The sequence below is a fragment of the Spirillospora sp. NPDC048819 genome, from assembly GCF_040650055.1.
GTDB lineage: Bacteria > Actinomycetota > Actinomycetes > Streptosporangiales > Streptosporangiaceae > Spirillospora.
On the sequence record NZ_JBEZGN010000036.1, the window covers coordinates 1 to 111648 of the forward strand.

Annotated in this window: 116 protein-coding genes, 2 pseudogenes and 1 riboswitch; of the genes and pseudogenes, 48 read left to right on the plus strand and 70 right to left on the minus strand. The window is 71.7% G+C overall.

Going from position 1 to position 111648, the window contains the following annotated elements:
• From AB0C35_RS35320 to AB0C35_RS35345, 6 genes and pseudogenes are all read right to left on the minus strand, one after another.
• Positions 1-269 (minus strand): annotated as a pseudogene (locus AB0C35_RS35320) (excinuclease ABC subunit UvrA); the annotation flags it as partial.
• 63 nt (positions 270-332) lie between these two features.
• Positions 333-749, minus strand: a complete 417-nt coding sequence (locus AB0C35_RS35325; protein ID WP_358465901.1) for a VOC family protein — start codon at positions 747-749, stop codon at positions 333-335.
• Positions 750-754: 5 nt separating this feature from the next.
• Positions 755-1213: a helix-turn-helix transcriptional regulator gene (locus tag AB0C35_RS35330; protein ID WP_358465903.1), complete on the minus strand. Its 459-nt coding sequence runs from the start codon at positions 1211-1213 to the stop codon at positions 755-757.
• 141 nt (positions 1214-1354) lie between these two features.
• On the minus strand, positions 1355-2269 hold the full coding sequence (locus AB0C35_RS35335; protein ID WP_358465905.1) for a fumarylacetoacetate hydrolase family protein: 915 nt from the start codon (positions 2267-2269) through the stop codon (positions 1355-1357).
• Positions 2270-2457: 188 nt separating this feature from the next.
• Positions 2458-3900: a HAMP domain-containing sensor histidine kinase gene (locus AB0C35_RS35340; RefSeq protein ID WP_358465907.1), complete on the minus strand. Its 1443-nt coding sequence runs from the start codon at positions 3898-3900 to the stop codon at positions 2458-2460.
• Positions 3901-4602: a response regulator transcription factor gene (locus AB0C35_RS35345; RefSeq protein WP_358465909.1), complete on the minus strand. Its 702-nt coding sequence runs from the start codon at positions 4600-4602 to the stop codon at positions 3901-3903.
• 174 nt (positions 4603-4776) lie between these two features.
• On the opposite strand from AB0C35_RS35345, the gene AB0C35_RS35350 reads away from it, so the two are divergent.
• On the plus strand, positions 4777-5403 hold the full coding sequence (locus tag AB0C35_RS35350; RefSeq protein ID WP_358465911.1) for a DUF2613 family protein: 627 nt from the start codon (positions 4777-4779) through the stop codon (positions 5401-5403).
• Between the two features lie 768 nt (positions 5404-6171).
• On the opposite strand, the gene AB0C35_RS35355 is transcribed toward AB0C35_RS35350, so the two are convergent.
• On the minus strand, positions 6172-6615 hold the full coding sequence (locus AB0C35_RS35355; RefSeq protein ID WP_358465913.1) for a helix-turn-helix domain-containing protein: 444 nt from the start codon (positions 6613-6615) through the stop codon (positions 6172-6174).
• Positions 6616-6797: 182 nt separating this feature from the next.
• Between AB0C35_RS35355 and AB0C35_RS35360 the strand changes: the two genes are divergently transcribed.
• Both AB0C35_RS35360 and AB0C35_RS35365 read left to right on the plus strand, forming a co-directional pair.
• Positions 6798-8204: an MFS transporter gene (locus AB0C35_RS35360; RefSeq protein WP_358465915.1), complete on the plus strand. Its 1407-nt coding sequence runs from the start codon at positions 6798-6800 to the stop codon at positions 8202-8204.
• 7 nt (positions 8205-8211) lie between these two features.
• Positions 8212-8901: an SGNH/GDSL hydrolase family protein gene (locus tag AB0C35_RS35365; protein WP_358465917.1), complete on the plus strand. Its 690-nt coding sequence runs from the start codon at positions 8212-8214 to the stop codon at positions 8899-8901.
• Between the two features lie 11 nt (positions 8902-8912).
• Here AB0C35_RS35365 and AB0C35_RS35370 read toward each other — a convergent pair whose 3' ends face one another.
• Positions 8913-9794, minus strand: coding sequence for a hypothetical protein (locus AB0C35_RS35370; protein ID WP_358465919.1), 882 nt, complete (start codon positions 9792-9794; stop codon positions 8913-8915).
• 124 nt (positions 9795-9918) lie between these two features.
• Here AB0C35_RS35370 and AB0C35_RS35375 point away from each other — a divergent pair, with 124 nt between their 5' ends.
• Both AB0C35_RS35375 and AB0C35_RS35380 read left to right on the plus strand, forming a co-directional pair.
• Entirely contained in the window at positions 9919-10503 is a 585-nt protein-coding gene (locus AB0C35_RS35375) for a TetR/AcrR family transcriptional regulator (RefSeq protein ID WP_358465921.1), read from the plus strand.
• Between the two features lie 92 nt (positions 10504-10595).
• Entirely contained in the window at positions 10596-11378 is a 783-nt protein-coding gene (locus AB0C35_RS35380; protein ID WP_358465923.1) for a DUF899 domain-containing protein, read from the plus strand.
• A 229-nt stretch (positions 11379-11607) separates the two neighbouring features.
• On the opposite strand, the gene AB0C35_RS35385 is transcribed toward AB0C35_RS35380, so the two are convergent.
• Positions 11608-13125, minus strand: coding sequence for an MFS transporter (locus tag AB0C35_RS35385; protein WP_358465925.1), 1518 nt, complete (start codon positions 13123-13125; stop codon positions 11608-11610).
• A 199-nt stretch (positions 13126-13324) separates the two neighbouring features.
• On the opposite strand from AB0C35_RS35385, the gene AB0C35_RS35390 reads away from it, so the two are divergent.
• Together AB0C35_RS35390 and AB0C35_RS35395 are read left to right on the plus strand one after the other, a co-directional pair.
• Positions 13325-14263, plus strand: coding sequence for an RNA polymerase sigma-70 factor (locus AB0C35_RS35390; RefSeq protein WP_358465927.1), 939 nt, complete (start codon positions 13325-13327; stop codon positions 14261-14263).
• A 224-nt stretch (positions 14264-14487) separates the two neighbouring features.
• On the plus strand, positions 14488-14610 hold the full coding sequence (locus AB0C35_RS35395) for a hypothetical protein (protein WP_358465929.1): 123 nt from the start codon (positions 14488-14490) through the stop codon (positions 14608-14610).
• Between the two features lie 96 nt (positions 14611-14706).
• Here the strand turns inward: AB0C35_RS35395 and AB0C35_RS35400 are convergent, their stop codons facing one another.
• Complete coding sequence (locus AB0C35_RS35400; protein WP_358465931.1) at positions 14707-15204, minus strand: hypothetical protein; 498 nt, start codon at positions 15202-15204, stop codon at positions 14707-14709.
• Between the two features lie 951 nt (positions 15205-16155).
• Between AB0C35_RS35400 and AB0C35_RS35405 the strand changes: the two genes are divergently transcribed.
• Positions 16156-16731 carry a dihydrofolate reductase family protein gene (locus AB0C35_RS35405; protein ID WP_358465933.1) on the plus strand — a complete coding sequence of 192 codons (576 nt, stop codon included), beginning with the start codon at positions 16156-16158 and terminating at the stop codon, positions 16729-16731.
• A gap of 389 nt (positions 16732-17120) precedes the next feature.
• On the opposite strand, the gene AB0C35_RS35410 is transcribed toward AB0C35_RS35405, so the two are convergent.
• On the minus strand, positions 17121-17330 hold the full coding sequence (locus AB0C35_RS35410; protein WP_358465935.1) for a DUF397 domain-containing protein: 210 nt from the start codon (positions 17328-17330) through the stop codon (positions 17121-17123).
• Between the two features lie 10 nt (positions 17331-17340).
• Positions 17341-17493, minus strand: coding sequence for a DUF397 domain-containing protein (locus AB0C35_RS35415; protein ID WP_358465937.1), 153 nt, complete (start codon positions 17491-17493; stop codon positions 17341-17343).
• Positions 17494-18083: 590 nt separating this feature from the next.
• On the opposite strand from AB0C35_RS35415, the gene AB0C35_RS35420 reads away from it, so the two are divergent.
• A complete protein-coding gene (locus AB0C35_RS35420) occupies positions 18084-18662 on the plus strand; it encodes a hypothetical protein (protein ID WP_358465938.1) in 579 nt (192 codons plus the stop codon).
• A 90-nt stretch (positions 18663-18752) separates the two neighbouring features.
• Here AB0C35_RS35420 and AB0C35_RS35425 read toward each other — a convergent pair whose 3' ends face one another.
• Positions 18753-19274, minus strand: coding sequence for a transposase (locus AB0C35_RS35425; RefSeq protein ID WP_358466125.1), 522 nt, complete (start codon positions 19272-19274; stop codon positions 18753-18755).
• Positions 19275-19292: 18 nt separating this feature from the next.
• Positions 19293-19448: a transposase gene (locus tag AB0C35_RS35430; RefSeq protein ID WP_358465940.1), complete on the minus strand. Its 156-nt coding sequence runs from the start codon at positions 19446-19448 to the stop codon at positions 19293-19295.
• A 155-nt stretch (positions 19449-19603) separates the two neighbouring features.
• Here AB0C35_RS35430 and AB0C35_RS35435 point away from each other — a divergent pair, with 155 nt between their 5' ends.
• Entirely contained in the window at positions 19604-19774 is a 171-nt protein-coding gene (locus AB0C35_RS35435; protein ID WP_358465941.1) for a hypothetical protein, read from the plus strand.
• A gap of 127 nt (positions 19775-19901) precedes the next feature.
• On the opposite strand, the gene AB0C35_RS35440 is transcribed toward AB0C35_RS35435, so the two are convergent.
• Both AB0C35_RS35440 and AB0C35_RS35445 read right to left on the minus strand, forming a co-directional pair.
• Entirely contained in the window at positions 19902-20720 is an 819-nt protein-coding gene (locus tag AB0C35_RS35440; protein WP_358465942.1) for a DUF4241 domain-containing protein, read from the minus strand.
• Between the two features lie 68 nt (positions 20721-20788).
• Positions 20789-21178, minus strand: a complete 390-nt coding sequence (locus tag AB0C35_RS35445) for a tautomerase family protein (protein WP_358465944.1) — start codon at positions 21176-21178, stop codon at positions 20789-20791.
• Between the two features lie 26 nt (positions 21179-21204).
• Between AB0C35_RS35445 and AB0C35_RS35450 the strand changes: the two genes are divergently transcribed.
• On the plus strand, positions 21205-21651 hold the full coding sequence (locus AB0C35_RS35450; RefSeq protein WP_358465946.1) for a MarR family transcriptional regulator: 447 nt from the start codon (positions 21205-21207) through the stop codon (positions 21649-21651).
• A 55-nt stretch (positions 21652-21706) separates the two neighbouring features.
• On the opposite strand, the gene AB0C35_RS35455 is transcribed toward AB0C35_RS35450, so the two are convergent.
• The 3 genes from AB0C35_RS35455 to AB0C35_RS35465 all read right to left on the minus strand — a co-directional run bounded on the left by AB0C35_RS35455 (position 21707) and on the right by AB0C35_RS35465 (position 24762).
• Entirely contained in the window at positions 21707-22774 is a 1068-nt protein-coding gene (locus AB0C35_RS35455; RefSeq protein WP_358465948.1) for a tellurite resistance/C4-dicarboxylate transporter family protein, read from the minus strand.
• A gap of 46 nt (positions 22775-22820) precedes the next feature.
• Positions 22821-23813 carry a type I glyceraldehyde-3-phosphate dehydrogenase gene (gap, locus tag AB0C35_RS35460; protein ID WP_358465950.1) on the minus strand — a complete coding sequence of 331 codons (993 nt, stop codon included), beginning with the start codon at positions 23811-23813 and terminating at the stop codon, positions 22821-22823.
• 97 nt (positions 23814-23910) lie between these two features.
• A complete protein-coding gene (locus AB0C35_RS35465) occupies positions 23911-24762 on the minus strand; it encodes a universal stress protein (RefSeq protein WP_358465952.1) in 852 nt (283 codons plus the stop codon).
• Between the two features lie 164 nt (positions 24763-24926).
• Here AB0C35_RS35465 and AB0C35_RS35470 point away from each other — a divergent pair, with 164 nt between their 5' ends.
• A complete protein-coding gene (locus AB0C35_RS35470) occupies positions 24927-25496 on the plus strand; it encodes a hypothetical protein (RefSeq protein ID WP_358465954.1) in 570 nt (189 codons plus the stop codon).
• A 7-nt stretch (positions 25497-25503) separates the two neighbouring features.
• Here the strand turns inward: AB0C35_RS35470 and AB0C35_RS35475 are convergent, their stop codons facing one another.
• The 3 genes from AB0C35_RS35475 to AB0C35_RS35485 all read right to left on the minus strand — a co-directional run bounded on the left by AB0C35_RS35475 (position 25504) and on the right by AB0C35_RS35485 (position 27685).
• On the minus strand, positions 25504-26391 hold the full coding sequence (locus AB0C35_RS35475; protein ID WP_358465956.1) for a universal stress protein: 888 nt from the start codon (positions 26389-26391) through the stop codon (positions 25504-25506).
• A 290-nt stretch (positions 26392-26681) separates the two neighbouring features.
• On the minus strand, positions 26682-27038 hold the full coding sequence (fdxA, locus tag AB0C35_RS35480) for a ferredoxin (protein WP_358465958.1): 357 nt from the start codon (positions 27036-27038) through the stop codon (positions 26682-26684).
• A gap of 176 nt (positions 27039-27214) precedes the next feature.
• The gene (locus AB0C35_RS35485; protein WP_358465960.1) at positions 27215-27685 is read right to left on the minus strand and encodes a hypothetical protein; all 471 of its coding nucleotides are present in this window, start codon (positions 27683-27685) and stop codon (positions 27215-27217) included.
• A 200-nt stretch (positions 27686-27885) separates the two neighbouring features.
• Here AB0C35_RS35485 and AB0C35_RS35490 point away from each other — a divergent pair, with 200 nt between their 5' ends.
• Positions 27886-28590, plus strand: a complete 705-nt coding sequence (locus tag AB0C35_RS35490; RefSeq protein WP_358465962.1) for a helix-turn-helix domain-containing protein — start codon at positions 27886-27888, stop codon at positions 28588-28590.
• Between the two features lie 23 nt (positions 28591-28613).
• Here the strand turns inward: AB0C35_RS35490 and AB0C35_RS35495 are convergent, their stop codons facing one another.
• Positions 28614-29087: a hemerythrin domain-containing protein gene (locus tag AB0C35_RS35495; protein ID WP_358465964.1), complete on the minus strand. Its 474-nt coding sequence runs from the start codon at positions 29085-29087 to the stop codon at positions 28614-28616.
• 88 nt (positions 29088-29175) lie between these two features.
• Here AB0C35_RS35495 and AB0C35_RS35500 point away from each other — a divergent pair, with 88 nt between their 5' ends.
• Both AB0C35_RS35500 and mftR read left to right on the plus strand, forming a co-directional pair.
• The gene (locus AB0C35_RS35500) at positions 29176-29928 is read left to right on the plus strand and encodes a helix-turn-helix domain-containing protein (RefSeq protein WP_358465966.1); all 753 of its coding nucleotides are present in this window, start codon (positions 29176-29178) and stop codon (positions 29926-29928) included.
• Positions 29929-29955: 27 nt separating this feature from the next.
• The gene (gene mftR, locus AB0C35_RS35505) at positions 29956-30600 is read left to right on the plus strand and encodes a mycofactocin system transcriptional regulator (RefSeq protein ID WP_358465967.1); all 645 of its coding nucleotides are present in this window, start codon (positions 29956-29958) and stop codon (positions 30598-30600) included.
• Position 30601: 1 nt separating this feature from the next.
• Here the strand turns inward: mftR and mftG are convergent, their stop codons facing one another.
• Complete coding sequence (mftG, locus tag AB0C35_RS35510) at positions 30602-32143, minus strand: mycofactocin system GMC family oxidoreductase MftG (protein ID WP_358465968.1); 1542 nt, start codon at positions 32141-32143, stop codon at positions 30602-30604.
• Positions 32144-32209: 66 nt separating this feature from the next.
• Here mftG and mftA point away from each other — a divergent pair, with 66 nt between their 5' ends.
• From mftA to mftF, 6 genes and pseudogenes are all read left to right on the plus strand, one after another.
• Positions 32210-32332 (plus strand): mycofactocin precursor MftA, encoded by a 123-nt coding sequence (mftA, locus tag AB0C35_RS35515; protein WP_358465969.1) that lies wholly within the window; start codon positions 32210-32212, stop codon positions 32330-32332.
• A gap of 6 nt (positions 32333-32338) precedes the next feature.
• On the plus strand, positions 32339-32617 hold the full coding sequence (mftB, locus tag AB0C35_RS35520; protein WP_358465971.1) for a mycofactocin biosynthesis chaperone MftB: 279 nt from the start codon (positions 32339-32341) through the stop codon (positions 32615-32617).
• Positions 32614-33897 carry a mycofactocin radical SAM maturase gene (mftC, locus tag AB0C35_RS35525; RefSeq protein WP_358465973.1) on the plus strand — a complete coding sequence of 428 codons (1284 nt, stop codon included), beginning with the start codon at positions 32614-32616 and terminating at the stop codon, positions 33895-33897. Before mftB ends, mftC begins: the two co-directional genes overlap by 4 nt.
• Before the next feature lie 89 nt (positions 33898-33986).
• Positions 33987-35174: a pre-mycofactocin synthase MftD gene (gene mftD / locus AB0C35_RS35530; RefSeq protein ID WP_358465975.1), complete on the plus strand. Its 1188-nt coding sequence runs from the start codon at positions 33987-33989 to the stop codon at positions 35172-35174.
• A gap of 1 nt (position 35175) precedes the next feature.
• Positions 35176-35922: a mycofactocin biosynthesis peptidyl-dipeptidase MftE gene (gene mftE / locus AB0C35_RS35535; RefSeq protein WP_358465977.1), complete on the plus strand. Its 747-nt coding sequence runs from the start codon at positions 35176-35178 to the stop codon at positions 35920-35922.
• A pseudogene (mftF, locus tag AB0C35_RS35540) lies at positions 35919-37247 on the plus strand (mycofactocin biosynthesis glycosyltransferase MftF); the annotation flags it as partial. The gene mftE and the pseudogene mftF, both read left to right, overlap by 4 nt.
• A 4-nt stretch (positions 37248-37251) precedes the next feature.
• Here mftF and AB0C35_RS35545 read toward each other — a convergent pair.
• Complete coding sequence (locus tag AB0C35_RS35545) at positions 37252-38304, minus strand: enoyl-CoA hydratase/isomerase family protein (RefSeq protein WP_358465979.1); 1053 nt, start codon at positions 38302-38304, stop codon at positions 37252-37254.
• A 53-nt stretch (positions 38305-38357) separates the two neighbouring features.
• On the opposite strand from AB0C35_RS35545, the gene AB0C35_RS35550 reads away from it, so the two are divergent.
• Genes AB0C35_RS35550 through AB0C35_RS35560 form a run of 3 tightly spaced genes read left to right on the plus strand, consistent with a single transcriptional unit; the run spans position 38358 to position 41774 of the window.
• On the plus strand, positions 38358-39593 hold the full coding sequence (locus AB0C35_RS35550) for a CoA transferase (RefSeq protein WP_358465981.1): 1236 nt from the start codon (positions 38358-38360) through the stop codon (positions 39591-39593).
• The gene (locus AB0C35_RS35555; RefSeq protein ID WP_358465983.1) at positions 39590-40957 is read left to right on the plus strand and encodes an amidohydrolase family protein; all 1368 of its coding nucleotides are present in this window, start codon (positions 39590-39592) and stop codon (positions 40955-40957) included. The genes AB0C35_RS35550 and AB0C35_RS35555 overlap by 4 nt, the downstream gene beginning before the upstream one ends.
• 52 nt (positions 40958-41009) lie before the next feature.
• Positions 41010-41774, plus strand: coding sequence for a crotonase/enoyl-CoA hydratase family protein (locus AB0C35_RS35560; protein ID WP_358465985.1), 765 nt, complete (start codon positions 41010-41012; stop codon positions 41772-41774).
• A gap of 31 nt (positions 41775-41805) precedes the next feature.
• Here the strand turns inward: AB0C35_RS35560 and AB0C35_RS35565 are convergent, their stop codons facing one another.
• The 4 genes from AB0C35_RS35565 to AB0C35_RS35580 all read right to left on the minus strand — a co-directional run bounded on the left by AB0C35_RS35565 (position 41806) and on the right by AB0C35_RS35580 (position 45890).
• Complete coding sequence (locus AB0C35_RS35565; RefSeq protein ID WP_358465987.1) at positions 41806-42339, minus strand: DUF488 domain-containing protein; 534 nt, start codon at positions 42337-42339, stop codon at positions 41806-41808.
• Between the two features lie 57 nt (positions 42340-42396).
• On the minus strand, positions 42397-44043 hold the full coding sequence (locus AB0C35_RS35570) for an ABC transporter permease (protein ID WP_358465989.1): 1647 nt from the start codon (positions 44041-44043) through the stop codon (positions 42397-42399).
• Positions 44043-45008 (minus strand): ABC transporter ATP-binding protein, encoded by a 966-nt coding sequence (locus AB0C35_RS35575; RefSeq protein ID WP_358465991.1) that lies wholly within the window; start codon positions 45006-45008, stop codon positions 44043-44045. Before AB0C35_RS35575 ends, AB0C35_RS35570 begins: the two co-directional genes overlap by 1 nt.
• 156 nt (positions 45009-45164) lie before the next feature.
• Complete coding sequence (locus AB0C35_RS35580; RefSeq protein WP_358465993.1) at positions 45165-45890, minus strand: TetR family transcriptional regulator; 726 nt, start codon at positions 45888-45890, stop codon at positions 45165-45167.
• 213 nt (positions 45891-46103) lie between these two features.
• Here AB0C35_RS35580 and AB0C35_RS35585 point away from each other — a divergent pair, with 213 nt between their 5' ends.
• Genes AB0C35_RS35585 through AB0C35_RS35625 form a run of 9 tightly spaced genes read left to right on the plus strand, consistent with a single transcriptional unit; the run spans position 46104 to position 53543 of the window.
• Positions 46104-46622 (plus strand): Na+/H+ antiporter subunit E, encoded by a 519-nt coding sequence (locus AB0C35_RS35585; protein ID WP_358465995.1) that lies wholly within the window; start codon positions 46104-46106, stop codon positions 46620-46622.
• Positions 46622-46903, plus strand: a complete 282-nt coding sequence (locus AB0C35_RS35590; RefSeq protein WP_358465997.1) for a monovalent cation/H+ antiporter complex subunit F — start codon at positions 46622-46624, stop codon at positions 46901-46903. Before AB0C35_RS35585 ends, AB0C35_RS35590 begins: the two co-directional genes overlap by 1 nt.
• A complete protein-coding gene (gene mnhG / locus AB0C35_RS35595; RefSeq protein WP_358465999.1) occupies positions 46900-47223 on the plus strand; it encodes a monovalent cation/H(+) antiporter subunit G in 324 nt (107 codons plus the stop codon). The genes AB0C35_RS35590 and mnhG overlap by 4 nt, the downstream gene beginning before the upstream one ends.
• Entirely contained in the window at positions 47223-48215 is a 993-nt protein-coding gene (locus tag AB0C35_RS35600; RefSeq protein ID WP_358466001.1) for a DUF4040 domain-containing protein, read from the plus strand. Before mnhG ends, AB0C35_RS35600 begins: the two co-directional genes overlap by 1 nt.
• Positions 48212-48652 (plus strand): cation:proton antiporter subunit C, encoded by a 441-nt coding sequence (locus tag AB0C35_RS35605; RefSeq protein ID WP_358466003.1) that lies wholly within the window; start codon positions 48212-48214, stop codon positions 48650-48652. The genes AB0C35_RS35600 and AB0C35_RS35605 overlap by 4 nt, the downstream gene beginning before the upstream one ends.
• Positions 48649-50124, plus strand: coding sequence for a monovalent cation/H+ antiporter subunit D family protein (locus tag AB0C35_RS35610; RefSeq protein ID WP_358466005.1), 1476 nt, complete (start codon positions 48649-48651; stop codon positions 50122-50124). The genes AB0C35_RS35605 and AB0C35_RS35610 overlap by 4 nt, the downstream gene beginning before the upstream one ends.
• Positions 50121-51602: a proton-conducting transporter membrane subunit gene (locus AB0C35_RS35615; RefSeq protein WP_358466007.1), complete on the plus strand. Its 1482-nt coding sequence runs from the start codon at positions 50121-50123 to the stop codon at positions 51600-51602. The genes AB0C35_RS35610 and AB0C35_RS35615 overlap by 4 nt, the downstream gene beginning before the upstream one ends.
• Positions 51599-51868: a hypothetical protein gene (locus AB0C35_RS35620; protein ID WP_358466009.1), complete on the plus strand. Its 270-nt coding sequence runs from the start codon at positions 51599-51601 to the stop codon at positions 51866-51868. Before AB0C35_RS35615 ends, AB0C35_RS35620 begins: the two co-directional genes overlap by 4 nt.
• A complete protein-coding gene (locus AB0C35_RS35625) occupies positions 51858-53543 on the plus strand; it encodes a Na(+)/H(+) antiporter subunit D (protein WP_358466011.1) in 1686 nt (561 codons plus the stop codon). Before AB0C35_RS35620 ends, AB0C35_RS35625 begins: the two co-directional genes overlap by 11 nt.
• Before the next feature lie 16 nt (positions 53544-53559).
• On the opposite strand, the gene AB0C35_RS35630 is transcribed toward AB0C35_RS35625, so the two are convergent.
• The 4 genes from AB0C35_RS35630 to AB0C35_RS35645 all read right to left on the minus strand — a co-directional run bounded on the left by AB0C35_RS35630 (position 53560) and on the right by AB0C35_RS35645 (position 59377).
• Complete coding sequence (locus AB0C35_RS35630; RefSeq protein WP_358466013.1) at positions 53560-54429, minus strand: hypothetical protein; 870 nt, start codon at positions 54427-54429, stop codon at positions 53560-53562.
• Positions 54426-55673 (minus strand): AAA family ATPase, encoded by a 1248-nt coding sequence (locus tag AB0C35_RS35635; RefSeq protein ID WP_358466015.1) that lies wholly within the window; start codon positions 55671-55673, stop codon positions 54426-54428. The genes AB0C35_RS35630 and AB0C35_RS35635 overlap by 4 nt, the downstream gene beginning before the upstream one ends.
• A gap of 159 nt (positions 55674-55832) precedes the next feature.
• The gene (locus tag AB0C35_RS35640) at positions 55833-57236 is read right to left on the minus strand and encodes a serine/threonine-protein kinase (protein ID WP_358466017.1); all 1404 of its coding nucleotides are present in this window, start codon (positions 57234-57236) and stop codon (positions 55833-55835) included.
• Positions 57237-57250: 14 nt separating this feature from the next.
• A complete protein-coding gene (locus tag AB0C35_RS35645; protein ID WP_358466019.1) occupies positions 57251-59377 on the minus strand; it encodes a PQQ-binding-like beta-propeller repeat protein in 2127 nt (708 codons plus the stop codon).
• A gap of 395 nt (positions 59378-59772) precedes the next feature.
• Positions 59773-59956: riboswitch (cyclic di-AMP (ydaO/yuaA leader) on the plus strand.
• A gap of 5 nt (positions 59957-59961) precedes the next feature.
• Between AB0C35_RS35645 and AB0C35_RS35650 the strand changes: the two genes are divergently transcribed.
• A complete protein-coding gene (locus AB0C35_RS35650) occupies positions 59962-60615 on the plus strand; it encodes a M15 family metallopeptidase (RefSeq protein WP_358466021.1) in 654 nt (217 codons plus the stop codon).
• Here the strand turns inward: AB0C35_RS35650 and AB0C35_RS35655 are convergent.
• The 7 genes from AB0C35_RS35655 to AB0C35_RS35685 all read right to left on the minus strand — a co-directional run bounded on the left by AB0C35_RS35655 (position 60612) and on the right by AB0C35_RS35685 (position 66630).
• On the minus strand, positions 60612-61130 hold the full coding sequence (locus tag AB0C35_RS35655; protein WP_358466023.1) for a MerR family transcriptional regulator: 519 nt from the start codon (positions 61128-61130) through the stop codon (positions 60612-60614). The genes AB0C35_RS35650 and AB0C35_RS35655 overlap by 4 nt on opposite strands.
• Complete coding sequence (locus tag AB0C35_RS35660) at positions 61127-61498, minus strand: hypothetical protein (protein ID WP_358466025.1); 372 nt, start codon at positions 61496-61498, stop codon at positions 61127-61129. Before AB0C35_RS35660 ends, AB0C35_RS35655 begins: the two co-directional genes overlap by 4 nt.
• A gap of 46 nt (positions 61499-61544) precedes the next feature.
• Positions 61545-61961 carry a VOC family protein gene (locus AB0C35_RS35665; RefSeq protein ID WP_358466027.1) on the minus strand — a complete coding sequence of 139 codons (417 nt, stop codon included), beginning with the start codon at positions 61959-61961 and terminating at the stop codon, positions 61545-61547.
• A 158-nt stretch (positions 61962-62119) separates the two neighbouring features.
• On the minus strand, positions 62120-63373 hold the full coding sequence (locus AB0C35_RS35670) for a sulfotransferase (RefSeq protein WP_358466029.1): 1254 nt from the start codon (positions 63371-63373) through the stop codon (positions 62120-62122).
• Positions 63370-64461, minus strand: a complete 1092-nt coding sequence (locus AB0C35_RS35675) for a hypothetical protein (protein ID WP_358466031.1) — start codon at positions 64459-64461, stop codon at positions 63370-63372. Before AB0C35_RS35675 ends, AB0C35_RS35670 begins: the two co-directional genes overlap by 4 nt.
• Before the next feature lie 160 nt (positions 64462-64621).
• Entirely contained in the window at positions 64622-65821 is a 1200-nt protein-coding gene (locus AB0C35_RS35680) for a cytochrome P450 (protein WP_358466033.1), read from the minus strand.
• Entirely contained in the window at positions 65821-66630 is an 810-nt protein-coding gene (locus AB0C35_RS35685; RefSeq protein ID WP_358466035.1) for an SAM-dependent methyltransferase, read from the minus strand. The genes AB0C35_RS35680 and AB0C35_RS35685 overlap by 1 nt, the downstream gene beginning before the upstream one ends.
• Positions 66631-66775: 145 nt before the next feature.
• On the opposite strand from AB0C35_RS35685, the gene AB0C35_RS35690 reads away from it, so the two are divergent.
• Positions 66776-67216: an SRPBCC family protein gene (locus tag AB0C35_RS35690; protein ID WP_358466037.1), complete on the plus strand. Its 441-nt coding sequence runs from the start codon at positions 66776-66778 to the stop codon at positions 67214-67216.
• Positions 67217-67267: 51 nt separating this feature from the next.
• On the opposite strand, the gene AB0C35_RS35695 is transcribed toward AB0C35_RS35690, so the two are convergent.
• Positions 67268-67564 (minus strand): hypothetical protein, encoded by a 297-nt coding sequence (locus AB0C35_RS35695; protein WP_358466039.1) that lies wholly within the window; start codon positions 67562-67564, stop codon positions 67268-67270.
• A gap of 103 nt (positions 67565-67667) precedes the next feature.
• Positions 67668-68228, minus strand: a complete 561-nt coding sequence (locus AB0C35_RS35700) for a TetR/AcrR family transcriptional regulator (protein WP_358466041.1) — start codon at positions 68226-68228, stop codon at positions 67668-67670.
• A 109-nt stretch (positions 68229-68337) separates the two neighbouring features.
• Here AB0C35_RS35700 and AB0C35_RS35705 point away from each other — a divergent pair, with 109 nt between their 5' ends.
• A complete protein-coding gene (locus tag AB0C35_RS35705) occupies positions 68338-69402 on the plus strand; it encodes a DUF2867 domain-containing protein (RefSeq protein WP_358466043.1) in 1065 nt (354 codons plus the stop codon).
• A 59-nt stretch (positions 69403-69461) separates the two neighbouring features.
• Here AB0C35_RS35705 and AB0C35_RS35710 read toward each other — a convergent pair whose 3' ends face one another.
• From AB0C35_RS35710 to AB0C35_RS35725, 4 genes are all read right to left on the minus strand, one after another.
• Positions 69462-70043: a DUF389 domain-containing protein gene (locus tag AB0C35_RS35710; RefSeq protein WP_358466045.1), complete on the minus strand. Its 582-nt coding sequence runs from the start codon at positions 70041-70043 to the stop codon at positions 69462-69464.
• 127 nt (positions 70044-70170) lie between these two features.
• On the minus strand, positions 70171-71979 hold the full coding sequence (locus tag AB0C35_RS35715) for an alkyl sulfatase dimerization domain-containing protein (protein WP_358466047.1): 1809 nt from the start codon (positions 71977-71979) through the stop codon (positions 70171-70173).
• 100 nt (positions 71980-72079) lie between these two features.
• The gene (locus AB0C35_RS35720) at positions 72080-72862 is read right to left on the minus strand and encodes a methyltransferase domain-containing protein (RefSeq protein WP_358466049.1); all 783 of its coding nucleotides are present in this window, start codon (positions 72860-72862) and stop codon (positions 72080-72082) included.
• Entirely contained in the window at positions 72859-74391 is a 1533-nt protein-coding gene (locus AB0C35_RS35725) for a radical SAM protein (protein ID WP_358466051.1), read from the minus strand. The genes AB0C35_RS35720 and AB0C35_RS35725 overlap by 4 nt, the downstream gene beginning before the upstream one ends.
• 219 nt (positions 74392-74610) lie before the next feature.
• Here AB0C35_RS35725 and AB0C35_RS35730 point away from each other — a divergent pair, with 219 nt between their 5' ends.
• Positions 74611-75993 (plus strand): FAD-dependent oxidoreductase, encoded by a 1383-nt coding sequence (locus AB0C35_RS35730; protein WP_358466053.1) that lies wholly within the window; start codon positions 74611-74613, stop codon positions 75991-75993.
• 93 nt (positions 75994-76086) lie between these two features.
• On the plus strand, positions 76087-76836 hold the full coding sequence (locus AB0C35_RS35735) for a class I SAM-dependent methyltransferase (protein ID WP_358466055.1): 750 nt from the start codon (positions 76087-76089) through the stop codon (positions 76834-76836).
• Positions 76837-76938: 102 nt separating this feature from the next.
• Here AB0C35_RS35735 and AB0C35_RS35740 read toward each other — a convergent pair whose 3' ends face one another.
• The 3 genes from AB0C35_RS35740 to AB0C35_RS35750 all read right to left on the minus strand — a co-directional run bounded on the left by AB0C35_RS35740 (position 76939) and on the right by AB0C35_RS35750 (position 80318).
• The gene (locus AB0C35_RS35740) at positions 76939-77703 is read right to left on the minus strand and encodes a hypothetical protein (RefSeq protein ID WP_358466057.1); all 765 of its coding nucleotides are present in this window, start codon (positions 77701-77703) and stop codon (positions 76939-76941) included.
• A 1-nt stretch (position 77704) separates the two neighbouring features.
• Positions 77705-78667 carry an ABC transporter ATP-binding protein gene (locus tag AB0C35_RS35745; RefSeq protein ID WP_358466059.1) on the minus strand — a complete coding sequence of 321 codons (963 nt, stop codon included), beginning with the start codon at positions 78665-78667 and terminating at the stop codon, positions 77705-77707.
• Between the two features lie 190 nt (positions 78668-78857).
• Positions 78858-80318 carry a SulP family inorganic anion transporter gene (locus AB0C35_RS35750; protein WP_358466061.1) on the minus strand — a complete coding sequence of 487 codons (1461 nt, stop codon included), beginning with the start codon at positions 80316-80318 and terminating at the stop codon, positions 78858-78860.
• 531 nt (positions 80319-80849) lie between these two features.
• Between AB0C35_RS35750 and AB0C35_RS35755 the strand changes: the two genes are divergently transcribed.
• Positions 80850-81257 carry a MarR family transcriptional regulator gene (locus AB0C35_RS35755; RefSeq protein WP_358466063.1) on the plus strand — a complete coding sequence of 136 codons (408 nt, stop codon included), beginning with the start codon at positions 80850-80852 and terminating at the stop codon, positions 81255-81257.
• 121 nt (positions 81258-81378) lie between these two features.
• Here AB0C35_RS35755 and AB0C35_RS35760 read toward each other — a convergent pair whose 3' ends face one another.
• The 11 genes from AB0C35_RS35760 to AB0C35_RS35810 all read right to left on the minus strand — a co-directional run bounded on the left by AB0C35_RS35760 (position 81379) and on the right by AB0C35_RS35810 (position 90191).
• The gene (locus AB0C35_RS35760) at positions 81379-82107 is read right to left on the minus strand and encodes an FCD domain-containing protein (RefSeq protein ID WP_358466065.1); all 729 of its coding nucleotides are present in this window, start codon (positions 82105-82107) and stop codon (positions 81379-81381) included.
• Positions 82108-82216: 109 nt separating this feature from the next.
• Positions 82217-82594 (minus strand): nuclear transport factor 2 family protein, encoded by a 378-nt coding sequence (locus AB0C35_RS35765; RefSeq protein WP_358466067.1) that lies wholly within the window; start codon positions 82592-82594, stop codon positions 82217-82219.
• A complete protein-coding gene (locus AB0C35_RS35770; RefSeq protein ID WP_358466069.1) occupies positions 82591-83790 on the minus strand; it encodes a cytochrome P450 in 1200 nt (399 codons plus the stop codon). The genes AB0C35_RS35765 and AB0C35_RS35770 overlap by 4 nt, the downstream gene beginning before the upstream one ends.
• A gap of 16 nt (positions 83791-83806) precedes the next feature.
• Positions 83807-84235, minus strand: a complete 429-nt coding sequence (locus AB0C35_RS35775; protein ID WP_358466071.1) for a thioesterase family protein — start codon at positions 84233-84235, stop codon at positions 83807-83809.
• A 31-nt stretch (positions 84236-84266) separates the two neighbouring features.
• Entirely contained in the window at positions 84267-84719 is a 453-nt protein-coding gene (locus AB0C35_RS35780; RefSeq protein WP_358466073.1) for a MaoC family dehydratase, read from the minus strand.
• Positions 84719-85162: a hypothetical protein gene (locus tag AB0C35_RS35785; protein ID WP_358466075.1), complete on the minus strand. Its 444-nt coding sequence runs from the start codon at positions 85160-85162 to the stop codon at positions 84719-84721. The genes AB0C35_RS35780 and AB0C35_RS35785 overlap by 1 nt, the downstream gene beginning before the upstream one ends.
• Positions 85163-85167: 5 nt before the next feature.
• Positions 85168-86718 carry an AMP-binding protein gene (locus AB0C35_RS35790; protein WP_358466077.1) on the minus strand — a complete coding sequence of 517 codons (1551 nt, stop codon included), beginning with the start codon at positions 86716-86718 and terminating at the stop codon, positions 85168-85170.
• 16 nt (positions 86719-86734) lie between these two features.
• On the minus strand, positions 86735-87142 hold the full coding sequence (locus AB0C35_RS35795) for a nuclear transport factor 2 family protein (RefSeq protein WP_358466079.1): 408 nt from the start codon (positions 87140-87142) through the stop codon (positions 86735-86737).
• Between the two features lie 35 nt (positions 87143-87177).
• A complete protein-coding gene (locus tag AB0C35_RS35800; protein ID WP_358466081.1) occupies positions 87178-88017 on the minus strand; it encodes a mycofactocin-coupled SDR family oxidoreductase in 840 nt (279 codons plus the stop codon).
• Positions 88018-88251: 234 nt separating this feature from the next.
• Positions 88252-89040, minus strand: coding sequence for an amidohydrolase family protein (locus tag AB0C35_RS35805; RefSeq protein WP_358466083.1), 789 nt, complete (start codon positions 89038-89040; stop codon positions 88252-88254).
• Positions 89037-90191: an acyl-CoA dehydrogenase family protein gene (locus tag AB0C35_RS35810; protein ID WP_358466085.1), complete on the minus strand. Its 1155-nt coding sequence runs from the start codon at positions 90189-90191 to the stop codon at positions 89037-89039. The genes AB0C35_RS35805 and AB0C35_RS35810 overlap by 4 nt, the downstream gene beginning before the upstream one ends.
• Positions 90192-90288: 97 nt before the next feature.
• On the opposite strand from AB0C35_RS35810, the gene AB0C35_RS35815 reads away from it, so the two are divergent.
• Positions 90289-91053 (plus strand): glucose 1-dehydrogenase, encoded by a 765-nt coding sequence (locus AB0C35_RS35815; RefSeq protein ID WP_358466087.1) that lies wholly within the window; start codon positions 90289-90291, stop codon positions 91051-91053.
• A gap of 53 nt (positions 91054-91106) precedes the next feature.
• Here the strand turns inward: AB0C35_RS35815 and AB0C35_RS35820 are convergent, their stop codons facing one another.
• From AB0C35_RS35820 to AB0C35_RS35850, 7 genes are all read right to left on the minus strand, one after another.
• A complete protein-coding gene (locus AB0C35_RS35820; protein WP_358466089.1) occupies positions 91107-92282 on the minus strand; it encodes a CoA transferase in 1176 nt (391 codons plus the stop codon).
• Positions 92279-93760 (minus strand): aldehyde dehydrogenase family protein, encoded by a 1482-nt coding sequence (locus AB0C35_RS35825; RefSeq protein WP_358466091.1) that lies wholly within the window; start codon positions 93758-93760, stop codon positions 92279-92281. Before AB0C35_RS35825 ends, AB0C35_RS35820 begins: the two co-directional genes overlap by 4 nt.
• The gene (locus AB0C35_RS35830) at positions 93757-94743 is read right to left on the minus strand and encodes a CoA ester lyase (RefSeq protein WP_358466093.1); all 987 of its coding nucleotides are present in this window, start codon (positions 94741-94743) and stop codon (positions 93757-93759) included. Before AB0C35_RS35830 ends, AB0C35_RS35825 begins: the two co-directional genes overlap by 4 nt.
• A complete protein-coding gene (locus AB0C35_RS35835) occupies positions 94743-96380 on the minus strand; it encodes an ATP-dependent acyl-CoA ligase (RefSeq protein ID WP_358466095.1) in 1638 nt (545 codons plus the stop codon). The genes AB0C35_RS35830 and AB0C35_RS35835 overlap by 1 nt, the downstream gene beginning before the upstream one ends.
• A 77-nt stretch (positions 96381-96457) precedes the next feature.
• Positions 96458-97498, minus strand: a complete 1041-nt coding sequence (locus tag AB0C35_RS35840; protein WP_358466097.1) for an LLM class flavin-dependent oxidoreductase — start codon at positions 97496-97498, stop codon at positions 96458-96460.
• 77 nt (positions 97499-97575) lie between these two features.
• Positions 97576-98346: an SDR family oxidoreductase gene (locus AB0C35_RS35845; protein WP_358466099.1), complete on the minus strand. Its 771-nt coding sequence runs from the start codon at positions 98344-98346 to the stop codon at positions 97576-97578.
• A gap of 112 nt (positions 98347-98458) precedes the next feature.
• Positions 98459-99625, minus strand: a complete 1167-nt coding sequence (locus AB0C35_RS35850; RefSeq protein WP_358466101.1) for an acyl-CoA dehydrogenase family protein — start codon at positions 99623-99625, stop codon at positions 98459-98461.
• A 135-nt stretch (positions 99626-99760) separates the two neighbouring features.
• Between AB0C35_RS35850 and AB0C35_RS35855 the strand changes: the two genes are divergently transcribed.
• Positions 99761-100525: an SDR family NAD(P)-dependent oxidoreductase gene (locus AB0C35_RS35855; protein WP_358466103.1), complete on the plus strand. Its 765-nt coding sequence runs from the start codon at positions 99761-99763 to the stop codon at positions 100523-100525.
• A gap of 118 nt (positions 100526-100643) precedes the next feature.
• On the opposite strand, the gene AB0C35_RS35860 is transcribed toward AB0C35_RS35855, so the two are convergent.
• Positions 100644-101411, minus strand: a complete 768-nt coding sequence (locus tag AB0C35_RS35860) for an enoyl-CoA hydratase/isomerase family protein (RefSeq protein WP_358466105.1) — start codon at positions 101409-101411, stop codon at positions 100644-100646.
• 243 nt (positions 101412-101654) lie between these two features.
• Between AB0C35_RS35860 and AB0C35_RS35865 the strand changes: the two genes are divergently transcribed.
• Entirely contained in the window at positions 101655-102395 is a 741-nt protein-coding gene (locus AB0C35_RS35865; RefSeq protein ID WP_358466107.1) for an FCD domain-containing protein, read from the plus strand.
• 55 nt (positions 102396-102450) lie between these two features.
• Here the strand turns inward: AB0C35_RS35865 and AB0C35_RS35870 are convergent, their stop codons facing one another.
• Entirely contained in the window at positions 102451-102642 is a 192-nt protein-coding gene (locus AB0C35_RS35870) for a ferredoxin (protein ID WP_358466109.1), read from the minus strand.
• A 97-nt stretch (positions 102643-102739) separates the two neighbouring features.
• On the opposite strand from AB0C35_RS35870, the gene AB0C35_RS35875 reads away from it, so the two are divergent.
• The 6 genes from AB0C35_RS35875 to AB0C35_RS35900 all read left to right on the plus strand — a co-directional run bounded on the left by AB0C35_RS35875 (position 102740) and on the right by AB0C35_RS35900 (position 111254).
• Positions 102740-103978, plus strand: a complete 1239-nt coding sequence (locus AB0C35_RS35875; protein WP_358466111.1) for a cytochrome P450 — start codon at positions 102740-102742, stop codon at positions 103976-103978.
• Positions 103979-104311: 333 nt separating this feature from the next.
• Entirely contained in the window at positions 104312-105472 is a 1161-nt protein-coding gene (locus AB0C35_RS35880; RefSeq protein WP_358466113.1) for a sugar ABC transporter substrate-binding protein, read from the plus strand.
• 205 nt (positions 105473-105677) lie between these two features.
• Complete coding sequence (locus AB0C35_RS35885; protein WP_358466115.1) at positions 105678-106607, plus strand: ABC transporter permease; 930 nt, start codon at positions 105678-105680, stop codon at positions 106605-106607.
• Positions 106604-108127 carry a sugar ABC transporter ATP-binding protein gene (locus AB0C35_RS35890; RefSeq protein WP_358466117.1) on the plus strand — a complete coding sequence of 508 codons (1524 nt, stop codon included), beginning with the start codon at positions 106604-106606 and terminating at the stop codon, positions 108125-108127. Before AB0C35_RS35885 ends, AB0C35_RS35890 begins: the two co-directional genes overlap by 4 nt.
• A gap of 314 nt (positions 108128-108441) precedes the next feature.
• Positions 108442-110811 (plus strand): fibronectin type III domain-containing protein, encoded by a 2370-nt coding sequence (locus AB0C35_RS35895; protein WP_358466119.1) that lies wholly within the window; start codon positions 108442-108444, stop codon positions 110809-110811.
• 8 nt (positions 110812-110819) lie between these two features.
• Positions 110820-111254, plus strand: coding sequence for a hypothetical protein (locus tag AB0C35_RS35900; protein WP_358466121.1), 435 nt, complete (start codon positions 110820-110822; stop codon positions 111252-111254).
• 6 nt (positions 111255-111260) lie between these two features.
• Here the strand turns inward: AB0C35_RS35900 and AB0C35_RS35905 are convergent.
• Positions 111261-111648 (minus strand): integrase core domain-containing protein (locus AB0C35_RS35905; RefSeq protein WP_358466123.1); only part of this gene is annotated, 388 nt, incomplete at its 5' end.

Sequence of the window (111648 nt, forward strand, 5' to 3'; positions counted from 1 at the left end):
ACATCGACATCCGGCCGCGCCAGCGTCGGCATGAACCCCTGCACGAACGTGCTGTAAGTCTCATTGATCATCCGCTGCGACTCCGCGGCGATCGTACTGAACACCAGCGAACTCTTCCCCGAACCCGACACCCCCGTGAACACCGTCAGCCGACGCTTCGGAATCTCGATGCTGACGTCCTTGAGATTGTTCTCCCGCGCACCCTGCACGCGGATCAGGTCGTGGCTGTCGGCAGCGTGCAGCGCGGGCGGGTGCGTGTCCGTGCTCATTGTTCTCCATCGACTCTGGGCGGACGCGTGTGTGCGGGGTCATGGCAGCGAACCCCGGAAGGTTCAGTGCTGCTGCTCCTGGATACGGATCAGGTTGCCCGCGGGATCGCGGACGGCGCAGTCGCGAACACCGTACGGCTGATCGGTCGGCTCCTGGGCGATCTCGGCGCCGCCGGCCTGCAGCCGTTCGAAGGCGCCGTCGAGGTCGGCGGTGGCCAGGTTGATGCCGGCGTAGGTGCCCTTGGCCATCATCTCGGTGATGGTGCGGAGTTCGTCGTCGGTGATGCCGGCCCCTTCGACCGCCGGGGGCTCCAGGACGATGGACGTGCCGGGCTGGCCGGCGGGACCGACGGTGATCCAGCGCATTCCGCCGTATCCGACGTCGCCGCGGACTTCGAAGCCGAGGAGGTCGCGGTAGAAGGCCAGGGAGGCGTCCGGGTCGTTGTGCGGAAGGAAGCTCGAATGAATGGTGAATTCCATGGCGCTCACGCTAGGTGGGGCCCGCCGGCCGGCGCTTCTCGATTCCTGATCGGTCGGGTCACCTGTTTCGCGACGCACGGCGGCATCCCCGCCGTCGCGCGGGTCGCCTCGGCGCGGAAGACGCTCGGCGGCACGCCGACCAGCTCGGTGAAGCGCGTGCTGAAGGTGCCCAGCGACTGGCAGCCGACCTCGAAGCAGACGTCGGTGACGCTGAGGTCGCCGCGGCGCAGCAGCGCCATCGCGCGTTCGATGCGCCGCGTCATCAGGTAGGAGTACGGCGATTCGCCGTAGGCGAGGCGGAACTGGCGGCTGAGGTGCCCGGCCGACATGTTCACGCCGCGGGCGAGGGCCTCCACGTCCAGCGGCTGCGCGTAATCACGGTCGATCCGGTCGCGGACGCGGCGCAGCCGCGCGAGGTCGCTCAAGTGCGGCGCCGAGGCGGATCTGCTGGTCACATCCGACATCGTACGTCGCACCCGGCGCCGACCCTCGTGTTCAGAGCCGAGGGAAGTCCCAGTCCGCGCGCAATCGGGTGAGGGCGGTGCGGGCCCGAGGGGCATCCCTTCCGCATCGCCGAAGGGCGACGGGCGCCTGCCGGGCGGCGGTCAGTCGAGGGGGACGACCGGGGCGGGTGCGGTGATCTTCGCGTTCACCGCGCCGAGGCGCTCGATCTCGACGGTGACGGCGTCGCCCGGCTGTAGCCAGGGGTGTTTCTCCGCGCCGTGCAGGGAGGAGAGTTCCAGGAGGCAGCCGGTGCCGACGGTGCCGCTGCCGATGATGTCGCCGGGGCGCAGGCGGGTGCCGCGTGAGGCGTAGGCGAGCATCTGGCCGAACGACCAGTGGATGTCGGCCCAGGACCCGCCGCCCTGGCGGACACCGTTCACCGAGGCCGACATCGCCAGGTCGTAGCCCCGTCCCGACCGGCGGTCGCCGAGTTCGTCGGGTGTCACCAGGAAGGGGCCGAGGGAGGTCGCGCCGTCCTTGCCCTTGGCCGGGCCGAGGCCGACGCGGGATTCCACGCCCTGGACGTCGCGGGCGCTCCAGTCGACGAAGATCGTGTACCCGGCGATGCACGCCTCCGCCTCGGCCGGGGTGAGGTCCGCTCCCGGGCGGCCGACGATGGCGGCGACCTCGACCTCGTAGTCGAACTTCTGCGAGCCCGGGGAGACCGGGACGTCGTCGCGGGGTCCGCGCACGGCCGCCGGGTTGGTGAAGTAGAAGACCGGCTGGGAGTACCAGACGGGGTCGACGTCGCGGCCGAAGGCGGCGGAGGCGTTCTTGGCGTGTTCCTCGAACGACAGGAAGTCCCGCACCGAGGGTGGTTCCGGCACCGGGGCGCGGAGCCGGGCCTCGGCCAGGGGCAGCGTCTCGGCGGGTGCCGACCGGACGCGTTCGCCGGCCGCCGGGAGGTCGTCCAGCAGGTCCGGCAGTTCGGCGTCCAGGCCGTGGACGACGTCGTCCACGAGCAGCCCGGCCCGGTCGGTCCCGGCGGCCGGGGAGGTGTAGGTCAGCCAGCGCATCAGCGACTCCTTGGGCGAGGCAGCCGATAGGGCCGCCGTCGAAGGCGACCGTGTCGGGCCAGATTACGGTCAGGTCCAGCCGGGTTCCCTGCGGCCGCCCTTCCAGTTCGCTGTAGGCGCTGTGCAGGCCGCCGACCAGGGGCGCAACCCGCGTCTCATCGTCCGGCCACGACCGGGCTCCCAGGTGGTCAGCGTCCGTGGGCGGAGGGAAGCCGGACCTCGAACAGCGCGCCGCCCTCGGGCGCGTCACCGACGGTGATCTGCCCGCCGTGCGCCCGGACCACATCGTGGGTGATGGCCAGGCCGAGGCCGGCGCCGCCGTCGTCGCGGCTGCGGGACTCGTCCAGCCGGACGAACCGCTCGAAGATCCGCTCACGGTCGTCCGGCGGCACCCCGGCGCCGTCGTCGGCGACCCGCAGGACCGCCATGCCGTCCTGGGCGCCGAGGCGCACGCGAATCCCGGCGGCCGCGTGCCGTTCGGCGTTGTCGAGGAGGTTGGACAGGACGCGGGCCAGTCTCACGCGGCTGCCCGGGACACTGGGCGCTTCCGCGACGTCGGCCTCGATGGCGAGATCGCGCGCGCCCGCGGGACGGCGCCGCAGTTCGTCGCGCACCAGTTCGGCCATGTCCACCGGCTCCGGCGAGACGGGACGCTCTCCGGCGTCGAGGCGGGCGAGCAGCAGCAGGTCGGCGGCCAGGTGCTGGAGCCGGACGACGTCGTCGGTCAGTTCGGCCACGTCCAGCAGCCGGGGATGCGCCGCGGCCACCTCCAGCTGTGTGCGCAGCGAGGCGATGGGGGTGCGCAGCTCGTGCGCGGCGTCGGCGACGAACCCGCGCTGCCTCGTCACGGAGCGTTCCAGCGCGGCCAGGGTCTGATTCGTCGTGCCCGCCAGTTCGGCCACCTCGTCCCGCGATCTGGGCACCGGGACCCGGCGGGTCAGGTCGCCCGAGGACGTGATCTCCGCCAGCTCGCCGCGGATGGCCGCCACCGGGCGCAGCGCGCGCCGGGTGACCAGCCAGGTCACGCCGGCCACCACGCCCAGGAGGGCGGGCAGGCCGAGGAGCATCGCGCGGCCCACCGCGGCGACCGCGTCGCGCGAGGTGGCGAGGGTGGCGCCCGCGTGCACGGTGACGGTCTCGCCGGCGGGGGTGGTCGCCTCCACCGCCGCGAACCGGTAATCGGTGGTCCGGCCGTCCACGGTGGCGCGGCCCGTGGCATGCCAGGCCCCGTCGGAGACGCGGCCGGGGCGAGGATCCTCCTCGTCCAGGTCGTCGTCGTCCTCCCCGGACAGGACGCCGGCGGCCCTCGACCCGAGCGCCGTGGCGGGATCGCCCAAGCCGCTGACGGCCTGCAGGTCTTCGCTCACCGCCCTGACGCGGCCGGAGGAGTCCGCGATCTGGACCGGGCGCTCCTCGGCGTCGTCCAGGTCCAGCCGGTCGTAGGGGGTGCCGGCGGCGAGTTCGGCGGCGATCTCGCGGGCGGTCATCTCGGCTCGCAGATCGGCCTGTCCGGCGAGGTTCGCCCGCAGGAGGGACACCACGATCAGCCCCGCGGCGGCCAGCGCCGCGGCGACCACGGCGGTCGCGCCCACCGTGGTGCGGGCGCGCACCGAGCCGTACAGGCGCGGCATCTAGGCGCTCCCACCGGGTCGCACGGCTCCCCCGTTGGTGTCCAGCCGGTACCCGGCGCCGCGCACCGTGGTGATCGATCTGCAGCCGAAGGGGGCGTCCAGCTTGCGGCGCAGCGCGCTCACGTAGACCTCGACGATGTTGGGGTCGCCCTCGAAAGCGCCGTCCCAGACGTGCTGGAGGATCTGCGTCTTCGACACCACCAGGCCCGCGTTGGCCGCCAGGTGCTCCAGGACCGCGAACTCTTTGGCGGTGAGTCTCACCTGGACGCCGGCCCGCAGGACGCGCATGGCGGCGGGGTCGATGGTGAGGTCGCCGAGTTCGATGAGGGGTGCGGCGCCCCGGGTGCGGCGCCGCAGCAGGGCCCGGATGTGGGCGAGCAGCACCACGTAGGAGAACGGCTTGGTGAGGTAGTCGTCGGCGCCGGTGTCGAGCCCTTCGGCGTGATCGTATTCGCCGTCCTTGGCGGTGAGCATCAGGATCGGGGTGTCGTCGCCCGCGGCGCGCAGGGCCGAGCAGACCCGGTATCCGTTCATGCGGGGCAGCATGATGTCGAGCAGGATCAGGTCGTAGTCGTTCTCCAGCGCCCGGTCCAGGCCGGTGGCGCCGTCATGCACCGTGTCGACCGCGAAGCCCTCGGCGGCCAGCCCGTCCGCCAGCGACCTGGCGAGCCGTTTCTCGTCCTCGACGATCAGTAGGCGCATGTCCCCAGGCTGCCAGAGATTCTTGAAGGCGACTTCAATGTTCTGCCAGTTGCGGTCCAAATAGGCCGCCGGCGGGCATTCCCCGGAGGGTGCCCCTGCCGGGGGCTTATCATGCGCCACGGATATTCCTGCATCGCTCGCTTGCGAGTAATGCGGACAGATCGGGAGCAATTCATGAAATTTACCGCCAGAAATGCGTTGTCAAGGCAGTGGCTGCCGCTTGCGGCCGCGCTCGTGGCGGGCACGGTGATCGGAGCCGTGACCGCTGTCGCGGCCACCGACCGCGACGACGACGATCAGCGGTTCACCACGCGCATCACCGCCCGGCAGGCCGCCGATGCCGCACTGAAGGCGATCCCCGGCGGCCACATCGAGGGCCTGGAGGTCGACTACGACGGACGGAGTCTGCTCTGGGAGGCCGACGTGCTGGCCGTCGACGGCGCCTGGCGGGAGCTGCACCTCGACGCCGGCGACGGCCACGTGGTGGCCGACCAGATCGACCGGCCCGAGGTGGGCGAGGACGGCGACGACTGCGATGACGCCAAGCCCGGCGGCGGCGCCTCGGTCCTGGCGGCCCAGGCCGCGGCGCTGCGATCGGCGAAGATCACCGCGTCCCGGGCCGCGCAGATCGCGCTGAACGAAGTGTCCGGCATCATGACCTCGGCGGACTTCGAGCATCGCCGCACGGCGCACGTCTGGGAGGTCGACATCACCACCGACAGCGGAACGGAGCACAAGCTGAGGGTGGACGCCGCCTCGGGCAGGATCATCGCGAACATCCCCGGCGAGGGCGACGGCTGATCTATCCGGCACCGGCGCCTCGGCCTCGGCGGCCCGGCAACTCGACCACGCGCTGGGCCTGACCGTAGAGGGCCGACCAGGCGGGCCGTCCCTGCCATGCGGGGATAACCCGCACGCGTGTCACTTCACCCGCGCCGGGCTGAGCCACCACGCCGGCCGGTAGCACCTTCACCCGCAGGCTGCGGCACTCCGGGCAGATCGGATCGGCCCACGGGGGTTGAACGAGCACTCCGCTCGACCGCCAGGCGGTCGCGTCGCCGCAATACCGCGCCTCGTACAGGTCCTCCCACGAACGCGAGCAGTGCAGGCAGTGGAAGCGCCATTTCTCGGTGACGGTCTGAACATTGCGTCCGCGCCTTTCTGAACACTGCGCACGCATATGTGGGGCCACAGTGGACCACATGAGGAGATGACGGACTTCAGAACGCGGCAGGCCGGTCACTCCCTCCGCGACGGGACTTCTCATATGAGGGACGCCCAGGCGAAATTCCATCCGCTTCTCCCCGCTTTCGTGTGCGGCGTTCCTTCGACGGACCTCACGATGGCGGACGTCCCTGAGTCCAGGCTGAAGCTTGCTGAACTCTCCTTCAGAGCGACCCAATTAGGAACATTTCGACAAAAAGGCGGACGGTCGCCCCTGCATGCGGACCACCGCGTCGCGGACCGGGAACCGCTCTGGTCTTGCCGGCGATCGCGGAGCCACCCGCGTCGCCGGTCAGCGCGCTGAGCACCGTCCCCTGAACGGCGGGGGCCGCCGCTCCCGGCGCTCTATCCCTTGGGGTCCAGGGTCAGCTGTCCGGGTTCGAGCGCGTCTCCGCATGCCGTGCAGTGCACCTCGGCCATGAACTCATGCCCGCACGAGTGGTCGAACCGTACGGGGTCTTCGCCGTCTCTGACGTACTCGTGACCCCAGCGCTTGAGGGTGAGCAGCACCGGTGACAGCGCCCGTCCCGCTTCGGTGAGCCGGTACTCGTAGCGCTGCGGCCGCCGGCTGTACTGCTCGCGGGCGATCACGCCGTGCTCGACGAGTTTCCGCAGTCGTGTGGCGAGGATGTCGCGGGGAGCGCCGGTGTTGCGCGCGATCTCGGTGAACCGCCGCTGCGCGTAGAAGAGCTCGCGCACCACGAGCAGGCTCCACCGGTCGCCGACGACCTCCAGCGCGTCGGCGATCGTGCAGTCCCTGGGCGCCTTCTCCGCGGGTGCTGTCGGCATGCGCACATCATCTCCCAAGTGGGTTGTGTTTTCAAACCGACTACGCGAGCATACCCCTAGTTTGAAATTCCAACTCACTTCGGAGGAACCGTGTCCGCTGCCGTGATCGATGCCGTCACGCGGATCATGCGGGAGGCCGGCGGGCTCGCCGACGCCACCGTCATCGAGTCGCCGGACCGCGGATGAGCACCCGTGTGGCCGTCCCGAAGGCGGAGGTCCCGCACGAGGCCGCCACCAGGACCACGGCACTGCTGTGCGTGGCCGCGTTCATGACGATGCTGGACCTGTTCATCGTGAACGTGGCGTTCGAGTCGATCGGCGAGACCTACTCCGGAGCCTCCCTGGCCGGGCTGAGCTGGGTCCTCAACGCCTACATCGTCGTGTACGCCGCGTGCCTCATCCCGGCGGGGAGCCTGTCCGACAGGTACGGGCGCAAACAGGGATTCCTCTTCGGGCTGGGGTTGTTCACGATCGCCAGCCTCGGTTGTGCGGCGGCTCCCACGCTGGAGTTGCTGATCGCCTTCCGGGTCGCCCAGGCGGCCGGCGCGGCGGTGCTGACCCCGGCGAGTCTCGGGCTGATCCTCAGCGTGCTCCCCGAGGCGCGTCGTGCCGGCGCCGTGACGGTCTGGGCCACCAGTTCCTCGTTCGCAGGTGCGCTCGGGCCGGTCATCGGAGGTCTGCTCGCCGAGACCTCGTGGCGGTGGGCGTTCCTGCTCAACCTGCCCATCGGCGTGATCGCGCTCGTGGTGGCCGCACGCCTGCTGCCCAAAAGCGCGCCGTCCTCGCGCACGCGTGTTCCCGACCCGGTGGGCGCGGCCGCGATCGCGGTCGCGGTCGGCGCAATGTCGCTGGGCCTGGTGAGGGCCGACGACTGGGGATGGGGTTCGGCGCGGACGCTGCTGGCCGCCGCGATCACCGTGGTCGCCTTGGCGCTGCTGATCCACCGCGTCCGGAGGCACCCGGCGCCGGTGATGTCGCCGCGGCTGTTCCGCGTGCCCAGCTTCACCGTCGCCAACATCACGATCCTGATCTTCACCGCCGCCTTCAGCGCCGTCTTCCTGAGCGTGTCCCTGTGGCTGGCGACGGCGGCCGACTACGGTCCGCTACGGGCCGGGCTTGCCCTGACCCCCGGCCCGCTGGCCGTGCCGCTCTTCGCGGCCCTCACTCGGCGCTGGGCCGCGAGCGTGGCGCCCAGGTTCGTCGTGTCCGTCGGCCTCGCGATCTTCGGACTCGGCTCGATGTTCCTGGCGACCCAGGGCGGAGCGCATTACGCCACGGACGTCCTCCCCGGCTGGATCATCATCGGCGTGGGGATCGGGATCGCCATGCCGACGCTCATCGGCACCGCCACCGCCGACCTCGGCCCGGCGGACGCCACCACGGGCAGTGCGGTGGTCAACACCGCCCGCCAGGCGGGCTACGCCCTGGGAGTCGCCGGGCTCGTGGCGATTCTGGGAAGCCAGGCCACCCTGCGCACCGGTGACACCTACGAAAACGGCTGGATCTTCGTCACCGCACTGGTGCTCGTCAGCGCGGCGACCGCACTCCGGATCCGGCGCCACAAAGACCACCACGCGAAAGACAAGTGAGGAAACGATGACCACACGGCCACAGTTCATGACCGAAGCCACCGACCCCGACGTGCTCTCGCCGGAGGAGGGCGCGAGGATCCTCGCGGACGCCCCGTGGCGCCGGTTCGGCGTCTTCGGCGACAGCCTCTCGCTCGGCTTCGGGGACGCGACGCCGGGTTACGACGACCTGGGATGGCCGGCTCGGGTGCAGCGCGTGCTGCGGCGGGTCCATCCCGACCTCGCCTACATCAACACGGCGAGGGTCGGCGCGACCACCGCGCAGGCACTCCAGGAGCAGGCGGAGCGGATCGAGGAGTTCGGCCCGGATCTGCTGCACCTCAACAGCGGCGCGAACGACATCATGCGGCGCCGGCCCGACTGGGGCCGGATCGAGGACGACCTCCGCGCGATGTACGAATGGGCGGCCGGGACGGCCGCCCAGTTGAGCGTGTTCACGCTCGGCCGCGCCTTCGTGATCCCGGCCTTCCCCGACTTCGGCGACCGCGTCGCCCGCCTCAACGACATCACGCGCACGCTGGCCGCAGAGCACGACGCGGCCGTCGCCGACTGCTGGGATCACTCGCTGAACGACCGGCCGAACCTGCTCAGCGAGGACCGGATCCACTTCGCCACGACGGGACAGGCGGTCATCGCCAGCCTGGCGATAGAGGCCCTCGGAGCGCGCCCGCGCGAACTCGGACGCCAGGCCAGATGACCGGGCGGGGCCTATGTGTTCGAGCGGTTTCGGGGTGGCGCGCTCAGCGCGGTGAGAGTGGCCAGGAGCCCCAGCACCACCCACCCGGACGGTTGCAGGTCGTCCCCGGATACGAATGTCACCTCGACGAACCACGACACCATCAGGGCCGCCACCAGGACGGCGGCGTATCTGACGACGAAACGGCCGGCCGCCGCCGGTGCGCGCAGCGACCACACCACGGCCACCGGAACCGAGAGGAACACCACGCAGCTGAACAGCCACATCACGTACAGAGCCGGTTTCGCCGGTGAAGTGGTGTCGCTGGCCAGCACCTCGGCCGGCCAGCTCATGAAGGTGCCCTGGATCAGGTGGAATGCGGCCATGACCGCCGCGAGGACCGTGGTGCTCCACAGCAGCACCAGGCGACCCCGGCGACGGGCCGGTGGCGGCGTCTGCCGTTCCGGCCGGGATGGGCGGGCCAGCCAGGCCAGGACCGCAACCGGGGCGTGGAGCGCCCATGGCAGCAGCGACAGCGAGCCGAAGGAGCCGTCGGCCCAGAGAAGGACCAGCGCGGCCGCGGCGTAGAACACCGCCTGCGAGCCGTTCAGCACTGCGACGAAGCCCAGCACCGGCCTGGCCGCGGCCGCCGGCGCCTGCCGCAGGAGCAGCAGAACGACCGGACAGGTCCAGGCGATCGCCGACATGCCGTGCCACATCATCCGCAGTCCCTGCTGGGACTCGGCGGGGGTGTCGCCGGCCATCAGTGCGTCGATGGTCGGAGTCGCCTGAACGAAGGTGTGCAGCACTGCGAGGACCGCCGCCAGAGCCGCAGCGGCCCCCAGTGTCCACACCGGGGATGCGGGCGCCGTCGCGCTCCCGGGCGGCGTCACGGTTCTTGTCGAGGTGTTCATGCGTCCTCACCCTTCCGAGGCCCTTCGAGGGCAGTTACGGAACTATCGTTTCGGTACTCTTGTTCCGTATCATGAGGCCATGGCAGCGAGAAAGCAACCGGGTGGACGCCCCCGGGACAGTCGCGTGGATCACAAGATCCTGGAGACCACCCGCGAACTGATCGACGAGGTCGGCTACCCGGCCCTGACCGTCGACCAGGTCGCGGCCCGCGCCGGGGTGGGCAAGGCCGCGATCTACCGCCGCTACGCCTCCAAGGCCGAGATGGCCTTCGTCGCCGCCATGCACGGGCAACGGCCGCCTCCGCCCGCCGACACCGGCACGCTGCACGGAGACCTGCTGGCACTGGTCCGCGCGTTCCACGTCCGCATGGCCGCGCCGCTGGCCCGCCACCTGGCGCCGGCCCTGATGAGCGAGATGGCCGTCAACCCCGAACTGGACGCCCGCTTCCAGAACACCTTCCTGGCGGCCGAACAGGCCGAGTTCGCCGAGATCGTCCAGCGCGCCGCCGCCCGCGGCGAACTGGCCGGGCCGGTCGACCCCGCGATGGCCCACCTGCTGCTGCTCGGTTCCCTGGCGTCCGCCCTGTACATCCTGAACCTGCCCGTCGACGACGCGATGGTCACCGACCTAGCCACCGCCGCCACCGCCGGCATCACCGCCCTGGCCCACCAGCACAACGACCCCGACCAAACCGCCCAGCCGCACTGACCGCGCGATGAGTTCCGGCCGGGCCGCGGGTCTGTCCTGGTGTCGTAGGACGTCTACGACGCTGCCCGCCACGACTCACTACGGAGGACGCCATGGCGACCACTCCGGACGACCCGGCCACCGCGCCGGCCGGCCGCCCGCCCATCGTCGACCCCGCCACCTGGCAGGCCGCCCGGGACGAGCTCCTGGTCCGCGAGAAGGCCCACACCCGCGAGGGCGACGCCCTCGCCGCGGCCCGCCGCCGGCTGCCGATGGTGGAGTTCGACGGGACGGTCGAAGTCGTCGGACCCGACGGCCCGGTCCCGTTCCTGGACCTGTTCCAGGGCCGCGACGAACTCGTCGTCTACAAGCACATGTGGTACGACGGCGCGCCGCACCAGGGGCAGTGCGAGGGCTGCACCACCACGGCCTGGCACCTGCGGGACGCCGTCTACCTCAACACCCGCGGCGTCTCGTTCGCCATTGTGACCACGGGCCCGTGGGACGAGGTGGCCCCCTACGTCAAGTTCATGGGCTACACCCAGCCCTGGTATTCAGTACGCGACGTGGACGCGCCGGTCGGCGGAGAAATGGGGTACCTCACCTGCTTCCTGCGCGACGGCGACCGCGTGTTCCTCACCTACTCCACGACGGGCCGCGGCAACGAGCGGGTCAACGGGTCCATGGCCCTGCTCGACATGACGCCCTACGGCCGGGGCGAGGCATGGGAGGACACCCCCGAGGGCTGGCCCGAGGGGCGCGGCCCGAGCTGGTCGTGGCGCTTGGACGCCGACGGCAACCCCACCTGGGGCCCGACCGGCCGCCCTGTGCCGCAATGGACCCGCCCCGGCGCGACCCCCGTGGAGACGCTCGGCCGGCATACCCACCACCACTGACGCGCCGTCGTCGGCGGCGTCCGCCGAAGGTTCTGCGGCTCACCCCTCCCGTCGCGCGGAGACCGGTCATCACATCCAGCACCGGGTCGCGGATGTTCCGTCCGGGCACGCACATGGAGGCGGCGCGGCGGGAGACGGGGGCGCAGACGTCGGCGGCCCCGCCCTGGACGGGCACGTCCGCCGACGTCTCCGCGGCCGAGCGCTGCCGCAATGGACCTCCGCCAGGGGGTCAGGGGTGGGCGAGCGCCTGCTCGGCGTCCTTGGCGGGCCCCGTGCCTTCGGCGTCCTCGGTGACGGCCTGGTCTTCGGGACGCGGGGTGTTCATCAGAACGGCGACGATCAGCGCACCGGCCAGGAGGATCCCCGCGGCCCAGGTGCCGGCCGTCACGAAACCTTCCAGCATCGCCTGCTTGGCCAGGGCCGGGCTTCCGCCCTGCGCGGCGTGCGAGGCCAGGTACCCCGCGGTCGCGCTGGTGGCGATGGTGTTGAGCAGCGCCGTGCCGATCGAGCTGCTGATCTGCTGCGCGGTGTTGACGGTGGCGGAGGCCACGCCGGCGTCGCGCTGGTCGACGCCGTGGGTGGCGTAGTTGAAGGCCACCGGCATGATCATGCCCGCTCCCACGCCGAGCAGGAGTCCCGAGACGAGCACGCCCTCGACGTAGCCGGTGCCGGTCTCCATGGTGCGCAGCCACAGCATGCCGGAGGCGATGAGCAGCATGCCCGGCACGATCAGCATCCGCGGCGGAAGCTTGGGCAGCAGCCGGGCGGCGAGCCCGCCGGCCGACATCAGGACCGCCACGGTCATCGGGAGGAAGGCCACGCCCGTCCTGATCGGCGAGTATCCCTTCACGACCTGCAAGTAGTAGGTCAGGAACAGGAACGCCCCGAACATTCCGACCATGGCCAGTCCCACGCTCAGATAGGCGCCGCCGCGGGTGCGGTCGGCGATCAGGCGCGGCGGCAGCATTGGCTGCGGCACCCGGCTCTCCACGAGGGCGAACGCGGCGAGCAGCACCGCGCCGCTGGCCAGCAGGCCGACGACCTGCGCCGAACCCCAGCCGTCGGACTCCGCCCTGCCCGTGCCGTACACGACCGCGACCAGCCCGCCGGTCACCAGCAGCACGCCGGGAATGTCGAACCGGGCCCGGCCCGCGTGCCGCGACTCGGTCAGCACCGCGTACCCGCCGATCGCCGCGATCAGGGCGATGGGGATGTTGATGTACAGGCACCAGCGCCAGTCCAGGTAGTCGGTCAGCGCCCCGCCGGCCAGCAGCCCGATCGCGCCGCCCACGGCGGTGACGGCGCCCCAGATCCCGAACGCCTTGGCGCGCTCCTTGGGCTGGGTGAACGTCACCGTCAGCAGCGACAGCGCCGACGGCCCGAGCAGCGCGGCGAACCCGCCCTGCAGGGCACGGGCGATGAGCAGCATCTCGAAGTCGGCAGCCGCGCCGCCGAGCGCCGATGCGCCCGCGAAGCCGAGCAGTCCGATCAGGAAGGTCCGCTTGCGGCCGGTGTAGTCGGCGATCCGGCCGCCGAGCAGCAGCAGGCTGCCGAACGCCAGCGTGTACCCCGTGATGATCCATTGCCGGTCGCCGTCGGAGATCCCCAGGTCCCGCTGGAGCGACGGCAGCGCGATGTTCACGACCGTCCCGTCTAGAACGATCATGAGCTGGGCCAGACCTATAAAGAACAGCGCGGCCCAGCGGCGCGAGGTGGGCCTCTGAGCCTGCGCCTTCGTGGTTGCCATGACTTCGTCCTCACTCGTGGAGTCGCGTGCCGCGCGGATCGTTCGCGCGGCCCTGACGAACACGAGATGCCGACGGCCCGCTCCCTGTAACAGCGCCGGTCGTGTGACGTGGGTCATTGCGCGTGGGGTGTTACAAAGCGGTGGGGAGCGGCGTCTAGTGCGTGTGGCGGAACCGAGGTCGAACAGGCGGGAGCCAGGCATGACCCAGCGCAGCGAACGGACTACGGACCCAGCCGGGCCGCTCGATCACGCCGACCGCGTGGATTCGGCCACCGAGGTGTTCGTCGCCCACCGCAACCTGCTGTTCACCGTCGCCTACGAAATGCTCGGTTCAGCCGCCGACGCCGAAGACGTCCTGCAGGAGACCTGGCTGCGATGGGCCGACGTCGACCTGGCCACCGTGCGGGAACAGCGCGCCTACCTGGTGCGGATCGTCACCCGGCAGGCCCTCACCCGGCTCCGCGCGCTCGGCCGCCGCAAGGAGTCCTACGTCGGGACCTGGCTGCCCGAGCCACTGCTGACCGCACCCGACGTGGCCGAGGACGTCGAACTGGCCGACAGCGTCTCAATGGCGATGCTGCTGGTGATGGAGACGCTTCAGCCCACCGAGCGGGCCGTCTTCGTGCTCCGCGAAGTGTTCGATCTGCCCTATGACGAGATCGCCGAGGCCGTCGGCAAGAACCCCGCGGCGGTCCGCCAGATCGCCCACCGGGCGCGAGCACACGTCGCCGCGCGGCGGCCGCGCGGCGTCACCTCCCCGGCCGAGGCCCGCGCCGCGCTCGCGGCGTTCCAGCGCGCGGTCGAAACCGGTGACCTGCAGCGCTTCCTCGACATCCTGGCGCCGGACGTCGTCGCCCTGAGCGACGGCGGCGGAATCAGGCATGCCCTGCTCCGGCCCATCGTGGGGGCCGACAAGGTGGCACGCCTCCTCGCCGCAGGCTGGTGGAGGCGCGACGCCGAAAGGTCGGTCGAGCCGGTACAGATCAACGGCGGCCCGGGGCTGCTCGTCCGCGTCAATGGGGAGATCGACGGCGTGGTGGCGGTGCGGATCGAGAACGGCTACATCACCGGCGCCTACCACGTGCGCAATCCCGAGAAGCTGTCGCGTGTAGAGCACGAGACCACCGTGAGCCGCTGACACCGCAACGAGCCTCGCCCTCGCCCTGGCCCTCGCCCTCGCCCTGGCCCTCGCCCTGGCCCTCGCCCTGATCCTCGCCCCGGCCCTGGCCAACCAACGGAGCGCATCATCCGCGACCACCCCGTCGCTCACCGCCGGTCACTTGCAGGTCCTCCTCCGGGCGCCGACCAGCCGCTGCCCGCGTCCGCCACGAACGCACCGACCCCGCAGACACCCGTGCCCCGGTGATGGTGAAAGCCGCGTTCGCCTACCTCCTCGCCGCACAGGCCACCTGCCCCAGCACCGACGGCGCCCGCTCCTTCGGAGCTCTACTCGACGACGCCTCGGGTGCTGTCACCCCGGCCTGAAACCGGCATGACAGCCACTCCCTCGGGCACCGGGCCGCCGGCTTCGTCCGGGTCCGGGTCGTCCAAGGCCGTTCTTGAGCAGCTCGGCGCAAATGGTCACCGCCGACGGCCTTCGCGCTCTCGGGCCGTCGCCCCCAAAATCTCCTGGCGCCGTGCCGTCTGTGCGCTCAGCCAGTCCCGCCACGACGGCTCGGGGCGGCGGCTCAGCACCGCGAGTTGGTTGGGCGCCATGTCGTTGACGTCCTTCCGGACGTCGTAGCCCGCGATCGTGAGGATCTCGGCGATCGCGTCCTGCATCGCGCGCGACGCTCCGCCGGAAAGCCTGATGGACGGGTCGTCCGGCCCACGGCCTTCGCTCAGGGCGTCCATGGCGGCCGCTCTCATTACGTAGCGGACCTCCCAGTGGACCAAGACGCCGCCACCCTCGTCGTTGAGCGGGTCGACCGTCACCCGGGCGCCCGCGCTGACCGACGCGTCGGCGTCCTCCGGGACGACGGGGAGGCCCGCGGCGCTCAGCTCGTCCCGGACCGCAGTGGCGAGTTCAGCGCGCCGGGCCAGGGTGTCGGCGTCGGCGCGCTGCGGCTCCCAGGTCACGCCGACCGGCGCCGAGAGGGACGGACGCGCACGGCAGGGCCCGCAAGGCCGGCAGTGCCGCCGCGGTTGCGATCGAGCAGGGGCATCGCCAGATCGTAGCCGTAGCCGGTTGAACCAGCGTGGAAGTGGGCTGAATGCGCTAGTCCTCGATGGGATCGATCTGGGACGTGCCGCGCGGGACGGTCTTCTGGCTGCCCGGGCCGAACGGAGCCGAGAAGACCAGGGCCGTGCGTATCCGACCCCGCTGATCCCCGCGGACGGCTGTGAGGAGCGGATCGCGGGACGCGATCTGGCGAAAGTCCCGACGGGGTCCGCGGGGTGACCGGGCAGCACTCCGCGGTGGACGGGCCGCGTTGGTTGAGCAGAAGCCGGTCTCAGCCAGAACTACGCGGTGGCGCAGCGGGCGACGAACCACAGGGCCCTGACGCGGAGTGGGCTCGGGGACGGTATGCCCGGACGAGTGGGGCGGGCCTGGTGTACTCGCCGGAGGGGCGGACGTACGAGTGTCGCGCGCCCGCAGAGTGGAACGGTCGGATCGGTGCGGGCCGCCGCCGGGCCCGGGGCTTGGGTGCGGCGTGGGATGGAAGTCCTCGGCGTCCGCTCGGTGGGGCCCTTGGTAGGGGGTTTTGGAGGCGGGCCTGTCGGGCTCGCCGCTTGTCAGGTCGCAGGACGCCCATTCGCCTCGGGGGTCACCGGCCTCGAACAGCAGCGGCGTGGGCCGGTCGGCAAATTCAGCGGCGATAGAACGTCTTGGTGGGGCGATCCGCAGCGCATCGCCCCAGGCCGGGCCCGCCGCGGCGCCGTTTACGGCGTCCTGCCCGGGAGACGTAAGAAAACGGAAATCGCCTGCCGCCATAGTGATCCCAACGCAGGCCACCAGGGCAGACAGGTCGACAGAAGCCGGTCCTGTTCGCCTGGGGCAACGGATAGATCAACGCGGGAGGAAGAACGATGACACGAGAGCTGGTCTACACCGGATTCATGTCGCTCGACGGTGTGGTGGACTCGCCGGGAGGGGAGAGCGAGGGCCACCGCAGCGGCGGTTGGGTGATGCGGACCGAGTTCGTGCCGGAGGCGTACTCGCTCAAGGCGGAGGAGCTGGCCGATACCACCGCCCTGATGTTCGGACGTCGCAGCTACGAGGTCTTCGCGCCGATCTGGCCCGGATCCGAAGACCACGCGGCCTACAAGAATCTTCCCAAGTACGTCGTGTCCACCACGCTCAAGGACGATGATCTGATCGACGACTGGGGTCCGATCACGATCCTGCGCTCGGTCGAGGACGTCGCGGCGCTCAAGCGAGAAGAGGGCGGGTCGATCTTCATCCACGGCAGCGCGGAACTGGCCCGGCGCCTGGCCGAAGCGGACCTGATCGACCGGTACAACCTGCTGGTGTTCCCCGTGCTGCTGGGAGCCGGGAAGAGCATCTTCAGCCGCGAGGATCGGGACGAGCTGAATCTGAAGCTCCGGGATTCCGCCACCTACTCCAACGGTGTCGCAAAGCTCGTCTACGACGTGATGCGGTAAGCGTCCTGTCTCAGGAGAGTTGACGCACCCGGCAGCCACTGACCCGGGTGCGCCAACTCGACTGAGACGGCCACGTGCAAGGAGTCCGTCGTAGCCCCTGACGAGTCAGAGCACTGAGTTCAGCGTGTCAGGACGTGTCGGAGGGCGGGCTTGCCGCTTGACAGACGGGGACGTCGGCACCTGGAGGGAGGGGGCGGAGCACGGTGGGCAACTTGAAGGGGCTCAGGCAGTGCGAGCCCTTCTGGGCGGTGCGGCCCTTGCTAGGCGGTGCGGGCGGATGTGGAGGCGTCCTTGCTGGGGGCGCGCGGGAGGAGCCAAGGCGGGTGAGGGTGGGACGCGAAAGCCCCCGGGCCGTGTGGGGTCACGGTTCGGGGGCTCTGCTCGTGATCTCAGGCCAGGTCGAGCGTCCCGCCCTTCACGCGACCCGCGAACGCCTGCCACGCGTCGGCCCCGAACACCAACTTCGGCCCATCCGGGTCCTTCGAGTCCAGCACCGCCACCGAGGCCGCCGCCCTCAAGTCCGCCACCTCGACGCACTGCCCCCCGGTGTTGTCACTACGAGTGCTCTCACGCCACGCCATATCCGGCTTCGGGATCATGGATGCCACCTCACCGCAGGGGCCCCCTCAAGAGTCGCTCCGAGGGCTTTCCTGCCACTCCACAGCCCGCAATGGGGGCCAGTGAGCAAACTTCCACGCATGATCCCCCGGAAGAGTCACTGTGACTGCTCTTGCGCCAGCGGACGACGTTAGCGGCCCACATATTCACAACTCCTCCATCACACCAAGGAGTGGTGGGCGCTCATCCCCGGCGGGACGCAGCGGAAGATCGTCAACGCGCCCGACCCCGACGACCTCATCCAGGCCGTCGTCACTGGAAGAGCGGGAGCCGCGCGGCGGGGAGCTGAGGGGCGCCTCCCGGCCGCGCTGCATCTTGTGGGTTACCCGTTGGGGCGGGTTTTGAGAGCGGCCACTTCGAACCGCGCAGCCTCGTGGCCGGTCTCCGCCTGACGGTCCGGCAGTACTCACCGCGGACGAAGAGGCGTTCGGCTTTCGCAAGATTGCGGCAGTGTGCTCAACTCCGTCCTTTATGCAGGCAAGTGTCATCGAGAAGGACCCGTTTATGGTGCATATTGTGCCGTAGAACCACTCCATCCGGAGGGCACGTGGCCATAGGACGGGGCCCGGATCCCCTGACGGGTGCCCGGACAATCATCTGGTACGCCAACCTTGGGAGGTTGCGGAAGTAGGAGTAGTGTGGGCACGATCCTTCCGACTCCGAATAGAACTTCCGATGCGTCTGCCGCGGCAAGGTGTTGCTGCGGCAGACGCATCGGACAGACACTTAACGCAATGCAGGTAAGCATGGTGATGGTCAAACAGAATGGGTACGCACTCACTTTCGTCGAGTATCACCAGTTTTTGTTGCAAGCGCACTTGGACCCTCCACAGTCCTGGGATGTGACCAACGCGTTGGTCACACCTTGCCCGAGAGCTGGCGCCACCGTGCACACCGGCATCGCCGGCGGCTACGTCGCCGTAGCTACCGAAGCACACGACCAGGCGCCTCCGGTGCAGGCAGATGTCTGGGAAGAAGTCGCCGAAGTCACTGTTCAGGTACCCGAGAGTGACCTGGTGGTGGCCACGCTGGACGGCGATGGACCGGACCTGCCCCCACTCAACACCGCCGGGCCCGGGCCTTGCAGAGTCCGGGTGCACGCACGCGGCCGGGATACCGCCATCGATGCGGTCATGACCGAACCCGTCGAGCACTACCTACTGCAGTGCTGGCCTGCCCCAGCTGCACCTGAGGCCATTCACAAACAGACCGATAATTACGGCGCAGAGCTACGCGAGGCAGCAGAAGAGACGGGCCAGCGAGCCTCAAGCAGAAAGCCTGATCATGGATCGGGCAGTGGGACAGATCCTTAGTGCGTGTTTGAGAAGGATCTTGTTATTGGTATTCGAGGGGGCGCGGGCCTTGCCGGACGGCGGGCTGTCCGCCCCGTGCCAGGCGACGGGTCATAAGGCCAATGGCGTCCACCGGATCATGGCTTCGCTGGTGACGGGCTCACGTTCATAGTGGCGGGCCAGCCGCGGTGTGCGGTCAGCTATGCCAGCGACCGCCCGGCGGCGCGGAAGCACGGTGGCCCCTTCTGGTCTGCTGGGGTTGCGGACGATGCTCAGGGTGGTGCGCAAGGTTCCGCAGGCCCAGCCGACCAGGCATCCGGCAAATCCGGCGTCAGCGAACACAAACCGGCAGCGCGGCAAGGTGAGATACATGCCCAGCAGCGTGCCTTTGGTGCCGTCCCGGTCCTGCACGCTCGCCGCGCACCCCGTCACCGTGATGAGCAGGCCGGGAGTATCGGTGACAATGAAGCGCTTGCGTCCGGCCACCATCTTGCCCGCGTCGTACCCGCGCGTTTCACGGCCTACGGCGTCGGCCGCCTTCACGCTCTGGGCGGCGATGATGCCCGCGCTGGGATCGGCGTCGCGGCCTTCGCCCTGGCAGACCTGCCACCGCAGCGCGTCCAGCGTCCACAGCGTGACCGGCTGCTCCTCTCACCGCACGAAGTACCAGTAGACGGGCTGCCGGGGCGGGAAGTCCGCCGGCAGTTGCCGCCACGAGCACCCGGTGTCCACCACGTACAACACCGCGTCCACCAGGTCACGGCGCGGACGCTTCTCCGGGCGGCCAACGCTGCCGGCCGATGGCATTCAGGACTTGAGGACCGGTGCAATCCGCAACCGCGCGGCGTCGATGGCCGCTGGGCGCCAGCGCAACAGCCGCGCTCGCCGCGCGGACACACCAGGAGACCGCGATCGACGCAACGTGCCCCGACATCCCCTCCATGCCAAACCCGGCTCACGCAGTGACCATCGCCGAACTGCAGGAGCGGTTCAACGGCGTCGTCTGCTGGTGGGGCATCTCCACCAAGGAGTGGTGGGCGCTCATCCCCGGCGGGACGCAGTGGAAGATCGTCAACGCGCCCGACCCCGACGACCTCATCCAGGCCGTCCTCAAAGCCCGTCCCAACGGGTAACCCACAAGACGCAGCGCGGGCGGGCGCCCCTAGCCAACCAGGTTGAGCCCGTAGTGCCCGATTGCCTAGCAGGGCTCGGTGGTCGGGCCGGTCTTGGCGAGGCAACCGTCGATCAGATGGGGCCGGTTCAACTTGGTTGGGCACGGTAGTCGATCACGTGCAGGTCGGTGACGAAAGCGGTCGGGGCGCCGTCCGCCGCGCGCCCGATCCACGTCGGGTATGCGCCGTCGCCCCAGCCCGAGTAGTACGCGACGATGTTCATTCGCGTCGCCGGGTCGCGTATGTCGGTGATGTAGGCGCCGTCGAGACGCTCGACCAGAAGACCGTCGGACGTGGCGAGGTTGCTCAGCGCTCGCCCGGCGGACGCGTCGAGGAACGCTCCCGTGCCGGTGTCCACGCCGAAGCCGTAGAAGTGGTCCGGCTCGAGCTCGCCGGGGTCCTGGCCGGGCTGGAGGGCCAGTTCCCACCGGACCGCCGGAGCCGTGCGGATGGCGACCTTGACGGCCGCGACCATGGAGTAGGTCTGCTCTGAGTCGCCTTGGTACCGGACCAGCGAGACCCACACCGGATAACGCCCCGGCGCCACGGTGACGGTGAAGGGTTTCTCGTAGCCGGGGTCACCCCCTTGAACGAACGGGTCGCAGGCGATGAGCTTCCCGCTCGGCACGTCGAGCCTGCCGGCTTGACGGGTCTCGATGGTGCCCGGCCTACCCGCCGAGGTGACGGCTCTGCCGGGCTCGAAGAGGTCGTCGAAGCCCGCCGTCCGGAGCGGAGGCACCTCGCGGGCGCTTCCCTCGTCCTGGGCCGGCGTCCGGTCCAGCGCGGCGAACGGGGTGAGGGCGGCCACCGCCAGCGCGAGCACGGCAACGAAGACCGCAAGTTCCCTACGGCGTTCGGGACGGAACACAATGCCGATCCATCGTCCGGCGTGGGACGCCCACTTCATCTGTGCTCCTGCGGGTTTGTGGCCGGAAGCCTAACAACAGCGTCATCGTGGCTCGACCTGGGTATCGGCTATTCGGAGAGCGTGCCTCCGAGGCCGGTGCGACCCGCGGGAGTGGCGACGAGTTCGACGCTGGTACCGCCGCGCGTCTGCTCGCCCAGCACATTGGCGACCGCGTCGGTCACCCCGGCGACGAGCCGTGCCGCGATCTCTTTGCCGTCGGGGCGTGTCAGGGCGGCCTCGCGGATGCCGAAGGTGATCGCGGGTGCGGCATCGTCGACGGCCCTTCCTCCAATGGCCCAGCGTCCCTGCGGTACGCCGTCCAGATGGATGACCACGAGGTCGCGGGCCCACTCGCCGTACACCTGGACGACGGCATCGGTCAGGGCGTCGATCAGGGCCGGCTCGTTGCCGGCGAGTTCGGCCTCCGGTACGCGTGCGGTGAGATGTGGCGTAGTCATCCCTTCTCTAGGACGCCAGCGACGAGATGACGACGGCCCAGGCCGTACGGGCGATGCTGCTCCTGATGCCGCGGCTGGTCGGACGGGCGAAGCGAATGCCGATCCCGGCCGCCCTGCGCGGACTGGACCTCGCTCCCCGGCACCTCGCCCTGCTGGCCTACCTGCAGTACGAGGGGCCACTGACGGTGAGCCAGCTGGCCGACCGGCTGGAAGTAGCGCCAACCACCATCAGCCTCATGGTCGGCGACCTGTCCCGTCACGGCGTCCTGACGCGGGAGGAGGACGACGCCGACCGGCGACGCAGAATCGTTGCGATCGCACCGGACTTCGCGGCCGCGATCGCAGAATGGCTTTCCGGCAACGCCAGCGCTTGGACCGAGGTGCTGGCCGCGCTCACGCCCGCCGAACGAGCCACGATCGTCGCCACGATGCGCGCCTACGAAGCCGTCCTGGAGAAGCACGCGGGCACCTGATCCGCCTTCTGGGCTCGACCGCGGCAACCTCGCCGCCACCGCCGGCCCGGCGCGGTCACTCGGAGGCGGGGCGTGGGCGTGCCAGGGTGGTCGCGAGGTGGACGAGCATGGCGGCGAACGTCAGCGTCCAGGCGGTGAGCGCCACCCAGATCTCCGTCTCGCCGATGACGCGGACGATGGGCAGCTCGTCGGCGGTGCCGAGGTAGTGGCCTGCGAGTCCGTACATGCCGAGGGGGAAAACCACGCTCCACAGCGTCGCGTCGTAGCGCAGCGGGACCCGGTGGGTGATGTGGCGCCACCAGCCGGCGGCGACCAGCGGCGGGATCAGCCAGGTGCCGAACGCCCACACCACGACGGACGTGCCGGCGATCAGGCCGCGGGTGGCGGTGACCATCGGGGTGTCGGCCATCTGCACGATCCGGGCCCCCGCGAGGACGGTGATCGCGGTGGCGCCCATCGCCACCCAGTACGGCGGGGTGAGGTCGACCGGGCGCAGCGGGTAGAGGAGCATGCGGGCGGCGACGAACACGCCGGCTCCCGCGTAGAGGAACATGCCGACCGACCAGGAACCCACCGCGAGCACGGCCAGCTCGTGGCGGCCGAACCCGACGACCGGTTCGAGGACGGCGGCGAGCACCGCGACGGACTGGCTGGCCACCACCCAGATGAACCAGGTGCCGTTCGCCCCTGCCACGACCGGGCGTTCCGCGCGTCCGAGGACCGCCGTCCACGGGACCACGTAGCCGAGGACGATCCAGGCCAGGCAGCCGACGACGAGCAGAGCGAACGCGGTCGTCTTGTGGTCGGCGGCGACCAGGCGGGTGCCGAGGACGTTCGTGGCGGCGACGAAGGTGAAGAACCCGAAACCGCGCCTCGGGTCGGTGAACTCCGTCTTCAGTTCGGTGCGGAAGGCGATGACCCGCCAGGCGGTCAGGACGACCAGGACGGCGTACCCCGCTGCGGCCAGCCACAGCAGCACCGTGGAGAGAGTGGTCAGTCCGTGGGTGGTGACCCCGATCGACAGGATCCCGGTGCCCATGACGAATGCGAAGTAGCCCGGGTTGAGGGTGGCTACCGCCTGTTCCACCGCGGCGAGATGGGCACCGGCGCGGCTGCGAATCACGGCAGTACCGTACTCCGATCTTCCGCGACGGCGGAGGACGGGGCGGTCACGCGAGGATGCCGCGGGCCTCGCGGACCATCTGGTGCGTGAACCCCCACTCGTTGTCGTACCAGGCCATCACCTTGACCAGCGTGCCGTCCACGACCTGCGTCATGTCGAGATCCACGATGGCGGCGCGCGGGTCGCCGACGATGTCGGCCGACACCAGCGGGTCCGCCGAGACGCCGAGGATGCCCCGGTACTTGTCGCTCTCGGACTCCTCCCGGAACGCGCCGTTGATCTCCTCGGCCGTCGTGTCCCGGGCCGCGACGAACACGACGTCGGCGATCGACCCCACCGGGACGGGGGCGCGCACGGCGACGCCGTCGAACCGTCCGGCCAGCTCCGGCACGGCCTGGGTGGTGGCCTGGGCGGCGCCCGTCGACGTCGGCACCAGGTTGGCGGCGCCCGCCCGTCCGCGCCGGTACCGTTTGCTCGGGCCGTCCACCAGATGCTGGCCGCCGGTGTAGGCGTGGATGGTGGTCATGACCGCGCGCTCCACCCCGACCCGCCGGTGCGCGACCTCGACGATCGGCGTGATGCAGTTCGTCGTGCAGCTCGCGCACGAGACGATCCGCGGCTCACCGCCCGGCCGGTTCACGCCGTGCACCACCGTCGGCACCGTCTCCGTCTTCGACGGCGCGGACAGGATCACGAAGGACGCGCCGGCCTCGATGTGCTTCTTCAGATCCTCCTCGCGGGTGAAGACGCCGGTGCACTCCAGCACCAGATCGACGCCGAGGTCGCCCCAGGGCAGCCTGGCCGGGTCGCGTTCGGTGAACGCCGGGATCCGGTGGCCGTCCACGAGCAGCGTCCCGTCCTCCGCGGTGACCTCCCGGCCGTACCGCCCGTACACGGTGTCGTACTTGAGCAGATAGGCCAGATTGTCGGCGTCGGCGATGTCGTTCACCGCGGCCACGTCGAGCCCCTCGGTGTCCAGCAGGATCTTCAGCGCCGCACGGCCGATCCTGCCCAGCCCGTTGATCGCCACGGTCGCCATCTCACGCCCTCCCCGAAATCGCCGTCCTGCGAGATAGGTCGCCTACCCCGCGAGCCCCGCGCGAACCACGGCGCACTTGCGGAACGGGTGGCGTGCGTCAGCGGGGAGGGACGACGGCGACCGGGCACTGCGCGTGGTGAATGACACCGTGGTTGGTGGACCCGAGCCGCGGCGCGTTCCAGCGGCGCTCGTGGGCGCCCGCCACGAGCAGGCGGGCATCGCGCGAGGGACCGGTCAGCGCGGTCACCGGATGCTTCAGGACGACTTCGTCGACCACCTCCACCCGCGGGTGGCCGCGCCGGTGCGGCTCGTAGGCCGCGAGCATCCGGTCCCGCAGCTCCCGGCCGGTCGCCTGCTCGTCCTCGGCCGTGTAACCGGCGTCGATGAGCGTCGTGGGCATCTGCCACGCGTGGACGATCCGCAGCCGCGCGCCCCGGAGCGCCGCGGCGGTGAAGGCGTAGTCGAGGACCGCGTCCGTGCCCTGCCGCAGGTCGATGCCCGCGACGACATCGCCGCCGCCGGTGACGTCCCCGCGCACGATCACCACCGGGACGGTGGAGCGCGACGCCACCCGCAGGCTCGTCGACCCCAGCAGCAGGCTGGTGAACCCGCCCCGGCCACGGCTGCCCAGGACCAGTTCGAACGCGTCCTCCGACTGCTCGCGCAGGGCGTCCTGCGTATCCTCGGCGACCACCGCGGTCGCCGTCTCAAGGTCCGGCCACCGCTCGCGGACGCGCGCCTCGGCCGCCTCCACGAGCGCGTTCCCCACTCGCGACAGACGTTCGGCCTTCTCGGGCGGTGCGAACAGCGGCGCCTTGAACGGCCAGCTCTCCACGGCGTGCACGATGCGCAGGGGACGCCGGTACAGGACGGCCTCGGCCGCGGCCCACTCCACGGCACGGTCCGACTCAACTGACCCGTCGGTACCGACGACGATCGGCTCGGACATCGCGCCCTCCTCTCGTAGACCCTCAAAGCGAAAGTCCCCACCCGGACGGCTCTAATCCCACACCCCGGCGCACGAGAGGCCGTCCGGGTCGGCAGCAAGGGACAAAGGTCCCTAATGGGACGTCCGCACATCGCCCACGCTGGATGGTGGCGAGAGGAGCAGTCATGAGGATGCCGGCGCGCGCGGACCGCTGGCGCCGCACCTTCGGCTTCGACGCCAACGACCTGCGCCGTGACGTGGACCGGGCCCAATGGAGGATCGGCCTCTTCCTGCTCGCGCTCTTCCTCATCGTCGCCCCGCCCCTCAGCGTCCACACCGCGCAGGCGGTCCACGACTCCGGCACGAGGAGCGAACGGCAGAAGGCGGCCGCCTCGCATCGGGTGAACGCCACCGTCGTGCAGGCCGAGCAGCTGCGCGGCGGCTACCGCGTCACCGTGGCCTGGAGCGATCCGGACGGCACGCGCCGCACCGGCGACTTCACCACCTGGAGCCGCGTCCGCGCCGGAGATCGGATCTGGGCGTGGGCGAGCCCCGGCGGCGTCTCGTTGACGCCGCCCAATCGGCACGCGCAGACGGTCGTCAACACCGTGGCGGCGGGGACGGGCGTCGTCCTCGCCGTGGGTCTTCCGCTGTTCGGCCTGTACGGGCTCGTGCGGCTCGGGTGCGACCGGCGACGCGACCGGCTGTGGGACGCCGCGTGGGCCCGCCTCGACAACCACAGCATCGGCCCCTGAACGCGGGTCAGGGCTGCGGGACGATCGCGACCGTGCAGGGGGCGTGGTGCAGCATCGTCGAGCTCGTCGCGCCCAGCAGCAGCGGATCCACGCCGCCGGTGCCCCGGTCCCCCACGACGAGCAGGTCGGCGTCCGCGGCGGCCTTCAGCAGGGCCTCCCGGGGACGCTCCAGCAGCGCCGAGATCCGCACCGGCACCTTCGGGTAGCGCTCCCGCCAGGGCTGGACGGCCTCCTCCAGCATGACGGCGCGCACCCGGAACAGCTTCTCCTTGTCGGTGAACAAGGACAGTTCGGAATCGGGCACCGCGCCCGGCTCCCAGGCCCCGTAGACGACGTGAAGGTCGCAGTCGCGGAGGACGGCCTCCTCCATCGCGAAGCCGAGGGCCGCGCCGGACCCCGGCGACCCGTCCACCCCGGCCACGACCGGGCCGCGCTTCGCGCCGGCGCCGCGCACCGCGACCACCGGGCGGTGCGACCGCGCGGGAAGCTGCATCGCCGTCGACCCGTCGGACAGCTGATCCCGCTCATGCGACCCGATCACGATCAGCTCCGCGTCGCCGGACTCGCGCTCCAGCGCCTCGGGGACCGGCCCGCGCCGCAGCACCGTCTGCACCTCCCCCGGCGCGCCCAGGTCGCGTGCCCGCCCGGCGCCCTGCTCCAGGAGGTTCTCCCCCGCCCGCTGGATGATCGCCTGAACGTCCCGGTCGACATGGCTCGGCGGATACGGCCAGTGCCAGCAATGGCAGATCACGAGATCCAGCCCGCGCAGCCGGGCCTCCTCGGTCGCCCAGCGCAGCGCCGGGTCGTTCTCCTCTGTCCCGTCATAGCCGAACAGGACGTTCGGCCGCTGGGCCCTGGCCAGCGCGACCATCGGCCGCTCCCTTCCCCGGCTCATCCGCCGGTCGGCACGAGGACCACCGGGCGGCGGGAATCCGTCGCGCGGTCGCTTTCAGCGTCGATTCCCAGAGACGGCCGAGGTAGTGCCCGCCGCAGCGAAAAGGTGAAGGAAGTCCTGCGTCGCTTAGGCGACGTCACAAGATGCACGGTGCGTGGTCTCCCACTTCTCCGTGGTCTCCCACTTCTCCGAGCCGTTTCGACGGGCTTCCTCCACCCACCAACAGTGAACCCCGAAAATTCCGGCCGCCCTAGGGACGAAGGTCCCTTTTCCCGAAGATTTACCCTGGCTCACTGCCGGGTCGCCTCTTCGGGCTTCGGGTGGGCGGCGACCAGCTCCGTGTCGACCCCGAGGTGGCCGAGCTTGGACGCGCCGCCCGGGGTGCCGAGCGGCGCGTCGCGGCCGGGCAGCGCGTCGGTGAAGAACCGGGCGTTGTCGTCCCGGTACGGCTCCAGGGCCGCCGGCAGGTCGTCCTCGTAGTAGATCGCCTCCACCGGGCAGACCGGCTCGCACGCACCGCAGTCGACGCACTCGTCGGGGTGGATGTACAGCGCGCGCTCCCCCTCGTAGATGCAGTCGACCGGGCACTCGTCCACACAGGCGCGGTCCATCACGTCGATGCACGGTTCACCGATCACGTACGTCACGGCAGTCTCCTCGGTCGGCCCGTTGTCTCGGCTCCTATTTTGCACTACTCTTCTTGTATAAACAATCTAGGGTCGTGCAATTAGCACGCCTCACTGCCCGGCCCGCCTGCCCGACGCCCCCGCGGGGCAGGCGGGCCGCCCCCTTCGGAGGAGATCACCTTCACTGCCCCGGGCGATCAGGTCGCCAGGACGACGCCGAGGGCGAGGAGCGCGAGGGTCAGGGCGCCGAGGAACGCGCGCAGCACGCCGGCGCCGCGGGCTCCCCGGCGCACGCGGGCGGCCTTCTGCGCGTCGCCCGGGTCGTCCAGTGCGCCACGGCGCAGGCGGGTCATCCGCCGCGCCTGGACGACGCCGGCCAGCAGGGTGATCACGAGGGCGGCGGCCACAGCGGCGGCGGCGATGAGCACGCCGTCCCATGACCGGCCGGAGACCAGGGCCGCGCCGCTGGCGAGGGCCAGCGCCAGCGCGGCGACGCCCACCACCGCGTAGGCGCGGCCGAGGGCGCGAAAGAACGCGACCCGCTCGGCGGGGCCGAGCGTACGGGCGGCGACGCGCGCCACGACGGCGATCGCGACGAACCCGCCGGTCCACACGGACGTGGCGAGGATGAGGACGCCTGCGAGCACGGCCTCGACCTGATCGGACATTCCTGCCTCCGCATCGTTGTTCGGATCGGCGCGCCGCCCGGTGCGCACACCGGTCGCGGTCGTCCCGACCTCACTCCCTGTTTTTTACAAGAGAGATTGTGAAAAAACAAGTGAGTGTTGGCGGAACACCGGTCGTTTCGGCGCGTGACCTGGCGCGGAGCGCGTTGTTTCTACCATCGTCCTGTGGAAATATGACCGGCATGGATGCGCGTGCGCGGACCCGGACCGATCCCGGCGCGGCGGCGCCTGAGCTGGGAGAGAGCCGCTCCCAGGTGCTCGCGGCGCTGACGGACGCCGGCGCGTCACTGACCGTCGGGGACGTGGCCGAGCGGGTGCGCCTGCACCGCAACACGGCCCGGTTCCACCTCGACGCCCTGGTCGAAGCCGGCCTGGCCGAGCGGAGCACCGAGGAGCGCGACCAGCCCGGCAGGCCCCGCATCCTCTACACCGCCCGCCCGGAAGCGGCCCACACCGGGCGGCGCAGTTACCGGCTCCTCGCGGAGATCCTCACCAGCTTCATGGCCGCCGAGATCCCCCAGCCCGGTCAGGCCGCCCTGCGCATCGGGCGGGCCTGGGGACGCTATCTCGCCGAGCGGCCGCCGCCGTTCCGCCGCCTCGACGCGGCCGCCGCCACCGGACAGCTGGTACGCGCACTCGATGACATCGGCTTCGCCCCCGAGGCCGTCACGGCCGGGGACGAGCGCCAGGTCCTGCTGCACCACTGCCCGTTCCGCGAGGCCGCCGAGGAACACCGCGAAGTCGTGTGCTCGATCCACCTGGGGCTCATGCAGGGCCTGCTCGAAGAACTGGACGCGCCGGTCGCGGCCGAACGTCTCGACCCGTTCGTCGAGCCCAGTCTGTGCGTCACCCACCTCGCCGCCGCCAACGGCGCGACGTCCGCCTGACACCGGCCGGCGGGCCGCACGGGTCAGGCCTGCACCTGGCGGCACACCCAGCCGGCGGGAAGCCGGCCGGCCGCGAGGAACTCCCGGAGATGGCCGGTCGCCTCGGGGGTCAGCACCGCGTCGGCCTGCGGGTAGAGGATCGGCTCCTCCTTGGAGTTGTGCCGGTCCAGTTGTTCCAGGAGTTCGGCGCTCAGCTCCCGCACCTGGCGGTCCGCGAGGCCGCGGGCGACCGCGGCGTCCAGGCGGTCCATCGTCCGCCAGATTTCGCCGTGCTCGCGCAGCATGACGAAGACCGGCGCCATCAGGCCCGCCGCCCGCAGCGGCGGGAACAGGAACTCCTCTTCGAGGTAGATGTGGCGGCGCAGGCCCTCCATCGCGCGCTTCAGCGGAGTGGTGTCCTCCCTGCCCTCCGCCAGAGCTACGGTGAAGGACTCGATTCCCTCGTCGATCTCGCGGTGCTCACGCTCCAGCGCCGACGACAGCGGCTCGTTCTCCATGCTCACTCCTCCTGCTCGCGCCACCAGGGTAGGGCTTTTAACCAGCGCTGTCTTGTTTTTATAGCCAGTTTCGGTAAAAATGTACCGTGTGCGGAACAACCAGGCAGCGGGACGGGCGACCGGCGCCGCCCCGGACGGCCGCCGCCGCGCGGTGCTGTCCGGGGTGAGCCGCGGCGCGGTGCTGGACGTCCTGCGGTCCGCACGGTCCCCGCTCCCCGTGGCCGACGTGGCCGCCCGGGTCGGGCTGCACCGCAACACCGTCCGATGGCATCTCGACCAGCTGGCCGAGGCGGGCCAGGTCACGCGCACCACCGAGACCCGACGCCGCCCCGGCCGGCCCCGGCTGCTCTACGCGGCGCGGGCCGGCGACCCCGGCCGCCCGTCCGGCGGCGACGACCCCGGGGGCGGGTACCGGCTCCTCGCCGACATCCTCGCCGGCCACCTCGCCGGCGTCGGCCCGGACCCCGCGGCCGCCGCCGGGCGGGCCGGCCGCGCCTGGGGCGGCTACCTGATCGGCAAACCGGCGCCCTTCACCCGGCTCAGCCCGGAGCAGGCCGCCGGACGGGTCACGGCGCTGCTCGCCGACCTCGGCTTCGCGCCCGAGCCGGACCCCGCCGGCAGCGGGATCACGCTGCACGCCTGCCCGTTCCGCGAGGTCGCCGAGCACCACCCGGACGTGACCTGCGCGGTCCACCTCGGGCTCATGCAGGGCGCCCTCGCCGAACTGGGCGCGCCCGAGTCCGCGGCGCGGCTGGAGCCCTTCGTCACCCCCCGCACGTGCCGGGCCCACATAGAACCCGGTCCCGCGGGACCGGAGACCTCGCGGGGTTCGGCGACCTGAGCGAGCGGGGCGTGGGAACCTGTACCCGTGACCTCGAAGGCCGGGACGACCGCAAGCCGGCGGGCGATGGGCAGGCCGCGCGCGACCTCGCCGGCCGCCCTGGAACGTCTGGCCTTCGAACTGTTCGCCCGGCAGGGGTTCGACAAGACGACCGTGGACGACATCGCGGCGGCGGCGGGAATCGCGCGGCGGACGTTCTTCCGCTACTTCTCGTCCAAGAACGACCTGGTGTGGGGTGACTTCGAGGGTCAGCTGCGCCGGCTGCGCGGGCTGCTCGACGACGCCGATCCGCACGCGCCGATGATGGACGCGGTGCGCCGGGCCGTCGTCGAGTTCAACCGGTTCGACCCGCAGGAGGTGCCCTGGCACCGGCAGCGCATGGAACTGATCCTGCGGGTGCCGACCCTCCAGGCGGACGCCACCCTGCGCTACGCCTCCTGGCGGGCGGTCGTCACCGAGTTCGTGGCGGGGCGCACCGGCGTCCCGCCGTCGGCGCCGGTCCCCCGGCTCGCCGGCCACCTGGTCCTCGCCGCCTCGGTCTCCGCCTATGAGCACTGGCTGGCGTGCGAGGGGCGAACGGCCCTGTCCGGCCTGCTGGACGAGGCCATCCGCCACCTGGGCACCGGCCTGTCTGCGGTGCTGGACGACGCCGGGGCCATGCCCTCGTCCTGACTCAGGACGGCTCGCGCCGGACGGCGTGGGCGATCAGCTCGCCGATGAGGACGGCCGTGGCGGCCGGGCCGCGCAGCGGGGCCGCCGGGAGGATCGAGGTGTCGGCGACGCGGAGGCCGTCGAGCCCGTGGACCCGGCCGCGGCCGTCGACGGCGGCGGCCGGCCCCATGGGGACCGTGCCGCAGGTGTGCTGGGACGTGCCGAGCCGGACGCGTATCCACCGGTTGAGTTCGCGGTCGTCGTGCAGGATCGCGGCGGCGGGCCCGGCCAGGTCCCGGGAGATTTCGCCGAAGGAGGCGGTGGCCACCACGTCCGCCGCCGCCCGCACCGCCTCGCGCATCCGGCGGCGGTCGGCATCGGTCTCCAGGTATCCGTACTCGATGTGCGGCGGGACGCCGTGGTCGGCCGACACCGTGCGCAGCGCGCCGGCCGTGCGCGGAGTCAGCACCGACACGAGGAACGGCAGGGGCGCGCCGGGGACCGTGGTCGTCCCGGTGACCAGGCCCGCGATGGGCACAAGGGACTGGAGGATCTCCAGGTCGCCCGCCTCGGCGCCGCCGGAGGAGGCCAGGTGCAGGACGCCGCCTAGCCACGAGCCGGACGGCTCGGGCATCGGCCGCCGCGGGACCCACTCCACGGCGACCTGCGGGTGGTCGCTGAGCGCGGCGCCCACGGCGGGAAGGTCGTGGACGACCGGGATGCCGGCGTGCGCGAGGTCGCCGGCGGGGCCGACGCCCGACAGGTGCAGCAGGTGCGGTGAGGCGAGGGCGCCCGCGCACAGCACGACCTCGTCCGCCTCCAGGACCGTCCGGCGGCCGGCGCGCTCGGCCACGACGCCGGTCGCCCGGCCCCGGCCGATGACCACCGACAGCACGGTGCAGCCGCCGAGCACGGTGAGGTTGGGGCGATGTGCCGCCGCGCCGAGGAGGTAGGCGATCCCGGTGTTCACGCGCCGGCCGTCCACCGTGTTCGACGGGACGGCGCCGAAGCCGGGCGCGCCTTGGGCGTTCTTGTCGGGCTCAGCGGGATGCCCGAGTTCGCGGGCGGCGGCCTGGAACGCCGCGGCGGCGGGATGCCGCAGGCCGGTCCGGCGGACGGGGACGGGGCCGCGGTCGCCGTGCAGCGCGGTGGCCCCGTGGTCGAGGTCGCTCTCCAGTGCGCGCAGGAAGGGCAGTACCCGGTCATAGGACCAGAGGTCGTCGGCCGCCGCGGCGGACCAGCGGTCGAAGTCGGCGCGCCGTGCCCGGATGAAGTAGCCGCCGTTCACGGTGGTCGACCCGCCGAGGAAGCGTCCCCGCGCCGCCATGTAGGGCATGCCGGACGTGAGCCGGGCCGCGAACGTCCGGACGGCGGGGTTCCCCGGCCGGGCGCCCGGGACGAGGCGGGCGTCCAGCAGGTCCGCCGGGAACTCCGGCAGGGCGCGCGGCACCGGCCCGGCCTCCGCGACCACGACCTCGCGGGCCGGGTCCTCGCTGAGCCTGGCCGCCAGGGCGGCGCCGCTGCCGCCCGCCCCGACGACGAGCACGTCGGCACGCCGGATCATGATCGGACCCTATCTTTTTGGCACTCGATGCATTTAGTATCCGACCAAGCCGGCAAAGGAGGACCCATGGACACCACAGCCCCGGAGAACCAGGTCGCGGACCAGGCCGACGACGCGGCCGAGGAGTTCGACGTCGCCGAGTCCCTCATCGAGGAGGTCTCGATCGACGGCATGTGCGGCGTGTACTAGACCGCCATGCCAGGCATCGACCTCGACCGCGCCTGGGACCTGCACCCGCAGGTCTCGGTGCGGCCCGAGCCCTTCGGCGCGCTCCTCTACCACTTCGGCACCCGCAAGCTGTCGTTCCTCAAGGACCGCCGCCTGCTGGACGTCGTGCGGTCCCTCAAGGACGCGCCCACGGCACGGGACGCCTGCACTGCGGCCGGCGTCCCGGACTCCGACCTGGCCCGGTACCGCGCGGCCCTCGGCGCGCTCGTCCGGTCCTCGATGCTCGTCGAAAGGACCTCCTCGTGACCGCCACCACAGGGCCCGCCCGCACGGCACCCGCCACCACCGGGCCCGCCAAGGGGCCCGCCACCGCGGAGCCGGGGACGCGGCTGGTCGACCTGTTCGAGTACGGGCTCGACTCGCCGATCTGCCTGACCTGGGAACTCACCTACGCCTGCAACCTGTCCTGCGCGCACTGCCTGTCCAGTTCGGGGCGCCGCGACCCGCGCGAGCTGAGCACCGCCGAGGCCAAGGCCGTCATCGACGAGCTGGAGGCCATGCAGGTCTTCTACGTCAACATCGGCGGCGGCGAGCCGACCGTCCGGCCCGACTTCTGGGAGCTGCTCGACTACGCCACCGAGCACCACGTCGGCGTGAAGTTCTCCACCAACGGCGTCCGGATCACCCCCGAGGTCGCGCGGCGGCTCGCGGCCAACGACTACGTCGACGTCCAGATCTCGCTCGACGGCGCGACCGCCGACGTCAACGACGCGCTGCGCGGCCCCGGCTCCTACGACACCGCCCTGCGCGCGATGCGCAACCTCGCCGACGCGGGCATGAAGAACTTCAAGCTCTCCGTCGTGTGCACCCGGCACAACATCCCGCAGATGGACGCGTTCAAGGCGATCGCCGACGAGCACGGCGCCCAGCTCCGCCTGACCCGGCTGCGCCCGTCCGGCCGCGGCGCCGACGTGTGGGACGAGCTGCACCCCACGAGCGGGCAGCAGCGCGAGTTGTACGACTGGCTGGTCGCGCACGGCGACAGCGTCCTGACCGGCGACTCCTTCTTCCACCTGTCCGCCTACGGGCAGGCGCTCCCGGGGCTCAACCTGTGCGGCGCCGGGCGGGTGGTGTGCCTCATCGACCCGGTCGGCGACGTGTACGCGTGCCCCTTCGCGATCCACGAGGAGTTCCTCGCGGGCAACATCCGGCGGCCGGGCGGCTTCACCCGCGTCTGGCGCGAGTCCGAGCTGTTCCGCGGCCTGCGCGAGCCGCAGAACGGCGGGGCGTGCACCTCCTGCGCCTTCTACGACACGTGCAAGGGCGGGTGCATGGCCGCCAAGTTCTTCACCGGCCTCCCGCTGGACGGCCCCGACCCCGAATGCGTCCAGGGGCACGGGGAGAAGCTGCTGGCCGGGCGTCCCGAGGACCGGTCGGGCATCCCCAAGCCGTCCGCCGACCACTCGCACCGCACCGCCCCGGCCCGGCGGAGGCCGGTCCCGGTGACGCTGTCACGCCGTCCCCCGGACCGCCCGCCGGTGAGCGCCTGCGAGGAGAACCCCCTCGCCGGGCTGCGCATCACCTGATCCACCCCACGTTCACTTGCGGCGTGTCGTGTGGTTCCGAGGCCGCCCATGACGACAACACGCCGCAACTCAACGAATCCAGGAGCACGATGTTCAGGAACCCGTGGTTCGAGACCGTGGCCGAGGCGCAGCGCCGGGCCAAGCGCCGGCTGCCGTACATGGTCTACGGAGCGCTGGTCGCCGGGTCCGAGCGCGGCCGGACGGTCGGCGACAACACCCGCGCCTTCGGCGAGCTCGGCTTCGCGCCGCGCGTCGTCGGGCACAAGGCCGAGCGCGACCTGTCCACCACCGTGATGGGGGTGGAGTCGTCGTTCCCCGTGCTCATCTCCCCCACCGGCGTCCAGGCCGTCCACCCCGACGGTGAGGTCGCCGTGGCGCGGGCGGCCGCCAACCGGGGCGTCATCATGGGCCTCAGCTCGTTCGCGAGCAAACCCGTGGAAGAGGTCGCGGAGGCCAACCCCAGCGTCTTCTTCCAGATGTACTGGAGCGGCGACCGCGACGCGATGCTGCAGCGCATGGAACGCGCGAAGAACGCCGGGGCCAAGGCGCTGATCGCCACGCTCGACTGGTCGTTCTCCCACGGCCGGGACTGGGGCAGCCCCATGATCCCGGAGAAGATCGACCTCAAGACCATGGCGAAGCTGGCGCCGGGCGTCCTGCCCCACCCCGGCTGGCTGTGGAAGTTCGCCAGGACGGGCCGCCTGCCCGACCTCACGACGCCGAACCTCAAGCCGCCGCAGGGACCGGCCCCCACGTTCTTCGGCGCCTACGGCGAGTGGATGCAGACTCCGCCTCCCACGTGGGAGGACGTGGCGTGGATGCGCAAGGAGTGGGGCGGCCCGTTCATGCTCAAGGGCGTCACGCGCGTGGACGACGCCAAGAAGGCGGTCGACGCCGGCGTCACCGCCCTGTCGGTGTCCAACCACGGCGGCAACAACCTGGACACCACGCCCGCCACGATCCGCGTCCTGCCGTCCATCGCGGACGCGGTCGGCGACCAGATCGAGGTGCTGCTGGACGGCGGCGTGCGGCGCGGCGGGGACGTCGCCAAGGCGCTCGCCCTCGGCGCGCGGGCCGTGCTCGTCGGCCGCGCGTACCTGTGGGGCCTGGCCGCCAACGGGCAGGCCGGGGTGGAGAACGTCCTGGACATCCTGCGCGGCGGCCTCGACTCGGCCGTCCTCGGCCTGGGCCACTCCAGCGTCCACGAGCTGTCCCCCGACGACCTCGTCGTCCCGCCGGGCTTCCGCCTGACGCTGGGCGGCGACACGGCGGGCTGACATGACCGGAACCGGGGACGGCGATCTGGCGGGGGCGGCCTGGCCGGATGTCGGCGCGGCGCCCCTGGTCCTGGTGCCGCTCGGGTCGACCGAGCAGCACGGGCCGCATCTGCCGCTGTCCACCGACACGGTGATCGCGCAGGCCGTCGCCGAGCGGGCGGCCGATGCGCTCCGGGCGAAGACGGACGGGCAGGTGTTCGTCGCGCCGGCGATCGCCTACGGCGCCAGCGGTGAGCACGCCGGGTTCCCCGGCACCATCTCGATCGGGCACGAGGCGCTGCACGCCGTGATCGTGGAGACCGTGCGCTCGCTCGCGGCGTGGGCGGGGCGCGTCGTCCTCGTCAACGGGCACGGCGGCAACGTCGCCACGCTCGACGCCGCCGTGGCCCGGCTGCGCCGCGAAGGGCACGACGCCGCCTGGGTGGGCTGCGGCGTTCCCGGCGGCGACGCGCACGCCGGGGTCACCGAGACGTCCGTGATGCTGCACCTCGCCCCCGGCCTGGTGCGGCCCTTCGGCGGGGTCGCCGGCGACACCCGCCCGATCACCGAGATCATGCCCGAGCTGGTCGCCCGGGGAGTGCGGGCCGTGTCGCCGTCCGGTGTGCTCGGCGACCCGGCCGGGGCCTCCGGAGAGCTGGGCCGCGAGATCGTGGACGCCATGGCGGCGGCCGTCGTGCGCCGGATGGGCGGCGGGCGGGTGGACGGCCGCGGCCGTCTTCTCGACCCCGGACCGAAGGCGCGGGCATGAGGCTCCCGGCCGGATTCGCCGTCGCGCTGGACCGGGAGACGTCCTTCTGGTCAAGCGGTCGGGTCGCCACCGGCGGGTCGCCCTGGAAGGTCGTGCGCCTCGCCGACGCCGCCCGCCCGCACCTGGCGGCGCTGCGCCGGGCCGGGACGCGGGGCCTGGCCGACGCCTCCCCCACCGGGCGCGCGGTGGCCCGCCGCCTCCTCGACCTCGGCATGGCCCACCCCGTCCCGGCGCCGCGTCCCGGCCCGCACGGCGTGACGGTCGTCGTCCCCGCGTACGGGCGCGCCGCCGAGCTGGAGCGGTGCCTGGCTGCCGTCGCGGACGTGCCGGTGATCGTCGTCGACGACGGGTCACCGGACCCCGGGCCGCTGCGGCGGGCGGCCGCCGCGCACGGCGCGCGCCTCGTCCGGCACCCCCGCAACCGTGGCCCCGCCGCCGCGCGCAACACCGGCCTGCGGCTCGTCGAGACACCGCTCGTCGCGTTCGTCGACTCCGACTGCCGCCCCGGCGCCGGCTGGCTGGACGTCCTCGTCCCGCACTTCGACGACCCCCGTGTCGCCGCCGTCGCCCCGCGGGTGCTGCCCGGCGGCGGCCACGGCTCCCCGCTGCTGGCCCGCTACGAGGCCGCCCGGTCCTCCCTGGACATGGGGACGCGGCCCGCGCTCGTCCGGCCGGGGGGCAGGCTCGGCTTCGTGCCCACCGCGACGCTGCTGGTGCGCGCGGCGGCGGTCGAGGGCGACGCCTTCGACGAGGAGCTGCGGCTGGGCGAGGACGTCGACTTCGTCTGGCGGCTGTCCGACCTCGGATGGAACGTCCGCTACGAGCCCGCCGCCCACGTCACCCACACGGGGCGGCTGCGCCCGGCGGACTGGGCGCGGCGGCGCCACGAGTACGGCACGTCCGCCGCCGACCTGGCCCGGCGGCACCCCGGCAGGCTCGCCCCCGCCCGCCCGTCGATGTGGAACCTCGCCGTCCTCGGGCTGCTCGCACGGGGACGCCCCGGCGCGGCCGCCGCGTGCGCGGGCGTCTCGGCGGCGCTGCTGGCCAGGCGCCTTGCGCCGCTGCCCGCGGACTGGAGCCTCGCCGTCTCGCTCGTCGGCCAGGGCGTCGTCGCCGACGCCGTCGGTCTCGGGCACGCGCTGCGCCGGGAATGGTGGCCCGCCGGGCTGCTCGCGCTGGCCGCGTGCCCGCGCAGCCGCCTCGCCCGCACCGCCGCCGCGGCCATGCTCGCACCCATCGCGCTGGAGTGGCTGCAGCAGCGGCCCTCGGTCGACCCCGCCCGCTACACCGTCCTGCGGCTCACCGAGGACGTCGCCTACGGAACCGGTGTCACGGCCGCGGCAGCCCGCGCCCGTTCGGCCGCTCCGCTGCGTCCGGAAGTCCGTCTCCCGTCGGCACTTCGTCGACGAGACCCCAGGCCAGTGCGGTCCCGGCATCGACGGGGACGCCGGTGAGCGCCATGTAGAGGGTGCGCCAGCGGCCGATGCGGCGCGGGATGCCCACCGTCCCGCCCGCCCCGGGGATCAGGCCCATGGACACCTCGGGGAGCCGGAACGTCGCGTCCGGACGTGCCGCGACCCGCCCCGCGAACGCGGGAAGCTCGATGCCCGCGCCGACGCACGGGCCGTGGACGCGGACCTCGATCCGGCCGGAGAGGCGGTCGATCAGCCGTCCCGCGCCGCCCCTGGTCCGGACGAGGTGGGCGGTCGCCAGGTCGGGGGCGGTGCCGAACTCGTCCAGGTCGCCGCCGGAGCAGAACGCCGGGCCCGCACCCCGCAGGACGACCGTGACCTCCTCGTCGGCGGCGGCGACCGTCAGCGCGTCCACGAGGGCGTCGCGGAGCTCCCTTCCGAAGGCGTTGCGCCGCTCCGGCCGGTTCAGCGTGACCGACAGGCGGTCGCCGTCGCGCGCCACGAGCACGGGTTCGCCGGACTCGGGCGGCAGCGGCCGAGGGCCGCGCGCCGACAGCCATCGCACGAACTCCGCACCGCCGAGCAGGGTGGAATAGGCGTAGGACTCCACGTCCAGCGCCGCGTCGACGGGCAGGCCCTCGGTCGCCCGTAGCACGTCGCGCAGCATCAGGGACGCCTGCGGATTGCGCGCGGCGGCCTCGCGCAGCCCGCCCAGGTCGGCGGCGGCGACGGTCTCGCATCCACCCGGCCCGACCGTGAGATCCAGCGACCGGGTGAGCTCCGGGTCGCCCTGCCCCACGCCGACGAGGATCCGATCGCACTTCCGGGCCCGCCGCGCGGCGCGTTCGACGACCTCGGGGGCGGCGGGCGCCAGGTCGACGACCACGAGCGGATCGCGGACGGCGCCGTCCGCGCCGAGCAGCGGCGGGTCCGCCGCGCCGCCCGCGAGGTCGGCGATGGAGATGTGCACGGACGGTCCCTCTCGCCGGGGTCGCTACCGGGACCGGAGTGTATCGTCGGCCCATGCCGCCGGGCGAGGAGCAGTCATCGCAGGTGAGCGGGCCGGAGCCGGTCGCGGCATGGGCGGCGTCCGGTGTGCCGCTCCTCTGCGGGCGCGCCGGCGGGCCGCCTCTCGTCCCGCCCGGCGACGCCGCCGCCGCGGCCGCGCGGCTGGGCGAACCGTTCGGGGTGGACGGCGGGCGCCTGCTGTCCGAGCGCGCCGCCTTCACCGGGCATCGCCGCCGGGGCCGGACGTCGGCCGGGGGCGCCTGCCGCCTGCTGCCGACCGCCGACGGGTGGGCGGCGGTCTCCTGCGCCCGTCCCGACGACCCCGCTCTCCTCGGCGCTCTCGCGGGCGCGGAGGTGGACGACGATCCGTGGCCGGTCATCGTCCCGTGGCTGCGCGACCACACCGGCGCCGAACTGGCCGAACGCGCAGAGCTTCTAGGGGTCGCCGCAGGGCCGGTCGAGGTGCGTTCCGCGCCGCCGCGCGTCCCTCGCCCGCTGTCGCCTCGTCCACTCGACGGCGCGCTGGTGGTCGACTTCAGCGCGCTGTGGGCGGGGCCATTGTGCGCCCACCTGCTCGGGCTGGCCGGGGCGCGCGTCGTCAAGGTCGAGGTCCCGGCGCGTCCCGACGGCGCCCGGCACGGCGACGCCGGCTTCTACCGCCTGCTCCACGCCGGCCACCGCTCGGTCGTCCTCGACCCGGCCGATCCTGCCGGCCGCCGCGCGATGGCGGCCCTGGTGGACGCCGCCGACATCGTCATCGAGGCGTCCCGGCCGCGCGCCCTCGCCCGCTTCGGCCTGGACGCCGAGGCCGCCGTCGCCGCCAGCACCACCTGGGTCTCCATCACCGCCCACGGCCGCGCCTCCGGCCGCGTCGGCTTCGGCGACGACGTCGCCGCCGCGAGCGGCCTGGTCTGCCGGGACGCCGACCGGACACCGCTGTTCTGCGGCGACGCCATCGCCGACCCCCTCACCGGCCTGACCGCCGCGTCCCTGGCCGCGACCGCCCCGGCCGGTGGCGGCGGCGTCCTCTGGGACATCGCCATGTCCGACGTGGTCGCGGCGACGCTTCCCCCGGGCGGCCCGGTCCCCAGCGCGGAGGCCGTCCGGCACGGTGACGCCTGGGTCATCGAGACCGACGTGGGCGCCTTCCCGGTCGCGGCGCCCGCGCGGCGTGAGACGTCCGGCACGGCCCCCGCGATGGGCCACGACACCGCCGAGGTCCTGACCGCGCTCGGCATCCCCGTCCCGTGAGCGGGCTGCTGCTGCGGGACGCCGGGTTCGGCGGTCGGAAGCGCGTCGACGTCCGGGTGGCCGGCGGAGCGATCGCCGAGGTCGGGGACGGGCTGGCGCGCCGGCCCGGCGAGCGCGTCCTGGAGTGCGGCGGGGGCGCGCTGATCCCCGGGCTGCGCGACGACCACCTGCATCTGCACGCGCTGGCGGCGTGGAGTCGCTCGGTCCCGTGCGGGCCGCCTTCCGTGACCGGACGGGACGGGCTCGCCACGGCGTTGCGGGGAGCCGCGCCGGACGAGCACGGGTGGGTGCGCGGGGTCGGATACGCCGAGAGCGTCGCCGGAGACCTGGACGCCGCCGCCCTCGACGCGCTGCGGGCGGACCGGCCCGTCCGGGTGCAGCACCGCAGCGGCGCCCTGTGGGTCCTCAACTCGGCGGCCGTGCGGGAGAGCGGCCTCGACCCGGGTGACCACCCCGGGATCGAGCGGGACGCCGCCGGGGCGCCGACCGGGCGGCTGTGGCGGGCCGACGACTTGCTCCGCACGCGCCTCCCGCCGCCGCCTCCCCTGGACCTCGGCCCGATCGGACGGGAGCTGGCGCGGCTCGGCGTCACCTCCGTCACCGACGCGACGCCCGACCTGACGGCCGCGGCGATCGGCTCGATCGAGGACGCCGTCCGGGACGGGTCGCTCCCCCAGCACGTGCGCCTCCTCGGCGTGCCGCTGGACGGCCGGACCTCCTGCCCGCGCGTCACCGCCGGGCCGTACAAGATCGTCCTGGCCGACTCGGGGCTGCCGTCCCTCGACGACCTGACCCGGCGCATCGGGCTCGCCCACGGGCACGGGCGGCCCGTCGCGGTGCACTGCGTCACCCGCGAGGCGCTCCTGCTGCTCCTCGCGGCCTTCGAGACCACCGGGGTCCGGGACGGCGACCGCGTCGAGCACGCGGCGCTCGTCCCGGACGAGAGCATCCCGGAACTCGCGCGGCGCGGCCTGCGGGTCGTCACCCAGCCGGGCTTCCTCGCCGACCGCGGGGACGACTACCTGCGCGACGTCCCGGCCGCGGACCTCCCCGACCTCTACCGGTGCCGGAGCCTGATCGAGGCCGGTGTGCCGGTCGCGCTGTCCAGCGACGCGCCGTACGGCCCGCTCGACCCCTGGGCCGTGATGGACGCGGCCGTGCGCCGCACCGCCCGGTCCGGCGCGGTCGTCGGCCGGGGCGAGGCCGTCACGGCGGGGGCCGCGCTCCGCTCCTACCTCACGCCGCCCGGCGAGGCGGCCGACCTCGTGCTGCTGCACGTCCCGCTCGACGAGGCGCTCGGGCGGCTCTCCGCCGGCGACGTCCGGGCGACCATCGCGGGCGGCCGCCTCGTCCACGGCCGCTAAAAGCCGGACCGCGCCCGCCGGCCGGGAACGGGCGATCGTTAGCATGGGCGGCATGTCAGACGAGGTGCTGGTCGAGCACGCGGACGGGTTCACCGTCATCACCATCAACCGGCCCGAGGCCCGCAACGCCGTCAACCGCGCGGTCAGCGACGGCGTGGCCGCCGCGCTGGACGAGTTCGAGTCGCGCAAGGACCTCACCGTCGCCGTCATCACCGGCGCCGGCGGGACGTTCTGCTCCGGCATGGACCTCAAGGCGTTCGTCGCCGGCGAGAACGTCAGCATCCCCGGCCGCGGCCTCGCCGGGCTCACGCAGCGTCCCCCGCGCAAGCCGGTGATCGCGGCGGTCGAGGGCTACGCGCTGGCCGGCGGCTGCGAGGTCGCCCTCGCCTGCGACCTGATCGTCGCCGCCGAGGACGCCAAGTTCGGCATCCCCGAGGTCAAGCGCGGCCTCGTCGCCGGGGCCGGCGGGCTCCTCCGGCTGCCCCAGCGCGTCCCCTACGCCGTCGCGATGAAGCTGGCCCTCACCGGCGAGTTCATGACGGCCGCCGACGCCGAGAAGCACGGCCTGGTCGTCGAGGTCACCCCGTCCGGCAAGGCGCTGGAGGCCGCGCGCGACCTGGCAGGGCGCATCGCCGCCAACGCCCCGCTCGCCGTCGCCACGACCAAGGAGATCATCGTCGCGTCCGCCGACTGGTCCGCCGACGAGGCGTTCGACCGGCAGGCGGAGCTGATCCGGCCGATCTTCACCTCCCGCGACGCCCGCGAAGGCGCCACCGCCTTCGCCGAGAAGCGCCCGCCCGTCTGGCGCGGCGAATAGGCACGGCGGCGGGGGGCGGCGGGCGGGCCCGTCACTCCCCGTCGTAGACGAGCAGCCCGTCGTCGCGGAGCCGTGCCCCTGACGTGGGCGGATGCTCGGTGAGGCGGCCGTCGTGGGCCAGGTGCAGGACGGGCCTGCCGCGCGCCAGCACCGCGAAGTCGGCGATGAGCCTGCGGTGGCAGCGCCACCACACCGACTCGCTGCACATGACGGCCGTGCGGGCCCGGCCGGCCTCGTCAAGCAACTCGTCCATGGCGGCCACGAAGCCGGGGGTGCGGGTGTGCCCCGCATAGCCGCGGAAGGAATCGTTGCGCCAGAACGTGTCGGGCGAGTCCGGCTCGACCCGGCGGAAGCCGCCGAGCCGCTTCTCCCACCGGTACCCGATCCCCTCGGCGGGCAGCCACTCCTCCATGGCGGTGCGCTGCACGTCCGGGTTGCGGCGGCTGCCGGGCGCGGTGCGCACGTCCACCACGGCCGACACCCCGGCCTCACGCAGCAGGCGGGCCAGCTCCTCCCGCCCGGCGGTGCCGTGACCGAACGTCACCAGCGCTTCCACCCAGTCCACACTTCCCTGGATCCACGGACCCTCCCCTGATGGTGGGGAGGGTCACAGTGGACGCCCTCAGTGCAGGGTCAGGTCGCGGCGGCGGAACGCGGCCAGGCCCACCGCGGTGAGGGCGGCGGCGATCGCCGTCAGGATCAGCAGCGGCGGCCAGCTCATCCCGGCGCCGGGAAGCTGCGGCACGTGCCCGAACGGGGACAGGTCGTTCATCCAGCCGGGGAACTGCAGCAGACCGCCGAACATCGTGACGACGACGGCGTACACCACCACCGCCCACGCCAGCCCGATCGCCCGGGGCGCCAGCCCGAACAGCGCCACGGCCGCGCCCGCGGTGACCCACACGGCCGGCACGTACGCCAGGGCGGCCCCCGGCATCGCGTACAGCAGCCCGGCGTCGCCGGCCGAGAACGCGGCGGTGACGCCCACGCCCAGCCCGCTGAGCAGCAGGACGACGACGCTGCCGGCCAGGGCGACGACCAGGTGGCCGGTGAGCCAGCGCGTCCGGGACACCGCGGCGGCCAGAACCGGCTCGGCCCGGCCCGCGGTCTCCTCGCCGCGCGGCTTCTGGAGCGCCAGAACCGCGTAGATGCCGCAGACGGTCGCCAGCATGGCCATGATCACGCCGAGGAACCGCTCGGTCAGGTCGGAGCCGGGGACGGTCTGCACCCATTCCTGGATGGTCTCGTTGCCGCCGACCGCGTCCTGCACGTCGCCGGCGAACGCGCCGTACACCGCGCCGAGCGCGGCCATCGACACGCTCCACCACAGCAGCCCGGCGCGCTGCAGCCGCAGCGCGGACCCGAGCGGGGTGCTCAGGAACGGTGAAGCGGTGCGCGGGCCGGGCCTCGGCGGCATCAGGCCGGCGCCCACGTCGCGCCGCGTGGTCACCGCGAACGCGATGGCCAGCAGGGCGGCAGCCCCCACCACGGCCAGGGCCAGCGGCCACCACCGGTCGTCGACATAGACCTTGGTGGCCTGCGCCCACCCGATCGGCGACAGCCACGACAGCGCGCCGTCGCCGATGTCGCCGACGGCCCGCAGCGCGTACGCGACACCGATCGCCGCGCCCGCCATGCCCGCGGCGCCGCGGCCGTACTCGGTCACCTGCGCGGTGAACGCCGCGACGGCGGTGAAGAACAGGCCCACGGCGGTCAGCGACGCGCCGAACAGCAGCGAACCCGGCCACGTCACCGTCTCGATGCCGCTGCCGCCCAGGGCGAGCGTCATGAGCGCGCCCAGGCCGACGTTGGCGCCGCCCACCACGATCAGCGCGGCCGTGATGGGCGCGTGCCGTCCGAGGACGCTGGCGCGGATCAGCTCGGCGCGGCCCGCCTCCTCCTCGGTCCTGGTGTGGCGGGTGAACAGCAGCACGCTCATCAGCGCCACGAAGATCGCGACGAAGCCGAGGACCTCGTTGGCGAGCATCGCGCCGTAGGTGTAGTCGTCCAGGCCGTATCCGGGGCCGCTGAAGGCGATGCCCGCCGGGCTGTCCACCAGCGCGGCGCGGGACTGGCGGCCCTCCGCCGTGGCGTAGGTCGTCCGCAGGTTCGACGCCGTCATCAGCGTGCTCAGGGTCAGGGCAAGGATCCACACCGGGATGCGGATCCTGTCGCGGCGCAGCATGAAACGGACCAGCGTCCCCGTGCCGGTCAGCGTGCTGTCGCCGCGGAGGGCCGCCGCGGCGGGAGCCTCGGTGGCGGCGGCCATCACTTCTCGCCCCCGTCCCGCGCGGCGTCGCCGTCCGCGGCCTGCTCGACGGGCACGCCGTTCTCGGCCAGTTCCTCGCCGTAGTGCCGCAGGAACAGCTGCTCCAGCGTGGGCGGCTGGCTGACCAGGCCGCGGATGTCGAACTCCGCCAGCCGGTGGACGGCCGCGCCCAGGTGCTCGCCGTCGACGTCGAACCGCACCCGCCCGTCCTCGCTCCGGACGTTGTGCACCCCGGGCAGCCCGTCCAGCCCGGCAGGCGGCCGCGCGGTCTCCGCCTCGATCGTCGTGCGGGTGAGGTGCCGCATCCGATCGAGCGCCCCGCTCTCGACGATCCTGCCGAGGCGGATGATGCTCACCCGGTCGCACAGCTTCTCGACCTGGGCGAGGATGTGGCTGGACAGCAGCACCGTGCGCCCGGCCGCCTTCGCCTCGAAGATGCACTCCTGGAAGACCGCCTCCATCAGCGGGTCCAGGCCCGCGGTGGGCTCGTCCAGGATCAGCAGTTCGGCGTCGGAGGCCAGCGCGGACACCAGCGCGACCTTCTGCCGGTTGCCCTTGGAGTAGGTCCGGCCCTTCTTGGAGGTGTCCAGGTCGAACCTGTCGCACAGGTCGTCCCGGCGCGCCCGGTCGAGCCCGCCGCGCAGCCGGGCCAGCAGGTCGATGGCCTGCCCGCCGGTGAGGTTGGGCCACAGGTCGACGTCGCCGGGCACGTAGGCGATGCGGCGGTGCAGCCGCACCGCGTCCCTCCAGGGGTCGCCGCCCAGCAGCCGGGCCGAGCCCGCGTCGGCGCGCAGCAGGCCCAGGAGGATCCGGATGGTGGTGGACTTGCCCGCGCCGTTCGGGCCGAGGAACCCGTGCACCTCGCCGGTGCGGACGCTCAGGTCGAGGCCGTCCAGCGCGCGGGTCCGGCCGAACGTCTTGACGAGGCCGGACACTTCGATGGGATTCGTGGTCTGTTCGGACATGGATACGCCTTGTGAGGGTGTGGGGGTATGGGAGCGGCCGTCCCGGCCGTGGCGGCATGGGGACGTTCGGAGGTGGCGGGGGTGGCGGTGGTGGCCGGATGGGCCACCGCGGATCGCACCGGCCTGGATCAGGACGGCCGGATCACGGCGTGGAGATCAGGCCGGCGGGTCGGAGTCGGTCTTGCGCGCGGCGGCCTTCGAGGTCGGGATGCGCTGGTCCCGGTCGGTCGCGGCGCCCGGCGCGAACGAGCGCAGCTGCTCGACCGCCGCGCGGGTCTGCGCCAGCAGTTCCGGGCTCATCAGGTCGTCGGTCAGGATGTCGAGCATCGCCAGCGTCATGCGGGGATAGCCGGCAGGGGTGAGCGGGTCGGCGCCCAGGGTCCGCGTCAGGTGCTCGTGCAGGACGGACACGCCGAAGGCCATCGCCGCAAGGACGGCCGCGTACGCGTGCGGGTCGGACGTCTTCGCCGGGGACATGCCCGGCGCGCCCTCCACGAGCATGTCCTCGGTGAACTCCACGACGTCGTCGAACAAGGCCGCCGCCGCCGATGATCCGTCCACCAGGGCGCGGGCCAGGTAGCGCTGGACCGGCAGGCTCACGGTCAGCGCCATGGGCAGGAACCCGGGGGTGGACACGCCGCCGTCAAGGGCGTCCTGCTTGGTGCGCGTCATGACGTCGATGGCGTACTCGTCGCACGCGCGGCGCAGCGCCTCCTTCGACCGGAAGTAGTGCTGCACCAGCCCGGCCGACACCCCGGCGGCCTCGGCGATCCCGCGGATCGTCGCGCCGCTCACACCGCGTTCGGCGAACACTCGCAGTGCCGCCTCGCGGATCCGCGCGCGGGCGGTCAGGTCCTCGTCCGCCCGTGACCGGTCTGTCACACCTCCAGCGTGCAATACAAACGTTCAATGCGCAATATGTTTGTATGGCCAATCGGATCTGCCGGCCCGGATCGGGGGCGCGTGACGTGAACCCGGGGCGCCGAACCCTTGGGGCCCCTGTGGTCATCCGGCCCGAATCCCGTTAGTGTCGTCACCTGGTGTGCCGGGAAGTCTGGTCGGCGAGTCCTGCCCGAACTCTCTCGGAGTGCGCCGATGACCCGCTTGCCCGCCGCTCTCACGGCCGATCGAAACGGGCGTCGCGCCACGGCGCTCAAGCTGCTGCCCCTGCTCGCGGCCTTCTGGCTGGTGATATCCGGGCACTACACGCCGCTGCTGCTGACGCTCGGGGCATCGTCCGTGGTCCTGGTGGTCTGGGTGATATGGCGGATGCAGATCGTGGATGACGAGAGCCTTCCGCTGCGGCTGGTGCCGCGCCTGCCGCGCTACCTGCTGTGGCTGGGCGGGCAGGTCGCGCTGTCGGCGCTGACGGTGCTGCGGCTGGTGTGGTCGCCGCGGAGCGGGATCCGTCCCGCCGTCGGCACGGTGGCGGCCGCCGACCTGCCGGACCTGTCGAAGGTCGTCTACGCGAACTCGATCACCCTGACGCCGGGGACGCTCTCGGTCTCCTTCCGCGACGACGACATCGAGGTGCACGCCATCCAGCGGGAGGGCATCGCCGACCTGCGGGACGGGGCGATGCGGGCCCGGGTCGAGGGCCTGGGGACGGACTGATGCTCATCGCGGCCGTCGTCGCCCTCCTCGTCGCCATGGCGCTGGCACTCGTCCGGGCGTTCCTGGGACCCCGGCTCTACAACCGGATCCTGGCGATCAACGTGTTCGGGACGAAGACCGTCCTGTTCATCGCGGTCGTCGGCGCCATGTCCGGGCGGCCGTACATCTTCGAGATCGCGCTGCTCTACGCGCTGGTCAACTTCGTCACCACCATCGCCGTGCTGCGGCTGACCCACATCGGCGAACTGCTGCCCGAAACGGACGAGGGGAACGCGCGGTGAGCGTCTCCCTGCTCCTCGACGTCGTGAGCGGCGCACTGGTGCTGGCCGGCTGCGTGTTCGTGGTCTCCGGCGGCGTCGGCCTGCTGCGCTTCCCGGACTTCTACACCCGCACGCACGCCGGCAGCCTCACCGACACCGCCGGCGCGGCCCTGCTGATCTCCGGGCTGCTCGTGCAGGCGGAGAGCTGGCAGAGCGCGGTCCGGCTGGTGCTGATCATGCTGTTCCTGATGCTGACGGGCCCGACCGCCGCGCACGCGCTCGCCCAGGCGGCGCGGCGGGACGGCGAGCGGCTCCCGGCCGAAGGCGAGGACCGCCGCTAATGGACCTGCTGGTGCTGATGAACGTCTCGCTGTTCGCCCTGCTGCTGGCGACGGCGCTGGCGGTCACCCGGCTGCGGGCGCTCTACGAGGCGACCATGCTGACCGCGCTGGCGGGCCTGCTGTCGGCGAGCCTCTTCGTGTCCCTGGACGCGCTGGACGTGGCCATCACCGAGGCGGCCGTCGGGACCGGCATCACCACGGTGCTGTTCCTCGGCGCGCTGGCGCTGACCCGTTCGCGGGAGACGGTCACCCCCCGCCGCAAGCTCTGGTCGGGCGGCGCGGTGGCCGTGCTGCTGGGCGCCACGCTGCTGTACGCGGCCCAGGACCTGCCCACGTTCGCCGATCCGGACACGCCCGTCCAGACCCATCCCGTCGGCCACACCTATCTCCACGGATCACAGGAGGACATCGGCATCCCGAACACGGTCGCGGCCGTGCTGGCGTCCTATCGCGGCTACGACACGCTGGGCGAGCTCGTCGTGATCTTCACGGCGGGCATCACCGTCCCGCTGCTGCTGATGCGGACGCGGCGGCGCGGGGAGCACGACGAGGCACGCGCGGTCGTGATGAGCGAGTACCGCGTCCTCCGGGTGGCCAGCAAGATATTGATGCCCTTCATCTTCATCTTCGCCTGCTATGTCCTGTTTCACGGGGATTATGGGCCGGGCGGAGGGTTCCAGGGCGGGGTGATCTTCGCGTCGGGCTTCGTGCTCTACGGGCTGGTGTTCGGCATCAGGAACGTCGAACGCGTCCTGCCATGGCCGGTGATGCTGGGCCTGGTGCCGGTCGGCGTCCTGCTGTACGCCGGCCTGGGAATCGCGAACATCCTGCTGGGCGGGTCGTTCCTCGACTACGGCACGCTGACACCCGATCACCCGGCGGAAGGCCAGCACCTCGGCATCCTGATCATCGAGACCGGGGTGGGGATCACGGTGGCGGCCGTGCTGATCGCGGTGTTCTACAGCTTCACCGCCCGCGGGGCGCGCCGATGACCGGCGGCCACTACATCTACTGGTTCGTGTTCATCCTGATGGTCATCGGGCTGTACACGGTGATCAGCCACGGCAACCTGGTGAAGAAGCTGATCGGCCTCAACCTCTTCCAGATCGGCGTGTTCATGTTCTACATCGCCCTCGGCAAGGTCGAGGGCGGACACGCGCCGATCATCGAGGAGGGCGTCGACACCTACTCCCACCCGCTGCCGCACGTGCTGATCCTCACCGCGATCGTCGTCGGCGTCGCCACCACGTCCCTGGGGCTCGCGCTCGCGATACGGATCTACGAGGCCTACGGCACGATCGAGGAGGACGAGGTCATCGAGCGGGACAGCGCCGAACCGGACGGCATCGCCGCGGACGGCATCGCTCCAGACGGCGGCGCACCGGGCGGCGCCGCACCGGGCAGCGCCGACGACGGGCCGGCTTCGTGACGGCCCATCTGCCTGCGCTGCAGGTCGTGATCCCGCTGCTGTGCGCCCCGCTGTGCGTGCTGCTGCGCTCCCGGACGGCCGCCTGGCTGCTGTTCCTGACCGCCGCGGCGGCGTCCCTGGCCTGCGCGTCCGTGATGGCCTGGCATGTCGCCAGGGGCGAGGTGCTCCGCTACGCCATGGGCGGATGGCGGCCGCCGGCGGGCATCGAGTACGTCATCGACAAGGCCAACGTCCCGGTGCTGATCCTGGTGGCGGCCATCGGCCTCGCCGCCGCCGTCTACGGCCGGCGGAGCATCGCGGCGGAGATCGAGGACGCGAGGGCCCCGCTGTTCTACGCCTGCCTCTGCCTGAACCTCACCGGCCTGCTCGGCATCACCGCCACCGGCGACGCCTTCAACGCCTTCGTCTTCCTGGAGATCACCTCGCTGTCGTCGTACGCGCTGGTCGCCATGGGACGGCGCAAACGCGCCCTTCTGGCAGCGCTCCAGTACCTGATCGTGGGGACGATCGGCGCCACGTTCGTGCTGATCGGCATCGGGCTCGCCTACGCCGTGACCGGCACGCTCAACATGGCCGACCTGGCGCAGCGGCTGCCGGAGCTCTACGGCAACCGCGCCCTGGCCGCCGCCGTCATCTTCGTGTTCGTGGGGCTGGCCATCAAGATGGCCCTCTTCCCGCTGCACGCCTGGCTGCCGGACGCCTACGCCGAATCCCCGTCGGTGGTCGCCGCGTTCCTGTCGGCGACCAACACCAAGGTCGCGATCTACCTGCTGCTGCGCCTCGCGTTCGGCGTCTTCGGGGCGGCGCTGGTCTTCGAGCGGATGCCGGTCACCGAGATCGGGCTGCTGCTGGCATGCCTGGCGATGCTGGTCGCGTCCGCCGTCGCGTGCTTCCAGTCGGACTTCAAGTACCTGCTGGCCTGGTCGAGCATCGCCCAGGTCGGATACATCGCCGCCGGATTCAGCCTCGCGACCGCCGACGGCGTGACCGCCGCGTACCTGCACATCATCAACCACGCGTTGATCAAGGGCGCGCTGTTCGCCGCGGCGGGCATCGTGGTGCTGCGGCTCGGCTCGGCGCGGCTGCAGGCGATGGCGGGGCTCGGCCGGGCCATGCCGTGGACGTTCGCCGCGATCGTGGTGGCCGGGCTCGGGCTGATCGGGCTGCCGCCGACGGCCGGATTCGTCAGCAAATGGGTGCTGGCCGAAGCGCTCATCGAGGACGGGCGCTGGGCGGTGCTCGCGGTGGTGCTCGTCAGCTCCCTGCTGTCGGTGGTCTACGTCGGGCGGGTCATCGAGGTCGGCTGGTTCCGCCGGCCGGCCGAGCCCGTGACGGTCGCGAAGCCGCCGCTGTCCATGGCCGTCGCGACCTGGTCCCTCGTCCTGCTGTCCCTGGTGTTCGGGTTCGCGCCCGGCTGGCCGATCGACCTGGCGGAAGGCGCCGCGGCCGTCCTGGTGGGGGGCGTGGAATGACCGTCGAGTCAGCGGGCTGGGCGTCCCCCGACGCCGCGCTCGCCCTGCCGGCCGCAGTGGCGGTGCCACTGCTGGGCGGTCTCGCGGTGGTGGCCCTGCGGCGCCGGGCGAACCTGCGCGAGGCGGCCTCGCTGGTCGCCGCCGTCGCGACGGCGGCGATCGTCCTGTCGCTGTGGCCGGCGGTGGAGGACGGGCTGCGCCTGCGCATGTGGGACTGGCTGCCGGGCATCTCGCTGGTGTTCACGCTGGAACCGCTCGGTCTGCTGTTCGCGTCCGTCGCCGGGGTGCTGTGGCCGGTGACGACCCTGTACGCGATCGGGTACATGCGCGGCAACCTCCAGCGCAACCAGACCCGCTTCTACTTCTTCTTCGCCCTGTCCATCGCGGCGACCTTGTGGATCGCGTTCTCCGGCAACCTGGCGACGCTGTTCATCGGGTACGAGGTCCTGACGCTGTCGACCTGGCCGCTGGTCATCCACGCGGGCAACGAGCAGGCTAAACGCGCCGGACGCGTCTACCTGGGGCTGCTGCTGACCACGTCGATCGGCCTGCTGCTCCCGGCCATCGTCTGGACGGCCGTCCTCGCCGGGACCACGGACTTCGTGCCCGGCGGGATCCTGGAGGGCAAGGCGGGAACGGCCGCCCTGACCGTCCTGTTCGCGCTCTACCTGTTCGGTATCGGGAAGGCCGCGCTCTTCCCCTTCCACCGCTGGCTCCCCGGGGCCATGGTGGCGCCGACGCCCGTGTCGGCGCTGCTGCACGCGGTCGCGGTGGTCAAGGCGGGCGTGTTCACGGTCCTCAAGGTGTCGGTCTACGTCTTCGGCGTCGACACGCTCGACGTCACCGGCGCCGCGGAGCCGATGATGTGGGTCGCGGCGGTCACGCTGCTGGGCGCGGGCCTCATCGCGGTCACGCGCGACGACCTCAAGGAGCGGCTGGCGTATTCGACGGTGAGCCAGCTCGCCTACATCGTCCTCGCCGCCGCGCTCGCCAACGACATCGCCGCCGCGGGCGGCGCGCTGCACATCGCCAACCACGCCGCCGCCAAGATCACGCTGTTCTTCTGCGCGGGCGCGATCTACACCGCGACGAACCGGACCCGGGTCAGCGAACTCGACGGGCTCGGCCGCACCATGCCCTGGACGTTCGGCGCCTTCCTGGTCGCCGCGGTCTCCGTCGTCGGGCTGCCGCCGCTGGGCGGCGTGTGGAGCAAATGGCTGCTGCTGGCGGGGGCGGCCGACGCCGGGCAGACCGTGATGTTCGGGGTCTTGCTGGCGGGGTCGCTGCTGTCGCTGGCGTACCTGGTGCCGATCCCGGCGCGGGCGTTCTTCCGCCCGCCCACCGGCCGGCCGGGCGACGGGGAGGCGCCGTGGACGGTCGTGCTGCCCCTCGTCCTCACCGCCATGGCCTGCGCGGCCCTGTTCATCGGAGCCGATGCGGTCATCGCCCCCCTCAACGAGGTCCTGGAGTCACCGTGAAAGACGATCATCGTTGGCTGGACGAGCCCCGCAACGTGGACCGCGTCGTCCGCGGCCTCTACATCCTGTGCGCCCTGATGTTCCTCGCCGATCTCCTGTACGCCAAGCACCCGTTCTTCGACTTCGAGAACCTCTTCGGCTTCTACGCACTCTTCGGGTTCATCGGCAGCGTCACGCTGGTGCTGGCCGCCAAGCAACTGCGCCGGGTGCTGATGCGCCGCGAGGACTACTACGAGGAGCCGGAGCGGACCGACGATGACGGTTAACCCGGCGCTGCTGCTCATCGCCGGCGCGCTGCCCATCCCGCTGCTGACCGGCCGGGCCCGCGCGGCATGGATGATGCTGCTCCCGGTCGCCGCGATGGCCGCGCTGTGGACCCTGCCCGAGGGCGTGCACGGCGGCTTCGGGATGCTCGGCCTCCGGCTGGAGCCGCTGCGGGTGGACGCGCTGGCGCGGATCTTCGCGACGGCCTTCCTCGTCGCCGCGTTCATCTCGATGATCTACGCCCTGCACCTGCGGGACCGGATGCAGCAGGCCGTGATCCCCGTGTACGCCTCGTCCGCGGTCGGCGGGGCGCTCGCCGGCGACCTGATCACGATGTTCGTCTTCTGGGAACTGGCCGGACTGTCGTCGGTGTTCCTGATCTGGGCGCGGCGCACCGAGCGCTCCTACCGGGCCGGGATGCGCTACCTCGCCGCGCAGGTCGTCTCGGGCCTGCTGATGCTGGGCGGAATCGTCCTGCACGTGCAGTCGGGGGCCGGTCTGGAGTTCGGCTTCATCGGCGCGAACGAGCCGGGCGGCCTGCTGATCCTGCTCGCCGCCGGGATCAAGTGCGCCTTCCCCGTCCTGCACGCCTGGCTGAAGGACACCTACCCGGAGGCCACCGCCGTCGGCACCGTGGCGCTGTCGGCGTTCACCACCAAGTTCGCCGTGTACGTCCTGGCGCGCGGCTTCCCCGGCACCGGGGCGCTGGTGTGGGTCGGCGTCGTGATGGCGTGCTTCCCGATCTTCTACGCCGTGATCGAGAACGATCTGCGCCGGGTGCTGGCGTACAGCATGATCAACCAGCTCGGTTTCATGGTCGCCGCGATCGGGGTCGGCGGCACGCTCGGCGTCAACGGCGCCGCCGCGCACGCGTTCGCCGACATCCTGTTCAAGGGCCTGCTGTTCATGAGCATGGGCGCGGTCCTCCTGCGCACCGGGACGACCAAGGGCTCGGAACTCGGCGGGCTCTACAAGTCCATGCCGCAGACCATGGTGCTGTGCGTCATCGGAGCCGCGTCCATCTCCGCGTTCCCGCTGTTCTCCGGTTTCGCCACCAAGTCGATCATCATGGAGGCCGTCGCGGAGGAGCACCGCACGGCCGTCTGGCTCCTGCTGCTGTTCGCCTCCGCCGGCGTCTTCCACCATGCCGGCATCAAGATCCCGTTCTTCGCCTTCTTCGCCCACGACCAGGGCCACCGGGTCGCCGAGGCACCGCTGAACATGCGTCTCGCCATGGGCCTGGCCGCGGCCGGCTCCATCGCCATCGGGGTGGCGCCGAACCTGCTGTACGGCCTGCTCCCGTACGAGATGGACTACTCCGCCTACACCACACCGCATGTCGTCAACCAGGTGCAGCTGCTGCTGCTCGCCTCGATGGCCTTCACGGTCCTGATGCGGACCGGCCTCTACCCGGCCGAGATACCGTCGGTGAACCTGGACGCCGACGTGATCTACCGCCGCCTGCTGCCGCGCGCCTGGCGCACCGGACTGCACGGCGTGACGCTCATGCGGGACGAGGTCGCCAAGCCCCTCCAGCGGCGGGCGGGCCGCGTCTCCACCGCCGCCTCCCGGCCCTTCCGGGCGCGGGGGTGGCTGGGAGTGCCGTGGTCGACCGACCTCATGGTCCTGTGGGTGGCCCTCGTCCTGGGCCTCATCCTCCTGATCTCCCTGCTCTGACCCGGCAGGCCCGTCCTCACGGGGACCGCAGCAGGCCCAGGCTGGTGAACGTCTCCCGGCACCACCCCAGGGCGGCGTCCGCGGTCGCCCATTGCGGGTCCGCCGGCGACAGATACGGCAGGACGTACGGATCCTCGACCGCTTCTGGAAGGTCCTCCGGAAGGCAGTCGAACGGCGCGGACCCATAGTGCTCATCGCACATGCGGCGGGCCGCCCGCCGCGGGCCGCCGTCCCAGACCGCGAACCAGAGGCGGCGCAGCATCGCCGGATGCGCCATCACGAACATCAGCCGGCCCATGTCCAGCGGCTCCGCCGGCGACACCACCCGCGCCACCGACGCGAACCGTTCCGTCCCGCTCACGTAGGAACAGAAGCCCGACCAGATCTCGACACTGTGCCCCGCAGTGATGATGGACGAGCACAACGCGGCCAACGCGACTCCGCGGTGACGCACGGTCGAGTGCGGGGTGGTGTTGACGTACCCGGCCGGAACCAGGAACGTCACCACCCGGCCCCGGGACGAGATCCGCTGCGGCACCGCGTCCACCATGCATTCCGGCTCGCCGCTCAGGTAGGCGCCGATGTCCACCTCGCTGCCGGTCACGTCATGTGCGGGCACAAGGGCCGTCGTCAGCACATCGGCCCCGGCCCGTTCACGCAGCTCGGCGACCTCCGCGTCCACGTCGGGCAGCACGGTCGTCCACCCGTCCTCGGCCAGCCGCAGCGCCTCCTCCCATGACGCGCCCGCCCACGCGCCCATGCCGTGGCGGCCGCTCCCGTCGGGGATGCTGTCCGGCGCGCGGGCCCGGTCCACGAACTCCTGCCAGGACCACATGGGGCTCAGCGCGTGGGCGGTGTCCGCGGGAGCCGGCCTTCTCCCGCTCACGCCCCGCCCCCGGCAAGGCCCAGGGCCGAACGGTGGGCCGCCGACATGCCCCGCACCACCCGCCACCGGACGGCCTGCTCCACGCTCGCGCCCGCCTGCAGCAGCTTGGCCGCGTCGATGCTGGCCCGGGGCGAGAACATCACCGGCAGCCGCTTCTCGGCCGCCGTGGCGCGCAGCCGCCGCACCTCCTCGATCACCCGCAGGGCGTCCTCCGCGCGTGCGGGCGCGTGCGCGAGCGCGATGCGCTCCTCCAGCTCCTCGTCGACCGGCACGTCGATGACGATGAAGCGGTCGAGCGTCGCCGCGTCCAGGGCCTGCCGGCCCACATAGCGCCGGTCGCCGCCGGTGCCGTAGGTGTTCGCGGTGGCGATCAGGTGGAAGTCCCGGTGCGCGGCCACCATGCCGTCGGCGAACGCGCAGGACCCGATGGACAGGGCCTGGTTCAGCTCCGCCAGCAGCCCGGGATGGCCGCTGTCCAGTTCGTCGAGGAGCATCAGCCCGCCGTGCTCGAAGGCGCGGCGGAAGGGCGTCGCATGGTAGCGGCCATGCGCGTCGTAATAGCCGAAGATCTTGCTCATCGGTGTCGTCGGCCCGAGGGACAGGGCGTGGAACTCCTGCCCGAACGCCTCCGCCGCCTGCCGCGCCATCATCGACTTCCCCGTACCGGCCGGGCCGACGAGCAGCACCTGGCAGCCGGCGCCGAGCGCGAGCAGCACGTCCGGGAACACCGTGTGGGTGTGTCCGCCGACGCGGACCGGGCCGGGGGCGCCCGCCACCCTGACCTCCACGATGGGCGGCACCGTCTCGGCGACGGTCTCGGCGACCGCCCGGACGGCCTCGTCGCGGGCGAAGCGCACGGCGGACCGCGTCACCTCCTCCCGCGCCTCCTCCAGCGCCTCCCAGGCGTCCTTCAGCTCCTCCTCCACCGCCTCGTGCGCCTTCTTCAGCGTCGTGGCCTCCGCCTCCGCGGCGAGCGTCGCAGCCGTCTTCCCGGCGACCTTCCGTGCGGCGCGGATCGCGGTGTCCCCGGCCGCCGACGCGGCGGCCCGGACGATCTCATCGGCCTGCACGACGCGCTCATCGGCGATCGTGCCGGCGACCTCGGCCGCCACGCGCCGCGCAGTCGTCTCCATGGTGCGCTCGGCGTGCGGCGACCGGGCGAGGGCGTCGCCGTAGCGCATCACGGTCTCGAACGCCATGGCACCCGCAATCTGGCGGACTTCCGTCCTGAGTCTCTCGCGCATGGCGGCAATCATGGGGCCGGCCGCGCGGGACCCCTCCCGGACGCGCCAGAGCCCGCCCGCGTCAGCCGTCGAGGAGGGCCAGGTCGGAGGTGCGGAGCCGGGTGCCGACCAGTAGGCCCACCGGCGGGAGGGGTCCCGGCGGCGATGTGGCGGTGCGCGTCAGTACAGGCCCTCGGCGGCCATGTCGCTGCCCTCGCTGCCGCGCCCGGCGATGATCACGTTCCCGTCCACGGCGACCGTGTGGGAGGCTCCGCCCGCCGGGGCGCGGTACGTCAGCTTCCACGAGATCCGCGGGGGCCATTCGGGCATCGCGACCGTCTTCCGCCACGGCAGCCGCACCTTCTTCAGCGTCGTGGACTTCCCGTTCACCATGTAGGTCAGCGAGCTGATCCTGCCGCCGCCCTCGATAGAGAAGGTGATCTCGGCCCGGGTCGCCGTGGACGTGGGCGAAGGCGACGGGGTGGCGGGCGCGGCCGACGCGGTGGAGGCCGTGGACGCGGGGCCGCCCGACGCGCCGGCGTCCTTCCCGAACGCGTACCAGCCGGCCACCGGAACCGCGACGGCGGCGAGGAGGACGGCCGCGCCGGCGGCGACGAGCACCGGGCCCCGGCGGCGCCCGGCCGGCCGGGAGGGCGGGGGCGGGACGAACCGCGGCGGCGGTGGCGGGGCGACCGGCGGGTTCTCCGCCTCCGCCCGCCGCCTGCCGATCTCGGCCACGACCGGGGCCGGCAGCGGGACACCGCCGTCCCCGCGGCCCGACAGCAGCTCCACCAGCCGGGCGGCGGTCGGACGGCGCTCCGGGTCGAGCTCCATGCACGACTCGATCAGCGAGCGGAGGCCGGCGTCGGCGATCCCGTCCAGCCGCGGCGGCTCCGACTGGACGCGGAGCATCTTCACATGCCACGGGCCCTCACCGAACGGTTCCCGGCCCGTGCAGGCGAACGCCAGCGTCGACCCGAACGAGAAGACGTCGCCGGACGGGCCGGCCGTCACCCCGGCCACCTGCTCCGGAGACATGAACCCCGGGGACCCGGCCTGTTCGCCCGGCCGCGAGATGGACGAGGCGTCCACCGCGCGGGCGATGCCGAAGTCGATCACGCGGGGGCCGTCCGCGGTGAGCAGGACGTTCGCGGGTTTCAGGTCGCGGTGCACGACGCCCGCGCCGTGGATCGACACGAGCGCCTCCGCGACGCCGGCCGCCAGCGCCCACACCGCGTCCGCCGCGAGCGGGCCGGACGCGTGGACGGCGTCGCGCAGCGACACCGACGGCAGGAACTCGGTCACCAGCCACGGGATCTCCGCGGCCGGATCGGCGTCGATCACCGCGGCGGTGAAGCCGCCGCCGACCGACCGCGCGACCTTGGCCTCGCGTTCGAACCGGGCCCGGAAGTCGTCGTCGGCGGCGAACTCGGGATGCACCATCTTGATCGCCACGGTCCGCCCGGCGGCGGAGCGGCCGAGGTACACCACGCCCATCCCGCCCGACCCGATGCGCGCCAGGACGCGGTACCGCCGTCCCAGGGTCTCGACCGAGCGTGGGTCGTCCGGCTCCAGGGGTCGCACGTGGTCCCTTCCTTTCAGCTGGGTGCGGCGACGGCCCGGACGCTGCCGTCCCCGGCGCCGATGAAGACCAGCCCGTCGACGCTCACGGGCTGGACGCGGATGGATTTCTCGGTTCCGAAGGTCCACCGGACGCGGCCGCCGGCCGTGTCCAGCGCGTAGAGACTGCCGTCGGCGCAGATGGCGTACAGGGTGGTGCCGGACAGGCAGTAGGCCGTCGCCTGAGCGCGGGGATCGTCCTTGCGGTGCGTCAGGCTGCGCGACCAGATCTGCCGCCCGGTGGCGCCCTCCAGGGCGAGGACGACGCCGTCGCGTCCCTCGACGTAGAAGCGCCCGCCGCCGACCTGGCTGCCCCAGCCGCCGACGTTCCGCCGCCGCCAGGCGAGCGCGCCGTCGCCGGCGCGTAGCGCGTGCAGCGTCCCGAACCGGTCGCAGGCGAAGGCCATGCCGTCGCCGGTGATCTGGTAGTCGCCGTAGTCCAGGGGATACGTCCAGCGGGTCTTCCCCGTCCGGGCGTCCAGGCCGACCAGGGCCTCGGGCGACAGGGCGAGGACGAGGCCGTCCGCCGCGGAGAGCCCGGACCGGCCCGCCGCCCCTGACGTCCAGCGCCGCCCGCCGCCGGCCGCGTTGAGCGCGGTGATCTCCTCGCGGCCGAAGACGACCACCGGGCCGGTGGCCGCCAGTTCCCCGCTCGGGAGCCTGTCGAAGTCGATCTGATGCGTCCACAGGGCCTCGCCCGTCCTGGAGCGGACCGCGCTGATCTGCCTGCCTTCGTTCAGGGTCAGGTACGTCACGTCGCCGCCGGGCACGGCGGAGGAGCCGCCGTCGCGTTTCCACAGCACCTTGCCGGTGCGCGCATCCAGTGCGTGGACGATCCCGGTGCTGTCGTCCCCGTCCCTCTCGATGCCGTTGGTCAGCACCACCCCACCGGCCGCGGCGAGGGTCAGGGAGTCCTCGCTCACGCGGCGCGTCCACAGCGAGCGTCCCTCGGGTGGCGGCCCCTCCGGCGCGCCGGTGCGCCGGGCCCCGGGCTGCCGCGATCCGCCGCTCCGGTCCCGGGTCCGCCGCCACACGAACGTCCCGAGGCCGCCCGCCGTCATGACGCCCGCGCCCACCCCGGCCAGGATCGTCCGGCGGGTGAGGCCCTCCGCCGGGGGCGCCGTGCCCTGGACCGCTTCGTCCGGGTCGTCGGTCGGCATCTGCCCGACCGCGGAGTCCCGGTCCGCCGGATCGTCCGCCGGGGCCCGCGTCAGCGTCTCGGCCTCGGCGGTCCGGCGGCCGATCTCCGCCGCGACCGCCGGCGGCAGCCACCGGGCGCCCAGCAGCGACGGCTCGTCCGCACCCGGCGCCTCCAGCCGTTCCAGCACGCCGGCGGCGGACGGACGCCGCCCGGGGTCGACGTGCAGGCACGCTGCGATCAGGCCGTGCAGCCACGGTTCGCCGATCGCGTCCAGATCCGCCCGCGTCGTCATCGCCCGCAGGTCGCGCGACCGCGCCGGCCCGGACCCGAACGGCTCCGCCCCGGTCGCCGCGTACGCCAGCGTCGCGCCCAGCGAGAACACGTCGGCCGCCGGCCCGACCCTCTCCCCGCGGATCTGCTCGGGAGCCATGAACCCGGGCGTGCCGATGGGCGCGCCCACCCGCGTGATGGCCGTCGCGTCCTCCGGGCGGGCGATCCCGAAGTCGATCACCCGTGGACCGCCGGCGGTCAGCATCACGTTGCCCGGCTTCAGGTCGCGGTGCACCACGCCCGCGCGGTGGATGTCCGCGAGGGCCTCGGCCAGCCCGGCCGCCAGCGGGCGGACGGCGTCCGGCGGCAGCGGGCCGAAGCCGCCGACGGCCTCGCGCAGCGACAGCCCCGGCAGGTAGGCGGTGGCCAGCCACGGCGACGCCGCGTCCGGGTCGGCGTCCAGCACCGGCGCGGTGAACGCCCCCGACACCCGCCGGGCGGCCTCCACCTCGCGGCGGAACCGGGCCGCGTACCGGGGCTCGCCCGCCAGCGACCGCCGGACGACCTTGACCGCGACCGGCCGGCCGGCCCTCGACCGCCCCAGGTAGACGACCCCCATCCCGCCCGCGCCGAGCCTGCCGAGCAGCCGGTAGGGACCCACCCGGTGCGGATCGCCACGCCGAAGCGGCTCCACCCCCCGTCCCCCTCCCGCCGCCGGACTCCCGCGGACCATCGTCCGGGATCATCCACCGGGACCGGTCCCGGCGTGACGGAAGTGTAATCACGGCGTGAGATCCGGTGATCACGGTCGGCCAGACGGGGACGCGGCGGGCGGCGGCCGCGCCGCCCTCCGGCTGCTGGCCCGCGTCCGGTACTCGCCGGCCGACCTCGGCGTCGTTTAGCCGCCGCCGCACACGGCTCGCGGTCGGCGACGTGTCCTTCACCGGGCTTGACCTGGGATGCCGTCGGTTTGTGGCGTGTTTGCATTCTCTTGAGCCTTTGGTACGTTCTGTCCGAATTCGGCGCCCGCCATGCGCCGTGGCCATCGACCAGTCAGTCCGCCTCATCCTCAGCCCACGGCTCAGGGTGAGGGCGGCGACGCCGAGTCCGCGTTCTGCGGAGCCGGGGAACCAGCGCGAGACGTCCGGGCGACCTGCCCGTGCCGTCTCGCAGGGGTGAATCGACGCCTTCCCGTCATGTCCGAGAAGGGTCGTAGGGCGACTTCCACGTCCGAATCCGTCAGCTAACCCGGTAGGCGGTATGGAAGGAGCAACTGCAGTGCTAAGTCGGCACTTCAAGAAGAACGGGTACCACGCGCCGCTGATGGGCGCCGTCCTCGCCGGTTCCCTGGCCGGCACCCTCGCCCTGATGCCGCTGGACGGAGGTTCGGGCGGTTCCGGCGTACCCGCCTCCGCGAAGGTCTCGGCGGACCCCGACGAACGAACGGGCTCCTCCAGGCAGGCGGAGGAAGCGCCGAGCGAACCGCCCGCCGAACCGCCGGCGGACTGCGACCCTTCGGACACCGACCACGGCTACCCCAACGGCCGCGTCCCGGTCGATGAACTCTGCCCTCTGCCCCAGCGGGACGAGTTCCTGCGGGCCGACGCCGCGGTGGCGTTCTACAAGCTCAACGCGGCCTACCAGAAGCACTTCGGTGACGAGATGTGCGTGCGGAGCTCCTACCGCAGCTACGAGAAGCAGGAGCAGCTGTACCGGACCATGCCTTCGGGCATGGCCGCGCGCCCGGGCAACAGCAAGCACGGGATCGGCATCGCCGTCGACCTGTGCGACGGCGTCCAGGACGCCGATTCACCCCAGTTCGAGTGGTTGGAGGACAACTCCGAGAAGTACGGCTGGATCCACCCGGCCTGGGCCTACAGCAACCCGTACGAACCCTGGCACTGGGAGTTCGACGTCGGCCAGGACGACTAAGCGTGCTGCCCTGAGAGGGGCGTGCCCATGGCGCCGGGGCCGGCGGCCAGGTCGGCGAACGGCAGCGGGCAGCCCCGCTCCCCCGCGCAGGTGACGAGGTCGTCGCACCCGGCGTCCAGGGCTCGGCGCAGCGTGTCCGCGATGGTCCGCAGGTCGGCGATCTTGGCCTCGACCTCGGCGAGCTTGGCGCCCGCCCGCGCCTGCAGCCCGGCGTCGGCGCGGCGGTGCCGGTGCGTCCCGGCGTCCAGCAGCTCGGCGACCTCCTCCAGGGTGAACCCGAGCCGCTGCGCGGTCTTGATCACCCGCAGCAGGGTCACCGCCTCCGCCGGATACAACCGGTGCCCGCCCGGCATCCGCCCGGGGTCGGCGAGCAGGCCCCGGCGCTCGTAGTACCGCAGCGTCTGCAGGTTCACGCCGGCCGCCTCGGCGACCTGCCCGCTGCGCAACCCGCCGGACGCGCCGGGCCCGCCCGTGACGGCGGGCCCCGTGACGGCGGGGCGGGCGGGCCCGGTCATCGCCGGCTCCCCGGGCCCGCCAGCCCGGCCGCCCGGGCGGTCAGGGCGTCCAGCACCTCGACGTGCCGGTCCGCGACGCTCACGTCCAGCGTCAGCGCGCCGCCGTCCGCGGTCAGGGTGAAGGTGAAGAACGAGCAGCAGCCGGTCTCACGCATCGCCAGCTCGGCCGCCCGGCCCGCCACGTCCGGCTCGGACCGCAGCACCAGCCGGACGCGTCCCGGCCCCGCGGGCCGCACCTCGGTCACCGCCTCGCCGAACAGCGCGTCGAACTCGGCCTCCCGCAACGGCCGCTCGGCCGTCGGCAGGGTGCACGCCTGCGGCGCCCACCCGGCATCGCCCGGCCCGGGCCGTACCTGTTCCAGTTCCATGCCTCGACGATAAGCCTGTACCCCGGTACCGGATGCAACCCCTCGATCAGCCCGCGGACGTCTGCTCGGCGGGCAGGGGCGAGTACAGGTCGATGCCGTTGCCATCGGGGTCGAGCACGGTGGCGTACCGCATGCCCCAGAAGGCGTCCCACGGCTCCTGGACGGCCGTGTACCCGGCGTCGGCGAGTTCGGCGTACTTGGCGTCGACGTCGGCCGGGGCGCCGAACTCGAAGGCCAGGAAGTTGCGCGGGTCGCCGGAGGGGCGGCTCCATCCGGAGGCCTGGGCGGAGGCGCGGAACTTCTCGGTGTCCAGCATCAGGTGAAGTCCGCCCGGCAGGTCGCAGGCGGCGTGGTCGGGGTAGGCCTCGTCGATGGTGAACGTCAGGCCCAGCCGGGCGTAGAAGGCGATCGTGGCCTGGATGTCGGACACCACGATGTCGATGGTGTTGAGGGTCGGGTTCATGGCCCGCTCCTTACGATCGTGGACGGGTACTGCTCTTCCACCTCCAAGACGAACGGGAGAGGGCCCGATCGGACACCGGCGGCCACCGATTTCCGACGATCGCCAGAGGCGGTGATCCCCCACCACCCCGGGAGGCCCCGCATGAGCGGGGCGGCCGTTCACTGATCCGTGACGAAGGGCTCGTAGAACTCGAACCGGGAGCGCAGGTCGTCCTCGTCCAGGCCGAAATCCGCGGCGCTGTAGCGGTGGACGCCCTTGGCGTGGCGGGGGCGGTCGGCGTGGTAGCGCTCGATCATCCCGCCGACGTCGGCGGGGGCGTCGATCTCGGCGGCGGCGTAGATCCGCCGCAGGGCCGCCGCCGTCGCGGAGACGAGGTCGCGGTAGCGCACGTCGAGGACGGTGACGCGGGACGCGGCGGGCGACTCCCGGAACGCGGCGGCGCGGCGCAGCCACCGTTCGGTCTGGCCGGCCTGGAACCGGCCGACGTCGCGGGCGTCCACCTCGTCGCTGTAGGTGGAGCGGAAGACGGCGAACAGGCTGGCGCCGGAGGCGACGGTCTCGACGACGTCGCGGTGCAGGTGCACGATGCAGGCGCCCGGGAAGGCCGCGGCGAGGCGGGAGAGTTCGGGCGTGTGGGCGGGCGCCTTGAGCACCCAGCGCCGCCCGTCGCCCGCGTCGAGGGTCTGCAGGATCTCGCGGTAGCGCGCGTACGAGCCGGCGAGGTTCTGCTCGGCGAGCCAGCGGGTGTAGCCGTCGAGCCTCATGGTGGAACTGAAACCCCAGTTGCGGAAGTCGGTGCCCATGGCCAGCACGCATTCCTCGGGCAGGCGGGCGCCGGAGTCGTGCACGGAGGCCAGCGCGGGGTTGAGGTGATGCAGGACGTCGTGGGCCCCGGAGGCGGCGTCGAGCAGGTTCTCGCGTTCTGGTCCCGTCACTCCGGCGAAGCGCCACGGCGACCCCAGTTCGGCGGGCAGCGGCGCGCGGAGGCGCGGATCGGTGGCCAGCAGCCGGAACAGGAACGTCGTCCCCGTCCGCCAGCCGCCCACGATGACGATGGGCGGGAGGATCGGGCGCCCGGTGGTCTCCGGGTGCCGCGCGAGGTGGCGGCCCATCGAGATCCGTGCCCGCAGCCTGGCCACCGCCGTGCCGCGCGCCGTCCTGGCGCCGACCGCGTTCAGCCCGCCGTCCTCGGCGGCCGACCCGAGGAACCGTTCGAGCCCGTCCCGCCACTGCGACGTATCTCCGAGGAGGTCGCGGCCATCGTCCATGCCACGGATCGCGCGGGCGACGACCGCGTCGGCTTCGGCCGCTCCGAGGCGGTATCGCTCGGGCCGTGCGGTGCGGTCCTGTTCGGCGGCGGCGTACAGGGCGGCGGCCTCGGCGGTCCGCGGCGGCGGCGTCCAGAGGGTCACGTCCGGCTCCGCAGGTCCGCGACACGGCACAGCCGGGTCGATGGCGGATCGGGGGTCCGCTCCGGGTGGAGCCAGCGCAGGACGACAATGCCGAACGGCCGGCCTTCGGTGTCCAGCCAGTCACCGGCCGCCGGGCCGGGGTCCTCGGCGGCGAGGACGAACCGGTAGCGCCCGCCGCTGAGCGTCGCCGTGGCCCCGGTGCGGGACACGGGACGGTGCCGGTGGTCGAGCGAGTTCAGGAAACGGCTGTAGAGCAGGACGTTCCAGTAGCGGCAGGGAACCGCGTCCCCTTCGAGGACGAGCGCCTCCCCCGGCCCGAGCTCCCACCCGCCCCGCAGGTAGTGGATGCCGGGCTCGGTGAAGGCCGCGCCGCCGGTCATCTCCGCCCAGTGGCGGATCTCGTTGGGCCGTGCCCGGTCGTCGGCCGCGGCGGCGGCGAAGGCGTCCGGGACGAAGGACACCGTGCGGGCCAGCCCGTGCAGGTGATGCTGGAACCGGCCGGGGTCGATGGGCGGGGGCACGGGTCCGGCGGAACCGGCCCGTTCGATGGCGCACCGGCTCTCGCCGCCGGCGGCCGCGTCCTCGTGGAAGAAGCGCACCCAAACGGCGGTCGTCTTTTCGGGAAGCGGCAGCCAGTCGCCGCGATCAGGCCGGTCGCCGCCAACGGCCACGGTGAAGTCCCCCGACTCGCCGAACTCCATCCGGTCGCCGTCGAGGCGGGCGACGGCCTCGGCGCCGGCGGTTCCCGATCCGGCGTAGGCCGTGATCGAGACGTACACCGCCGACCCCCGGTTGCCGGTGATCCGGTAACGCCGGTCGGGACGGACATCGGCCACCCAGTAGCGGAAGTCGGGATTGTCCATGAAGAACTTCTGCCGCCACCCGTTGAACGGCAGCAGTTCGGGCAGCTCCCGGTCGACCTCGAAGCGGGCGAACCGGTTGTGCAGCGCCCGGACCAGCGCCCGGAACCCGTCGGCGCGTTCGGCCTCGTCCAGCCCCTCGGTGTCCGCCGCCAGCCGCCGCCCGGCCGCGCCGAGGGCGTCGACGAACGCGTCCCATGCCCGCACCTCGGGCCGATCGGTGTCCATGTGCCCCCACCCGGGAAGATCTGGTCACAACCGTCCCCAGATCTTAGGGGGAACCGATTCCACCGACTGCGGCGGCGTCGGCATCACCACCGCGTCTCTCGGCCGATCGCGGCCGGACCGGCCGGGGACCCGGCTGCCAGCTCGGCCGTCGACGGCCCATTCACGGCCGGGAAGCCGACACCCGTACGGGAAGGGAGACCAGTCCGCGGACGATCGAACCGGCGCGGTGATGGCGCAGCTCGGTGGCCGGCACGGCGAGGGCCAGGTCCGGAAAGCGGTCCAGCAGGCCGCCGATGGCGATCTGGCCTTCCAGCCGGGCCAGCGGGGCGCCGAGGCAGAAGTGCAGGCCGTGACCGAAGGCGACGTGCCGTTTGGGGGCGCGGGTCACGTCCAGCCGGTCGGGGGCGTCGAACGCCGCGGGATCACGGTCCGCGGCGCCCAACGAGACGTGCACCCAGGCGCCCTTGGGGATCGGCGTCCCGGCGATCTCCATGTCCTCGACGGCGATGCGCTGACTCGCCCGTTCCAGCGGGCCGTCGTACCGCAGCAGCTCCTCGATCGCGGACGGCAGCAGCTCCGGCCGCGACCGGAGCAGTTCGAGCTGGCCGGGCGCCTGGAGCAGGGCGAAAACCCCGTTGCCGATGAGGTTGACGGTGGTCTCGTGCCCGGCGATGAGCAGCAGCACGATGCCGTTGAGCAGCTCGGCCCCGGTGAGGGCGGCGTCCCCGTCGCGGGCGGTGATCAGGCCGCTGATCAGGTCGTCCCCAGGGGCGGCCCGACGTTCCGCGATGACCTCGGTCAGATAGCCGTTGAACGCCCGCGCGACCTCGCGGCGCCGTTCGCGCGCCTCGGCGGTCAGCGCCGGCACCGTCAGCACCGCCGTCCACTCCCGGAACCGGGCCCGGTCGGACGCCGGGACGCCGAGCAGCTCGCAGATCACCTGGATCGGCAGCGGGACGGCGAACTCCTCGATCAGGTCGGCCTCGCCCCGGGCCGCGATGCCGTCCAGCAGCCCGTCGGCGATCTCCTGGACCCGGGGGCGCAGCTTCTCGACCCGCCGGCCGGTGAACGCCTTGGCCATCAGCGCCCGCATCCGGGTGTGGTCGGGCGGGTCCATGGAGAGCATCGTCCCGCCGAAGAACTGTTCGCCGTTCACGGGCAGGGAGCTGTGCGCGGTGTCCTTGGACAGGCGCGGGTCGTTCAGGGCCGCGCGGCCGTGCTCGTGGTCGACCACCAGGAACGCGGTGGCTCCGCGGGGGAAGTCGATCGGGTGGACCGGCCCCGAGGCCCGCAGCTCGGCGTAGGCGGTGTAGGGGTCTTCGCTGAACGTCCGGCTGAACAGGAACTCCAGCGGCAGCATCAGACGACTCTCCCCACGCCGGCGAGGAAGCCGGGCCGGGACATGTCGGACTCGAACGGCTCGGCGTCGGCCCGCCAGTCGGCCACCTGGACGAGGCCGGGCCCGACCAGCTCGGTGCCCTCGAAGTACGTCATCACCTCGTCGACGCCGCGCGGGATGAGGTCCCCGGCGCCCGTCCTGCCGTACGCGGACCGCACCTGATCCTCGATTTCCCGGGTGATCTCGCCCCGGTGGCCGTGCGAGATGACCAGGTAGCTGCCCGGGACGAGCGGTGCCCGCAGCTTCGCCACGATCTCGGCCGGACGCTCCTCGTCCGGCACGAAATGCAGGATGGCCAGCATCAGCAGCGCGACCGGCCGGCTGAAGTCGATCCGGGCCTTGACCTCGGGATGGTCCAGGACGCTCCCCGGCTCGCGCAGGTCGGCCTGCACGACGGTGGTCTGCGGGTTGTCGGCCAGCAGCGCCCGCGCGTGCACGAGCACGATCGGGTCGTTGTCCACGTAGATGACGCGGGAGTCGGGGGCGGCACGCAGCGCCACCTCGTGGACGTTCTCCTGCGTCGGCAGCCCGGATCCGATGTCGAGGAACTGCCGCACACCGCGTCCGGCCATCATGGTCACGGCCCGCGACACCAGCCTGCGGTTGGCGCGGGTGAACTCCAGCACGTTCGGCATCGCCGCCACCACCTGGTCGGCGGCCTCCCGGTCCGCGGCGAAATTGTCCTTGCCGCCGAGGTAGTAGTCGTACATCCGGGCCACGCTGGGGGTCTCCGGATCGATCACCCACTCTGGATGATGCTCACCACTCACGGACGGACCTCCTGCCTGGGTACCCGATCGCACGATTGTAGAGGGGCGAACCGGGATGATCTTCGATTATCGGCAACTCCCGGGGACGGCTTCAGACAGGTGCCTTGTGGGCGACGCGTCCCGGTGGGATGGAAAGATGAGCGGCATGGGAAAAGTCGTGGTCACCGCAGAAAGCACGCTGAACGCGAGCCCGGAAAGGGTGCTCGCAGCACTCGGCGACTACACGGGCGCGCGATCCCGCATGCTGACCGAGCACTTCAGCGAATACGAAGTGCGAGAAGGCGGCCAGGGCGACGGCACGGTGGTGCACTGGAAACTCGCCGCCACCAGCAAGCGCGTCCGTGACTGCCTCCTCACCGTGAGCGCCCCCGGCAAGGACGTGCTGGTGGAGCAGGACGCCAACTCCTCCATGACCACCACCTGGACGGTCTCCCCCGCCGCCGGAGGCGCACGCGTCCAGGTCAGGACCACCTGGGACGGAGCGGGCGGCATCGGAGGCTTCTTCGAACGGACCTTCGCCCCCAAGGGCCTCCAGCGGATCTACGACGCGCAACTGGCGAAACTGAGCTCCGAACTCGGCGCATGACCCGCGCGGTGCCCGCCGGCGGGCACCGCCCGGGTGCTCCGACCCGGCCCGTCAGCACGCTCCGGAGCCCGGCACGCGGCCTCCGGGACGGCGGGCGGCGAATTCCGCTTCCCAGAACAGCGCGGCCTCACGGTCGGCCTCATCGCACCCGCACTCGCGCGCATGCCGGGTGGCGGACGCGGCGCGGCGCGCCAGGGCGGACGCCCGCACCGCCGCGCAACCGCAGTGATGCGCGATCGCCGCGCCGGTCGTCCGGCTGAACGCCGGTCCTCGCGACGCGCAGTCGCACAGAGGCGAGCCCCGCATTTCGAGCTCGTCCGCGACCATCGCCCGCTGCGCGTCCACCACGCCCCCAATCCTCCCCGCAACAACGCGTTCCCGGTACTCCCCCCGGCACACTCCCGTGGAACGGCCGGGACTCGCCGGGAGGGCCGTCGCGATCAGCCGACGGCTAGCGGCGGGGTGGCCCGAGGATGTACTCGCCGGCGAGGGCCATCGCCTCGCGTTCGGTCCGGCCGCCGTGGTCGGCGGCCATGAAGTGGTGGCCGATGGCGAGGGCGAAGGCGAGGGTGCTGCGCGCCTCGATCTCGTCGGGGTCGTCGACATAGGTCCCGAACAGCGTCCGCAGGTAGCCCATCCGGGCGTTGTCGACCCGCTTCAGCCGGGCCGCGACGCCCGGGTCGCGGCGCGCCCACGAGCGGACCGCGAGCTCGATCGGCAGCAGCTCGCTGGAGAACGTGAGCAGGCCGGCCCGTCGCATCTTGGCGGTCGCGTCCCCGCCCTCCTCCTCGACCTGGGCGATCACGTCGTCGGTGGTGCGGCGTTCCCACGCGTCGAGGATCTCGGTGAGCAGGGCGGCACGGTTGGGGAAGTAGCCGTAGAACCCGCCCTTGGTGACGCCGAGCCTGGCCGCCAGCACCTCGATGCGGACGCCTTCGGGCCCGCCTTCCGCGAGCGCTTCCAGGCCCGCGGCGATCCAGCGGTCGCGCGGCGTGCGGGTGGGTGCGGCCATGTCTGCGGACTCCTCGATCAGGACGGAGTAGACACTACCCGGCACAGTTATATACGGTGCCGTATAGAACGTCGACGGGGATCGGCGTCCCCACCTTGGAGGACCCCACATGAGAGTCGCGCTCACCGAGCACACCTCGCGGCCCTGGCGCATCCACGAGATCGCACACGACTTCGAGGTTGAGGACGTGTGGGCACTGCCGACACCCGGCGGCCCCGACGATTTCGGACTGCTGACCTCCGAGCTCGCCACCGCCGGCCGCCCCGGTGAGAACACCGCCGGCGTGACCCGGCTGCTCTGGGCGGTCAGATGGAGGCTCGGCGAGATCCTCGGGTGGGACCGAGACGACGCCGGACTGCAGAAGCGCGTGCCGACCCTGCGCGACCGCCTGCCCGACGACCTGCGCGAGGCGCCCGCCCCCGCACTCGGCGAACTGCCGTTCTCACCCCTGTACGAACTCGACGACGAGTTCGCGGCGGAGTTGGCCAACGCCACCGTGCACGCGGTGCTGCACCTGAGCTGGGTCGAGGACGGCGACGGCGGCCACCGAGGCCAGATGGCGGTGCTGGTCAAACCGAACGGCCTGCAAGGGCGGCTCTACATGGCCGCGATCAAACCGTTCCGGTACCTGTTCGTCTATCCCGCGCTGATGCGCAACTACGAGCGCTACTGGCAGCAGGCCACCGGCGGCCGCGTCCCGGCCGCCGGCACGGTCACGGGCGCCGTCGGCGTCGACCGGATCCCCGAGCCGATGAGAGGCCCGCTTCGCGCCGGCTACGCCGACATCTTCACCCTCGCCGCCGACGTGACCGCCACACCCGAGCACTGCGCACGCACGATGCTCGAGGACGTCGCCGGCGACGGCGGGCAGCGGATCTGGCGCCGTGTCCTGGGCCTGCGCCTCGCGCCGCGACCGTGGACGGACACGGTGGCCGGCTGGAGCGTGGCCGAGCGCGACGACCACTCGATCCGGCTCCAGGCGCGGTCCTGGGCCTCGACCTTCAACCTCGTCGTCCAGGTGGAGGACGGCTCGATCACCCTCGCCACCCTCGGCCGCCACGACCGGCTCCTCGGCAGGATGGTGTGGTCCCCGGCCTCACGGATTCACCGTCGCCTGGTACCCGGCCTGCTACGCGACACCGCCCGCAAACTGCGGGCACGGGCAGACCACTGAACCGATTCCGCACACCGGCGACCGCGATGCCGGTGATGACGGCCCTTCCGCAAGGGCGATCAGGGGGTGGGCGGGGGTGGGGCCCCGATGTTTCCGGCGTCGATCGTCCGCCCTTGCGTCGTCTCCACGACCACCGGGGAGCCGTCGGGGACGACTCCGTCCAGGCGGGCCAGCAGCTCCGAGACCGGCGGCAGGCCGGCGGGGGTGCGGACGGAGACGTGGAAGGTCCTGGCTTCGGTTCGGACGCTGGTGACGGTGGCACCCGGCTCGGCGGCCGCCCAATCGGCGGCGACCTGCTTCACCCGGTTCTCCCAGGCGGCGACCAGGTAGTTCGCCGCCGTGCTGAGGCCCAGGGGGATGACGACGAGCAGGCCGAGCCCGCCGAGGGCCAGGCCGGCACGGGTCCGGGTGGCCGGTGCGGCGTCGCGGTATCCGAGGACGGAGAAGACGAAGGTTCCGGCCAGGACGAGGCACAGGAAGTTGGACAGGAACAGCACCAGCGCGCCGAGCGCGAGGGCGGGCGCGCCGTCGCCGAGGCAGACGCCCGCCACGACCAGCGGCGGTACGAGGGAGATCGCGATCGCGACGCCGGGCAGGACGGCGGCCACGTCCCGGCGGGCGAGGGCGACGGCGCCGGCCAAGTCCCGTCGCCATCGCGGCGAGGAGTGTCCTTCCCCGACCTCAGGTCGAGGTCGGCGGTGAGCTCCTCGGGCGTCCGCCGCTGCGCCGTGGGGACAAGCCGATCTCGTACCCGAACCGGCATGTCCCTCAGGGGGTGACGATGTCGAAGTCGCGATCCCCGTCGTCGAGCAGGCCGATCAGTGTGGCGAACGCCGTGCGGTCGCCGTCGGCCTGGACGCCGTCGATGCTCTGGGAGGTGACCGCGCGGAGCAGCTGCGGCTTGGTCAGGGTCAGGGTGAGGTCGGCCGGGGTTCCGTCGTGCGCGTGGCTCTGGGTGAGGACGCCGTTGGCAAGGCTCAGCCTAATCTCCTTCTTGAGGTCGGTGAAGTTCCAGTCGATGGTCAGGCGGGTGTCCCAGGCGCGGGGGCCGTTGACGCGGATGGCGAGGGAGTCGAAGACCTGCTCCACGCTCAGGGCCATGGCGACGTCCGGCGAGGAGGTGTCGAGGGTGTTGACGGGCTTGTCGCCGCGGAGTTCGGCGGCGCCCTGAAGGTAGAAGTTGCGCCAGGTGCCGTTCTCGCTGCCCCGGCCGAGGGCGTCGTAGACCTGGGCGAGGAGCTCGCGGGCCTCGGTGTCGCCCGGGTCGGCGAAGACGACGTAGTTGAGGACCTGCGCGGCCCAGCGCGTCTCGCCCGCCTCGAAAGCGGCCCTGGCCTTGGGGAGGACGGTCTGGGCGCCGCCCATGTACTCCACGTGCTTGACGGCCGATTCCTCCGGCGGCAGTTCCCACAGATGGGCGGGGTTGCCGTCGAACCAGCCCATGTAGCGCTGGTAGATCGCCTTGACGTTGTGGGAGACCGAGCCGTAGTAGCCGCGGGCGTGCCACGCCTGTTCCAGGGCGGGGGGAAGGCGCATCATCTCGGCGATCTCGATGCCGGTGTATCCCTGGTTGAGCATCCGCAGCGTCTGGTCGTGCAGGTAGGCGTACAGGTCCCGCTGCTGGGCCAGGAAGGCGGTCAGCTCGCGCGTGCCCCAGGTCGGCCAGTGGTGCGAGGCGAACAGCACGTCGGAATCGGCGGCGAACAGCTCGATGGCCTCGGTGAGATAGCGGGCCCAGTTGCGCGGGTCGCGGACGAGCGCGCCGCGCAGCGTCAGCACGTTGTGCAGGTTGTGGGTGGCGTTCTCGGCCATGCACAGGACGCGCCGGTCGGGGAAGGCGAAGTTCATCTCCGCCGGCGCCTCGGTGCCCGGGGTGAGCTGGAAGACGATCCGGACGCCGTCGATCACCTCCTCCTGCCCGGTCTCGGTGACCGACAGGGTCGGCTCGATCAGCGAGACCGTGCCGGTCGAGGTCGTCGGGCCGAGGCCGGCGCCGATCTGCCCGGTGGCGTCCTTGGGCAGCTCCGCGCCGTACATGAAGATCGCCCGCCGGTTCATCGCGGTCCCGGCGTAGACGTTCTCGGAGACGGCGTGCTCCAGGAAACCGGCCGGGGCGATGACCGGGACGCCGGCGCCGTCGGGCACCACCCCGCGGACGCCGCCGAAGTGATCGGCGTGCGAATGGCTGTAGATCACCGCGCTGACCGGGCGGTCGCCCCGGTGCTCGCGGTAGAGCGAGAAGGCGGCCGCCGCGCATTCGGTGGACAGCAGGGGGTCGACGACGATGACGCCCCGGTCGCCCTCGATGAAGGAGATGTTCGACAGGTCGAACCCGCGCACCTGGTAAACGCCGTCGGCGACCTGGTAGAGGCCGTGCTCGGCGGTGAGCTGCGACTGCCGCCACAGGCTCGGGTTCGCGGTGCCGGGGCACGCCGCGTCGAGGAACGCGTAGGCGTCCAGGTCCCAGACGACCCGGCCCGACGCGTCCATGATCTTCGGCTGCGGCAGCGTGCCGACGAACCCCTTGCCGGCGTTCTCGAAATCGGTCCGGTCATCGAACGACGGGAGAGCGTCCACGGTTTCTCCTCCGAGTGCTACCGGCAACACCCGGTCATTTCCCCGAACCGCCCCAGCACAGCGCCAAAGGAAGGCAAGAGATCACGAACCTCCGGCCGGTTCACTTCTGAGCGGCCATCAGGACGTATCCGGCGTCGCCGCGGGTGGCGGCGGCGCGGGCGAGCGCCGTCATCTGCAGGGCGGTTCCGAGGTCGATGCCGGTGAAGGCCGAGGGCCGGATGATCTTGAAGCCGCGCAGCCGCGCCTCGATCATGTCGATCATCGTGATGAGGGCGTCGTCGTGCCGTTCGGACCGGGTGACGCGCAGCCCGGCGCCGTCGAGGACGGCGGTGTAGTCGTCGGCGGAGCGGGCGTCGGCGATGCAGGCGACCCAGCCGGCCAGGCCCGCGAGCCGCTCGTCCAGGGGGCCGGTGACCGTGATGTCGGTGATGCCTGCCCTGCCGCCGGGGCGCAGCACCCGGGCGATCTCGGCGGCGGCGGTGGGCTTGTCGGGGAAGGTGCAGAACGCGCACTCGCACACGACGGCGTCGAACGTCGCGTCGTCGAACGGCAGGCGTTCGGCGTCGCCGGCATGGAAGCGCACGGTCCCTCCGGCGCCGGCCGCGGCGGCCGTCGCGGCGGCCTTGGCCACCGACGCCTCGCCGAGGTCCACGCCGTCGGCCTCGACGCCGTACTCGCGGGCCAGCAGCAGGGCCGTCCCACCGGTGCCGGCGGCCACGTCCAGCACGCGTTCGCGCGGTGCCAGGCCGAGCGCGTCGGCCAGCCGTCGGGTGAGCCGCCTGCCGCCGGGATGGCGGGAGTCGCCGAGCAGCAGCGCGACCGCGTCGTTCTGGTAGGCCGTCGCGCAGCAGGACTTGATCTCCTCGGGCGCGGGCCGGGTCATCGCAGCCGCTCCCCCACGTTGGTGGCGTCCCGGACGATCGGTCCGTCACCGTCCTTCGCGATCTTGGAGCCGTAGGGGGACGGCGCCAGCAGCGGCTGGATCGGGGTGGCGTTGGGCACGGTGCCGGCGACCGGGACGCCGGACATCCGCGCGCGGACCTGCTCGCGGTAGCCGACCGAGTTGTAAGCGCAGAACGGGATGAGCCGCCCGTCCGGGGTGATCTGCTCGACGCAACACTTCATCAGCTGTTTGACGTTGAGGGTGTAGGGGTCCTGGAAATCCTGGAACACGATCATGAAGGCCCGGCCGGCGAGCTCGGGGAGATCGGCGGGCAGGTCGATGCCACATGCCTCGCAGTCCAGCCCACCCAGCGCGGCCAGGCTCTCGGAGGTGGTCGAGGTGCCGGGGAACGCCGACGCGCTCCACAGCTTCTCCAGCGCCGCGCGGATCCGCGGGTCGGGCAGGGCGCGGTTGGAGACGTAGTCGAGGTACTCGGCGGGGTCGAGCATCCGGGTGACCGGGACGACGTCGTCGCCGTCGGTGACGGCGTAGGTGATGGACCGGCAGGACGGGAAGCAGCACGGCACCGGGAAGAAGTCGTCCGGACGGAACCAGTCCGGCCGCTGCGCGCACAGCGCCGCGATGACATCGGAGTTGGTCAACCGGGTCAGCGGGTCGAACTCGACGTGCCGTCCGGCGTGGGTGACCGGCTGGAACACCACGCCGTGCACCGCGGGATGCGCGACGCCGTGCTCGACGATCGCACCGATCTCATGCTCGTTGAGGTCGCGTTCGATCGCGGCGGCCAGCATCACCCGCAGCCCCGCCCCGGCGCAGTTGTCCAGCGCCCGCCGCTTGTGCTCGCGCAGGTCACGGCCGCGGACCCGGCGGTGCGTCTGCTCGTCGAACCCATCGAACTGCAGGTAGACGGTGACCTCGCGGCCGGCCAGCGCGGCGGCGAAGTCCCGGTCGGCGGCGAGCCGGATCCCGTTGGTGTTGAGCACCACGTTGCGGATCGGACGGGCCCTGGCGGCGTCGACGAACTCGATGATCTGCTTGTGGATGGACGGCTCCCCACCGGAGAACATCACCACCTCGGGCTCGCCCTCCGCCGCGACATAGGCGTCCAGCATCCGCTCGCACTGCTCCAGCGTGATCGAGTACCCGTCGGGCTGGTGGCCGGAGTCGGCGAAGCAGACCGGGCAGTCCAGGTTGCAGCCGGTGTTGACCTCGATCAGCCCGAGGCATGCGTGCTGCTTGTGCTCTGGGCACAGGCCGCAATCGAGCGGGCAGCCGTCTTTGACCTCGGTCTGGGTTCGCAGCGGGATCGTCCCGGGCTTGTTGAACCTGGCCGAATCCATGTAGGCGTCCGCGTCCCCGTACACCAGAGCCTCGAACCCGCCGTGCTCCCGGCAGCGTTTGCGCAGATAGACCTTCCCGTCCCGCAGATTCACCTGCGCGTCGACCACGACCTTGCACACCGGGCAGATCGACTTGGTGTACTCCACGAACACCTCGTCACGATCCACGCGAACCCCTCCCCGCAGCCAGGCGACGATCCCGCCAACCTCCCCCCTGCCCGACCGGCAGCGGCCGACACGGTCAGCGCGTACGGGCTCCATTCGCGGTGCTCGAATAATGGGGCCGCATGCGGTTACCGGACGAGGAGACGGCCGTGGCCCGAGCCGTCTGGAACGACGTCGTGCTGGTCGAGACGGACCTGCCGGTGATGCTGGAGGCAAGGTGAAGTGAGCCGGTACGACCTGGTGGTGATCGGTGGTGGTGCGGCGGGGCTGGCCGCCGCCCGCACCGGTGCGGCACGTGGTGCGCGGACGCTGCTGGTCGAGGAAGGGTCGATCGGCGGGGACTGTACGTTCACCGGGTGCGTGCCGTCCAAGACGCTGATCGAGTGCGCGGCGCGCGGCGTCGAGTTCGGCGAGGCGATGTCGGCGGTGCGCGCGGCGGTCGCCCGCATCGCGGCCACGGAGACGGCGCAGGTGCTGGCGGGAGAGGGCATCGAGGTCCTGCCGGACCGGGCGGCGTTCTCGGCGCGGCGTCGGATCCTTGCCGGTGGGCGCGAGGTCGAGGCCGGGGCGATCGTGATCGCCACCGGCACCCGGCCCGCCGTGCCGTCCATCCCGGGCCTGGCGGAGGTGGCGTGCCTGACGAACGAGAACGTCTTCGAGTTGCGGCGCGCGCCCAGGTCATTGGCGGTGCTGGGCGGCGGCGCCGTCGGTTGCGAGTTGTCCCAGGCGATGAGCCGGTTCGGCGTGCACGTCACCGTGGTCGAGGAGCAGGACCGGCTGCTTCCGGGCGAGGATCCGGAGGCCGCGCGGATCATCGAGGACGTCCTCACCCGGGAATCGATCATCATTCGCACCGCGACGACGGTGTCGGCCGTCACGACCACCGCGGGCGGGGTCCGGCTCGAGACCGGACGGGGCGACCCCGTGGAGGCCGAGATGCTGCTGGTCACGGCCGGTCGCGTTCCGGTCACCGACGCTCTGGGGCTCGCGGACGCCGAAGTCGGTGTGGACGGGCGCGGGTACGTGATCGTCGATGACCACCTGGCCACCACGGCGGCCGGGGTGTACGCCGCCGGGGACATCACCGGACTCGCCCACCTCACCCATGCGGCCTACGCCATGGGGCGCACCGCCGCGGCCAACGCACTGGGCGGACGCCGCAAGGCGTCGTTCACGACGGCGGGCATCCCGCGCGTCGTGTTCACCGACCCCGAGGTGGCCCAGGTCGGCCTCACCGAGCGGCAGGCCACCGCGGAGGCAGAGGACGCGCTGGTGGCGTACCTGCCGATGAGCGAACTGGACCGGGCCGTCGTCGCCCGCCGGACCGACGGTTTCGTCAAGCTCATCGCCGGACCGCGCCGCCTGCTCGGGCACCGGGGCGGCGGCCGGGTGCTGGGCGCGACCATCGTCGCGTCCCGTGCCGGGGAAATGATTCACGAGCCGGCCCTGGCGATCCGCACCGGCATGTTCACCGGACGGCTCGCCCAGACGGTGCACGCCTACCCCTCCTGGTCGATGGCGATCCAGCAGGCCGCCGCCCAGTTCTTCGGCGCCCACGGCCACCGGACCGCCCGTGCCGCCACCCGCGACGGCGACACGCATTGACCAGCCCCCTCTCGGGACGGCCCCCGACCCGATCACGCTCGGAGCCCGCTCACGGCGTCCGGTCCCGCGGCACCGGGCGGTCACACTGAAATCATGAACTGGGGGCGGTATGTCGAGGAGTTCCACGGCGAGCGCGCCGGGATCACCGAACGCGTACTGCGGCACAGCACCGATCGCGGCGGTGATCCCTACGACTGGCTGCTGGCCGCCGTCCCGGAAACCGGGCGGGTACTGGATCTGGCCTGCGGCAGTGCCCCGCTGTGGCCGACCCTCGGTGACCGCCACTACGTCGGGGTGGACGTCTCCGCCGCCGAGTTGACCGAGGCGCGGCGGGCGGGGGCCGGCCCGCTGGTGCGGGCCACCGCGTTCGCGCTGCCGCTGGCGCCGGGCAGCGTGGACGCCGTCGTGTGCTCGATGGGCCTGATGGTCCTCACACCGCTCACCGGGGTGCTCGCCGAGATCGGCCGGGTGCTGGCTCCGGGCGGGGTGCTGGTGGCGACGGTTCCGGACCGGCGGCCCCTGCGTCGGGCGGATCTCGCGGTGGTCGGCGGTCTGCTGGCGGCGCTGGGCTCGGGGCTGGGTTATCCCGGCGACCGAGATCTGCGGAGGCTCCCGGCCCTGCTCGCCCAGGCCGGGCTGCGGCTGGACGGCGACGAGTCCCGCCGATACCGGTACCGGCTGGGGAGCCGGGACGATGCCGATCGTCTTGCTTCGTCGTTGTACCTGCCGGGCCTGCCGCCTTCACGGCGCCGACGGGCCCGCGGTTACCTGCGGGCGCTGAGCCTGGCGCATGCCACGGTGCCGATGCCGATCCGGCGGATGATCGCCCACCGCCCCACCTGAACCTGCCGCGTCCGACATCGCCGTGACCGCGTGCTGGGACGGCCGCCACGGCCGGGCCTGGTACGCAGCAGGGGCGGCACGGACCGGCCATGCCGCCGCGGGTCACGTGATGTCGCGGCGGATCGAGGTCAGCGTCCCGGCGAGGGCGAAGGCGATGCCGTAGCCGGTCAGGACGAGTCCGCCCTGCCAGGGATCCAGGAAGTGCTGGGTGGTCAGGGAGATCCGGGTGAGCGAGGCCGAGGCCGAGCCGGGCAGGTACATCGTCCAGTCGGCGAGGGCGGGGACGCCGGTGAGAACGGGTTCGGCGACGAACCGGTAGACCAGCAGGGCGACCACGGCGGCGACCTGGTTGCGGACGAGCGCGCCCGCGCCGACGCCGATGAGGGCGAAGACGGTGACGTCGGCGACGACGCCGAGCATGGTGGCGGGCAGCCCGTTGCCGGTGAGCGGCACGCTGATGCCCTTGGCCGCCAGCCATGGCACCGCGATGGCGGCGACGACGAACAGGCACGTCAGCGCGTAGCCGGCGCCGGTGAGGCCGTAGGTGACGAGTTTGGCGGCGACGATGCGGCCGCGGTGCGGGGTGGCCAGGAAGGTGGCCGTGGCGGTCTTGTGCCGGAACTCCCCGGTGATGGCGATGGCGCCCAGGACGGCGACCAGGGTGTTGGCCCCGCCGGCGGCGACCGCGAACAGGGTCTGCTGACCGGCCGCGGTGGACAGGGGCGGCGTCCACGTGTCGGCGTCATCGGAGAAGGCGATGAGCAGGCCCGCGTAGAGAGCGGTCAGCGCCATGGAGGCCAGTAGCAGCCACAGCCAGAGGCGGGTGGTGAGCAGCTTGCGGAACTCCCCCGCGATCAGGTGGTGCATGTCAGGTCGGCTCCCGGTGGGGCGCGGTCAGAGTGAAGAAGATCTCTTCCAGGTCTCCGCCGGTGCTGGTGAGCTCGTGGAGTTCGATACCGCGCCGGTGGGCCAGGCGTCCGATCTCTTCGGGCCGCATCCCGGTGACGGTCAGCTCGCCGGGCCCGGTGCGGTCGATGCGCGCGGTGGGCGGCCCGGCGCCGCTCACGTCGGCGCTCAGGGCGTCGGCAAGGGCGTCGGCCTGCGGGCTGCGGACCATGGTGGCGGCCGGGGGGCGGGCCAGTTCCGCCAGGGGGCCCTGCCGGACCAGTCGCCCCTTGTCGATGATGATCACGTGGTCGGCCAGTTGCTGCACCTCGGCCAGCAGGTGGCTGGAGACCAGGACGGTCCGGCCGTCGGCGGCCTGCCGCCTGAGGAAGCGCCGCATCCAGGCGATGCCCTCGGGATCCAGGCCGTTGGCGGGCTCGTCCAGGATCAGGATCCTCGGGCGCCCCAGGAGGGCCGTGGCCAGGGCGAGGCGCTGCCGCATCCCGAGGGAGTATCCGCCGGCCGCGCGACGGGCCGCGCCGGTCAGCCCGACCTCGTCCAGCACCTGGTCGGCTCGGGACTGCGGGTAGCGACTCACCGTGCAGTAGACGCGCAAGTGGTCACGGCCGCTGCGGGCGGGATGAAAGCCGGTGGCCTCCAGCGCGGCTCCCACCTCGTCGCCGGGCCGGGGAAGGTCGGCATAGCGCCGGCCGCCGATGCTCACTTGCCCGGAGTCGGGGGTGACCAGGCCGAGCAGCACGCGCAAGGTGGTGCTCTTGCCGGCGCCGTTGGCTCCCAGGAAACCGGTGATCGAACCTGCCTCCACGGTGAAGCTCACGTCGTCGATCGCCGTGACGGAGCCGAAGCGCTTGGTCAGGCCGCGAACCTCGATCCGGCCCGGCTGTTCGATCCGCTGCTCGATCATCGTGTGCCTCCCGTCCACCATCAAGGGAACATACAACACAGTGAATTAGCTTCACAATGAACCGAATGCACTGATGTCGGCCGGAGCGGGGCCCTGCGGCGAAGAAGCTGTTCACCGTGGCGGCAGTGGTGGCAGTGGTAGCGCCTGGACGTCCCCGGTCTCCGCGCGGACGCGCTGTTCTTCGCGGGTTCCCTGCTCGAACGGGTCCCGGTCAGTGGCTTGCGGCGAGTTCGCCGCTGAGGGTGTCGTGCATGCGGGCGCTGTCCTCGTTGAGTCCGACGATCTCGACGGTCTTGCCGCGCCGTTCGTACTTGGTGGTGACGGCGTCGAGGGCGGCGACGGTGGAGGCGTCCCAGACATGGGCGTCGGTCAGGTCGATGGTCACCCGGTCGGGGTCGCCTGCGTAGTCGAACTGGTAGACCAGGTCGTTGCTTGAGGCGAAGAACAGTTCGCCGGTGACGGCGTACACGACCTGGCCGCCGTCAGGGTCGGTGACCGCGGAGACGTTCACCAGGTGCGCGACGCGGCGGGCGAAGATGACCAACGCGGTGATCGAGCCGGCCACCACCCCGATGGCCAGGTTGTGGGTGGCGACCACCACGGCGACGGTGACCAGCATGACGGTCGTCTCGCCCAGCGGCATCCGCTTGAGCGTGGCCGGGGCCACCGAGTGCCAGTCGAACGTCCCGACCGCGACCAGGACCATGACCGCGACCAGGGCGGCCATCGGGATGTCGGAGACGACCGGGCCGAAGCCGATGCACAACACCATCAGGAACGCCCCGGCCAGGAACGTCGACAGCCGGGTCCGGGCGCCGCTCTTGACGTTGATCATCGTCTGGCCGATCATCGCGCAGCCGCCCATGCCGCCGAAGAACCCGGTGACGATGTTGGCGATGCCCTGGCCGATGGACTCGCGGGTCTTGCCCGAGCGGGTGTCGGTGATGTCATCGACGAGCTTGGCGGTCATCAGCGACTCCATCAGCCCGACCAGCGCGAACGCCAGCGAGTACGGCGCCAGCAAGGCCACGGTGTCCAGCGTGAACGGCACGTCCGGCAGGCCCGGGGTGGGCAGCGAGGACGGCAGCGCGCCCTTGTCCCCGACGGTCGGCACCGCGATGCCGGCGGCGACGGTGATGACGGTGAGGATCACGATCGACACCAGCGGCGCCGGGACGGCCCTGGTGATGCGCGGGAACAGCACCATCAGCGTCAGCCCGGCGGCGACCAGCGGATACACCGGCCAGGGCACGTCCCGCACCTCGGGTACCTGCGCCATGAAGATCAGGATGGCCAGCGCGTTGACGAACCCGACCATCACGCTGCGCGGCACGAACCGCATCAGCCGGGCCACCCCCAGCGCCCCCAGCACCACCTGGAAGACCCCGGCCAGGATCACCACGGCCAGCAGGTGGCCGAGCCCGTGCTCGCGCGCGGTGGGCGCCACGACCAGCGCGACCGCCCCGGTCGCGGCCGAGATCATCGCCGGCCGGCCGCCCACGATCGCGATCGTGACGGCCATGGTGAACGCGGCGAACAACCCGACCTGCGGCTCCACCCCGGCGATGATCGAGAAGGAGATCGCCTCGGGGATCAGCGCGAGCGCGACCACCAGGCCGGCCAGCACCTCGGTGCGCAGCAGCTTGGCCGTGATCGGCTGCGCGGGCGTCAACGCCGGCTTCAGTCGGTGCGCCAGTACGGCAGGCAGACTCAAAACACTCCAGACATGGCGGATCACCCGTGCCGGACCAGGGCACGGGCCTACGAACAAAGGGACGTACGGGGAACCGGCGCCGATGCCGGTAATAGGGGCGCCGAGGGGGCCCTGCGGTCAGGCCGCGATTCGGTGAACCCTCAGAACGACTGCTTCACCGATGCAGGAGTCACATGGCCCGGGCCGCGATGAGCAGCCGTGACCGGACACGGTCGGCATGAGACGGCAACGCACTCCCCCGAAATTCATGACCAGGACAGAAGCCCGAGGGGCTTCGACGGACAGCAGACCGCAACCACCAAGGCCTGCCGTCGCGTTCCTACTCTAACGTCACAGAAGAGTCATAGGCGCCAGTGGAGGGCCATCTGCACCGGTAGAGACGACTGTCACACTGCCATCAGGCCCGCAGGGATCACTCTACTCTCCCGTAAGATTAGAGACCGGCTCGAAACCAGACCCTCCACGCGCTTTTGAGCACCAGCGGACTGGTTGAGCAGCGAGGGCGCTCTGTCGAGCCCATGGCAAGCAGGACGCCCCCTCGCCGGACTCGACCTCACGCCGGTGCAGAACACCGCGCTGCGCTTCATCGCCGCTCATCCCGGGATCTCGTCCGCCGAACTGGCGCGGCGCATGCACCGCACCCCGCAGACCATGCACAAAATCGTCGCCACGCTGGAACACCGGGAACTGGTGCGACTACAGCCGCGCCCGGGACACGGCCGCGTCCTCGGCGTCGAACCGACCGCACCGGGACGCAAGCTCATGGACGAGGCGGACGTCGTCGCACGGGCGATCGAAGAACGCATGGTCGCCGGCCTCGACGAGCACCAACGTCAGCAGCTCGCCGACCTGCTACAACACTGCGTCACAGCCCTCGGCGACCCGCCCGGCAGCTGAAGGGGCCGCGGGCCGAGGCCGTCAGACTGCGACGGGCGAACGAGATCCACGAGGCGGCCTCGGCCTTCTTCGCGTCAACCAGCATGAGGACCGCCTGGTCGTGTTCGCCCCTTTCGGGGGCTCAGTGCCAGCCGACGATCTCGGTCATCAGGGCGGGCTGCCGACGCCTGACGTAGTCGGCGTATTCCAGCATGTGCTCTCGCATGAGGGTTTCGGCACGGTCGGCGTCGCCGTCGGCGATGGCCTTGGCGACCGCCGTATGGGCGTCGCGGACCTTGGCACGCCGGGTCTTGGGGAAGAACAGGCCGCCGACCCGTCCGTGGAAGATGGTTCCCAGCGAAGCGCTGAAGAGGTTGAGCATCCCGTTGCCCGACATGGAGGCGACGAGGCGGTGGAAATCGCCGCTGTGGCTGAGGTACTCGTCGTCGTTGTCCAGCGGCGTGCCCTCCGCGATGGTCATGAGCTGCGACAGCTTCTCCGGATCGGGGCGCTCGGCCGCCAGCCGCGCCATGACCGGCTCCATCACCAGCCGCGCCTCCATGAGCTCGCGGAAGGTCATCTGGCCGGCCTGGAAGTACAGCGTCCCCATCCGGCCGAACGCGGCCGGGCTGCCCCCCACCACGATCGGTCCGCCGCCCGGGCCCGGCTTGATGGAGATCAGGCCGTTCACCTCGAGGATTCGCAGGGCTTCGCGCAACGAGCCGCGGCCGACCCCGTACTCCTCGAGCATCTGCGCCTCCGGAGGCAGCGGCGTGCCCGGCACCAGGCCCTCGGCGCCGATCTTGCGCACGATCTCCTGTGCGACCGCTTCGCCTACTTTCAGCCCCCGCTTGATCTGCGGTTGCGCCACCCGGCGTCCCCTTCCCTGGATCAATGACAACCATCATTATGGTCCACAGAAAGTACGCCGAGGCCCGATCGCGCCGCCCTTGAGGCGTGCCCGCCATGACCCCAGCCGGTCACCCCAGCATCGCCGCGACGGCGGCGGTGTCGTACCAGCTGGCCAGCCGGGCGATCCGGCCGTCCACCAGGTCGAACAGGTCGACCGCGTCGAACGCGACCGGCCGTCCGTCGACCCGCCGCCCGGCGAAGGAGATCTCCACGACCGTGGTCGATCCGCAGTCGAGACGGCGTACGGGCAGGTCGAGGTGTTCCGCGTAACCGGAGAGCACCCGCGGATAGTAGGACCCGACGTCGTCTCGGCCGTGGCGGGTGCGGGCGCCGGTCGCCGTCAGGACCGCGTGCTCGGTGAACAGGTCCCGAAGGCCGCGCCAGTCTTCGGAGTTCACCGCCGCGAAGTACCTGTCGACGACGTCGGCGCCCGCACCCGCGCTCACGTCGTCGGCCGGAACCGGAGGCGGAGCGACGACGGCGCCCGGGTGAACAGGCCGCTGGGCTGGGCCGGTTCGACCAGTTCGATATCGCCCATCGCGTCGAGGAGTTCGTTGGTCGCGACCTCCACCTCGCTCTTGGCGAGCATGGCGCCGACGCAGAAGTGCCGGCCGAAGGCGAAGCCGGTGTGGTTCGCCGCCGCGGCGAACGCCTTGCCGAAGTCCAGATCGGGTCGGGTGATGTCGAACCTGTCCGGGTCGGCGTAGCGGCGCGGGTCGCGGTTCGCCGCGGCGATGAGGCAGACCACGGTGGCGCCCGCCGGGACGGTCCCGCCGGACAGTTCGGCGTCCGCGGACGGCTGGCGCATGATCATCTGGACCGGGGGCGAATGCCGCAGCGTCTCGGCGAAGGCGTGCGCGATCAGCGAGCGGTCCGCGCGGACCATGGCCAGTTGCTCCGGGTTGCGCACCAGGTTCAGCATCATGTTGGCCAACGCCTTGTCGGTGGTCTCGCCTCCGGCGACGAGCAGCAGGCTGACGAAGGCCTTGATCTCCAGCTCCGTCATCCGCTCGCCGTCGATCTCCGCGGTGCAGAGCGTCGAGAGCAGATCATCGCGCGGGTCGGCATGCCGTTCGGCGATGTGCGGCAGCATGTACGCCTGCAGTTCCTCCTTGGTCCGCAGTCCCTGCTCGATGACGTCCGGGTCCTGGGTGAGGTTCCCCAGGAACGCCATGATCGAGGTGTACCAGCGGTGGAACAGGACGTGATCGGACTTGGGCAGGCCCAGCATGTCCACGATCACGTTCACCGGATAGCGGGTGGTGAACGCGTCGACGAGGTCCACCTCGCCCGCGTGCCGGAATCCGTCGAGCAGCTCGCGGGTGTTCTGCCGCATCACCGGGACGAACTTGGCGGTCAGCTCGCTGCCGCGGAAGGCCGGGCTGACCAGGCCGCGGTGGATCGAGTGCTCGCGCCCGTCCATCTGCAGGATCGTGCGGCCGTGCACGGGCTCGAGTTGCCAGCTGTAGTTGTCGGAGGTGAACACCGGATCCTTGAACGCGCGCTCCACGTCCTCGTACCGGCTGATCACATAGGCGTCCAGCCCTTCGTGGAAGGACAGCGGCTGCGTCTCGCGCAGCGCCTCCCACACCGGGGCGGGATCGAGCTGGCATTCGGGGGACAGGAGGTCGGTGACAACCATCGGGTTGTTCCTTCCGCTAGGACTCGGCGAGGGTGGACGGAGGCAGGCTGCGCAACGCGTCGAGGATGCCGCCCGGAATCGGGGCCTTGGCTCCGTCGGGAGTGCGGACCGCGAAGACGATCTCGCCGTGCGCGACGAGGTCGTCACCCCGCAGGAAGTCGAAGCCGACGGTGTAGGAGGTGGTGCCGACGTGGTCGAGGACGGCCTGGCAGGTCAGCTCGTCGAAGACCTGGCACTGCATGAGGTAGCGGCACGCGGACCGCATGCCCACCGTGTAGACGCCGAACTCGCCGATCAGGTCGGCGGAGTGGATGCCGCGACCGTACAGCCAACCCGAGTAGGTGCGTTCCATCCACGGGTAGAACATCGCGAAGTAGGCGATGCCCAAGGCGTCGCAGTCGCCATAGGAGAGCCGGAACGTCAGCCGGCTGGGAACTTCGGACACTCTGTGCTCCAAGGATGAGGTGGTCCGGCGGTCACTCGGCCGGATCCACCGGCTCGGCCGGCTCGGTCGGCTCGGCCGGCTCGCCGGCCACCGTCGCCGTGCCGGACAGCACCGTCCCGCCGCCGACGACGTCCAGGCGTACGTCGCACTCGGTGACGGTCTCGCCGTCCTCCCGCCGCACGTCCGCGACCGTCCCGGACGCCCGCACGTGGTCGCCGGCGAACACGTTGCCGGTGAAGCGCAGGCGCACCCGGCGCAGCCGGTCGTAGCCGCCCGCCCAGGACGACACCATGTCCAGGACATAGGCCATGTTGCTGGGCCCCTGGTTGACCGGGCGATCACCGAGTCCCGCGGCGCGGACGGCTTCGGCGTCCCAGTGGATCGGGTTGCTGTCGGAGAGCAGGGCGGCCATCGTCTTCATCTTCTCGGCGTCCACCGAGGGGACGTCCCGTGGCGGCAGCGAGTCGCCGATCCGCACCGTCATCAGATCCTCCTCGGAAACACGATCGAGTTGCGGCAGACGCCCACCGGCTCGCCGTCGCCGTCGCCGTCCCGCAGTTCCAGCTGATACCGGACGAGGTCGAAGACCCCGGCCCGCCGGCCCTGCTTGCGCTGCGCCTCGTAGACGAAGCCGTCGACCCGGTACTCGCCGCCGACCACGAGCGGCCGGTTGATCTCGATGTCGCAGTCGCCGAACAGCGGCCCGTCGGCGGCGGTCGCCCCGAACCAGGTGAACAGCTCGTCCCACGAGACGCCCATGGCGCTGGTGGCGGCGATGAACATAAACACCGGGTGCGCGTGCTCTCCACCCTGGGGGGCGAGCACGACGTCGTTGGTGAGCCACGCCCGCCACGGCGTGATGGTGTAGGTGCCGCCGGGGAACCGGCGGCCCACCACCGAGGCGAGGTCCTGCTCGGTGAACGCCACGGCCGTCACACCTGCCGGTCCCTATCGGCCCAGTACGGCGTGCGCAGCTCGCGCTTGAGGATCTTGCCGGTCGGGGCCTTCGGCAGGCTGGCCACGAAGTCGACCGAGCGCGGCTTCTGGTAGGAGGCGAGGTTCTCGCGCGCGATGGCGATGATCTCCTCCTCGGTGGCCGTCGTGTCCGGCTTCAGCACCACGACCGCCTTGACCGCCTCGCCCCACTCGTCGTCGGGGACGCCGATGACGGCGCATTCGAGCACGGCCGGGTGTTTGGCGATGGCCTCCTCGACCTGGACGCTGTAGATGTTCTCGCCACCGGAGATGATCATATCCTTGGCGCGGTCGACGATGAAGACGTAGTTCTCCTCGTCCCACGTCGCCAGGTCGCCGGTCCACATCCAGCCGTCGCGCAACGTGGCGGCGGTCAGGTCGGGCCGCTTGTAGTACCCGAGCATGTTCGCCTCGGACCGGACGATGATCTGCCCGGTGGTGCGCCCGTCCTTCGGCACCTCCCGGCCCTCGGGGTCGACCACCCTGATCGTGGTGAGGAACCCCTCGCGGCCGCAGGAGCGCAGGCGGTGCTCGTTGCGGCCGGCCACCGCGTCCGCGTGGTCCTCCTGGGACAGGAAGCTCATCGTGGTGCCCTCGGTCTGCCCGTACCCCTGGATGAGGGTGCAGGGGAACGAGTCGAGCGCGGCCCGGACGATGGAGGACGGCATGGGCCCGCCGCCGTACTGGATGTTGCGCAGGCTCGACAGATCGAAGTTCGCGAACCCGGGCACGGCCATCATCCAGTTCAGCATCGTGGTGATGCCGAGGAACGCCGACACCCGCTCCGCCTCGATGATCTCCAGCGCCTGCTTGGCCTCGAAGTTGACCAGCACGAGCGGGCAGCCGTGCTTCATGTAGTTCATCGAGAGCACGATCGGGATGTGGTACATCTGGCCGGTCAGCATGTACACGTCGCTCGGCACGATCCGCTCGGCGACGGTCTGGTTGAGCATGCCCATGGCGGCGCTGCGGTGCGAGTGCAGGGCGCCCTTGGACTCCCCGGTCGTGCCGCCGGTGTACAGGATGAAGAACGGGTCGTCCTCACCGATCTTGTCGGTCCAGACCGGCTCGGCGTCCGGCGCCGCCGCGACCAGGTCCTCGTACGAGCCGTCGCCGGCCCCGTACTGCAGCCAGAACGGCACGTCGACGAGACGCCGCAGTTCCCCGGCGACCTCCTGCCATTCGGGCGAGACGACGACCGCCTTCGGGCGCGCGTCCTCCAGCAGCCGGGCCAGCTCGGTCACGGCCAGCCGCCAGTTCAGCGGCTGGAGCACCAGGCCGGCGCGGCCGGCCGCGAAGTACAGTTCCTGGTATTCGATGCTGTTGCGGCTGAGCACCGCGACGCGGTCGCCGGTCTCCATGCCTAGACCGCGCAGTCCGTTCGCCAGCTTCCGGACCCTCGTGTCGAGGTCGCGCCAGTTGATCCGACGGTCGTTGGGGACGTCGTAGATCGCCTGAGCGGACGGTGTCAGCGCCGCCCACTTGGCGGGGATCAAGCCCTGATTCACGGAACGGCCTCGCTTGTCAGTAGGGCAGGTCGAGGGCGATGTGCCTCTTGGACAGCCGCCAGACGCCGCCCTGGTTGACGAGCTCGTCCTGGTACTTGCCGCTGGACAGCACACGGATGGCGCCGTTCTCCACCGCCATGAGCGTGAGGTAGGACTCGGTGGTCGCCGAGGTGGCGTCCTCGCTGCGGATGATGATGTTGGTCGTGATGTGCCGGCGCTGGTCGGTCTGCGAGGCCAGCGAGTCCCGCATCAGCCCCATGACGGCTTCCTTCCCCTCGAACGGGCCGACCAGATCGCCGTCGCCGATGCGAATGGTGAGCACCGCGTCATCGGTGAAGCATTCCGCCATGGTGTCGAGGTCGTTCTCGTCATACGCGAGCGCCCAGCGGTGGAAGGTGTTCTCGATGTCGCCTCGTGCGGACATGACGCTCCTCGATTCGTTCGATGGGGGTGTGCGGGTCACTTCACGTACGCGCCCGCGTCGACCGGCAGCGCGACACCGGTGACGTAGCGGGCCTCCTCGCTGGCCAGGAAGAGGATCGCGTTGCTGATGTCGACGCTCTCCACCCACGGGACGGGCAGGGTGTTGAGCGACCGGAACCCCGGCATCGCCTTCTCCTGGCTGGGCTCCGGGTCGCCCGGCGAGAACATCGCGTACGTGCCGGGGTTCTGGATCATGATCGTGTCGACGTTCGTCGGGTGCACGGTGTTGACGCGGATGCTGTGCGGGCCCAGTTCGTTGGCCAGCGTGCGCATCAGCCCGACGATGCCGTGCTTGGCCGCGACGTAGTGCGCGACGTGCTGGACGCCCTTGAGGCCGCCGATCGAGCTGGTGAACACGATCGACCCGCCGCGGCCGGCCTCGATCATCGCGGGGATGGCGACCCGGGCGGTGTGGAACACGCCGGTCAGGTTGACGTCGATCATGTCGCGCCACTGCTCCGCGGTGAGCTCCCACGCCGGGCCGTAGGTCGCGATGCCGGCGTTGGCCACCACGGCGTCGACTCGGCCGAGTTCGGCCAGGCCCTCGTCGAACGCCTTCTGCAGGCCGGCCATGTCGCGCACGTCTGCCTTGCGGGCCACGATGCGACGGCCGAGCGCCTCGACCTGGGCGACGGTCTCCCGCAGCTCCGCCTCGGTGCCGAGAGGGTAGTACGGCGTGACCGTGTCGATGTTCTCGCAGATGTCCACCGCGATGATGTCGGCGCCCTCCTCGGCCAGGCGCACCGCGTGACTGCGGCCCTGCCCGCGCGCGGCTCCGGTGATGAAGGCGACCTTGCCTTCCATGCGACCAGTCATTCATGTCTCCTCGTGGCGGCGAGCGATCACCCGCTCGCAGGAGTGAATCCATAAACCCTGATAAGGATTAGTATGGTTATAAGCTGTCACGCCAGGGCTGGTCAACCGTTTCAGGAATATTTCGTGCGGGTGCGATACCCGCGGTCAGCTGCGTGGATCGCCGATCACTCTGCAGCTTTCCGCGCGCGGGCGAGGGAGGCGCTCACGATGACGGCGGTGCTCGCCCGCGGCACGTCAGCCGATGCCCAGCAGCCCGGCGAGCGTGCCGCCGAGGATCGCGGACTCCTCCTCGGGTGACAGCCCCCATGAACGGATGGCGGCGATCTCCGCGGCCGGGTCGGCCATCGGCCAGTCCGAGCCGAAGACCATCCGATCGGCGCCGTGCGCGGCGACGATCGCCCGCATCCGGTCCGCGTCCAGGTCGGACAGGCGGGGCGGCCAGGAGGTCTCCAGTACCGCGCGGGACCCGACCATCAGTTCCTCGGCCTCGTCGAGCCGGTGGTATCCGCCGTAGTGGCAGGCGATCAGGCGCAGGTGCGGCACCGCGTCGAGCAGCGCCCGCAGATGGCGGGGCGCACCGCGCTCGTTCGCCGCGTCGTCGCCGCCCGCGCCCGCGTGCGTGATCAGCGTGACGTCGGCGTCCGCCAGGGCGCGCACCAGGTCGACCACCGCCGGATCGGCGAGGGACAGGTCCTGGAACAGCGGGTGCAGCTTGACGCCGCGGATGCCGTTGCCGTCCAGCGAGCGCAGGTTCTGCTCGATCGACAGCCCGGGATGGACGGTGCCGAACGGGATGAACCGGTGCCGGTCGACGGCGCCGATGAACTCGTTGGTCCGCTCGACGTTCTTGGCGACCCCGGCGATGGCCAGGGTCATCGCGCGATCGACGCCCGCCGCGTCCATCGTGCGGGTCAGCCCGCCGACGGTGCCGTCGAAGCGCGCGTCGAGGCCGGCCGGGCGGCCGGCGAGGACCCGCGGCGCGATGTGGTCGGGCCAGACGTGGGCATGCGTATCGATGATCATGATTGTGCGGCCTTCTTGGTCAGCTGGCGCGCCAGCGAGTCGTAGATGACCTCGGTCGAGCCCTCGTAGATCCGCATCGGCCTGGCCTCGCGGTAGAACCGCTCCAGCGCCGTGCCGCGCGTCACCCCGAACCGGCCCGCGACCTGCACGGCCCGGTCGACGACGCGGCCGGCCATCTCCGTGGCCCCGGCCTTGGCCATGGACGACAGCCACAGGTTCGCCAGCGGATCGCGGGCGGCGGCCGCGGCGGCCCGGTACGTCAGCGAGCGCGCCATCTCGATCTCGGTCCACGCGGTGGCCAGGTGCTCGGGGATCGACCCGAGCCTGGCCAGCGGCATGCCGAACTGCTCCCGCCCCACGCTGTGGCGGACCGCTTCCATGAGGGCCGCCTCGGCCATCCCCACCGCGGCGCCGGCGACCGAGACGCGGAACGTCGCGAGCGTGGCCATGACCAGCGAGAAGCCCTCTCCGGGGCCGCCGATGCGGTGGTCGGCGGGCACCTCGGCGCCGTCGAGGACGACATCTCCGAGCACGTGCGGCGCGATGATCTGGTGCGGGCTGCTCGTGGACAGGCCGGGCGTGTCCGCGGGGACCAGGACCAGGGAGTAGCCGTCGGCCTCCCTGGCCAGCACGGCGTAGGTGTCGGCGTCGCCGGCGTTGGTGATGAACGACTTGTGACCGGTGATCCGGAGCCGGCCGCCGCGCTCCTCGACGGTCGTGCTGATGGCCTTGAGGTCCGAGCCGACGTGCGGCTCGGTCACGGCCAGGGCCGCGATGGCGTCCATGGCCGCCACGGCGGGCAGCCAGCGGGCGCGGACGGCATCGGCGCCGGCGCGGGCGAGCGCGAACGTCCCGATGCCCTGCATGGCGAACAGCGAGTCCAGGTGGGCGCTGACTCCGGCCAGCGCCTCCCGTACCACCGTGGCCGCGAGAGAGTCGACGGCCGCGTTGCGCCCGCCGTACTCCGCGGGCACCATGACGCCCGCCAGGCCGCTCGCCGCGAGGGCCGCGCGCATCGCCGGATGCACCCGATCGGCGTCGTCCGCCTCGGCCGCCAGGTGGCGCACGGAGTCGGCGAGCTCGCGCGCCTCCGCCTGCAGACTCCGGTGGTGATCCGGCAACTCGAAGAGCCCCGGCTGATCGTCGGCCATCGCGCCCACCCCTCCACGTCCAATAATTCATGCATACTATAACAAGGAATTAAGTCGCTACCAGCTCCCGTTCGGGACACCGCGAAAGGATCCCCGCATGCAGGACAATGTGGCCGCCCCTCGGCCGTTCGCCGGCCGTGTCGTGCTCGTCACCGGAGGCAGCCGCGGGCTCGGCCGGGCCATGGTGGCCGGGTTCGCCGGCGCTGGCGCCGACGTCGTGATCGCCAGCAGGAACGGCGACGCGTGCGCCCGCTACGCGGAGGAGATCAGCGCCGCCACCGGGGTCGCCGCCCTGCCGTACGGCGTGCACGTCGGCCGCTGGGACGACCTGGAGGGCCTCGTCGACGCGGCCTACGAACGCTTCGGGCACGTCGACGTCCTGGTCAACAACGCCGGCATGTCGCCGCTGTACGACGACGTCGCCGACGTCAGCGAGGAGCTGTTCGACAAGGTCATCGCGGTCAACCTGAAAGGGGCCTTCCGGCTGACCGCGCTGGTGGGCACCCGGATGGCGGCCGGGAACGGCGGTTCGATCGTCAACATCTCCAGCAGGGCGGCGGACCGGCCCCGGCCCGGGCTGCTGCCGTACGCGGCGGCCAAGGCCGGCCTGAACGCGCTGACCGCCGGGTTCGCGCACACCTTCGGCCCTACGGTCCGGGTCAACACGATCATGGCGGGCACGTTCTTCACCGATGTCAGCCGGTCGTGGGACCGGGCGGCCTTCGACGAGCGTGCCCAGCGGTTCGCGCTCCGGCGCGGCGGCGAGCCCGAGGAGATCGTCGGCGCCGCGCTGTACCTGGCCGGCGACGGCGCCTCCTACACCACGGGGACGGTGCTGACCGTGGACGGCGGCCAGCCCTGAGCAGCGGACGGCCGTCCGCGGGAAGCGACGGACGGCCGTCCGGGGACGCGGCCTCAGGAGCGGGTCTCCTCCAGGAGCTCGGCGAGCACCTGGTCGGTGTGCTCGCCGACGGACGGGACCCCCTCGTAACGCGGCCCGTCCCACCGGGACAGGTGCAGCACCGGCCCGGGCATCAGCACCCGGCCGAGCACGTCGCTACCGGTCAGCTCGACCAGGGTCCGGTCCAGGAAGTGCGGATCCGCGGCGATGTCGCTCGCGTCGTTCACCGCCGAGCAGACCACCTCGTGCTCGTCGAGGATCCGGAGGATCTCCTCGCGCGGCCGGGACGCGACCCAGTCCCGCACCCTCACCTGCACCGTCTCGTTGTTGGCCAGCCGCGCCTCGTTGGTGGCGAAGCGGGGGTCGTCGAGGATCTCCGGCACGCCCATCGCGGCGAACAGCCGCACCGCGATGGCCTGGTTGGACGCCGCGATCGACAGCCAGCCGCCGTCACCGGCCTGGTAGATGCCGCGCGGCGACGCCGACCCGGTCCCGTTGCCGACGCGCTGCTGGACGTGGCCGGTGCCGGTGTAGTTCAGGATCATGTCGCCGAGGATGAACATCAACGGCTCGTAAAGCGCCACGTCGACGACGTCGCCGGCCCCGGTGCGCTCGCGGCGGAACAGCGCCATGGCGGTGCCCATGGCGGCGGAGATCCCGGCGATCGAGTCGGCGAACCCGAACGGCGGCGAGGTCGGCGGCGACTCCGGCCAGCCGTTGGTGAAGGCGAAGCCGCTGGCCGTCTCGGCGACCGTCCCGAAGCCCGGCCGCGCCCGGTACGGGCCGGTCTGCCCGAAGCCGGACACCCGCGTGAGGATCAGCCCCGGGTTCTGCGCGCTGAGCACGTCGTAGCCCAGGCCCCAGGCCTCAAGCCGTCCCGGCCGGAACGACTCGATCACGACGTCGACCTCCCCCGCGAGCCGGCGGACCAGCTCGCGGCCCTCGGGCGTGCGCACGTCGATGCCCACCGACCGCTTTCCCGCGTTGAGCCGGCTGAAGCCGAGCGACAGGCCGTCCTTCATCGGCGTCCACTGGCGCGCGAAGTCACCGGTGGCCGGGTCCTCCACCTTGATCACGTCGGCGCCGAAGTCGCGCAGCATCCGCCCGCAGGTCGGCGCGGCGTACATGGTGCCGAGCTCCAGGACGCGAACGCCCTGCAGGGGTGCCCCCGACTCGTTCACCGGCTTCACACCCGCCACTGGATGTGCTGCGCCTCAAGGTACTCGCGCATCCCCCACTCGCCGAGTTCGCGGCCCACGCCGGAGCGCCCGAAACCGCCGAACGGCGCGTCGGGGCGCATGCTGCCGCCGCCGTTGATCCACACGGTGCCGGCCCGGATCCGCTCCGCGACCCGCCGCGCCTCCGCGGGGTCGTCGCACCAGACGTTGGCGGCCAGCCCGTACGCCGTGTCGTTGGCGAGCCGGATGGCCTCCTCGGTGTCCTTGAACGGGACCAGCACGGCGACCGGGCCGAAGATCTCCTCCTGTACGGCGCGCCCGCTGTGCGGCAGGTCGCCGAGCAGCACCGGGTTGACGAACCATCCTCGCTCGGGCAGCGGCCGCGTCACCTCCAGCAGTTTGCGGCCGCCCTCCTCGACCGAGCCGTCGATGAAGCCCCGCACCCGCGCCTGATGGTCGGGGCGGATCATCGGCCCGATGCTGGTCGCCGGGTCCCACGGGTCACCGACGATCATCTGGTCGAACGCCCCGGCGCTCGCCTCCAGGAACTCGTCGTACACCGCGTCGTGCACCAGCAGCCGGGCCAGCGCCGCGCACCCCTGGCCGCCGTTGCGGGACCAGCGCAGGTGCATCTCCAGGGCGATCTTCTTGACGTCCACGCCCGGCAGCACGATGCTCGGCGACTTGCCGCCGAGTTCGAGGGTGACGCCGGCGAGGCCGCGCGCCGCCTGTTCCATGATCTTCGCGCCGACCGCGTCGGAGCCGGTGAAGGACACCCGGTCCACGCCGGGATGCGAGGACAGCCGGACCCCGACGTCGGCCTGGCCGATGATGACGTTCATGACACCGGGCGGCAGGTCCGCCTCGCGCAGCAGCTCGCCGAGGAACAGCGTGGTCAGCGGCGTGCGCGGCGAGGAGAGCAGGACGACCGTGCAGCCGGCGGCCAGAGCCGCGCCGAACTTGAAGATCGCCAGGTTGAGCGGATAGTTGTAACCGGTGATCGCGGCGACCACGCCGGCCGGCTGGTACACGACGTCCGACATCGTCGGCACCGGCTCGTGCCAGGACCCGAGGTGCCGGGTCCGGTCGACCTTGGCGGCCTCCGCCGCCCAGCGCAGGTGCTGCTGCACCGCCATCTTGACCTGCAGGTACGCGGCGAGCGAGACGGGTGTGCCGACCTCGTTGACGATCGAGGGCAGCAACTGGTCGCCGTGGGCCTCCAAGACGTCGGCGAGCCGGTGGATGTGCCGGGAACGCTCCTCGCCGGACAGCGCCGCCCAGGCCGGGAACGCCGCACGCGCGGCGTCGACCGCGGCGTCGACCTGGGCCGGTGAGGCGCCCCCGACGTTCGCGATCACTTGTTCGGTGGCCGGGTTGTAGACGTCCCAGCGCTCGCCCTCCGGGTCGACCGGCCGGCCGCCGATGGTGAGCTGCCGGGTGCCCGGAATCCAGTCGCGCAGGGCCTCGTAATCGGTGTGCATGATGGTCATCCGTCGCTCTCTCCGGTCGTGTCGATCTCGGCGGCCCGGTCATCGTCAGGCCGGTTCGTCTGCCCCTGCGGACCCGGACGTCGTCCTCGTCCCGGCCCCGCTCCCCCATGGCCGGCGCGGGCCGCCTCCAGCCGCTGGACCGCCTTGTCGTAGTGCGCCCGGTCGATGTGCAGCCCCCGGTACCGCAGCGCGCCGTCGCCGGTCCGCGCGGCGGCCTCGTAGGCGTCGACCATGCCCTGGTAGAAGGCGATCTCCTCCTCGCCGGGGGAGAACACCTCGTTGAGCGTCGCGACGTGCGCGGGATGGATGGCGATCATGCCGCGGAAGCCGAGGCGCCGGCCGGCGAGGGCGAAGGCGCGCAGGCCGTCGAGGTCGTCGATGCGCTCCCAGAGCCCGGTGAGCGGATGCACGCCCGCTTCGCGGCACGCCAGCAGCACGCGGCTGCGCAGGTAGAGCGTCTCGTGCCCCTCGGGGGTCCACTCGAACCCCACCTCGCGCGCGATGTCCGCGTGCTCGGCGGTCGGGCCGATCATCGCGCCGACCCGCGGCGAGGCGAGCGCGATCTCGCGGACGTTGTGGATCGCCCGTACGGTCTCCACCGGCACGATGTAGCACAGCCCTTCGACGCCGCCCCGGGTCTCGAAGTGGTCCAGCAGCGCGTCGTAGCGCAGCACGTCGGTGGCCTGCTCGATCTTGGGCGCGAAGACGACGTCCAGGCCGGGCGCCACCACGGCCTCGAGGTCGGTGCCGGTCTGCCGGGTGGCCAGGCCGTTCACCCGGACCCCGAGGCCGACGTCCGGATCGGCCGCGCGCAGACGGCCGATCGACTCGGCGACCACCGCGCGTGCTTCGTCCTTAAGTCCGTCGGGCACGGAGTCCTCGAGGTCGAGGATGATCGCGTCGGCTCCGGCCCGGAGCGCCTTATCGGCCCAGGCGGGCTTGTGCCCGGGGACGAACAGGATGGAGCGGTACGGTCGCGGCATCAGTGGCTCACAGTGCGGTCGGCGGTGTCCGGCGTGATGCCGTCATCACGCAGCACGGACTTGCGGATCTTCTCCGATGGGGTTTTGGGCAGGGCCTCGACGAAGCGGATGAACCGCGGGACGGCGAAGGCGGGGACCCGGCCCTCGCACCATCGCCACAGCTCCTGCGGGTCGACCGGCTCGGAGGCGACCACGACCGCGAGGACCTCGTCCTCACCGGCCTCGATCTCAGCCTTGACGCCGAGCACCGACACCTCCAGCACGGCCGGGTGGCCCAGGACGGCCTGCTCCACCTCGTAGGAACTGATGTTCTCGCCGCGCCGGCGCAGCGCGTCCTTGTACCGGTCGACGAAGTAGTACCAGCCCTCCTCGTCCCGCCGCAGCGCGTCACCGGTGTGGAACCAGAGGTTGCGCCACGCCTCGACCGTCCTGTCCGGCATGCCGTAGTAGCCGAGGCTGCACGTCCACGGGCGCTTCGGGCGTACGACGAGTTCGCCGATCTCGCCGACCGGCACCTCCTCGTCGGTCTCCGGGTCCACCAGGCGGATGTCGAACCAGTCCGCGACCTGGAGGCCGGCGGCGCCGGCCGGCCGGTCCTCGCCGTAGGGGGACAGGATGGGCGCGCTGGTCTCGGTGAGCCCGAACACCTCGACGAACGCCTCGATGCCGAACCTGTGCTTGAACGCTTCGAGCACGGAGGAGGCGGTCGGCGCGGCGAACACCGCGCGCAGCGGATTGTCGCCGTCGTCGTCGCGGACCGGCTGTTTCCAGACGAAGTCCATCATCACGCCGATGAAGTTGGTGACCGTCACGCCGTCCTCGCGCACCTGGTCGATCCAGCGGCTGGCGCTGAACTTCGGCCGGACGACCAGGCCGGCACCGGCGATCAGGGCGGGGTAGGCCGCCATGAACTGGGCGTTGCCGTGGAAGAGGGGCGTGACCGTCAGGTAGGTGTCCTCGGCCGTGAGCCGGGTGAGCGACACCACCTCCTGGCCGAAGAAGTACATCTGCGCATGCGGCATGGCCACGCCCTTGGACGGCCCCGTCGTCCCCGAGGTGAAGAAGATCGAGGCCAGCGAGTTCGCGGCGGGCTCGGGCGGCGACACGGGCCCGGCCGACGTCAGGACGTCCCACGGGTCGGCGCGCCGGCCCGCCGCCCGCAGCGAGGTCAGCGCCGCGTCGGCGTGGCCGGTGTCGATGACGAAGAAGTGCTCGATCACGCCGGACGCGTCGCCGATCGCCAGGAACCGCTCGGCGTACACGTCGTCGACGACGACGAAGCGGGGGCTCGCCAAGGCGACCTGGTGGCGCAGGAACTCGCCCTCGTAGGCGGTGTTGATCGGCGCCTCGACCAGACCGGACAGGCCGCAGCCGAGCCAGGTGAAGACGAACCGCGAACTGTTGGCCGCCATGACCAGGACCCGGTCCCCCGGGACGCCGCCGGCCGCCGCGAGCCCGCCCGCGAGCCTCTCGGCCGTGGCCAGCGTCTCGCCGTACGTCCAGCGGCGGTCCTCCTCAGGCGTGATCAGGAAGACGCGATCGGGGCGCTCGCGCGCATGGTGGCGCAGCACGTGCGCGACGTTCCAGGTCGCCGGATCGGGGAAGTCGGGAAGAAGATCCGTGTAGTACCGCGTCATCGTGCCCAGTCCCCTACCGTGAGAGCGGCGCCTGCGGTCCCGGCCGGCGTCGGCGGCGTGTGCGGGTCGACGTGCATCTAGTCCTCGATTCCGGCCGGCAGATCGGTGCGCGGTTCCGCGGCCCGGATCGCCGGGACGACGTCACGGCCGAGGCGGCCGATCGCGGCGATCGCCTCGTCGGCGTCCATCGACGGCCACTGCGGGCGCAGCAGCAGCGGGTCGACGGGCAACGCGGCGACGATGTCCAGCAGCCGGGACGTGACCTCGTCCGGGGTGCCGACGACGGCGTGCCCGGCCACCGCGGCGGCGAAGTCCTCGGCGATCTGGCTCTCGTCCATCACGTCGAGCCCGCGCTGGGCGTAGGACAGGTAGCGGCCCTGGGCCACCCGGGCGTATTCGACGACGGCCCGCTCGGTGGTGTCGGCGACCAGCACGTTGCGCCGCAGCGGCTGTGGCGCGAACGGCTTCCCCCGTGCCGCGAAGCCGTCGCGCACCACCGCGAACCGCTGGGCGACCTCGTCCAGCGGCGTCTCCGGGGGGCAGGCGTAGCCGTCGCCGAACCGGCCGGCGCGGCGAGCCCCGGGCAGGCTGTGCGCGCCGATCCAGATGGGCGGATGCGGCCGCTGTACGGGTTTCAGGTGCGGCCGTACGCCCTCCAGCCGCCAGAACCGGCCGTGGTGGGTCACCTCGTCCTGCGTCCACAGCTTGATGAGCAGTTCGAGGCACTCGTCCATGCGCGCCGCCCGTTCGGCGAACGGCACGCCGAGGTAGCCGAACTCCTCGGGCCGGTAGCCGAGGCCGGCGCCGAACACCAGCCGCCCCTCGGTGACCACGTCCAGGGTGGCGATCTCCTCGGCCAGCAGCACCGGATGGTACAGCGGCGCGATCATGATCTGCGTGGCGAGCCGGATCTCCGGGCCGACCTCGGCGGCGAGCCTGGCCAGCAGCGGCACCGGCTGCAGCCAGCGCAGGTCGCCGTACAGGAAGTGCTGGCCGATGGCGATGTAGGTGAACCCGTTCGCCTGGGCGGCCTCGACGATGCGCAACACGTCGTGGAACTGCCGCTCCGGGGACACCGACGTCGGTACGTCGCTGAGCAGTAGCCCTACCTGGACCATGACCGGACCTCCGGTTCAGCCCGCCGCCGCTGTCGGCGGGCGCGGGGATGTGTCGATGCTGCGATGGCCACGTCGCCTCACTTGGCGGTCAGTCCGCCGTCCACCGGCAGCGTCACCCCGGTGATGAAGCTGGCGTCGTCGCCGGCGAGGAACGCGACCACCGAGGCGATCTCGGTGGGCTGCGAGGCCCGGCCCAGCGGGATGCCGCTGACGAACTGCTCCACCAGCTCGCCGACGTCGGCGCCGGGTTCGCGGCCGAAGAACTGCGCCAGCATCGGGGTCTGCACGGTCCCGGGCGCGATGCAGTTGACGCGGATGCCGTCGGGGCCGCCGACCAGCGCGAGCGCTCGCGTCAAGCCGACGAGCGCGCTCTTGGTGAGGGAGTAGATCGGGCTGAACGGGGACCCGACGAGAGCGGAGGTCGAGGCCGTCATGGTGACCGACGCCTTGCCCTCCCCTTTCTTGAGCAGTTCCCAGGCGAGCGTCGCGCTGTAGAACGGGCTCTTCATGTTGACGTTGATGTTGCGGTCCCACTCCTCGGCGCTGATGTCCAGGCCCGCCGCGCCGGGCATGCCGACCTGGTTGTGCATGATGTGCAGCCGGCCGTGCTCGGCATCGACGCGCTGGTAGAGATCGGCCAGCGCCGCCGGGTCGGTGGCGTCCAGCTGGACGGCGCTCGCCGAACCGCCGTCGGCGGAGACCTCGCCCGCGACGGTCTCGGCGGCCGCCCCGGACAGGTCGACGACGTACACGTGCGCGCCCTCGGCGGCCAGCCGGTGCGAGATGGCCCGGCCCATGCCCGAACCACCGCCGATGACCGTGGCGACGCGCCCCTCGAATCGATTCATTGTGCGTTTCCTTCCCGTTGCGGCCGGTGCCAGAGAGTCCCGATCCAGGTGGAGGTTCCGCCCGGAGGCGCGCCCGGGCTCCCCTGGCACGGCGCCGCCCCGGACGGGCCCGTCAACCGCGCTGGTCGAAGCCCCGCCCGAGAAGCTCGGAGACGATGCGGATGCGCTGCATCGTGGGCGTCCCACCGGCCAGCGCCCAGCCGTGCGCGTCGCGGTGCAGCCGCTCGATGCCGTACTCCTCGGTGTATCCGTTCCCGCCGTGCACCTGCATGGCCAGGTCCGTCACGCGCTTGGCCATCTCGTTCGCGGTGCATTTGGCCAGCGAGACCTCCAGCGGGTTCGGCAGCCCGCCCCCGGCGGTGTCCACGGCGCGCTTCAACAGCAGCCTCGCGGCCTCGACCTGCAGTGTCATGTCCGCGACCGTCAGCTGAATGCTCTGGAACTCGATCAGCGGCTTGCCGAACTGCCTGCGCTGCTGGACGTAGTCCAGCGTACGGTCCAGCGCCTCCTGGCCGATGGCCAGGCTCATCGTCGTGTTGCCCAGGCGCTCGATCGAGAACGCGGTGAAGAGGGTGCGGAATCCGCCGGCGCCCATCAGGAGGTTCTCCTCCGGGACGACCACGTCGTCGAAGATCACATCGGCCGACGGGATGCCGCGGAAACCCATGAGCCTCTCGGGCTCACCGAAGCCCACGCCATCGCGGTCGGCCTCGACGAGCAGCGCCCCCAGCCCCTTGGCTCCCGGCTCGTCGGACAGACGGCAGTAGACGAGGTAGTGATCGGCCTCGCCGCCGTTGGAGATCCACCGCTTCGTGCCGCGCAGAGTGTAGGCGCCGTCCGCGTACGTGGCGCGCGTGGTCATGTCGGTCGCCGCGGATCCGGCGTCCGGCTCGGAGATCGCCACGGCGATCGTCGCCTCACCGGAGACGACCTTGGGCAGCAGCGCCCGCTTCTGCCGCTCCGTGCCCAGGAGGTTGACCACCTGGGCCGGGCCGGTGTTCGCCTCGAACACCTGGAACGCGGCCGGGCGGCAGTGCCTCGCGAGCTCCTCGATGACGATGAGGGAGTCGGCGAGCGGCCGTCCGGAGCCGCCGTACTCCTCCGGCAGGGAGATGCCCAGGAAGCCGAGGGATCCGAGGTAGCGCCGCTCCTCGTGCGGGAAGGCGATGCGCCGGGCGTCCCACTCGGCGGCACGCGGCGCGTAGCGGTCCCGGGCGACCGAGGCCGCGAGCTCGCGGACGGCCTGCTCCGAGGTGCCCGGGTTGCTGACTCCACTCATCACTGGCGGTGATCCCTCCGATCGACTAACCATGATATTGGTAAACATAGATTCAGCCGTCAAGCATGACGCCGGACGTTGCCGTGGATCTACATTACCTGATAATCATGATTATAGATACCGAGAGAAGGGCACATGGACCTCACCGACAGCAGCGCCCTCGTGACCGGCGGCGCGTCCGGCCTCGCACTCGCGACGGCGCGACGACTCGTCGGGCGCGGCGTGGCCGTCGTGATCCTCGACCTGCCGACCTCGGCCGGCGCCGAGGTGGCCGCCGAGCTCGGCCCGGCGGCGCAGTTCGTCCCCGGCGACGTGACCGACCCGGCGGCGGTGGCGGCGGCGCTCGACGCCGCGGAGTCGCGCGGGCCCGTGCGCGCGCTGGTGCACTGCGCCGGCCGGGGCGGCACGGTCCGGGTCGTGGACAGGGACGGCGCGCCCGGCGACCTGGACCTCTACGAGACCGTCGTGCGGGTCAACCTCATCGGCTCGTTCAACGTGCTGCGGATGGCCGCCGCCCGGATGGCCGCCGCCGAACCGGTCGGAGGGGAGCGCGGCGTCTGCGTCCTGACCTCCTCGGTCGCCGCGTACGAGGGCCAGGTCGGGCAGATCCCGTACGCGTCGGCGAAGGCCGGCATCGTCGGCATGACGCTGGTCGCCGCCCGCGACCTGGCCTCGCGCCGGATCCGCGTCGTCACGATCGCGCCCGGCGTCTTCGACACCCCGATCCTCAGCCGGTTCTCCGACGAGATCAAGGACCGGCTGGGCGCCCAGGTGCCCAACCCCGCCCGGCTCGGCCGGCCCGATGAGTTCGCCAGGCTCGCCGAGCACATCATCGACAACCCGTACATCAACGGAGAGACGATCCGCCTCGACGGGGCCGTGCGCATGCAGCCGCGCTGATATCACTCGACCACTGAGCGCTCCGCCGGTGCCGCACCCGCGCGCCGGCGGAGCATCCCGGCACGTGGGCCCGGCACGGTGTGGGGATACGGCCGACCCGGCGCCGGACGCGGGGCCGTCACTGCGGGTCGGGGAAGACGGGACGGCGCTTTTCCAGGAACGCCGAAGCGCCTTCGGCCATGTCCGCGCTGCCCACCGCCTGCACCAGCATGCCCAGGCCGTTGGTGAACGACGCCCGCGCGGCATCCCACCAGATGTTCGAACTCACCTTGGTGATCTCCAGGTAGCGGGGGCTGAGCAGGGCGATCTCCTCGACCCACCGCTGCGCCGCGGCCTCCACCTCGTCGTCGTCGACCACGTCGTTGACCAGGCCCATGCGCAGCGCGTCCTCGGCGCTGTAGCGGCGGCACAGCATGGCCATCTCCTTGGCGCGCTTCTCGCCGATCTGTACGCCCATGACGTTGGTGGCCCCCGTGACCGGCGAACTGCCGACCCGGGGGCCGGTCTGCCCGAAGGTGGCCGACCGTCCGGCGACGGCCAGGTCGCAGGCCACCACCAGTTCGTTGCCGCCGCCGGCGGCCGGCCCGCCGACGGCCGCGATGACCGGCCGGGGACACTGCCGGACGGCGTCGAACAGGCGCAGCGACGCCCGGTACAGCACGCGCATCTGCGCCGTGGTCGGGGTGCTGAGGGTCTGCAGCGAGCCGCCCGCGCAGAAGCTGCCGCCGGAGCCGGTGATCACTACCGCGCGGGCGGTGTCGGCCGCCTCGATCGCCTCGACGACGGCCCCGGCCATCTCCGCGTCGTAGGCGTTGCGCCGCTCAGGGCGGTTGAGCCTGATCCACACTGCGGATCCGCGGGACTCGACGATCACGTCGTCCGACATCTCAAGGTCCTCCAGGGTGCTGATCCGCGCACGATCGTGCGGCGTGCGGCCGGGTGGAGCGCCCGGGACCCGGCGCCCGGCGCACGGTACGGCCGAATTTCCACTCGACCCCGAATTGATGTTAATCTTCCATATGAATTGCGGCTCGGTCAACCGCGGCGGCAAGGGCCGGCGGCGCCGTCATCCGCGCCGAGATGGAGGAGCGATGCCGGGGAGACGACCGGAAGCCCCGCGAGGTGCTCGTTGAAGAACCTCCACCGTCCGCCCAAGGCGGCGATGCTGATCGCGCAGCGGATCGTCCAGGACATCGTGCGCGGGGACGTGAGCCCGGGTGATCTGCTGCCGCCCGAGCGCGTCATGCTGGAGAAGTACGAGACCGGACGCGGCACGCTGCGCGAGGCGCTGCGGCTGCTCGAGTTCCAGGGCGCGATCGCGTTGAAGCCCGGTCCGGGCGGCGGCCCGGTCCTGCTCGACCCCGACGCCTCCCACCTGGCCGGGACGGTCGTTCTCCTGATGCAGCTCAAGCAGGCGCCGTTCCGCACGATCGCGGAGGTCCGATCGGCGATCGAGCCGATGATCAGCGGCCTGGCCGCCACGCGCATCGACGAGGCGTCCCTGGCCGGGCTGGACGACACGATCACCCAGATGCGCGAGCACCTCGACGACCAGCACGTGTTCCTCGAAGAGAACAAGCGCTTCCACGACATCATCGCCTGGTCCTCGGGCAACCCGCTGTTCGGCTATCTGGCCGACTCCCTGCTGGACATCATGGACGGCACGCTGATCGGCGTCGACTACCCGGCACGCCGGCGCAAGGCGATCCTCACCGCGCACGAGCACGTGCGCGACGCCATCAAGTCGGGCGACCCCGTCGAATCGGAGTCGCGCATGCGCGACCACATCGGCGAGTACGTGCGCTACGCGGAGCGCAAGTTCCCCGAAGTGCTCGATCAGATCGTCCCCTGGGACCGCGTGTTCAACTGAGGCGTGCCCGACCGAGCCGTGCCCGGCCGAGCGGGCACGGCGCGCTCCCCCGTGCTCAGTAGATGATGATCGCCTGCTCCGGGCAGCTGTCCGCGCCGAGCTGGGCCAGATCCTCCTGACCTGCGGGGACGTCTTCCCGCTCGACGTACGCGTATCCGTCCTCATCCTTGAGGAGAAACAGGTCGGGCGCCGTCATGTGACAGATACCGTGCCCCTGACATATCTCCGAATCCACCCTGACCTTCATCTTTCCTCCGCTCGACGGCCTGGCCGCGATCCTTGATGACCCATAATCTAGTATAACCATTATCAGACTGACAGGCTCACCCCCGGAGGATCCAGCCATGAGCACACCGCGGCGGTGTCCCGCCATCGACTTCGACCACAACTCCCAGGCCCACGCGGACGACACGGTCGGCTCGTACCGGGCGATCCGCACTTCGACACCGATCGCCTGGACGGAGGCGCACCAGGGCTACTGGGTGCTCTCGGACTACGCGAGCGTCTTCGAGGCCGCCCGCGACGACGAGACGTTCTCCTCGCGGCGCACCCCGTACGGCGGCGAGGGACTGGCCGTCGTCATCCCCAAGACGCCCATGCACCTGCACATCCCGATCGAGCTCGATCCGCCGGAGTTCCGCACGTTCCGCAAGATCGTCAACCGGGTCACCGCACCGGCCGCCGTCGAGCGCATGCGGGCCAAGATCGACCACTACACGACCTGGTTCATCGACCAGGTCATCGAGACCGGCGAATGCGATTTCACCGACGTCATCGGCGTCCCGGCGATCGTGACCGTCGACTGGCTGGGCCTGGACGCCGAGGACTGGAAACGGTACTCGACCGCACACCGCGCCACCCTGTCCGGAGTTCCCGGATCGCCCGAGTTCCAGCAGGCGGTCGAGGTCGATCTGCCGGAGCTCTCGGAGCGGATGCAGCGCACCATCACCGCACGCCGGGAGGCGCCCGCCGACGACATCATCTCCTACCTCGTCCAGCAGGAGATCGACGGCCGGCCGATCACCGACGAGGAGGTGTTCGCCATGACCGAACTGCTGGTCGCCGGCGGGACGGGAACGACGGCCTCCCTGGTGAGCCAGGCGCTCGTATGGCTCTACCGGCACCCGGACGTCCGCCAGACCCTGATCGACCACCCCGAGAAGCTCGAACGCGCCGTCGAGGAGTTCCTCCGGTACTTCTCGCCGACGCAGGCGCTGGCCCGCACGGTCGTCCAGGACCGCGACTTTCGCGGCTGCCCCATGAAGACCGGCGACCGGGTCCTGCTGGCGTGGGCCTCGGCCAACCGCGACGAGTCGGTCTTCGAGAACGCGGACGAGATCGACATCGAGCGCTGGCCGAACCGGCACACCTCCTTCGGGGTGGGAGTGCACCGGTGCGTGGGGTCGCACCTGGGACGCGCCATGTCGCACGCGCTCATCAGCCAGCTCCTGGAGCGGATGCCGGACTACACGATCGACCTGGACGCGCTGGAGCGCTACCCGCAGCAGGGCACCAACGTCGGATTCCGGTCCATCCCGGCGCGCTTCACGCCCGGCCCCCGCAGGCTTCCGGCGGACGCCTGAGCCGCCGGCCGGGTCCACGGCACGGGGGCATCCGGCGGCGTGGGGCCAGGAGATCTCCCGTCCGCGCGAGCTTCGGCCGAGCAACTTCGCCCGGACCGTTGACGTGATGATGGTTATAACTATACTCATAGATAGCCATCGACTGGTGCCCGCCGCCCCGCCCGGCGGACACTCCTGAGGCCGTCACCGATCAACGCGCGGTGGTAGCGACCACCGGGCTCACGCACGGCCATCGCCCGTTCCCACGAGCGCCCACGGCCCAAAGACACCATCCACGCACTGTCGCGCTCCCGCGGTGCCCGATTCGGACCAACAGCCAGAAGAGGGAGCGTAATGAGGTCAACCGGCTTGAAGATCGCCGCGCTCGGCATGACGGCGGCGATGGCGCTCGCCGCATGCGGCGGCTCGGCGGAGAAGACGACGCCCACACCGGGAGCCGCACCGCCGGCGCCGGCGGCGCCCGCCGGCCCGACGCTGAGCGCGAGCGAGCTGGACGCCTTGGCGGCCACCGCCGCGAAGAAGGCGGGGCCCGCGACGTCGGTGCCCAAACTCACCATCGGATACCTGCGCTACGTCGCCCAGTCGCCCGCCGACCAGCGGATGTACGACTCGGCGGTGGCGGCGGCGAAGATCCTCGGCTGGACCGTCATCCCGTGCGACGGCCAGGGCGACCCGGCGAAGATGGCCGCCTGCGGCAACACGCTCCTCGACCAGAACATCGACGTACTGCTCAACGACGGGATCCCGCAGACCGTCATCGCGACCGCGTTGCAGCGCGCCCGGCGCGAGGGAGTGCCGACCGTCTACAGCGGCGGCAGCCTGGACAAGGCCGACCTGTACACCGCCGGCTATGTGCCGCCGGACGGTGAAATGGGCACGACGCTCGCGACGTACGTCGCGAGCCAGTTGAAGGAGCGCAGCGGCGGAGCCATCGTGCAGGGCTTCCCGGCGAGCTGGGGCGTCGAGCGGGTGGACGCCCTGAAGGCGGCCGGCGTCAAGATCGCCTCTCAGCAGGACGCCGACGCCACGAACCTGGTGCAGGGTACGCAGCAGCAGATCGCCGCCCAGCTGAACCAGCACCCGGACGCCTCCGCGGTGTGGATCACCTTCGAGACGGCGGTGCTCGGCGCCGCGCAGGCGGTCAAGGCACGCTACCCCGGCAAGCAGTTCCCCGACCGCCCGCTGCTGGCGACCTTCTACGCCAACCGGCCGACGCTCGACCTCATGCGCAAGGGACAGGTCGACGCCGCGGTCGAGAACTCGCTCGAGTGGTCGAGCTGGGCGGCGATCGACCAGATCGCCGAGCTGAAGGCCCGCAAGACCCCGATGTCGAAGGACGTGCGTCCCAACTACGGTGCGGGCCTGGACTTCTGGCGTTCGACGCTGGTCACCAAGGACAACCTGCCCCCGGCCGGCCAGTTGGTCCCGCCGCCGGTGGATTACGAGGCCTTCTTCACCGCCAAGTGGAAGTACGAGTTCGGCACGGGCAACTGACGTCCCACTCCCCCGTCGCCGCAGCGGCCCGGCCGGCGTTCCCGGCCGGGCCGCCTCCCCGAAGTGAGATCAGATGGACGAGCAAGCAGTAACAGGGCGGCACGCGCAGCCGGCCCTGGCGGAAGCGCCGACGGGCACATTGGAACCCGGCGGCGCGGATCCCGGGACCCGTCGCACCAGATGGCGCCCGCCCTCGGCCGGCCACGTGCTGGGCAGGACGGGCCTGCTCATCGCGTTCGCGCTCGCGGTGCTGACCTTCTCGCTGGTCCGGCCCGACACCTTCTTCACCGCCGACAACCTGCGGTCTATGCTGCTGCAGTCGGGGGCTCCGCTGATCCTGGCGGTCGGACTGACGATCCTGCTGGTCCTCGGTGACTTCGACCTGTCGATCGGCTCGATGCTCGGACTCGGCGGCGCGTCCGCGGTCACGATGATGGCGCTGCACGGCATGCCCTGGCAGCTCGCGATCGCGGTCGCGATCGGCGTGGCCGTCATCGTCGGCCTGGTCAACGGGGTCATCGTCGCGTACTTCGGCACGTCGTCGTTCGTCACCACCCTGGCCATGGGCACGGTCCTCGTCGGCATCGAATTCGCCTTCACCGACCAGAAGACCATCTACGAGGGGGTCGCCCAGACCTACCTGAGCCTGGGCCAGTCGGCACCCTTCTGGGGCATCAACGTGCAGGTGTGGATCGCCGCCGGGACGGCGATCCTCGTCTGGCTGCTGCTGGAGCACACCGAGATCGGCCGCTTCTTCCACGCGATCGGCGGCAACCCGGACGCCGCGTACTTCTCCGGGATCGCGGTGCGCCGGCTGCGCGTGCTCGGCTTCGTGCTCGTCGCCGTCGCCGCCGCCATCGCCGGCATCCTGATCACCGCGCAGGCCGGCTCCTCGGCGCCGCAGGCCGGCATTCCGTACCTGCTGCCCGCGTACGCCGCCGCCTTCCTCGGCTCGACGTCCTTTCGGCCCGGCCAGTTCAATGTGGCGGGCACCGTCGTTGCGACACTGTTCCTGCAGGTCATCCTGACCGGCCTGCAGATGCTCCAGCTGTCGACGGCGTACATCAACGTGGTGCAGGGCGCGGTCCTGATCGTCGCCATGCTGCTCAGCCGCCTCGGGCAGGCCCGGGCATGACCGGGACATCGGCGGCGCTCGCGTCCGTGCGGGGGCTGTGCAAGTCCTACCCCGGCGTACAGGCCATCCGGAACGTGGACCTCGACCTCCGAGCGGGCGAGATCACCGGCCTGGTCGGCAAGAACGGGGCCGGCAAGAGCACGCTCATCAAGGTGCTCGCCGGCCTGGTCCGCGCTGATGAGGGCATCGTCCACATCGACGGGCGGCCCGCCCGGCTCGGCTCACCATCGGACGCCGCGCGTTGCGGGCTGGCCTTCGTCCACCAGGAACTCGCGCTGGTCCCCGACATGTCCGTCGCGGAGAACGTGCTGCTGGGCCTCGGTTTTCCCGCTCGCGGACGGACGCTGGTGCACTGGTCCCGGATGTACCGTGAGGCCGAGAAGGTGCTCGCCCGCCTCGACATCGCCATCGATCCCCGGCGGCCGACGCGCTCCCTGTCGATCGCCGAGCAGCGCCTCGTGATGCTCGCCCGCGGACTCGCCGCGCAAGCGCGGCTGGTAGTCCTGGACGAGCCGACGGCCTCCCTGAGCAACACCGAGATCCAGCACCTGTTCCGCGTGGTCCGCGCCCTGCGTGAAGACGGCGTCGGCACCGTCTTCGTCTCGCACCGCCTCGACGAGATCCTCGACCTCACCGAACGCGTGGTCGTCATGCGGGACGGCGCCGTCGTGGGCGACTTCGCGACGGCCGACCTCGACCGCCAGGGGCTCATCACGGCCATCAGCGGGCCGGGAGCGACCGCACGGGCCGGCCGCCGGCTCCGCCGGCCGGCCGATGCCGGCGCGGAGGTCCTCCGTGTCGAGCACATCAGCCGGCCGCCGGCGCTGACGGATGTCAGCCTGTCCATCCGAGCCGGCGAAGTCGTCGGCCTTGCCGGGCTCGCCGGCGCAGGACGCACCGAACTCGCCAGGGTCATCTTCGGAGTGGACCGCCCGAGCGCCGGCACCGTGTCCGTGCGCGGGCAGACGGTGCGCCCCGGACGGCTCCGCCGCGCACTCCGGCGCGGCATCGTCCTCCTCCCCGAGGACCGGCGCCACCAGGGCAATGTCCTGGACTTCAGCGTCCAGAGCAACGTCACGCTGGCGACGCTGCGCAAACACCGGCGCAGCGCACGGCTGCCCCTGCCCTCCCGTCGTTCCGAACGCGCCGTGGCGCACCAGATGGTCGCGCGGCTCAACATCAGAATCGCCTCGGTCGACCAGCCCGTCCGGTCGCTGTCCGGCGGCAACCAGCAGAAGGTCGTCCTCGCCAAATGGCTCCGGCACGGCGCCCAGGTATTCCTGTTCGACGAGCCGACGCACGGCGTCGACGTGGACGGCAAGCAGGAGATGTACACGATCATGCGGGAACTGGCCGACGAGGGCAGGGCGGTCATGTTCATCTCGTCCGAATTCCCGGAACTCGTCGAGGTGTGCGACCGCATCGTCGTTCTCCGAAACGGCCGGATCGCCGCCGAACTCGAAGGCGACGTCAGCGAAGCCGTGATCTTGAACCATTGCTTCACCACCGATCAGGAATGAATTATGGACGAGCGCTGACCTGCCGGACTGCCGCCCACGCCACCCGCCCACCCCGGTGCGCAACACCGACGATACAGATCGCGCACTGACGGAGAGAATCCTCAGCGATACGCACCGCTCCATTTTCCAGCCCATCCGATATTACGTCACCGACGACCGCGCGATGACACGACGGCATGCCCGCCATCGGCCAGCCAGTATTTGTGGCCGAAGGTGGTCGCCGCACATGCGGGTCGCACCGAGTAAAGCCGATCTATAGTCACGGCAGCCAATTCGTCCTATTTGCAAGGGGTAGGCGAATGCTCCGTCGATACATGGGTCAACGCTTTTGCGCGGCCTTCCTCGCCTTCGCGGTCGTGCTGGCGCTTCTGCCCGGCTCGCCGGTCGGTCTGAGGGCCACCGAGGCGGCCGCCGATGTGGAGGACGCGCCGCAGGGCGGGTGGTGCGCCGGCATGGCCGGGTCAGAGGAGAACCACGCCTCCATCCGGCTGCGGGTCGACGAGCCGGCGGAAGTCGGCCAGGTCGCCGTCGACGAGCACGGAAAGATCGAGATCAACGGCATCCTGCACAAGCACGCGGACATGGTGGACGTCACGGAGGAGCGGGTGGCCGCGCCCGAGTTCACCATCGGCCCGCCGCCGGACGGCGTGGCGGCCTGGGCTTCGTCGTGGACCACGAGCATGCGGCCGCCGCACCTCGGTTCGAACAGGCTGTGCGCCCGCGCCGAGCGGGACCCCAAGCGGACCGCGCGGATCCAGCGCTCCTTCACCGTGGTCGACCTGATCCCGCCGAGCGACGTTCCCGGCCTGACCGTCGGGAACGTCACTGCGACGTCGGCCACGGCGAGCTGGGGCGCGGCCACCGACAACTACGGTCTCGCCGGATACGAGATCAGTGTCGACGGCGGGGCCCCGCACCAGATCTCGACCGGCACCCGTTCCCACACCGTCACCGGGCTGGCACCGCTCAGCCGTCACACCGTGTCCGTGGTGGCCGTCGACCTGGCCGGCAACAAGTCGGAGACGCCCGCCACGGCGTCCTTCACGACGAAGGAACCGCCGCCACCATCCGACTCCGACCTCGCTCTCGAGGTGAGTCAGGGCGGCGCGGTGGCCTCCTGGCACCCCTATCTCCCCCCGACCGCGTCGGCGGACGCCACCTACCGGGTCTTCGTGGACGACGAGGAGATCGCAGAGTTCCCGCTGGATCAGCACTGCACGAGTGCCGCCGGCGACCCGGCGACCCCGTGCACGGAGAACGACCTCGTCAAGTACCCGGTCAGCGAACTCGAGGAGGGCACGCCTCACACGTTCCGGGTGGACGCGTTGCGCGCCGACGGCACGAAGGGGCGGGACCTCAACGGATCGTTCACGACCACCACCGGCCCCTACCTGGTGTCGCCCGAGACCACGCAGACGACCGCCACCGAGGCTTCCGCGTGCACCGGCCGGGGAGGCGACATCTACATCGCGGCGTCTTCGCGCGGGAGCGTACCGGCACCTGCGGGTGGCACGGAGCTCTTCACAGGCTGCTACTCCGTTCCGGACAGCACGTGCATCGACACCTTCCGGCAGTCCGACAACGAGCTCCTCGAGTGTTCCGACGACGTCACCGAGCTCCTCGAGGACGTGGCCCCGCCCAACCGCGGACCGCTGCTCTCGTCGGTGGACGACCTGGCGGGCCTGACCCCGGGCGAGCTTCGCGCGAAGTTCTTCCAGCCGGGCGTCCAGCCGATCACATGGCGCCTGCAGGGCGGATGCGCGGTCATCCTCGAGAAGGCGGTCGAGGCGACGGCGACCGCCGAGGTAGCCGCGGGCAGCTCCGCCGCCGTCTCCTGGCTCCTCGTCATCGGCATAGGCATCGTCGTCGGAGTCGTCCTGGGCACGATATGGGCGATCATCGATGCCACCCCCATCGCCATCGGCGGCCTCCTCGAGTATCCGATCGACCACACGACGGACTTCAGGACCTACGAGGACTGGTGGCTGCAAGAGGGCGAGTTCTTCAACAGCCTGAAGATCTACGCCGAGACGGTCAAGATCACCAAGGACCTGACCGGCCTGTACGCACTTCCGTTCGCCTGGACCAGCGAGGACGACAGCAGGTTCAGGACGACCGTCGACAGGGCGTGCGCAGCTCAGCAGGGACACCCGACCAGCCCCTATGCCGGCTGCGGCGACGACTTCGCCGTCTACGTCCCCGGGGGAACCAACTACAAGTTCGCGCCCATGAAGGAGACCGGCCGCCACATCGTGGAGGCCATGGGCAACGGATACCCGCAGCCCCCGCAGAAGCCCCAGTGGTTCTGGCCGGCCCGCAGCGTGAACGGCCGGGCCGCCCGGTCCGCCGGCCACGGTCGCCGCTGGTTCGAGACGGCGAAGTTCAAGCCGAACGCCTGCGTCGGCCGGCCGAGGGGCGACGTCTGCGACGAGTTCCCGTTCTGGAGAACGAACCAGGCGGTCGACCTGACCGGCATCGTGGCGAGCCTGAAGTCCGTTCCCGCCGCCGAGGCGGTACCTCAGCGCGATGACATCAACCAGTTCTACCGAGAGTGCAAGGTGAAGGACACGGACAGGTTCATCGTCCTGCCGGTGAAGCCCTGGGTGGAGGCGAACGCGCCGAGCTTCGGCTTCCGGGTCACCCCGACCGGGGCTAGCGTGTGCATGGCGCCCGCCAAGCCCTGAGGACGGCCATGCTCGATGATCTTCATGCCCTGCGGGATGCGGTCGACGGCTACCGCGCCGCGGCGACGGCCGCGGGCCTGACGTGGCCCGATCACGCCGACGCCGACGGGCAGCCGCCCGGCCTGGTCTACCGGGTGTTCGACGTCGACCACGTCGCCGAGCAACTCACCTGGCTCCACGCCCGGGGATGGGGCCTGGAACGGCTCTGGCCCAGCAGCGGATGGCTCATGCCATGGCCGGACGACGCGGGCAAGGCGCTCACCGACCTGTCCCTGTCGGTGGCCACGCCCTTCCCCTGGCGGCATCAACTGCCGCTGTTCCACTTCGACTTCATCGTCTACACCTTCGTCCTCGCCGGTGACCACGAGGGAGAGATCTGGCGCTACGAAATCGACCCGGACAGCACCAATACGATGCGCGCCGGAGCCTGTCAAACTCGTTGAGACAGCTCAGGCTGCGGGTTGTGCCTGGTTGTTCTCCTTGTGCTGGTCCTTGGGGGGTTCGTTGATCCAGGCCTTGTCGGGCAGCTTGGGCGGGATGGGCCTGGTGCGGAACCGTTCAGGGTGGGCGGTGTAGGCGGTGGCCAGGACCTCGCAGCGGTGGTCCCGGATCTTGGTGGCGGTGCCGTCGTGGACTGAGGCCGGGGTGTGCAGCCCGATCCCTGAGTGCCGGTGCTCGATGTTGTAGTAGGTGAAGAACGCTGCGCAGAACCGTGTCGCCGTCTGGATCGAGGTGAACCGGCCGGGGAAGGCGGGGCAGTACTTCAAGGTCTTGAAGCCGGCCTCGGAGTAGGGGTTGTCGTTGCTCACGTGCGGCCTGGAGTGGCTGCGGGTGATA

Excerpts from the sequence above, each read along its gene's own strand:
- AB0C35_RS35385 (WP_358465925.1), bottom strand. The coding sequence starts at position 13,125 with ATGGCAACCACGAAGGCGCAGGCTCAGAGGCCCACCTCGCGCCGCTGG.
- AB0C35_RS35795 (WP_358466079.1), bottom strand. The coding sequence starts at position 87,142 with ATGTCCGCACGAGGCGACATCGAGAACACCTTCCACCGCTGGGCGCTC.
- AB0C35_RS35350 (WP_358465911.1), top strand. The coding sequence starts at position 4,777 with ATGAAATTTACCGCCAGAAATGCGTTGTCAAGGCAGTGGCTGCCGCTT.
- AB0C35_RS35615 (WP_358466007.1), top strand. The coding sequence starts at position 50,121 with ATGACCGTCGAGTCAGCGGGCTGGGCGTCCCCCGACGCCGCGCTCGCC.
- AB0C35_RS35470 (WP_358465954.1), top strand. The coding sequence starts at position 24,927 with ATGAGGATGCCGGCGCGCGCGGACCGCTGGCGCCGCACCTTCGGCTTC.
- AB0C35_RS35735 (WP_358466055.1), top strand. The coding sequence starts at position 76,087 with ATGAACTGGGGGCGGTATGTCGAGGAGTTCCACGGCGAGCGCGCCGGG.
- AB0C35_RS35430 (WP_358465940.1), bottom strand. The coding sequence starts at position 19,448 with ATGCCATCGGCCGGCAGCGTTGGCCGCCCGGAGAAGCGTCCGCGCCGT.
- AB0C35_RS35675 (WP_358466031.1), bottom strand. The coding sequence starts at position 64,461 with ATGGACACCGATCGGCCCGAGGTGCGGGCATGGGACGCGTTCGTCGAC.
- AB0C35_RS35850 (WP_358466101.1), bottom strand. The coding sequence starts at position 99,625 with ATGAGTGGAGTCAGCAACCCGGGCACCTCGGAGCAGGCCGTCCGCGAG.
- AB0C35_RS35660 (WP_358466025.1), bottom strand. The coding sequence starts at position 61,498 with ATGGAACTGGAACAGGTACGGCCCGGGCCGGGCGATGCCGGGTGGGCG.
- mftE (WP_358465977.1), top strand. The coding sequence starts at position 35,176 with ATGACCGGAACCGGGGACGGCGATCTGGCGGGGGCGGCCTGGCCGGAT.
- AB0C35_RS35405 (WP_358465933.1), top strand. The coding sequence starts at position 16,156 with ATGACACGAGAGCTGGTCTACACCGGATTCATGTCGCTCGACGGTGTG.
- AB0C35_RS35380 (WP_358465923.1), top strand. The coding sequence starts at position 10,596 with ATGGCGACCACTCCGGACGACCCGGCCACCGCGCCGGCCGGCCGCCCG.
- AB0C35_RS35345 (WP_358465909.1), bottom strand. The coding sequence starts at position 4,602 with ATGCGCCTACTGATCGTCGAGGACGAGAAACGGCTCGCCAGGTCGCTG.
- AB0C35_RS35410 (WP_358465935.1), bottom strand. The coding sequence starts at position 17,330 with ATGATCCCGAAGCCGGATATGGCGTGGCGTGAGAGCACTCGTAGTGAC.
- AB0C35_RS35325 (WP_358465901.1), bottom strand. The coding sequence starts at position 749 with ATGGAATTCACCATTCATTCGAGCTTCCTTCCGCACAACGACCCGGAC.
- AB0C35_RS35445 (WP_358465944.1), bottom strand. The coding sequence starts at position 21,178 with ATGACTACGCCACATCTCACCGCACGCGTACCGGAGGCCGAACTCGCC.
- AB0C35_RS35720 (WP_358466049.1), bottom strand. The coding sequence starts at position 72,862 with ATGACCCGGCCCGCGCCCGAGGAGATCAAGTCCTGCTGCGCGACGGCC.
- AB0C35_RS35700 (WP_358466041.1), bottom strand. The coding sequence starts at position 68,228 with ATGGCCGCACCCACCCGCACGCCGCGCGACCGCTGGATCGCCGCGGGC.
- AB0C35_RS35845 (WP_358466099.1), bottom strand. The coding sequence starts at position 98,346 with ATGAATCGATTCGAGGGGCGCGTCGCCACGGTCATCGGCGGTGGTTCG.
- AB0C35_RS35575 (WP_358465991.1), bottom strand. The coding sequence starts at position 45,008 with ATGTCCGAACAGACCACGAATCCCATCGAAGTGTCCGGCCTCGTCAAG.
- AB0C35_RS35550 (WP_358465981.1), top strand. The coding sequence starts at position 38,358 with ATGCCGCCGGGCGAGGAGCAGTCATCGCAGGTGAGCGGGCCGGAGCCG.
- AB0C35_RS35560 (WP_358465985.1), top strand. The coding sequence starts at position 41,010 with ATGTCAGACGAGGTGCTGGTCGAGCACGCGGACGGGTTCACCGTCATC.
- AB0C35_RS35450 (WP_358465946.1), top strand. The coding sequence starts at position 21,205 with ATGACGACGGCCCAGGCCGTACGGGCGATGCTGCTCCTGATGCCGCGG.
- mftB (WP_358465971.1), top strand. The coding sequence starts at position 32,339 with ATGCCAGGCATCGACCTCGACCGCGCCTGGGACCTGCACCCGCAGGTC.
- mftG (WP_358465968.1), bottom strand. The coding sequence starts at position 32,143 with ATGATCCGGCGTGCCGACGTGCTCGTCGTCGGGGCGGGCGGCAGCGGC.
- AB0C35_RS35815 (WP_358466087.1), top strand. The coding sequence starts at position 90,289 with ATGCAGGACAATGTGGCCGCCCCTCGGCCGTTCGCCGGCCGTGTCGTG.
- AB0C35_RS35605 (WP_358466003.1), top strand. The coding sequence starts at position 48,212 with ATGACCGGCGGCCACTACATCTACTGGTTCGTGTTCATCCTGATGGTC.
- AB0C35_RS35415 (WP_358465937.1), bottom strand. The coding sequence starts at position 17,493 with ATGTGGGCCGCTAACGTCGTCCGCTGGCGCAAGAGCAGTCACAGTGAC.
- AB0C35_RS35800 (WP_358466081.1), bottom strand. The coding sequence starts at position 88,017 with ATGACTGGTCGCATGGAAGGCAAGGTCGCCTTCATCACCGGAGCCGCG.
- AB0C35_RS35440 (WP_358465942.1), bottom strand. The coding sequence starts at position 20,720 with ATGAAGTGGGCGTCCCACGCCGGACGATGGATCGGCATTGTGTTCCGT.
- AB0C35_RS35475 (WP_358465956.1), bottom strand. The coding sequence starts at position 26,391 with ATGAGCCGGGGAAGGGAGCGGCCGATGGTCGCGCTGGCCAGGGCCCAG.
- AB0C35_RS35810 (WP_358466085.1), bottom strand. The coding sequence starts at position 90,191 with ATGGCCGACGATCAGCCGGGGCTCTTCGAGTTGCCGGATCACCACCGG.
- AB0C35_RS35340 (WP_358465907.1), bottom strand. The coding sequence starts at position 3,900 with ATGCCGCGCCTGTACGGCTCGGTGCGCGCCCGCACCACGGTGGGCGCG.
- AB0C35_RS35680 (WP_358466033.1), bottom strand. The coding sequence starts at position 65,821 with ATGCTGCCGCTGGAGTTCCTGTTCAGCCGGACGTTCAGCGAAGACCCC.
- AB0C35_RS35825 (WP_358466091.1), bottom strand. The coding sequence starts at position 93,760 with ATGACCATCATGCACACCGATTACGAGGCCCTGCGCGACTGGATTCCG.
- AB0C35_RS35740 (WP_358466057.1), bottom strand. The coding sequence starts at position 77,703 with ATGCACCACCTGATCGCGGGGGAGTTCCGCAAGCTGCTCACCACCCGC.
- mftD (WP_358465975.1), top strand. The coding sequence starts at position 33,987 with ATGTTCAGGAACCCGTGGTTCGAGACCGTGGCCGAGGCGCAGCGCCGG.
- AB0C35_RS35890 (WP_358466117.1), top strand. The coding sequence starts at position 106,604 with ATGACCGGGACATCGGCGGCGCTCGCGTCCGTGCGGGGGCTGTGCAAG.
- AB0C35_RS35855 (WP_358466103.1), top strand. The coding sequence starts at position 99,761 with ATGGACCTCACCGACAGCAGCGCCCTCGTGACCGGCGGCGCGTCCGGC.
- AB0C35_RS35655 (WP_358466023.1), bottom strand. The coding sequence starts at position 61,130 with ATGACCGGGCCCGCCCGCCCCGCCGTCACGGGGCCCGCCGTCACGGGC.
- AB0C35_RS35390 (WP_358465927.1), top strand. The coding sequence starts at position 13,325 with ATGACCCAGCGCAGCGAACGGACTACGGACCCAGCCGGGCCGCTCGAT.
- AB0C35_RS35745 (WP_358466059.1), bottom strand. The coding sequence starts at position 78,667 with ATGGTGGACGGGAGGCACACGATGATCGAGCAGCGGATCGAACAGCCG.
- AB0C35_RS35365 (WP_358465917.1), top strand. The coding sequence starts at position 8,212 with ATGACCACACGGCCACAGTTCATGACCGAAGCCACCGACCCCGACGTG.
- AB0C35_RS35895 (WP_358466119.1), top strand. The coding sequence starts at position 108,442 with ATGGGTCAACGCTTTTGCGCGGCCTTCCTCGCCTTCGCGGTCGTGCTG.
- AB0C35_RS35570 (WP_358465989.1), bottom strand. The coding sequence starts at position 44,043 with ATGGCCGCCGCCACCGAGGCTCCCGCCGCGGCGGCCCTCCGCGGCGAC.
- AB0C35_RS35690 (WP_358466037.1), top strand. The coding sequence starts at position 66,776 with ATGGGAAAAGTCGTGGTCACCGCAGAAAGCACGCTGAACGCGAGCCCG.
- AB0C35_RS35880 (WP_358466113.1), top strand. The coding sequence starts at position 104,312 with ATGAGGTCAACCGGCTTGAAGATCGCCGCGCTCGGCATGACGGCGGCG.
- AB0C35_RS35360 (WP_358465915.1), top strand. The coding sequence starts at position 6,798 with ATGAGCACCCGTGTGGCCGTCCCGAAGGCGGAGGTCCCGCACGAGGCC.
- mftA (WP_358465969.1), top strand. The coding sequence starts at position 32,210 with ATGGACACCACAGCCCCGGAGAACCAGGTCGCGGACCAGGCCGACGAC.
- AB0C35_RS35875 (WP_358466111.1), top strand. The coding sequence starts at position 102,740 with ATGAGCACACCGCGGCGGTGTCCCGCCATCGACTTCGACCACAACTCC.
- AB0C35_RS35805 (WP_358466083.1), bottom strand. The coding sequence starts at position 89,040 with ATGATCATCGATACGCATGCCCACGTCTGGCCCGACCACATCGCGCCG.
- AB0C35_RS35335 (WP_358465905.1), bottom strand. The coding sequence starts at position 2,269 with ATGCGCTGGCTGACCTACACCTCCCCGGCCGCCGGGACCGACCGGGCC.
- AB0C35_RS35900 (WP_358466121.1), top strand. The coding sequence starts at position 110,820 with ATGCTCGATGATCTTCATGCCCTGCGGGATGCGGTCGACGGCTACCGC.
- AB0C35_RS35330 (WP_358465903.1), bottom strand. The coding sequence starts at position 1,213 with ATGTCGGATGTGACCAGCAGATCCGCCTCGGCGCCGCACTTGAGCGAC.
- AB0C35_RS35590 (WP_358465997.1), top strand. The coding sequence starts at position 46,622 with ATGCTCATCGCGGCCGTCGTCGCCCTCCTCGTCGCCATGGCGCTGGCA.
- AB0C35_RS35495 (WP_358465964.1), bottom strand. The coding sequence starts at position 29,087 with ATGGAGAACGAGCCGCTGTCGTCGGCGCTGGAGCGTGAGCACCGCGAG.
- AB0C35_RS35840 (WP_358466097.1), bottom strand. The coding sequence starts at position 97,498 with ATGGTCCAGGTAGGGCTACTGCTCAGCGACGTACCGACGTCGGTGTCC.
- AB0C35_RS35770 (WP_358466069.1), bottom strand. The coding sequence starts at position 83,790 with ATGGTTGTCACCGACCTCCTGTCCCCCGAATGCCAGCTCGATCCCGCC.
- AB0C35_RS35780 (WP_358466073.1), bottom strand. The coding sequence starts at position 84,719 with ATGACGGTGCGGATCGGCGACTCGCTGCCGCCACGGGACGTCCCCTCG.
- AB0C35_RS35830 (WP_358466093.1), bottom strand. The coding sequence starts at position 94,743 with ATGCCGCGACCGTACCGCTCCATCCTGTTCGTCCCCGGGCACAAGCCC.
- AB0C35_RS35485 (WP_358465960.1), bottom strand. The coding sequence starts at position 27,685 with ATGTCCGATCAGGTCGAGGCCGTGCTCGCAGGCGTCCTCATCCTCGCC.
- AB0C35_RS35870 (WP_358466109.1), bottom strand. The coding sequence starts at position 102,642 with ATGAAGGTCAGGGTGGATTCGGAGATATGTCAGGGGCACGGTATCTGT.
- AB0C35_RS35600 (WP_358466001.1), top strand. The coding sequence starts at position 47,223 with ATGGACCTGCTGGTGCTGATGAACGTCTCGCTGTTCGCCCTGCTGCTG.
- AB0C35_RS35370 (WP_358465919.1), bottom strand. The coding sequence starts at position 9,794 with ATGAACACCTCGACAAGAACCGTGACGCCGCCCGGGAGCGCGACGGCG.
- AB0C35_RS35835 (WP_358466095.1), bottom strand. The coding sequence starts at position 96,380 with ATGACGCGGTACTACACGGATCTTCTTCCCGACTTCCCCGATCCGGCG.
- AB0C35_RS35420 (WP_358465938.1), top strand. The coding sequence starts at position 18,084 with ATGCAGGTAAGCATGGTGATGGTCAAACAGAATGGGTACGCACTCACT.
- AB0C35_RS35705 (WP_358466043.1), top strand. The coding sequence starts at position 68,338 with ATGAGAGTCGCGCTCACCGAGCACACCTCGCGGCCCTGGCGCATCCAC.
- AB0C35_RS35490 (WP_358465962.1), top strand. The coding sequence starts at position 27,886 with ATGGATGCGCGTGCGCGGACCCGGACCGATCCCGGCGCGGCGGCGCCT.
- AB0C35_RS35625 (WP_358466011.1), top strand. The coding sequence starts at position 51,858 with ATGACGGTTAACCCGGCGCTGCTGCTCATCGCCGGCGCGCTGCCCATC.
- AB0C35_RS35355 (WP_358465913.1), bottom strand. The coding sequence starts at position 6,615 with ATGCCGACAGCACCCGCGGAGAAGGCGCCCAGGGACTGCACGATCGCC.
- AB0C35_RS35585 (WP_358465995.1), top strand. The coding sequence starts at position 46,104 with ATGACCCGCTTGCCCGCCGCTCTCACGGCCGATCGAAACGGGCGTCGC.
- AB0C35_RS35465 (WP_358465952.1), bottom strand. The coding sequence starts at position 24,762 with ATGTCCGAGCCGATCGTCGTCGGTACCGACGGGTCAGTTGAGTCGGAC.
- AB0C35_RS35665 (WP_358466027.1), bottom strand. The coding sequence starts at position 61,961 with ATGAACCCGACCCTCAACACCATCGACATCGTGGTGTCCGACATCCAG.
- AB0C35_RS35860 (WP_358466105.1), bottom strand. The coding sequence starts at position 101,411 with ATGTCGGACGACGTGATCGTCGAGTCCCGCGGATCCGCAGTGTGGATC.
- gap (WP_358465950.1), bottom strand. The coding sequence starts at position 23,813 with ATGGCGACCGTGGCGATCAACGGGCTGGGCAGGATCGGCCGTGCGGCG.
- AB0C35_RS35635 (WP_358466015.1), bottom strand. The coding sequence starts at position 55,673 with ATGCGCGAGAGACTCAGGACGGAAGTCCGCCAGATTGCGGGTGCCATG.